General features: G+C 60.2%; 93 protein-coding genes and 1 tRNA gene. 49 read left to right on the forward strand and 45 right to left on the reverse strand.

The window, feature by feature from the left end; genetic code table 11:
- Nucleotides 1–92: 92 nt before the first annotated feature.
- Nucleotides 93–1832 carry a hypothetical protein gene (locus RBR25_RS03985; protein WP_432818239.1) on the reverse strand — a complete coding sequence of 580 codons (1740 nt, stop codon included), beginning with the start codon at nt 1830–1832 and terminating at the stop codon, nt 93–95.
- Here RBR25_RS03985 and RBR25_RS03990 point away from each other — a divergent pair.
- The 4 genes from RBR25_RS03990 (at nt 1831) to RBR25_RS04005 (ending at nt 5802) form a co-directional block, all read left to right on the forward strand.
- Complete coding sequence (locus RBR25_RS03990; RefSeq protein ID WP_432818240.1) at nt 1831–2163, forward strand: hypothetical protein; 333 nt, start codon at nt 1831–1833, stop codon at nt 2161–2163. The genes RBR25_RS03985 and RBR25_RS03990 overlap by 2 nt on opposite strands.
- Entirely contained in the window at nt 2160–3257 is a 1098-nt protein-coding gene (locus RBR25_RS03995; protein WP_432818241.1) for a methyl-accepting chemotaxis protein, read from the forward strand. The genes RBR25_RS03990 and RBR25_RS03995 overlap by 4 nt, the downstream gene beginning before the upstream one ends.
- 491 nt (nt 3258–3748) lie before the next feature.
- The gene (locus RBR25_RS04000) at nt 3749–4204 is read left to right on the forward strand and encodes a Fur family transcriptional regulator (protein WP_432818242.1); all 456 of its coding nucleotides are present in this window, start codon (nt 3749–3751) and stop codon (nt 4202–4204) included.
- Nucleotides 4205–4341: 137 nt separating this feature from the next.
- Nucleotides 4342–5802 (forward strand): catalase, encoded by a 1461-nt coding sequence (locus RBR25_RS04005; RefSeq protein WP_432818243.1) that lies wholly within the window; start codon nt 4342–4344, stop codon nt 5800–5802.
- Nucleotides 5803–5905: 103 nt separating this feature from the next.
- Here the strand turns inward: RBR25_RS04005 and RBR25_RS04010 are convergent, their stop codons facing one another.
- Complete coding sequence (locus tag RBR25_RS04010; RefSeq protein ID WP_432818244.1) at nt 5906–7414, reverse strand: transposase; 1509 nt, start codon at nt 7412–7414, stop codon at nt 5906–5908.
- 274 nt (nt 7415–7688) lie between these two features.
- Nucleotides 7689–7943 (reverse strand): GSU3529 family protein, encoded by a 255-nt coding sequence (locus RBR25_RS04015; protein WP_432818245.1) that lies wholly within the window; start codon nt 7941–7943, stop codon nt 7689–7691.
- A gap of 176 nt (nt 7944–8119) precedes the next feature.
- On the opposite strand from RBR25_RS04015, the gene RBR25_RS04020 reads away from it, so the two are divergent.
- Nucleotides 8120–8470: a PilZ domain-containing protein gene (locus tag RBR25_RS04020; protein WP_432818246.1), complete on the forward strand. Its 351-nt coding sequence runs from the start codon at nt 8120–8122 to the stop codon at nt 8468–8470.
- A gap of 45 nt (nt 8471–8515) precedes the next feature.
- On the opposite strand, the gene RBR25_RS04025 is transcribed toward RBR25_RS04020, so the two are convergent.
- The 22 genes from RBR25_RS04025 to RBR25_RS04130 form a co-directional block, all read right to left on the reverse strand.
- Nucleotides 8516–8920, reverse strand: a complete 405-nt coding sequence (locus RBR25_RS04025; RefSeq protein WP_432818247.1) for a hypothetical protein — start codon at nt 8918–8920, stop codon at nt 8516–8518.
- A 25-nt stretch (nt 8921–8945) separates the two neighbouring features.
- Nucleotides 8946–10142 carry a vWA domain-containing protein gene (locus RBR25_RS04030; RefSeq protein ID WP_432818248.1) on the reverse strand — a complete coding sequence of 399 codons (1197 nt, stop codon included), beginning with the start codon at nt 10140–10142 and terminating at the stop codon, nt 8946–8948.
- 18 nt (nt 10143–10160) lie between these two features.
- Complete coding sequence (locus tag RBR25_RS04035) at nt 10161–11222, reverse strand: hypothetical protein (protein ID WP_432818249.1); 1062 nt, start codon at nt 11220–11222, stop codon at nt 10161–10163.
- Nucleotides 11223–11360: 138 nt separating this feature from the next.
- The gene (gene tpx, locus RBR25_RS04040; protein WP_432818250.1) at nt 11361–11879 is read right to left on the reverse strand and encodes a thiol peroxidase; all 519 of its coding nucleotides are present in this window, start codon (nt 11877–11879) and stop codon (nt 11361–11363) included.
- Nucleotides 11880–11966: 87 nt separating this feature from the next.
- Nucleotides 11967–13700, reverse strand: coding sequence for a radical SAM protein (locus RBR25_RS04045; protein WP_432818251.1), 1734 nt, complete (start codon nt 13698–13700; stop codon nt 11967–11969).
- A gap of 177 nt (nt 13701–13877) precedes the next feature.
- Nucleotides 13878–15026: a cell division protein FtsZ gene (gene ftsZ, locus RBR25_RS04050; RefSeq protein WP_432818252.1), complete on the reverse strand. Its 1149-nt coding sequence runs from the start codon at nt 15024–15026 to the stop codon at nt 13878–13880.
- An 88-nt stretch (nt 15027–15114) separates the two neighbouring features.
- Entirely contained in the window at nt 15115–16347 is a 1233-nt protein-coding gene (ftsA, locus tag RBR25_RS04055) for a cell division protein FtsA (protein ID WP_432818253.1), read from the reverse strand.
- A 22-nt stretch (nt 16348–16369) separates the two neighbouring features.
- Complete coding sequence (locus RBR25_RS04060; RefSeq protein WP_432818254.1) at nt 16370–17221, reverse strand: cell division protein FtsQ/DivIB; 852 nt, start codon at nt 17219–17221, stop codon at nt 16370–16372.
- 16 nt (nt 17222–17237) lie between these two features.
- Nucleotides 17238–18173, reverse strand: coding sequence for a D-alanine--D-alanine ligase (locus tag RBR25_RS04065; RefSeq protein WP_432818255.1), 936 nt, complete (start codon nt 18171–18173; stop codon nt 17238–17240).
- Between the two features lie 36 nt (nt 18174–18209).
- Nucleotides 18210–19112, reverse strand: coding sequence for a UDP-N-acetylmuramate dehydrogenase (gene murB, locus RBR25_RS04070; RefSeq protein WP_432818328.1), 903 nt, complete (start codon nt 19110–19112; stop codon nt 18210–18212).
- 4 nt (nt 19113–19116) lie between these two features.
- Complete coding sequence (murC, locus tag RBR25_RS04075; RefSeq protein ID WP_432818256.1) at nt 19117–20490, reverse strand: UDP-N-acetylmuramate--L-alanine ligase; 1374 nt, start codon at nt 20488–20490, stop codon at nt 19117–19119.
- 66 nt (nt 20491–20556) lie between these two features.
- Nucleotides 20557–21627 (reverse strand): undecaprenyldiphospho-muramoylpentapeptide beta-N-acetylglucosaminyltransferase, encoded by a 1071-nt coding sequence (gene murG, locus RBR25_RS04080; protein ID WP_432818257.1) that lies wholly within the window; start codon nt 21625–21627, stop codon nt 20557–20559.
- Nucleotides 21624–22730, reverse strand: coding sequence for a putative lipid II flippase FtsW (gene ftsW / locus RBR25_RS04085; RefSeq protein WP_432818258.1), 1107 nt, complete (start codon nt 22728–22730; stop codon nt 21624–21626). Before ftsW ends, murG begins: the two co-directional genes overlap by 4 nt.
- Nucleotides 22731–22739: 9 nt before the next feature.
- Entirely contained in the window at nt 22740–24089 is a 1350-nt protein-coding gene (gene murD / locus RBR25_RS04090) for a UDP-N-acetylmuramoyl-L-alanine--D-glutamate ligase (RefSeq protein WP_432818259.1), read from the reverse strand.
- Nucleotide 24090: 1 nt separating this feature from the next.
- Entirely contained in the window at nt 24091–25167 is a 1077-nt protein-coding gene (gene mraY / locus RBR25_RS04095; RefSeq protein ID WP_432818260.1) for a phospho-N-acetylmuramoyl-pentapeptide-transferase, read from the reverse strand.
- Nucleotides 25168–25176: 9 nt separating this feature from the next.
- Entirely contained in the window at nt 25177–26565 is a 1389-nt protein-coding gene (locus tag RBR25_RS04100; protein WP_432818261.1) for a UDP-N-acetylmuramoyl-tripeptide--D-alanyl-D-alanine ligase, read from the reverse strand.
- Nucleotides 26562–28073 (reverse strand): UDP-N-acetylmuramoyl-L-alanyl-D-glutamate--2,6-diaminopimelate ligase, encoded by a 1512-nt coding sequence (locus tag RBR25_RS04105; RefSeq protein ID WP_432818329.1) that lies wholly within the window; start codon nt 28071–28073, stop codon nt 26562–26564. Before RBR25_RS04105 ends, RBR25_RS04100 begins: the two co-directional genes overlap by 4 nt.
- A gap of 46 nt (nt 28074–28119) precedes the next feature.
- Nucleotides 28120–30081, reverse strand: coding sequence for a penicillin-binding protein (locus tag RBR25_RS04110; RefSeq protein WP_432818330.1), 1962 nt, complete (start codon nt 30079–30081; stop codon nt 28120–28122).
- Nucleotides 30081–30398: a cell division protein FtsL gene (locus RBR25_RS04115; RefSeq protein ID WP_432818262.1), complete on the reverse strand. Its 318-nt coding sequence runs from the start codon at nt 30396–30398 to the stop codon at nt 30081–30083. The genes RBR25_RS04110 and RBR25_RS04115 overlap by 1 nt, the downstream gene beginning before the upstream one ends.
- A 22-nt stretch (nt 30399–30420) precedes the next feature.
- The gene (gene rsmH, locus RBR25_RS04120) at nt 30421–31374 is read right to left on the reverse strand and encodes a 16S rRNA (cytosine(1402)-N(4))-methyltransferase RsmH (protein WP_432818263.1); all 954 of its coding nucleotides are present in this window, start codon (nt 31372–31374) and stop codon (nt 30421–30423) included.
- A 3-nt stretch (nt 31375–31377) separates the two neighbouring features.
- Nucleotides 31378–31824 (reverse strand): division/cell wall cluster transcriptional repressor MraZ, encoded by a 447-nt coding sequence (mraZ, locus tag RBR25_RS04125; protein ID WP_432818264.1) that lies wholly within the window; start codon nt 31822–31824, stop codon nt 31378–31380.
- Between the two features lie 218 nt (nt 31825–32042).
- A complete protein-coding gene (locus RBR25_RS04130) occupies nt 32043–33302 on the reverse strand; it encodes an HlyC/CorC family transporter (protein WP_432818265.1) in 1260 nt (419 codons plus the stop codon).
- A 150-nt stretch (nt 33303–33452) separates the two neighbouring features.
- Here RBR25_RS04130 and ligA point away from each other — a divergent pair, with 150 nt between their 5' ends.
- Both ligA and RBR25_RS04140 read left to right on the forward strand, forming a co-directional pair.
- Nucleotides 33453–35480, forward strand: coding sequence for an NAD-dependent DNA ligase LigA (ligA, locus tag RBR25_RS04135; protein WP_432818266.1), 2028 nt, complete (start codon nt 33453–33455; stop codon nt 35478–35480).
- Nucleotides 35477–35755 carry an acylphosphatase gene (locus RBR25_RS04140; protein ID WP_432818267.1) on the forward strand — a complete coding sequence of 93 codons (279 nt, stop codon included), beginning with the start codon at nt 35477–35479 and terminating at the stop codon, nt 35753–35755. The genes ligA and RBR25_RS04140 overlap by 4 nt, the downstream gene beginning before the upstream one ends.
- Nucleotides 35756–36077: 322 nt before the next feature.
- Here the strand turns inward: RBR25_RS04140 and rsmI are convergent, their stop codons facing one another.
- From rsmI to RBR25_RS04160, 4 genes are all read right to left on the reverse strand, one after another.
- Nucleotides 36078–36947, reverse strand: coding sequence for a 16S rRNA (cytidine(1402)-2'-O)-methyltransferase (gene rsmI / locus RBR25_RS04145; RefSeq protein ID WP_432818268.1), 870 nt, complete (start codon nt 36945–36947; stop codon nt 36078–36080).
- A 3-nt stretch (nt 36948–36950) separates the two neighbouring features.
- Nucleotides 36951–38906, reverse strand: coding sequence for an NAD(+) synthase (locus RBR25_RS04150; protein WP_432818269.1), 1956 nt, complete (start codon nt 38904–38906; stop codon nt 36951–36953).
- A 99-nt stretch (nt 38907–39005) separates the two neighbouring features.
- Complete coding sequence (locus tag RBR25_RS04155; protein ID WP_432818270.1) at nt 39006–39368, reverse strand: YraN family protein; 363 nt, start codon at nt 39366–39368, stop codon at nt 39006–39008.
- Nucleotides 39365–40009 (reverse strand): ribonuclease HII, encoded by a 645-nt coding sequence (locus tag RBR25_RS04160; protein WP_432818271.1) that lies wholly within the window; start codon nt 40007–40009, stop codon nt 39365–39367. The genes RBR25_RS04155 and RBR25_RS04160 overlap by 4 nt, the downstream gene beginning before the upstream one ends.
- A 98-nt stretch (nt 40010–40107) precedes the next feature.
- Here RBR25_RS04160 and RBR25_RS04165 point away from each other — a divergent pair, with 98 nt between their 5' ends.
- Complete coding sequence (locus tag RBR25_RS04165) at nt 40108–40299, forward strand: hypothetical protein (RefSeq protein WP_432818272.1); 192 nt, start codon at nt 40108–40110, stop codon at nt 40297–40299.
- An 83-nt stretch (nt 40300–40382) separates the two neighbouring features.
- On the opposite strand, the gene rplS is transcribed toward RBR25_RS04165, so the two are convergent.
- The 7 genes from rplS to RBR25_RS04200 form a co-directional block, all read right to left on the reverse strand.
- A complete protein-coding gene (gene rplS / locus RBR25_RS04170) occupies nt 40383–40730 on the reverse strand; it encodes a 50S ribosomal protein L19 (protein WP_432818273.1) in 348 nt (115 codons plus the stop codon).
- Nucleotides 40731–40810: 80 nt separating this feature from the next.
- Nucleotides 40811–41380: an RNA methyltransferase gene (locus RBR25_RS04175; protein WP_432818274.1), complete on the reverse strand. Its 570-nt coding sequence runs from the start codon at nt 41378–41380 to the stop codon at nt 40811–40813.
- Entirely contained in the window at nt 41377–42120 is a 744-nt protein-coding gene (gene trmD / locus RBR25_RS04180) for a tRNA (guanosine(37)-N1)-methyltransferase TrmD (RefSeq protein WP_432818275.1), read from the reverse strand. Before trmD ends, RBR25_RS04175 begins: the two co-directional genes overlap by 4 nt.
- Entirely contained in the window at nt 42110–42673 is a 564-nt protein-coding gene (gene rimM, locus RBR25_RS04185) for a ribosome maturation factor RimM (RefSeq protein WP_432818276.1), read from the reverse strand. The genes trmD and rimM overlap by 11 nt, the downstream gene beginning before the upstream one ends.
- Nucleotides 42674–42704: 31 nt before the next feature.
- Nucleotides 42705–42974, reverse strand: coding sequence for a 30S ribosomal protein S16 (gene rpsP, locus RBR25_RS04190; protein ID WP_432818277.1), 270 nt, complete (start codon nt 42972–42974; stop codon nt 42705–42707).
- A gap of 89 nt (nt 42975–43063) precedes the next feature.
- Nucleotides 43064–44416 (reverse strand): signal recognition particle protein, encoded by a 1353-nt coding sequence (gene ffh / locus RBR25_RS04195; RefSeq protein WP_432818278.1) that lies wholly within the window; start codon nt 44414–44416, stop codon nt 43064–43066.
- Between the two features lie 101 nt (nt 44417–44517).
- Entirely contained in the window at nt 44518–44775 is a 258-nt protein-coding gene (locus RBR25_RS04200) for a DUF3343 domain-containing protein (protein WP_432818279.1), read from the reverse strand.
- A 283-nt stretch (nt 44776–45058) separates the two neighbouring features.
- Between RBR25_RS04200 and RBR25_RS04205 the strand changes: the two genes are divergently transcribed.
- The 3 genes from RBR25_RS04205 to RBR25_RS04215 all read left to right on the forward strand — a co-directional run bounded on the left by RBR25_RS04205 (nt 45059) and on the right by RBR25_RS04215 (nt 47749).
- The gene (locus RBR25_RS04205) at nt 45059–45832 is read left to right on the forward strand and encodes a hypothetical protein (RefSeq protein ID WP_432818280.1); all 774 of its coding nucleotides are present in this window, start codon (nt 45059–45061) and stop codon (nt 45830–45832) included.
- Nucleotides 45833–45956: 124 nt separating this feature from the next.
- Nucleotides 45957–47081, forward strand: coding sequence for a metallophosphoesterase (locus tag RBR25_RS04210; RefSeq protein ID WP_432818281.1), 1125 nt, complete (start codon nt 45957–45959; stop codon nt 47079–47081).
- Between the two features lie 29 nt (nt 47082–47110).
- Entirely contained in the window at nt 47111–47749 is a 639-nt protein-coding gene (locus RBR25_RS04215) for an NUDIX hydrolase (protein ID WP_432818282.1), read from the forward strand.
- Nucleotides 47750–47814: 65 nt separating this feature from the next.
- Here the strand turns inward: RBR25_RS04215 and RBR25_RS04220 are convergent, their stop codons facing one another.
- Nucleotides 47815–48774 (reverse strand): sensor histidine kinase, encoded by a 960-nt coding sequence (locus tag RBR25_RS04220; RefSeq protein ID WP_432818283.1) that lies wholly within the window; start codon nt 48772–48774, stop codon nt 47815–47817.
- A gap of 1025 nt (nt 48775–49799) precedes the next feature.
- On the opposite strand from RBR25_RS04220, the gene RBR25_RS04225 reads away from it, so the two are divergent.
- Complete coding sequence (locus RBR25_RS04225) at nt 49800–50186, forward strand: DUF4212 domain-containing protein (protein WP_432818284.1); 387 nt, start codon at nt 49800–49802, stop codon at nt 50184–50186.
- A 22-nt stretch (nt 50187–50208) separates the two neighbouring features.
- On the forward strand, nt 50209–51819 hold the full coding sequence (locus RBR25_RS04230; RefSeq protein WP_432818285.1) for a VC_2705 family sodium/solute symporter: 1611 nt from the start codon (nt 50209–50211) through the stop codon (nt 51817–51819).
- Nucleotides 51820–52531: 712 nt separating this feature from the next.
- Here the strand turns inward: RBR25_RS04230 and RBR25_RS04235 are convergent.
- On the reverse strand, nt 52532–53203 hold the full coding sequence (locus RBR25_RS04235; RefSeq protein ID WP_432818286.1) for a hypothetical protein: 672 nt from the start codon (nt 53201–53203) through the stop codon (nt 52532–52534).
- A gap of 118 nt (nt 53204–53321) precedes the next feature.
- Between RBR25_RS04235 and RBR25_RS04240 the strand changes: the two genes are divergently transcribed.
- Nucleotides 53322–54026 (forward strand): 3'-5' exonuclease, encoded by a 705-nt coding sequence (locus RBR25_RS04240; protein WP_432818287.1) that lies wholly within the window; start codon nt 53322–53324, stop codon nt 54024–54026.
- The gene (locus RBR25_RS04245) at nt 54023–55891 is read left to right on the forward strand and encodes an AMP-binding protein (protein WP_432818288.1); all 1869 of its coding nucleotides are present in this window, start codon (nt 54023–54025) and stop codon (nt 55889–55891) included. The genes RBR25_RS04240 and RBR25_RS04245 overlap by 4 nt, the downstream gene beginning before the upstream one ends.
- A gap of 52 nt (nt 55892–55943) precedes the next feature.
- Here the strand turns inward: RBR25_RS04245 and uvrC are convergent, their stop codons facing one another.
- Both uvrC and RBR25_RS04255 read right to left on the reverse strand, forming a co-directional pair.
- The gene (uvrC, locus tag RBR25_RS04250; RefSeq protein WP_432818289.1) at nt 55944–57779 is read right to left on the reverse strand and encodes an excinuclease ABC subunit UvrC; all 1836 of its coding nucleotides are present in this window, start codon (nt 57777–57779) and stop codon (nt 55944–55946) included.
- A 110-nt stretch (nt 57780–57889) separates the two neighbouring features.
- Nucleotides 57890–58402: a rubredoxin-like domain-containing protein gene (locus RBR25_RS04255; RefSeq protein ID WP_432818290.1), complete on the reverse strand. Its 513-nt coding sequence runs from the start codon at nt 58400–58402 to the stop codon at nt 57890–57892.
- A gap of 232 nt (nt 58403–58634) precedes the next feature.
- Here RBR25_RS04255 and RBR25_RS04260 point away from each other — a divergent pair, with 232 nt between their 5' ends.
- Both RBR25_RS04260 and RBR25_RS04265 read left to right on the forward strand, forming a co-directional pair.
- Nucleotides 58635–59180 (forward strand): cyclic nucleotide-binding domain-containing protein, encoded by a 546-nt coding sequence (locus tag RBR25_RS04260; RefSeq protein WP_432818291.1) that lies wholly within the window; start codon nt 58635–58637, stop codon nt 59178–59180.
- The gene (locus RBR25_RS04265) at nt 59177–60301 is read left to right on the forward strand and encodes an AI-2E family transporter (protein ID WP_432818292.1); all 1125 of its coding nucleotides are present in this window, start codon (nt 59177–59179) and stop codon (nt 60299–60301) included. The genes RBR25_RS04260 and RBR25_RS04265 overlap by 4 nt, the downstream gene beginning before the upstream one ends.
- 212 nt (nt 60302–60513) lie before the next feature.
- On the opposite strand, the gene RBR25_RS04270 is transcribed toward RBR25_RS04265, so the two are convergent.
- Nucleotides 60514–61074 carry a transposase gene (locus RBR25_RS04270; RefSeq protein ID WP_432818293.1) on the reverse strand — a complete coding sequence of 187 codons (561 nt, stop codon included), beginning with the start codon at nt 61072–61074 and terminating at the stop codon, nt 60514–60516.
- The gene (locus RBR25_RS04275; RefSeq protein WP_432818294.1) at nt 60977–61366 is read right to left on the reverse strand and encodes a transposase; all 390 of its coding nucleotides are present in this window, start codon (nt 61364–61366) and stop codon (nt 60977–60979) included. Before RBR25_RS04275 ends, RBR25_RS04270 begins: the two co-directional genes overlap by 98 nt.
- A gap of 152 nt (nt 61367–61518) precedes the next feature.
- Between RBR25_RS04275 and RBR25_RS04280 the strand changes: the two genes are divergently transcribed.
- From RBR25_RS04280 to RBR25_RS04360, 17 genes are all read left to right on the forward strand, one after another.
- Entirely contained in the window at nt 61519–61794 is a 276-nt protein-coding gene (locus RBR25_RS04280) for a hypothetical protein (RefSeq protein ID WP_432818295.1), read from the forward strand.
- A 95-nt stretch (nt 61795–61889) separates the two neighbouring features.
- Entirely contained in the window at nt 61890–63884 is a 1995-nt protein-coding gene (locus RBR25_RS04285; RefSeq protein ID WP_432818296.1) for a cache domain-containing protein, read from the forward strand.
- Entirely contained in the window at nt 63856–65229 is a 1374-nt protein-coding gene (locus RBR25_RS04290) for a sigma-54-dependent transcriptional regulator (protein ID WP_432818297.1), read from the forward strand. Before RBR25_RS04285 ends, RBR25_RS04290 begins: the two co-directional genes overlap by 29 nt.
- 371 nt (nt 65230–65600) lie before the next feature.
- Entirely contained in the window at nt 65601–66449 is an 849-nt protein-coding gene (locus tag RBR25_RS04295) for an acetate uptake transporter (RefSeq protein ID WP_432818298.1), read from the forward strand.
- 484 nt (nt 66450–66933) lie between these two features.
- On the forward strand, nt 66934–67542 hold the full coding sequence (locus tag RBR25_RS04300; RefSeq protein ID WP_432818299.1) for an acetate uptake transporter: 609 nt from the start codon (nt 66934–66936) through the stop codon (nt 67540–67542).
- 217 nt (nt 67543–67759) lie between these two features.
- Nucleotides 67760–68149 carry a hypothetical protein gene (locus tag RBR25_RS04305; RefSeq protein WP_432818300.1) on the forward strand — a complete coding sequence of 130 codons (390 nt, stop codon included), beginning with the start codon at nt 67760–67762 and terminating at the stop codon, nt 68147–68149.
- Between the two features lie 435 nt (nt 68150–68584).
- Nucleotides 68585–69271, forward strand: a complete 687-nt coding sequence (locus RBR25_RS04310) for a PTS sugar transporter subunit IIA (RefSeq protein ID WP_432818301.1) — start codon at nt 68585–68587, stop codon at nt 69269–69271.
- On the forward strand, nt 69268–71262 hold the full coding sequence (locus RBR25_RS04315; RefSeq protein WP_432818302.1) for a proton-conducting transporter transmembrane domain-containing protein: 1995 nt from the start codon (nt 69268–69270) through the stop codon (nt 71260–71262). The genes RBR25_RS04310 and RBR25_RS04315 overlap by 4 nt, the downstream gene beginning before the upstream one ends.
- A gap of 2 nt (nt 71263–71264) precedes the next feature.
- Entirely contained in the window at nt 71265–73247 is a 1983-nt protein-coding gene (locus tag RBR25_RS04320) for a proton-conducting transporter transmembrane domain-containing protein (RefSeq protein WP_432818303.1), read from the forward strand.
- Nucleotides 73248–73249: 2 nt separating this feature from the next.
- Nucleotides 73250–74161 (forward strand): respiratory chain complex I subunit 1 family protein, encoded by a 912-nt coding sequence (locus RBR25_RS04325; RefSeq protein WP_432818304.1) that lies wholly within the window; start codon nt 73250–73252, stop codon nt 74159–74161.
- A 124-nt stretch (nt 74162–74285) separates the two neighbouring features.
- Nucleotides 74286–74924 carry a hydrogenase gene (locus tag RBR25_RS04330; RefSeq protein ID WP_432818305.1) on the forward strand — a complete coding sequence of 213 codons (639 nt, stop codon included), beginning with the start codon at nt 74286–74288 and terminating at the stop codon, nt 74922–74924.
- 1 nt (nt 74925) lies between these two features.
- A complete protein-coding gene (locus RBR25_RS04335; protein ID WP_432818306.1) occupies nt 74926–76356 on the forward strand; it encodes a proton-conducting transporter transmembrane domain-containing protein in 1431 nt (476 codons plus the stop codon).
- Nucleotides 76356–77879, forward strand: coding sequence for an NADH-quinone oxidoreductase subunit C (locus tag RBR25_RS04340; protein ID WP_432818331.1), 1524 nt, complete (start codon nt 76356–76358; stop codon nt 77877–77879). Before RBR25_RS04335 ends, RBR25_RS04340 begins: the two co-directional genes overlap by 1 nt.
- Before the next feature lie 21 nt (nt 77880–77900).
- Nucleotides 77901–78659 (forward strand): 4Fe-4S dicluster domain-containing protein, encoded by a 759-nt coding sequence (locus RBR25_RS04345; RefSeq protein ID WP_432818307.1) that lies wholly within the window; start codon nt 77901–77903, stop codon nt 78657–78659.
- A 76-nt stretch (nt 78660–78735) separates the two neighbouring features.
- Entirely contained in the window at nt 78736–78903 is a 168-nt protein-coding gene (locus RBR25_RS04350; RefSeq protein ID WP_432818308.1) for an FmdB family zinc ribbon protein, read from the forward strand.
- A 418-nt stretch (nt 78904–79321) separates the two neighbouring features.
- On the forward strand, nt 79322–81949 hold the full coding sequence (locus RBR25_RS04355) for a glycosyltransferase (protein ID WP_432818309.1): 2628 nt from the start codon (nt 79322–79324) through the stop codon (nt 81947–81949).
- Between the two features lie 108 nt (nt 81950–82057).
- A complete protein-coding gene (locus RBR25_RS04360) occupies nt 82058–82204 on the forward strand; it encodes a hypothetical protein (RefSeq protein ID WP_432818310.1) in 147 nt (48 codons plus the stop codon).
- Between the two features lie 233 nt (nt 82205–82437).
- Here RBR25_RS04360 and RBR25_RS04365 read toward each other — a convergent pair whose 3' ends face one another.
- Entirely contained in the window at nt 82438–83730 is a 1293-nt protein-coding gene (locus tag RBR25_RS04365) for a DEAD/DEAH box helicase (RefSeq protein WP_432818311.1), read from the reverse strand.
- Between the two features lie 181 nt (nt 83731–83911).
- Here RBR25_RS04365 and RBR25_RS04370 point away from each other — a divergent pair, with 181 nt between their 5' ends.
- Nucleotides 83912–84685, forward strand: a complete 774-nt coding sequence (locus RBR25_RS04370) for a glucose 1-dehydrogenase (RefSeq protein WP_432818312.1) — start codon at nt 83912–83914, stop codon at nt 84683–84685.
- Here the strand turns inward: RBR25_RS04370 and RBR25_RS04375 are convergent.
- Entirely contained in the window at nt 84673–84864 is a 192-nt protein-coding gene (locus tag RBR25_RS04375) for a hypothetical protein (protein ID WP_432818313.1), read from the reverse strand. The two genes, RBR25_RS04370 and RBR25_RS04375, sit on opposite strands and share 13 nt — an antisense overlap.
- 201 nt (nt 84865–85065) lie before the next feature.
- Here RBR25_RS04375 and RBR25_RS04380 point away from each other — a divergent pair, with 201 nt between their 5' ends.
- The 11 genes from RBR25_RS04380 to RBR25_RS04430 all read left to right on the forward strand — a co-directional run bounded on the left by RBR25_RS04380 (nt 85066) and on the right by RBR25_RS04430 (nt 91283).
- Nucleotides 85066–85293 (forward strand): hypothetical protein, encoded by a 228-nt coding sequence (locus RBR25_RS04380; protein WP_432818314.1) that lies wholly within the window; start codon nt 85066–85068, stop codon nt 85291–85293.
- 88 nt (nt 85294–85381) lie between these two features.
- Nucleotides 85382–86230, forward strand: a complete 849-nt coding sequence (locus RBR25_RS04385; protein WP_432818315.1) for a DUF3014 domain-containing protein — start codon at nt 85382–85384, stop codon at nt 86228–86230.
- Nucleotides 86227–86754 (forward strand): V4R domain-containing protein, encoded by a 528-nt coding sequence (locus RBR25_RS04390; protein WP_432818316.1) that lies wholly within the window; start codon nt 86227–86229, stop codon nt 86752–86754. The genes RBR25_RS04385 and RBR25_RS04390 overlap by 4 nt, the downstream gene beginning before the upstream one ends.
- Complete coding sequence (locus tag RBR25_RS04395; protein WP_432818317.1) at nt 86754–87677, forward strand: GGDEF domain-containing protein; 924 nt, start codon at nt 86754–86756, stop codon at nt 87675–87677. Before RBR25_RS04390 ends, RBR25_RS04395 begins: the two co-directional genes overlap by 1 nt.
- Nucleotides 87678–87732: 55 nt before the next feature.
- Nucleotides 87733–87828, forward strand: a tRNA-Sec gene (locus RBR25_RS04400).
- Nucleotides 87829–88002: 174 nt separating this feature from the next.
- Nucleotides 88003–89244, forward strand: coding sequence for a tyrosine-type recombinase/integrase (locus RBR25_RS04405; protein ID WP_432818318.1), 1242 nt, complete (start codon nt 88003–88005; stop codon nt 89242–89244).
- Nucleotides 89241–89456 carry a hypothetical protein gene (locus RBR25_RS04410; protein ID WP_432818319.1) on the forward strand — a complete coding sequence of 72 codons (216 nt, stop codon included), beginning with the start codon at nt 89241–89243 and terminating at the stop codon, nt 89454–89456. Before RBR25_RS04405 ends, RBR25_RS04410 begins: the two co-directional genes overlap by 4 nt.
- A 40-nt stretch (nt 89457–89496) precedes the next feature.
- Nucleotides 89497–89688, forward strand: coding sequence for a hypothetical protein (locus tag RBR25_RS04415; protein WP_432818320.1), 192 nt, complete (start codon nt 89497–89499; stop codon nt 89686–89688).
- A 252-nt stretch (nt 89689–89940) separates the two neighbouring features.
- Nucleotides 89941–90651 carry a hypothetical protein gene (locus tag RBR25_RS04420; protein WP_432818321.1) on the forward strand — a complete coding sequence of 237 codons (711 nt, stop codon included), beginning with the start codon at nt 89941–89943 and terminating at the stop codon, nt 90649–90651.
- Between the two features lie 155 nt (nt 90652–90806).
- The gene (locus RBR25_RS04425; protein ID WP_432818322.1) at nt 90807–91010 is read left to right on the forward strand and encodes a helix-turn-helix transcriptional regulator; all 204 of its coding nucleotides are present in this window, start codon (nt 90807–90809) and stop codon (nt 91008–91010) included.
- Between the two features lie 3 nt (nt 91011–91013).
- Complete coding sequence (locus RBR25_RS04430; protein WP_432818323.1) at nt 91014–91283, forward strand: hypothetical protein; 270 nt, start codon at nt 91014–91016, stop codon at nt 91281–91283.
- Nucleotides 91284–91669: 386 nt separating this feature from the next.
- Here RBR25_RS04430 and ltrA read toward each other — a convergent pair whose 3' ends face one another.
- Entirely contained in the window at nt 91670–92905 is a 1236-nt protein-coding gene (gene ltrA / locus RBR25_RS04435; RefSeq protein ID WP_432818324.1) for a group II intron reverse transcriptase/maturase, read from the reverse strand.
- 3 nt (nt 92906–92908) lie between these two features.
- Between ltrA and RBR25_RS04440 the strand changes: the two genes are divergently transcribed.
- From RBR25_RS04440 to RBR25_RS04450, 3 genes are all read left to right on the forward strand, one after another.
- Nucleotides 92909–93184 carry a siphovirus Gp157 family protein gene (locus RBR25_RS04440; RefSeq protein ID WP_432818325.1) on the forward strand — a complete coding sequence of 92 codons (276 nt, stop codon included), beginning with the start codon at nt 92909–92911 and terminating at the stop codon, nt 93182–93184.
- Nucleotides 93185–93384: 200 nt separating this feature from the next.
- A complete protein-coding gene (locus RBR25_RS04445) occupies nt 93385–93645 on the forward strand; it encodes a hypothetical protein (RefSeq protein WP_432818326.1) in 261 nt (86 codons plus the stop codon).
- A gap of 130 nt (nt 93646–93775) precedes the next feature.
- A complete protein-coding gene (locus RBR25_RS04450; RefSeq protein WP_432818327.1) occupies nt 93776–94282 on the forward strand; it encodes a hypothetical protein in 507 nt (168 codons plus the stop codon).
- Nucleotides 94283–94693: the final 411 nt, after the last annotated feature.

A 94693-nucleotide genomic window follows, 5' to 3' on the forward strand; every position in this document is an offset into this window, starting at 1 on the left:
TTCAAAGAGCCATTAAGACCGCTGCGGGGATATCTACGACATTTTGCCGAGGCCTTTCGGCCCGGCAACAACCGAATTGGTTGGCTCATGCCTCAAGCCGCGTGAGCTTTTTTCGCGATTGCATCATCCTTGACGAAGATGAGCGTCCCGCTGTGTTCGATAAGATCAGCGAGGAAACGGCGGTTTTCCGCGAGTTCGGCGGTCCGTTCGGCGACTCGTTCTTCCAGGCTTTCCTTCATGACATTGAGCTCATCGAAACTCTCTTGCAGGGCATCCTCTAGGTGCCGGAAGTTTTCCTGCAATTCCTCTTCCTCCCGAACGATGGCCGGCGCCCAGGCGATACGCTCGCCACGCAGAATCCGGTCGGGGAGTTGCCGGGTCGCCCGGCCGAGGGCGGCGATCGGCCGCATCAACCGCCGACTGGCCCAATGGGAAAAGGCGAAAACCAGCAGCATGACCAAGGCGAGCGCCCCCAGGTTGAGCGAGGTCTGGCGGGTGAGAAGCTGGATGGTCGGCGCGACGGAGTGCTCCACCACCAGCTGAAAATCATCGTCCGGAGAGAGATCGACCTCACGCAGGAAAAAGGAGCGGCTCCAGCGTTTCATGGCTCCGACACCCGGCTGGGCGTCGGGAAGCCACTGCATGACACCGCCGGAAGCGACCAGTCTGCCGTCGGCGGGCAGGGTAAAAGGGTCGAAAAAGTTCCGTCCCGGCCGCGTCGACAGGATCACCCGGCGGTGCTCGTCGAGCAGGGTGATATCGATGACCCCTTCCCGATGCACCGTCAATCCGCGCAGAATTTCTTGCGGATGACTCAGGGACAAGGCATGGATAATCGCTCCCCGGTATTCATCCCCTGACCAGAGCGGCACCAAGACCAGCAAACGAGAACCGGGCATGCTGATGCGCCCGAAAAAAGGCTCATGCAATACGGGGCGCTCCCGTTCGCGCAGTCGCTCGATATAGGGGCGATCGCCGAGATCGATTCCCACCATACTCCGGCCATGATCGTCCCGGGACGGAGAAAAGGCGCGGGTGACATGGCGGCGGTCCAGCACCCCAAGCCGAAGGCAATCGCCATGCACCGACCGGAAAGCGTCAAGAATCCTTTGCAGCTCTTCAGCAGGGACGGTCTCCGGATCGTTGACCAAGTCGGCAAGTAAAAGGGCCTTTTGTCGCTCCTCCTTGAGCCAGTCGGCAACGGCCAGCCCGGCGACATCCGTGGCGCGCAAGGCCGTTTGTTCCATGAAAGCCATCTGGGTACGGAAAGAGTCGGCGATGTCCAGATACACCACCGCAAAAGCCGGGATCAGAACGACGCCCTGCAGGATGATGCGCAAGCGTTCGTGGAGAGAGAAGAGAGGACCCCGCTCCCGACCCCGCCGGGTCAACAGAAAGGCGATTTCGGCGATAAGGATATTGAATAGACCGTTGGCCCCCTGTTTGAGGGCGATGAGCAGGGCGGAGCCGTGGGTCAGGGCAAGGAGGTGATGATAGCAGAGCCAGACCAGAAGCGGACCGACCGTGATCCAGAAGAGCAGAGCGCCGGCCATCAGTTCCAGCCGGCGCCGGGCCAGCAGCCAGGCGACAAAGAGCGCTTCGGCGCTGAAGATGAGAATCGCCCAGGGATGCCGCCAGTGCAGCCAGGTGCAACTCGCGGCGATCACCGCCGCGAGCACGCCGGCTCGCGGACCGAAGCGCAGCAGGGCGTACATGCTGAAGACCGAGCCGAAGAGAAAATCGACGTCGAAGAAGAGGGGCAGTTTGAACCCGTTGACGGCAAAGCCGACAATGCCCAGCAGCAATCCGGCAAGGAGTTCACGACGGGTCATGAAAGATACCTTATCGACAAAGACGCTTTGGCCCAAACGGATTCGGCCCGAAAGCAGCGGACTTAAACCCCAGGTGAACGACCAGTTTTATCCCAGCACAGGTAGTTTCCAGCAAATATCGCACCAACAGAAGACTCCGTCTTTCACCTTCCCGGCCGGAAGCGAAAAATCCCCACGAAAAGAGGCCCGGGAATTGCAACATTCCCGAAAAACCACGGTCACGGGCCGGGAAAAATCCAAGACGCTCCACGGGTATCACGGTAACAGCCGGGCCACCTTCGACCATCACCTCGGTGTTTACACGGAGAAAAAAGGGATAAATCACGGATGACGTTCGTTCGTATCTACATGAACCTGAGCATCAAGGCCAAACTGGCTCTGATGGTCGCCTGCTACTCCCTCGGTCTAGCCGCTACCGGCGGAATCAGTGTCTTCCTGCAAAACCCCCGTTGGCTAGCGGCCTTCGTCGCCGTCGTCATCCTGCTCGGCCTCTTCTTCGGTTACGTCATCATGCGCAGCATCGTCGGGCCCCTGCAACAGGCTCTGGCTCTGCTCGATCAGGTCGCCCAAGGGGATCTGACAGTAGGCATCACCGCCACGGCGAACAATGAAACCGGACAACTGCTGACCTCCCTGCAAAAGATGATCGACCGTCTGCAGAGGACCATCGCCGATATTCGCAATGTGACCAGGCGCCTGACTGAAAAAAGCGCCCAGATGAACGAGACCTCCCGGGAATTGTCCCAGGGGGTTTCCGACCAGGCGGCGTCGGTGGAAGAGACCTCGACCTCCATGCATGAAATGGCCTCGAACCTGCGACAAAACGCCCACAATGCCGCCCAAACCGAGACCATCGCCAATCAAGCCGCCAAGGATGCGGCCTTTGGCGGCAACGCGGTCGGCAAAACCGTCGACGCCATGAACGAGATGGCTCGCAAAATCACCGTCATTGAGGAAATCGCCCGACAAACCAATCTGCTCGCCCTAAATGCCGCCATTGAGGCGGTCCGGGCCGGGCAACAGGGCAAAGGCTTCACGGTCGTTGCTGGGGAAGTCCGAAAATTGGCGGAACGGTGTCAAAAAGCCGCCAGGGAAATCAACGACCTGACCGGCGGCAGCGTCCAGGTAGCCGGTAAAGCAAGAGAATTGCTGACGCACATGGTGCCTGAAATCGAGCACACCGCGACCTTGGTTCAGGAAATTTCCGGCGCCGTCAAAGAGCAGGATCTCGGTCTGGCGCAGATGACCGTCGCCATCGACTGCCTCACCCAACTAACCCAGAAAAACAGCCATGCGGCCGAGGACATCGCCTCGACGGCGGAGATTCTTGACGCCTATTCTCAGGAACTTGACGCGTCCGTCGGTTTTTTCATCCTCGGGGATACGCAAACGCTCGACAAGCAACGGCTTAGAAATCGGGGATGAATTCTCCCAGGCTTTCGCCGCCCTCTTCACGGCGACACATCATGACAGGATTTCTTCCGAACCCGTCGCCAAGCAGATGCCCTCTGAGGCACCCCCCATGAGCAAACCGCGCTTGATCTAACCCGTCAATCTTTCCTCCCGCAGCGGCTTTGTCCGTAAGCATCCGGGAGGATCGTTCTCGCCATCCACCTGATTCCGGCCTTGATCTTCTGGGGCTTCAGCGACAGATCCAGCCACTTCATCGAAACCCAGCTGCGAAACGGTGAAAGCATCGACCAGTTCATTGCCCGCGCCGATGACGCCCTCTACCGCAGCCAAGGGGAGCAGCCGCGACCAAGTGGTGATCAACGGAGAAGTCGAGATACCATGAGCGTTTTTTTCGAAAAACTCCCACCGAAGGTGCAAAAAGTGTCTCACCCACTTGACACATCTTCTTTTTTAGTTATTTTTCTTATCAAGTAAAAACTCGTGACAAATCGGGAAAACAACTTATGCCCGACACAGTGAACATCCCCGGAGAAAAACTTGCCGCTCTGGAAGAGGCCCTGAAAGCCGCCGGCCTGCGCCTCACCCATCAGCGCCTGGAGATTTACCGGGAACTGCTGGCGGCGACGGATCATCCGTCGGCGGAATGCCTGTATCAGCGCCTGCGCAGACGCATTCCTACCCTTTCGTTGGACACGGTCTATCGTACCCTGGCGACCTTGGCCGCGCATGGGTTGATCAATCGAGTCGAGACTCTGGAAAGCCAGGCGCGCTTCGAAGCAACGAGCGGCCGCCATCACCATCTGATCTGTCGGAAATGTGGGAAGATCGCGGATTTCCAGTGGCCGGATATCGACTCGGCGGCGTTGCCGCAAGAGATTTCAGAGTGGGGGCGGATCGATCTGAAAAATGTGGTGATTCACGGCATCTGCCGCACCTGCCTGGAGAGACGCGAGAAGTAATTTTTTTGCTCTTTATCAAGAACGATTACTAGCTTGTAAGTATCAGCAAAAGCCTGTTCTCATCGCGAACCCTTCGATGATCTCATCACCGTGAACCCTGGCCCATAGGCCGCAACAGTCCCTTTCAAGGAGGAACAATGGCCAAGAAAAAGCTCACCACCAATGCCGGAGCCCCCGTCGTCGACAATCAGAACATCATGACCGCCGGCCCGCGCGGCCCGGCGTTGTTGCAGGATGTCTGGTTTCTGGAGAAGCTCGCCCAGTTCGACCGCGAGGTGATTCCCGAGCGGCGCATGCACGCCAAGGGCTCGGGCGCTTACGGCACCTTTACCGTTACCCACGACATCAGCCCATACACCCGGGCCAGGATCTTTTCCGAGATCGGGAAGAAGACCGAACTCTTCATGCGCTTCTCCACCGTAGCCGGCGAGCGCGGTGCGGCGGATGCCGAGCGGGACATTCGCGGCTTCGCCATGAAGTTCTATACCGAGGAGGGAAACTGGGATCTGGTCGGCAACAACACTCCGGTTTTTTTCCTCAAGGATCCGAAGAAGTTCCCCGACCTCAACCACGTCGTCAAGCGTGACCCGCGCACCAATCTGCGCAGCGCCAAGAACAACTGGGATTTCTGGACCCTGCTCCCCGAAGCGCTGCATCAGGTCACCATCACCATGAGCGACCGCGGCATTCCCCGTTCCTACCGACACATGAACGGCTACGGCAGCCACACTTACAGCCTGATCAACGCCAAAAATGAGCGGATCTGGGTCAAATTCCACTTCAAAACCCAGCAGGGTATCGAGAACCTGACCGACGCCGAGGCCGAGGCGATCATCGGCAAGTGCCGGGAAAGCCACCAGCGCGATCTTTACGAAAGTATCGAAAAAGGGAATTTCCCCCGCTGGAAAATGCAGATCCAGGTGATGACCGACGAACAGGCAAAGAACTGTCCCTTCAATCCCTTCGACCTCTCCAAGGTCTGGCCCCACGCTGACTATCCGATGATCGACGTCGGCGTGCTCGAACTCAACCGCAACCCCGACAACTACTTCGCCGAAGTGGAGCAGGCGGCCTTCAATCCCGCCAATATCGTCCCGGGGATCGGCTTCTCGCCGGACAAGATGCTGCAAGGCAGGCTCTTCTCTTACGGCGATGCCCAGCGCTACCGCCTCGGTGTCAACCATCACCTGATTCCGGTGAACATGCCGCGCTGCCCCTTCCATAGCTATCACCGCGACGGCGCCATGCGTGTTGACGGCAACCACGGCAGCACCCTCGGCTACGAGCCGAACGGCTACGGCGAATGGCAGGAGCAGCCCGAATACGCCGAGCCGCCCTTGGAACTCTCCGGCGCCGCCGCGCACTGGAATCATCGCGAGGACAATGACGACTATTACAGCCAGCCTGGAAATCTCTTCCGACTGATGAGCCCGGCACAGCAGGAGACGCTCTTCGGCAACACCGCCCGTGCCATGGGCGACGCCCCGAAAGAGATCAAGATCCGCCATATCGGCAACTGCCTCAAAGCCGACCCGGCCTACGGCCAGGGGGTCGCCGACGCGCTCGGCATATCCTTGAGCGAAGTACCCAAGGCCTGAAGTCCAATCCCCCTTAAGTAAAAAGAAAGGCGCCTCCAGAGCGGGGCGCCTTTCTTTTTTGATGACTTAAAGGGTTAATCCTAAAAACGGCGGTTGGTTGATTTCATCCTGGTGCTGGAAGGCACTTTAGCGACGGTAAGATCGGTGCGGACGCGAGTAGCTTTCGGTACGCGTGTTTCGCGATCAGTTTGATCCGCTCCTTCAGACCCAACTGCTCCGCAGTTCGGGCCAGGTCCTTGAAAAAGGCCGTCAGCTCTCGCATTGCGGCCTGTACGAGGTAGGCTTTGGCATGGGTACTGGTAATGGTCACGGTCTTCTGACCGGCATGGCTGGTTTGCTTGGCGACGGCTTGGAGCATTAGTGGGCGGCTGGTGATCGCTTCGTGGTGTTTGTCGGGATGAACCAGGCGCGCGAAGAGCGACCACCAGTTGTAGACCAGGGCGATAAAACGGCTGCTGATGCGGCATCGCTTAATATCCTGGGTGGTGAAACCGCCCCACCCCCAATGATTTTTCAGTTCATCGAAGCAGTTCTCGCAATCGCCACGATCCCGATAAAGCTGGGCGATGGTCAGGATTTCGTCGGTCAAGGAGGTCACCAAGACTTGGTATTCGTACTTGCGAATCCCGTCCTCGGTGTCGATAAACGCCAGATTCAACTGGCCGTCCGTGAGCAGAAGTTCGCCTTGAATCGGGCGTTTTAGCACAATCACCCGGCGAGAGCGGCTCCAGCCGGTGAGTTGAAGGGTGCCCTCGCATCCCTTGAACCCCTGGCCGGCGTCCACCCAGACCCCTCTGGCGATCAGGCGATGGATGAGTTTTTTGACGTTGGCGGTTAGCCGCAGCTTGGTCAGGTAATCGAGCTGACGCGTCTCGGCTTCGAACATAACCGCTTCGTTGCCGAAGGAGACATCCCCACGAATGAAGCGCGGCCACAGTTCGCGGGGAAGCCGGTCGAGCCGCCTCCACAGGCCGACGGCCACATGCTTGCCGGTATGACGGTCGCCGGGCTCGACGTCGACGCCGAAGGCTAGACGGGTGTTGCCCATGAAGTAGCTGTGGTAAGCGTGGGATGGCCGCCCCGGCTTCTTGGGGTTGTAGCTCTTCACGGCCCCTTCCTGCCTGCCGTAAAGGGGTTTGACCGTATTGTCCGTATCCAGAATCCAGGCGCCCAGCGCCAGGATGGGATGAGTGATGTGTCCCAAGTGCCGGTCCAGCCAGTCGAGCGCCTCGGTTTCGTCAAACGCAGCAAGACCACGACGCACGGAATCCTCGGAGGCGACGGCGGTCATGCCGAGTAGCTCCGGGTTGACGCCGTCACTGCGGATATTGGTCATGTGGGCATAGCGTTTGTGCCCGGCCAGACTCGACAGAAGCAGGGTTCCGAGGACATCGCGAACCTTGGGAGCATTGGGTGAGGCGTAGCGAAGCGGACAGTCGGCGAGCAACGCTTCGAACAGGCCACTGACTTTCAGAAACTCGATGAAAAAGGGGAGCTGCCCCATGGGAGTGACCGCCGCGTCGGGATCCCATTCGACATGAATGCGACCGGCAAAAGTCTCGACGGCAACCCGGGACGGCTCGGGAATCACCTGCAAATCGCGTTCACCCATTTGGTGAAACCTCCAATAGGAAATTTCGAATCAAGGTCAGCAGGTTACAACATTTTTCAACGGTTAACCGCCGTTTTTAGGTTAATTGAGGTTTACGCTTACCATTCCCGGTCTTCTTGCGCCCGCTCGGGCGTCGCCAAGCTGTTCCCCGTCAACAGACAGATCTTTTCCAGTACCGCCGCCATCGCCAGAAATTTTTCCTTTGCCGCCTCCCGGCGAAATAGTGAAAGCGGCTATCATCCAGTCAAAGCAAGCAAACCATAGCGCAGGCGGATTACAGAAACGGGTCCAGTTCTTGCAGGGTTTTTTGAATATCGGCGGCACTCGCACTGTCACAAAAGCAGCCGCCCCCAGCGTAGAGGTCGAAAGAGACAAGCTGCCCGACGAGTTTCTCGACCAGTTCCTCTTGCTGCGAATATTTCTTCGGCTGCGCAGCGACGGCGTGCAAAACGGGAATGAGAGTCTCCGGCAGATCCCTCACGACAGCGGGATCTTCAAGCAGTTGCAGCAGTTTCTTCCACGATCCCATGGGGCACCTCCTGTGGGTTTGCGTTAAGGTTTCCGTTCCTCTGCGCCGGCATTCCGCCAGGGTCAATAAACCCAACCGGAAACGGCTGCGATGGCGGATAAAAACTGGATTCCCCGAGGGGGAATACGCTATTTTCAGCATAAACCCGTAGCCGATGAACCCGAAAGGAGATGTTCATGCAGGAAAAGCGCAGGTTCGGCCGCATTCCCTTTGGCTCTATCGTCAGCCTCAGCTTTGAGGGTCATACCTGTAAAGGGGCATTGCACGACATTTCCCTGAACGGCGCCAAAATCCTCCTCGACGCCCCGGTGGCCCCCGGGCTGAAAAGCCATTGCCATCTCAAACTCCCCCTCTCCAAGGAGCTCATCCTGGAATTCGAAGGGGAAGTGGTCCATGCCTACGAGAGCCTTGTCGGCCTGCGCTTCACCGAAAGCGATCCGGAGAGCTTCGGCCATCTCATCCGCCTGATGGAGCTGAATAGCGGCGATGCCGAAAAAGTCCATGACGAGTTGCACCACATCGAGTGACCGCGGCGAACCATGCCCAAAGCGCCCACCACTCAAAGGGGACCGTTACAGGTCCCCCGTCAGTTTCTGCAGCAGGAAAATCTTCGGATTGAGGTCGCGAACGCAGGCGATGAGCGCGGAAAGGGCCGCCTCATCCAACCCCTCCTCGCTGTCCCGCCCTTGAAAATAATTGTACCCTTTGGGCAGGGTCGAAAAACGCCCATCCCGCAACAAAGAGACATCGACCAGGTCGTTGACGCGCCCCTGTTCCTCCCAGGCTTCCCGGTAATTGAACTGGCGCGCGACCACATGCAACATCAGGCCGTTGGCGAACGCCCCCTTGACCTCGAAGGTAAACTCCCGAGGCGCGCCGTAATTTTCCGTACGCCCCCCCCGGGACACAACCCGCGCCCCCGCCTCTTCCAGCATCCGCCGTACCGTCTCCTCGGTCATCGGCTTAATTTGCTCCATGGCAAAACCTCCTTGAGACATTTTTTCAGACATCAAGCCGCAGTTCCACTCCCCAGGGGACCGGCCGCTCCCCCTCTCGGGTCAGCACCCAGAGGGTGGGATAATCCATCTGTTCCGGCGCCGGACCGATGCCGTCGGTGAGATAAATGACCGCGGCTGGGCGCGGCTGCATGGTGCGTGCATAGTCGAAAACCGGCCTCAAGTCGGTGAAACCACCCCCCTCAAAGATTTCCACCACTTCGGGCACGCCGCGGAACTGGTCGATACGCTGAATGCGGCTGCCGGCATAGAGGACGGTCAGACGACTTTCCCGGCCCCGGGCGATCTGCACCAGTTCGCGGGCAAAGGTTTCGCGCAGATTCTTCTGGTTGGTCGAGTCGCTGACGTCGACCCCGATGAGCAGATTCAGCCGCTGCCGTTTGCGGACACCCGGGGTTTCATGAACAAAACGCCGGTGCTCGCGCTTCCAGGTGGAGCGTCGGCCAACCCGACCGGCGGCGGCGACGAACTGACGCAGCACCTGTTTCCAGGGGATCGGTGACGGCGCCAGCAGCCCCTCGACCAGCAGCCGCAGATCCCCGGGAACTTCACCACCGCTCTTGCGATAGGCGTCCCGCGTCAGGCTGCGCACCATTTCCTCGGCCAGCGCCTCGGGGGTGCTGTCCGCCTCGGCCCAGATCTCGTGATCGTCGATGGTGGCAAGCTCCGCCGTCGCTTCGGGCAAAGGGGCGTCCTGCCCCTCGCCGCTTCCCTGGTCGGCGTCGACGGTAGCATCCCCCAGCCCCTGCCCGTCAAGATTACCGGTATCGAAGCTCTGACGGAGCAGGCGGTAGTATTCCTCCGCCGCCAGACCCTCGTCGAGTTTGAGCTTCCCGGGAAAGGCAGCCTGGGGGGGAAGATCCGCGATGGTTGGGTTGATGGCGAAATCGCAGGCGATGTCCCAGACGTGAAGCTGGCGACCCTTGCGCCGCGCCATGTGCAGATGGAGCACATGCTTGATCAGGTGTTCGAGTAGCGCCCGCTGTTCCTCGGGGGAAAAATCGGGCAGGCGCGCCGGATTGACGCAGAGCACCGGCGTGCCGTTGGCGATGGTCACCCCCAGCGCGGGCCCCTCGGCAGTCTCCCGCCGGCGGAAACCGATGAGAAAATGCCCGTAAAAAGGATGGCTCTTGAGCAACCGCACCACCGCATTTTCCAACCCCCGCAGCCCCTCACTCCTCACGTCTCACTCCTTATGTGCTCAGGATGCTTCCCGACTGATCTCGCCGATGGCATCGAGAATGACCGCATCGTATTTGTCCTGCACCAGCAGGGTGGCCACCGGGGGATTTTTGACCAGCGACTTGACCATGGCGAAACGCATGTCCCGGGGAAGCACGGCGATATAGGCGACCAGATTCTCTTCCTGCCGCGCTGAAAGCCCCGGCTCGACTTCGAGAGTGGTGACCAGATCGTTCATAGTCACCGCCTGAAGGTCGTCCCGCTGGGCGCGTGCCCGTTCGGCGATCTCGTCCCAGCGATCCAGCACCTCCCGGGCCAAGACCGGCCGCGCCTGCTGGTCGGCGCACCAGCGCAGGAACATGATTGCCGCCTCTTTGCCGACGATCCCGGCGTAGACTTCCATCTCCAACTCGGCGGGAAAACGGCAACTCTTGCGCAAGACGCTGACCATCTCCCAAGCGCGCTCCGTCGGCTCCATCTGCATATCGAGAGAACTCCCCTGTTTGGCCAGGAGATTGGGGTGGCCGGCGAGAAACTGTTGCACGCCGAGATCCAGATCCCGGGACTTGGCGTAGCGGGCCCAGCAGGCGTAATCGGTTTCCACGTAGATCATGACCATGCGGTCGAGCAGGGCGCGGTCAAGGGTCGCCACTTGATAGGTGCCGTCGGGCGGGTTGATCGACACCACCACCTTGTGCTTGGAATCGAGACGGTGGGTGTGCAGAGCACGACACTGCCCCTCGGCGGGAGGCTCGACGAACTGGAAAATCGCCTGTAGGGTATCCTCCTGCTGAGCGCGGTTGAGTTCATCGCAGTGGATGATCGTCTCGGGCTCATCGGCCCCCGGCCACCAACTGGGACGCGACCAATGCATTACCTCCTCCTGCCGGTAGGGGATACCGACGAGATCGCCGACCTCCATCTGCCCAAGACGCAGTGAGGTATAGCACCGCCCGATTTCCCGGCAGACCTGAATAATCCCCGCCGTCTTCCCGACCCCCCGGTGGCCGACCACACAGGGGGTGAGGCTGGTTTTGACGAGGATTTCCCTAAGCACGACCTTCATCTGTTCGACATTCATGGTTCACCTTTATTCATGGGGTAGCAACCCTTGAGGATAACGCAAAATATATGGACACGTCCATCCTTGAAAGGACGACGCAAAGGGGGAAGACTGCAGCAGTCTTCCCCCTTTGGTGCTGAAGGATGGACGCTCAGCCTAGAGCAAGGCGCGGGCCGCCGCCAAAGCCGCCTTGTAGTCGGGCTCGGCGGTCACTTCCTTGACGATCTCCTGATAGGCGATGGTTCCCTGTTGATCAATCACCAGCACCGCCCGGGCCAGAAGCTTGAGTTCGTCGATGAGCAGGCCGTAACTCAGGCCGAAGGAACGCTCCTGGTAGTCGGACAGGGTCTTGACCTTCTCGATGCCGGCATTACCGCACCAGCGCTTCTGGGCGAAAGGGAGATCGAGGCTGATGGTGTAAACGACAACGTTTTCGGGCAGCTTGGCCGCTTCCTCGTTGAACTTGCGGGTCATGGTATCGCACACCGGAGTATCGAGGGAAGGAACCACGGTAATCACCCGCACTTTCCCTTGGCTGTCGGCCAGGGTCACCGGCTGCAAGCCGTTGTCGACCACCTTGAAGTCAGGGGCGGCGGAGCCGATCTTGAGCTCGGGGCCGAGCAGGGTCACGGGGTTGCCTTTGAAGGTAATCACGCCGGTTTTTTTCTGGGTCATGTCAGATCCTCCTGGGATAATTATGATCTTTTTTGTCTTCTTTTATCTTTCTTTGTCCGTTTTGTCAACCGCCAACCCACAAAAAATTCACCCATCCCGGCAGACGCCACAGTCCACGCAACCGTCGAAGCAACGCCGGGAGGTGCGACCGGCCAGAGCCTCGTTATATTCCCCCCGCAGAAATTCCCGGCGCACGCCACTGTCGATGACCTCCCAGGGGAAGATCTCGTCCGCCCCGCGCTCCCGGGTGACGTAGAAATCGGGATCGAGTTCCGCCTTTCGGCAGGCGGCCTTGAGATTCATTCCCGCCGCAAGGTCGGGGAGCAGCCGCCCGACCCGGCGGTCGCCACGCGCGAGGAGCGCCTGCAACACCGCGCTGCGGGTGGACTCGAAGATGATTTCAGTGTTGGCCATACGCCCCACCGCCGGACGCAATTTCTGGAAGATCCCCTTGAGACGCTTCTCGCCGGCCATTCCCGCCCACTGGAAGGGGGTAAAGGGTTTGGGGATGAAAGGATTGACGGAGATCGTCAGTGTGCCGAGCCGTCCCTGTTTTTTCCCTTCCGCCACCCAGATGCTGCGGATCTCTGCGAGCAGATCGAGCATTTCGGCAATATCCGTATCCGTCTCGCCGGGCAAACCAACCAGGAAATAGAGCTTCAGATTAAGGATGCCCCCCTCGCCGAGAAGGTGGACAGCATCCAGAATCTGCTCGCGGGTGAGCCCCTTGTTGACCGTATCGCGCATGCGCTGACTCCCCGCCTCGGGCGCCAGAGCCAGGGTGCGATGGCCGGAGGTTTTGAGCGCCGCGACCTCTTCGGCGGTGAGGGAATCAATGCGCAGGCTCGCCACCGACACCTTCCCGCCCCGGTCGAGGATCGCCCGGTCCAGCTCGGCGATCCGTGAATAGTCGGAGACCGCCGCGCCGACCAGCCCGACCTTCTCCCGCTCACAGAGTCCGAGGTCGACCTGCTCCAGCAGCACATCGAGAGAGCGCTCCCGGGGGGGAAGATAGATGTAACCGGCGGCACAGAAGCGGCAGCCCCGGCCGCAGCCCCGGGAGATCTCGGTGAGGGCCATGTCGGAAAACTCCGTCGCCTCGGTCAGGACGAAGGAGCGGCTGGCGGTCCGGTCCAAATCCCGCACCCATTGCCGCGCAACCCGCGCCGGTGCCGACGGGGAGCGAACCCAGCCGCTGAGGGTGCCGTCGGCGGCCACCTCGGGTTGGTACAAGGAAGGGACATAGATGCCGGGAGCAACTGCCAGGCGGTCGAAAAGCTCAGGGCGCGTCAGATCCCTCCCGCCCTTGAGCGTTTCAATCAGCTCCGGCACAATGACCTCCCCCTCGCCGACGGCGAAAAGATCCATGATCTCCGCCAGGGGTTCGGGATTGAGAAAGGCGCAGACCCCGCCGGCCAGGAGCAGGGGATAGTTGCTCCCTCGTTCCCCGCGCCACAGGGGCAGGCGGGCCAGATCGAAAAGTACCGGCAGGTGCAGGTAATCGTTTTCAAAGGAAATGGAAAAGGCGATAAGGTCGAAATCGGTGAGAAGGCGCCCCGTTTCAAGGGAAAAAAGGGGATAGCCGGTTTTACGATGCTCCGCCAGGGATTCGCCATCGGGGAGGAAGAAACGTTCGCAGAGCGTGTCTTCCCGGGCGTTGAGCAGATGGTAGAGGGTCAGGAACCCGAGATTGCTCATCGCCTGACGGTAGGTGTTGGGATAGACCAAGGCGACACTCAGCCGGCCGCCCCAGGGCTTGGACTGGCTCCCCGACTCCCCGGCCAGAAGTTTCCGGGCCTCTTCAATCAGTTTACGGGACATGGGCTCCGATCGCCGGCACCAGGCCGGCGGAAAAAAACACGGGAACCGCGCCTCGCGGTCCCCGTGTCGAGAGAGTCATTTATGGGTGTCCATTCCGCCGAAAATCCGGCTTTCAATCGGGCGGAGTACCGTACCGATCAGTCGACGGTCTCGTGACTGGACGCGCGGGTGCGCCGATCAGTCAACCCGGCGGCGCAGGAAAGTCGGAATATCGTATTCCTGATCCTCGCTCAACGGAGCACGCATGGCCGCCCGGGCCGGTTCCCGGGGAGCGCGATCGCGCAGGAAGGTCGGCACGTCGTGCTCGTTCTTACCCGGCGGAACCAGCGGCCGCCCGATGAAATCGCCCGGCTTGCGTACCTTGTCGAAGGAGGCGCCGAACCCGGTGGCGATGGCGGTGATCTTCAGACGGTCGCCGAGATCCTCGTCGATCACCAAACCGACAATGATGTTGGCATCTTCATGGACCTTCTCATGGATGATGCGGGAAGCTTCCTCGAACTCTTCCATGGTCATGTTGGAAGATCCGGAGATGTTCACCAGCACCCCCTTGGCCCCGGAAATGTCGATATCTTCCAGAAGCGGGCTGCTGATCGCCTGGTGAGCCGCCTCGGAGGCGCGCTTCTCCCCTTCGGCCATGCCGATACCCATCATCGCCATGCCGCGCTCGCTCATGATCGCCTTGACGTCGGCAAAGTCGACGTTGATCAGACCGCTGGTGGTGATCAGGTCGGAAATCCCCTGCACCGCTTGGCGCAGGACGTCATCGGAAGGCTTGAAAGCATCGAGAATACTCATGTTCTTGCCGGCCAGGCCGAGCAACCGATCGTTAGGGATGACGATCAGCGAGTCGACCACCTTCTTCAGCGCTTCGACACCGTCTTCGGCCTTTTTCAGGCGCTGGCGTCCTTCCCGGCTGAAGGGCTTGGTGACCACGCCGACGGTGAGCGCTCCGAGTTCTTTGGCCACCTCGGCAATCACCGGTGCGGCGCCGGTGCCGGTACCGCCGCCGAGACCGGCGGCGATAAAGACCATATCGGCCCCTTCCAGCACCTCGGCCAGACGGGCACGATCTTCCAGAGCGGCTTCCCGGCCCATCTCGGGGTTGGCGCCGGCGCCGAGACCCTTGGTCAATTTGCCGCCGAGCTGGATCTTCATCGGCGCGCGGCTGACGCGTAAGGCCTGGGCATCGGTATTGGCGCTGTAAAATTCGACCCCATCAATCTTCGAGGCGATCATGGTATTGACGGCGTTACCGCCGCCGCCGCCGACGCCAATGACTTTAATCCGCGCGGCCTGATCTATTTTTTCGTCGAATTCGAACATGACTCCTCCGTTCGCTATGCTCGGGCGCCCCTCTCCGCAGGGGCGTCCAATCGGTTGGTATCCTAGCATATTCCGGATATCAATTGCCTTAAAAAAACTCGCCGAACCACTCTTTCATCCGCCGGATGATCTTGTCGAAAACATTCTCCTGGCCGATGCTGAAGTTCCTGGTCTGCAGGTTCTTGCTGCCGTATTTCACCAGGCCCACGCCGGTGGCGTAAATCGGGGAATTGACCACATCGGAAAGACCACCGATGTCCCGGGGCAGGCCGCGCCGCACCGGCAGGTTGAAAACCTGTTCGGCCAATTCCGGCATCCCCGGAAGGATGCAGGTGCCGCCAGTAATGACCACCCCCGAAGCGATGAGATCAGCGAAGCCACTGCGCACGATCTCGCGATTGACCAGAGTGAAGATCTCCTCCACCCGGGGTTCAAGAATCTCCGCCAAGAGCTGCCGGGAAAGGATACGCGGCTCGCGTCCGCCGACGGAAGGCACCTCGATGGTCTCGTCCTTGCCGACCATGGAGGTCAGGCAGCAGCCGTACTGCTGCTTGATCTTTTCGGCCTCACCCACCGGGGTCCGCAGGCCGACGGCGATATCGTTGGTCAGGTGGTTGCCGCCCAGGGAAAGGACGGCGGTGTGCTTGATGGCGCCGTCGACGAAGATGGCGATGTCGGTGGTACCGCCGCCGATATCGATCATCGCTACGCCCAGCTCCTTTTCGTCCGGCGACAGCACCGCCTCGGCCGAAGCGAGCTGTTCCAGAACGATGTCGGCCACGTCGCAGCCGGCGCGCTGGCAGCTTTTGACGATGTTCTGGGCGCTGGCGATAGCGCCGGTGACGATGTGCACCTTGGCTTCCAGCCGCACCCCGCTCATGCCCAGGGGCTCCTTGATGCCGTCCTGATCGTCGATGATGAATTCCTGGGGGAGGATGTGGATCACCTCGCGGTCCATGGGAATGGCGATGGCCTTGGCCGCATCAATGACCCGGCGCACGTCGTCGCTGGTCACCTCGCGGTTCTTGATGGCGATCACCCCCTGGGAGTTGAAACCCTTGATGTGCCCTCCGGCGATGCCGGCGAAGACCGACTTGATCTCGCAGCCAGCCATCAGTTCGGCCTCACGAATCGACTTCTGGATCGCCTCGACGGTGCCGTCGATGTTGATCACCATCCCCTTGCGCAGACCCTTCGACGGGCTGGTGCCGATACCGACGATATCCAGACCGTCCTCGGTCAGATTGCCGATGATCGCGCAGATCTTGGTGGTGCCGATGTCGAGACCGACGATCAGGTTGTCTCCTCTTCTGTTGCTCATAGCGCTCCCTTCCCCCCGGATGCTAGCCCTTGCGGGTGAGCCCGGTTTCCACTTTGACGACAATCCGGTCCATGACGTTCAGATCGATATATTTGAGAGCCCGCAGACGCGGCTCGAGTTCTTTGTAAATCCGCTCCAGGCGATCCAGCTTGGCACCGTAGCTCCCGTCGCCCATGCGCACCGGCACCCCACCAGCACAGGCATACAAAACGATTTCCCCCGTTTGGTCAAGGTGAATTTCCGACACATCCTCCAGCCCGAAAATCCGCCGCCCGGCCAACTCCCCGACCAGTTCCACCATCTCCCGCAACCGGGCTTGCGCCTCATCCGGCCGCTCCAGCAGATCCTTGCGTTCAAGACCGGTAATGACGGGGAAATCGAGGCTGTCGTTGACTTCGAGAACCTTGAAGATTTCGCCGTCGCCGTCGACGTAATAAAGATAGTCGAGATTGATGACCGCCTTCGGGTGGCGTTCCTCGACCTTGATGACCACCGTCCGCGGGAAAAGCCGCCGGACCTCGGCGCGCCTGACCCAGGGATTTTCTTCGATTTTGCGGCCAATGCGGGTCAGGTCGAGCTCGAAGATGTTGTGCCCAAGGCGCACGTCGGAAAGGGCGGCGATCTCTTCTTCAGCGACCCGGGAGGCGTTCTCGACGCGCACCTCGTTCACCTTGAAATACTTGGAATCGAAGAGCAGTTTGGCCATCAGCCCGCCACCGGCGACGATCAACACCAAGCTGACCGCGACCGCCGTAACATACAGCAACCGGCGGAAAAACCCCGACCAGTCGCGGGGAGGTCGGGGCGGCCGCTTCGGCTTGAGCCGTCGGTTACTCTTGACCTTGGCATTCTTCGCTGGCTTGAAATCGCGCATAGCTTCCCACTGACCGTCAGGACTTCCCGACCCGCGCTCCGTCGAGGATGCGCTGGACCAGTTCACCAAAAGAGATGCCGGCGTGCCGTGCCGCTTTCGGCAAGAGGCTGGTTTCGGTCATGCCGGGAATGGTGTTGACTTCGAGACAGAAGATTTCCTTCTCCTGCTCGCGAACCATGAAGTCGATCCGTGCCGCGCCGTCACAGCCGAGCGCCCGGTAGGTTTCCACCGCCGCTTCCTGCAACCGGGTTTGCAGAGCGCCGTCGATGGGCGCGGGGAGCAGATATTCGGTCTGGCCCACGGTGTATTTGGCGTGGTAATCGTAAAACCCGCCTTTGGGCACCACTTGGATGATCGGCAGGGGCTCTCCGGCCAGCACCCCGACGGTCACTTCGGCCCCGGCGATGAAGTCCTCGATCAGAAGCAATTCATCATGGCGAAGAGCGGCGGCGATACCAGCGGCCAGTTCATTTCGGTCGCGAACGATACTGATGCCGATGGTCGAACCTTCGTGAGCAGGCTTCACCACCAGCGGGAAATTGTGGCAGCCGTTAAGAAGCAGTTCCAGATCCTCGCCCCGCCGGTAGATGCGAAAGTCGGGGGTCGACAGCTGATGATAGCGCAGCAGCTTCTTGGTCGTCACCTTGTTCATGGCGACACTCGACGCCAGCACGCCGCTGCCGGTGTAGGGAATACCGAGCATCTCCAGCAGGCCCTGAACCGTGCCGTCTTCGCCGAAACGCCCGTGCAGGGCGATGAAAGCAACCTCAATCCGCTCTTCCGTCAGGCGCGCGGGCAGATCACGACCGGCATCGATGGCCACCGCCAGGTAACCGGCCTCCAGAAGCGCGTTCAACACGGCCCGTCCCGTACGCAGCGAAACCTCGCGCTCGGCGGAGAGGCCGCCCATGAGCACACCGATGGTCTTTTCCCGAAGTTCTTCGCGGGTCATATCGTTTCCTTCTCCATGTCGGGGGTCTGCCTTCGGTCAGCGATCCTCGCCGACAATCCTGATTTCCGTTTCCAAAGCAACGCCGCTCTGCCTGCGAACCTCCTCACGGATGCGGTCGATCAGCCGGAGGATATCTCCGGCGCAGGCGCCATGCCGGTTGACGATGAAGTTGCTGTGCCGTTCGGCAACCTGCGCCCCTCCCTCGACGGCACCGCGCAGACCGGCTTCATCGATCAGGCGCCAAGCCGAGACGCCGGGAGGATTCTTGAAGACCGAGCCGGCATTGGGACCGCCGACCCGCTGCGCCGCCGCCCGCGCAGCCATTCTTCCGGAAAAGGCTTCGGCCAACCGCCGGGGATCTTCCGGGCGTAGGCGCAACGTCGCTTCGCCGACCACCTGCCCCGCACTCACTGCCGAGGCGCGGTAGGCAAAGTCGAGCCGTTCCCGACTCCAGACTTCCGGCCCTTGCGGCCCAAGCAGAATCGCCGATTCAACCACATCGGCCAGTTGCTGCCCGCCGGCGCCGGCATTCATCACCACCCCACCGCCGACCGTTCCGGGAATGCCCGCCAAACCTTCCAGGCCGGCCAGTCCCCGCGCGACGGTCGCCCGGATCAGGGTCATCAGCGGCAAGCCCGCGCCCACTCTCACGCCCCCGCCATTGCCAATCTCCAGCCGCCGTAGCCGGGTCGGATGGAGGACCGCGCCGCGGATGCCGCCATCCCTCACCAGCAGGTTGCTCCCCGCACCGATCGTCAGCCAAGGGCAGCGGGCGGTGGTCAGAAGGCGCAGCGCAACCGCAAGATCCTCGCCATCGGCCGGTTCGATGAAGAGATCGGTCGGCCCGCCCACTCGCCAAGTGGTATGCCGACTCATCGGCTCGTCCCGCAGAACCCGGCCCCGCAACTCCCGGCACAGTTGTTCGTACAGCCCGTTGATGGCCTTACTCCCGGTCCTTGAGCAGACGGATCAGACTCTCACCAACCTTCCAGACATCGCCGGCGCCGAGGGTGATCACGATATCCCCGGGCTTGATCGCCGCCATCAGATGGGCCGTGATCAGATCCCGGTCGCCGACATAGTGGGCGTTCTTATGGCCGTGACCGGTGACTTTTTGAAGCAGGAGTTCGGCATTCACTCCTTCGATCGGTTCCTCGCCAGCGGGATAGATGTCGGTCACCAGCAGGTAGTCGCACTGGTAAAAGGCGGTGGCGAATTCCTCAAGCAGGAATTTGGTCCGGGTGTAGCGGTGCGGCTGGAAAACCGCCACCACCCGCCGCTGCCAACCGGCACGGGCCGCCGCCAGGGTCGCCTTGATCTCCGCCGGGTGGTGGCCGTAGTCGTCGACCACCATGATGTCCCGATCATACTTAATCTGGAAGCGCCGTTGCACGCCGCCGAAATCTTTGAAGCCTTCGGCGATGACCGGAAACTCCAGCCCCAGTTCCATAGCCACGGCCACCACCGAGAGGGCGTTGAGGACGTTGTGTCGTCCCGGCATCCGGAAGGAGAGCCGGCCCAGCACTTCGCCGCGCCTGACGACCTCGAAGGCGGTGCCGCCGGCCTCATGGACGATGTTAATGGCCTGGTAATCGGCCTGGTTCTGCAATCCGTAGGTGGCGAAGCGCTTCTTCACCCGGGGGATGATCTCCTGAATGTTGGGATCATCGAGGCAGAGGACCGCCAGCCCGTAAAAGGGCACCTTGTTGATGAAATCGACGAAGATATCCTTGATCTGCTCAATATCCCGGTAGTAATCGAGATGATCGGCGTCGATGTTGGTCACCACGGCAATGGTCGGCGACAGATGCAGGAAGGAACCGTCCGACTCGTCCGCTTCGGCGACCAGGAATTTGCCCTGGCCCAGCTTGGCGTTGGAGCCGAGGGAGTCCAACTTGCCGCCGATGACCGCGGTCGGATCGATACCGCCGTGGGAGAGGACCGTTGCCACCATGCTGGTGGTGGTGGTCTTGCCGTGGGTTCCGGCCACGGCGATGCCGTACTTCATACGCATCAGCTCGGCGAGCATCTCCGCCCGGGGAATGACCGGGATCAGGCGCCGCTGGGCTTCGAGCACCTCGGGGTTGTTGGCCTTGACCGCCGTCGAGGTCACGACCACATCAGCGTCACCGAGATTTTCCGGCAGATGGCCATAGGCGATGCGCCCCCCCAGGGAGGTGAGCCGGCGCGTGATCTCCGACTCGCGCAAGTCCGAGCCGGAAACCTGGTAACCGAGATTGAGCAGCACCTCGGCGATACCGCTCATGCCGATGCCGCCGATGCCGACGAAGTGAATGGTGCGTATCTTTCCGTACATATCAAAAACCTGTGTGAAGTGACGGGTGACGATTAAAATTTTTTTGCCGTTGGCTGACAAGGCACCTCAGCGCACGATCGCCCGGCATTCGTCCAGAATCCGCTCGGCGGCGCCCTTTTTGCCCAAGGCCCAGGCGGCGCCGGCCATATCGAGCAGGCGCTCGCGGTTTTCCAGCAGATCCCCTACCAGTTGCGCCAGCACTTCCGGAGTCATTTCCTGTTGCGGCAGCATCAGCGCCGCGCCCCGCGCCGCCAGAGCCTGAGCGTTGGTGGTCTGATGATCGGCGGCGGCATGGGGATAGGGGATCAGGATCGCCGGGCGGCCGCAGGCAGTCAACTCCGCCAGAGTCGTCGCTCCGGCCCGGCAAAGAATCAGATGGCTTTCGGCGTAAGCCGCGGACATGTCGTCAATGAAAGGCACGACGCCGGCCGCATCCCACCCCGCCGCCAGATAACCCGCGCGGACCTCGTCCAGATCCTCGGCGCCGGTCTGATGGCGGATCTTCAGCCGTCCCTGGAAGCGCTCCAAGTGGGGAAGCATGGTCGTCACCGCCTGGTTGATCGCCCGCGCCCCGCGACTTCCGCCGAAGACCAGCAGACGGGGTTCGCCGTTGGCGAGCGGCGGGCAGTCATCCATGCCGAGACGTAAGGGGTTGCCCGTGACCACCGTGCGTCCGGCGGAAAGGGCGCAGGGAGTCTCGTCGAAAGAGAGGCAGACCCGGTCGACCCAGCGGCCGAGAAGCCGATTGGTCAGACCAAGAGCGGCATTCTGCTCGTGGATCAGGGTCGACAGGCCCAGGAGTTTGGCAGCGACGAGCGCCGGTCCCGAGGCATAACCGCCGACCCCGACGACGACATCCGGACGGAATTTTTTCAGAATCCGCAGGGATTGCCAGATACTCGCCAGCAGTTTCGGCCCCATGGCCAGTTGCCGCAACAGTCCCTTGCCGACCAGGCCGCCAATGTTGACCGTCGCCAACGGCAGCCCCAACTCCGGCAAAATCCGCGCCTCGATCCCCTGGGCGGTACCGACAAAGAGCACCTCGCCTTCCGCATCACTCGCCAGCAGGCGCTGAGCCAGCGCCACGGCGGGAAAGAGATGACCGCCGGTGCCGCCACCGGCCAAGAGCAGCTTCATCGAACCTCCCCGGGAGCCTGACTGGAAATGTTCAGGAGAATACCCACCGCCAAAAGCGTCGTCAGCAGACTGGTACCGCCGTAGGAAAGAAAAGGAAGCGCCATCCCTTTGGTGGGCAGCATGCCCATGACCACGGCGATATTGACAAAGGCCTCAAGGCCGAGCAGCAGGGTCATACCAAAAGCGAGAAAGCGACCGAAGTCGTCGGGCGCGAGCAAGGAAGCGCGCATTCCCCGCAGGATCAGCACCAGAAACATGGCGGCCACCACAATGACCCCGGCATAGCCGAGTTCCTCGCCGATCACCGCAAAGATGAAATCGGTGTGGGCCTCGGGGAGGAAGAAGAGCTTCTGGTGACTCTGTCCCAGACCGTTCCCCCCGAGTCCGCCGGAACCGAAGGCGATCCAGCTCTGAATGATCTGGAAGCCGGTATCGGAGGGATCTTCCCAGGGATTGAGAAAAGCCAGAATACGCCGCCGCCGGTAATCGACGTTCATCACCGCGTAGTAGAGCAGGGGCGCGGCGATAATGGCGATGGAGACCAGATAGGTCAGCCGGGTGCCGGCGACCAGCAACATGACCATCGCCACCACTCCCATGGCCAGGGCGCTGCCCAGGTCCGGCTGCAGCAGCAGCAACGCCAGCAGCAGGGCCAAGACGATCATGTAGGGGATGAACCCCTTGGTCAGGCTCTTGACCTTGTCCTTCTTCTTCGACAGGGAATAGGCCATGTAGATGACCAGCCCGAGCTTGGCAAACTCAGCGGGCTGAATGGAGATCGGCCCGAGGCGGATCCAGCGCGAGGCCCCACCGGCCTGGTTGCCGATTCCGGGAATCAGCACCAGAATCAGAAGAAAGAGACAAAAGAAAAGGAAGGGGACCGCCAGACGCCGCCATTTCCGGTAATCGAAATGCATCGCCCCCGCCATGATCAGAAAACCGCCGGCGGCATAGATTCCCTGGCGTTTGAGGAAAAAGAAACCGTCGGCATAGCGCTTTTCCGCCATGATCGAGGAAGCCGAATAGACCATGACCACCCCGAAGCAGGTGAGAACCACCGCCAGCAGCAACAGCGTCGTATCGAAGCCCTTCCGGATCTCCATGCGCGTTTCCTAGTCCGCCAGGTCGAGAACGGCGCGGGCGAACCGCTCGCCGCGCTCTTCATAGTTTTTGAACATGTCAAAGCTGGAGCAGCCGGGCGAAAAGAGTACCGCACCCCCTGCCGGCGTCAGTTCCCGCGCGCGGCCCACCGCCTCTTCGAGGGAAGCGGCCCGCAGGGTATGGGTGAGCGCGCCGAGTTCCCGATCGATACGGTCACTCGCCTGGCCAATGAGAATCAGATGGGCAACCTTCTCCCGCACCGGATCCGCCAACACCCCGTAATCCCCCCCCTTGTCCTTGCCTCCGGCGATCAGGGTCACTGGCGCAGAGAGCCCGGCGAGGCTTTTCAGCACACTGCCGACGTTGGTTCCCTTGGAATCGTTATACCAGGGAACTCCGTTGAGCACCCGCACCTCCACCATGCGATGGGGCAAACCGGCAAAGGCCCGAGCGGCCTCCCAGGCGACGGCAGCGGAACAGCCTTCAAGAAGCGGCGGCAGGAGCGCGGCCATGACGTTCTCGACATTGTGCAGCCCCTTTAGCCGCAGTTCGGAAACAGGGAAGCGGGTCTCCACTCCGGCGCGCCGCCAGACGATGTGAGTGCCGTCGAATCCCATCCCCTCGTCGAGCACCCGTGCCGAGGAAAACCACAGCTTCCGTGGCGGGATGGCACGAGCAGCTTCCACCACCAGAGGATCCTCGGCGTTGAGAATCGCCAGATCGTCACCGCCCATGTTCTCGAAAATCCGCATCTTGGCCGCCACGTAGCTCGCCATGTCGGGATAGCGGTCGAGATGATCTTCGGTCAGATTGAGGAGCAGGGCGTAACGGGGACAAAAGTCGACAATCGCCTCCAACTGGAAGGAGGAAAGTTCCACCACCCCCCAGTCCCAGTTCCCTTCCTCCAGCGCCTCGATCAAAGGGGTGCCGAGATTGCCACCAACGAAGGTGCGTTTGCCCCAAGCCTTGAAGATTTCGCCCATGACCGTGGTAGTGGTCGACTTGCCGTTGGTGCCGGTGATCGCCGCCAGGGGCGCGGCAAATTCGTCAAAAGCGATCTCAATCTCCCCCAGCACCGGCACCCCGGCACGTTGCGCCGCGGTCACCGCCGACACGGTCAGGGGAACGCCGGGGCTGACCACCACCAGATCGGCAGCCAGGAAGAGCTCTTCGCTATGTCCGCCCAGATCATACGCGACCGGTAGCCCGACCAGGGCGTCGAGCCCGTCGATCTCATTTGCCTGTCGCCGATCAGAGAGGGTCGTCCGTGCTCCCCGCCGGGCGAAATAGGCACACAGGGCCAACCCGGTGCGCCCGGCACCGACGACAATCACCTTTTTTTCCTGATAATCGCGGCGCATGCTACCTCAGCTTCAGGGTCGACAGAGCGACCAGGGCGAGAATGATGCTGATAATCCAGAAGCGCACAATGATCTTCGGCTCCGGCCAGCCCTTGAGCTCGAAATGGTGGTGGATCGGCGCCATTTTGAAAATCCGTTTGCCATACAGTTTGAAGGAGGTCACCTGGAATATGACCGACAAAGCCTCGACCACGAAGATGCCGCCGACGATCACCAGCACGATCTCCTGCTTAGTGATGACCGCGATGATCCCCAAGGCCCCGCCGAGGGAGAGACTGCCCACGTCCCCCATGAAGACCTGGGCCGGGTAGGTGTTGAACCAGAGGAAACCGAGACCGGCGCCGACCATCGCCCCGCAGAGGACAGCAAGCTCGCCAGCCCCCTGCACGCTGCTGATCTGCAGATAGTCCGCAAGCCGGGCGTTGCCGGCCAGGTAGGCGAAGAGCAGATAGGTGCCCGAGGCGATGATCATCGGGCCGATGGCGAGACCGTCGAGACCGTCCGTCAGGTTGACGGCGTTCCCCGAACCGACCACCACAAGCAGGGCGAAGGGGATGTAGAAAAAGCCGAGTTCGGGACGAACTCCCTTGAAGAAGGGGAAGGCCAGGGTCGTTTGGAAGGGGGGATAATAATAGAGGGCTAGGGCCGCCAGCAACGAAATAAACATCAGCCAGAACATTTTCTTGCGAGCCGAAAGCCCGTCGCTGTTCTTGTACTTGACCTTGCGGTAATCGTCGATAAAACCGACCACGCCGAAGCCGACCGTAACCAGCAGCGTCACCCAGACATAGATATTGGTCAGATCAGCCCAGAGCAGGGTGGGCAGAACGATCGCCAAAAGAATCAGGGTGCCGCCCATGGTCGGCGTGCCCTCTTTCTTGAAGTGGGACTCGGGTCCGACCTTGCGGATGCTCTGGCCGATCTGCATCCGCTGCAGCTTGTCAATCAGCCAAGGGCCGAGGATGAAGGCGATGACCAGGGCGGTAATCGTGGCGTAAATGGTCCGGAAGGTAATGTAACGAAAGATATACAGGACCGAAAATTCCGTATGCAGCGGATAGAGCAGATGATACAGCATGCGCGGCCCCTAGCCCTTCCCCTCGGCGCCGGCCTCATTGCGCAGGGCGCCGCTGATTTTTTCCATCTTCATGCCACGCGAGCCTTTGACCAGCACCCGGTCCCCGCTTTGCAACCGTTCCCGAAGAGCGGCGATAGCCTCCTCGTGGGCGGTGGTTACGACAATGGCGGTTTCGGCTAATCCCGACTGCCGGGCTCCCCGCGCCACCTCCCCGGCCTGCTCGCCGAGCAGGACCAGCAGGTCGACCCGATGCCCGGCGATCTCTCCCACCTCGCGATGAAGCTCGGGAGAGTTCTTTCCCAGTTCAAGCATGTCGCCGAGCACCGCCACCCTTCGCCCCTCCCCGCCCAGTTCATCAAGAGTCGTCAGCGCCGCCCGCACCGACAGGGGATTGGCATTGTAGCTGTCTTCGAGGACAAGAATGTCGTTTCCGATCTCCACCAATTCCATACGCCCCGGTGCCGGCCGGAACTCTTCCAGTCCCTGGGCGATCAGCTCGCCCGGCACCTCCAGAGCCGCGGCCGCGGCCGCGGCCGCCAAAGCGTTCTGGACATTGTGCCGCCCCGCCACATCCATCCGCACCGGATACCGCCCTGAGGCCAGACACAACTCGAAACGGATGCCGTCGCGGGTGGTCGTAACCGCTTCGGCCCGGATTTCCGCTCCCGCGGAAAGACCGAAAAAGACTCGCCGCACACCGTTGGCCACCGGCAGTCCGGTTACCCGCTCGTCGTCGGCGTTGAGGATGGCAATTCCGCCCGGCTTCATCCCGGCGAAGAGCTCCCCCTTGGCCCGGGCAACCCCTTCGATATTGTGCAGGGTCTCCAGATGTGCCGGACCAACGTTGGTGACGACACCGACAAAGGGTTCGGCGATTTCCGTCAGCCGGGCGATTTCACCGCGTGCACTCATCCCCATTTCCAGCACCACCCAGCGGTGTTCGTCGGTGAGTCGCAACAGGGTCAGGGGCAGACCGATAAGGTTGTTGAAATTCCCCTCCGTCTTGAGTCCCGGTCCGGTCAGGCTAAGGATTCGCGCCAGCATCTCCTTGGTCGAGGTTTTCCCGGTCGAGCCGGTCAATCCGACCACCGGCCCGGAGAATTCCCGACGCCGCGCGGCGGCCAAATCCCCCAGAGCCTTAAGGGTATCCTCCACCTGGATCAATGGTACGGGGAAGGCGCCAACGACCTCCTCGCTGAGGCAGGCTGCCGCACCGTTACGCAAGGCGCGCAGGAGAAAATCGTGGCCGTCGAAGTTGGGACCGCGCAGGGGAATGAAGAGATCCCCCGGCTTGAGCGTGCGGCTGTCCGTGGAGATGCCGCTGACGGTCACATCGGCTCCGGCTGGAGTCAGTCGTCCGCCGGTGACAGCGGCGATGGTGCGCACGTCGAAATTCATGCCGCCCCCCCCTCTTTACGCATCAGCGCGTCACGCAGCTGTTCGCGATCATCAAAATGGATTCGGCGCGTGCCGAGAATCTGGTAGTCCTCATGCCCCTTGCCGGCGACCAGCAGAAGATCACGCTCACCGATCAGATCCACGGCGTAGGCGATAGCCGCAGCGCGGTCGGGAATCGTCACGAATCCCCGACCCGGGAGGGTCCGGGCCTCTTCCGGAGTCCACTCCCGGGGATGAACACGCAACGCCCCGGCGCGAACGGCGGCGATGATTGCCAGGGGGTCTTCGGTGCGGGGATTGTCCGAGGTGATGATCGCCAAATCGGAAAGGCGCGCCGCCACCTCCCCCATGACTGGGCGCTTGCGTGGGTCGCGGTCGCCGCCGCAGCCGAAAACGGTCACGATCCGGGCCGGACCCAGGCCGTTAAGGGTTTCCAGCACCTTTTCCAGGGCATCGCCGGTATGGGCGTAATCGACCAAGACCAGGGCACCGCACCGGTTTTCGATGCGCTCCAGGCGACCAGGAACCGACGGAGCCGCAGACAGCCCGCCAAGAATGGCGTGCGCCGGCAAACCCAGGGCGATTCCCCCGGCCACCGCGCAGAGCAGATTCTGCAGATTGAATTCACCGACCAGCCGGGAATGCACTTTCAACTCACCGATGGGCGTCGCCAACGTCGCCTCGATGCCGCCAAGAGAGAGGCGCACCGCAAGCGGACGTACCGCCGCTTGGGAATGACGGCCACAGGTGAGGACGGCGGGGAAACGCGCCGCTAGTTGCTGTCCATAGGGGTCATCCAGATTAACCACCCCACCTTTGCCGCCGTCGAGCAACTCGCTGAAGAAACGGGACTTGCTGGCGAAGTAGGCGTCCATGGTGCCGTGGTAATCGAGGTGTTCCGGAGTCAGGTTGGTGAAGATCCCCACATCGAAACGTACTCCGTCAACCCGATACTGATCAAGGGCGTGAGAGGAAACCTCCATGACCAGAGCATCGGCGGCGGCCTCACGAAAACGGGCCAGGGTCTTGGCGAGATCAACCGATTCGGGGGTGGTGTGCAAGGAAGGCAACTGCTGCTCGCCACAGCGGTAGTTGATCGTCCCTAGAACCGCCGGACGGCGTCCGGCGGCCTGCAGCATCGACTCGATCAGGTAGGTGATGGTCGTTTTGCCGTTGGTCCCCGTCACCCCGACAACCGGGATGTCGGCGGTCGGCGCACCGTAAAAACGCTCAGCAGCCAATGCCATCGCCCGACGCGCATTGCCGACCCGCACGGCACTTATCCCCGGCGGCAACTCCCGCAGCCGCTCCAGAAAGATGGTCCGCGCTCCCCGCGCCAGCGCCGCGTCGATGTAATCGTGTCCGTCGACCGTAGCCCCCCGCAGCGCGAAAAAGGCTCCATCCGCCTCGACCTTCCGCGAGTCGTAATAGAGCCCGGCGACATCCTGGCCCGGATTGCCGGTCAAAGATGCATCCGGCAGGGCCTCGATCAGCGTCGCGAGTTTCATCATGAAATCAGTGCTCCTCGATGAACAATCAAAAACGTTGGTTCCCTCAGATCGGCGGCTCCATCCGGACCCAGACTTCGTTGGAATAATCAATCACTCCCCCCGCCGGGGGGGATTGCTCGACAACCCGCCCCGAGCCGCGCAACCTTATATTCAGCCCCTTTTCCGTCATGGAGCGGAGCACCTGCCGATAACTCATGCCGGCGAAGTCGGGCATGATCCTCTGCCCGTCGACGGGAAGAGGAAGCATCGCCTGCACCGGCTGGGCAAGGGCCTCCTCGGCGGGAGGGAGGGGCAACGGCACGACGGGGGGACGCTCGGTCGGCGATATCTTTAACTGCCGCAAGGTCTGGATGGTGATTCTGGAAAAGACCGGAGCCGCTACCAGACCGCCGTAGACCTGCTTCTCGGGTTCATCGATTGCCACCACCACCACCAAGCGCGGGGCCTCGGCGGGAACCATGCCGATAAAGGAAGCCACCCGCTTGTCCACCGAATAACCACCGGTCACCGGGTCGACCTTCTGCGCCGTACCGGTTTTGCCCGCCACCTTGAAGCCCGGAACCGCCGCTAGGGTACCGGTTCCGCCCTCGGCCACGACCTGCGCCATCATCTCCCGCACCTGGCGGGCCACCTCGGGAGAAACCACCTGGCGCACCACCTCCGGCGCCCGCTCCTCAATCACTTCTCCACCGCCGTTGACGATCCGTTCAACAATGGGCATGTCGATGAGCTTTCCGTCGTTGGCGATGGCGGCGGTCGCCCGGGCCAACTGCAGGGGGGTGGTGGTCATCCCCTGCCCGAAAGCGATCGCCGCAAGATCGACCTCGAACCAAGCGTTGGGGGGCCGCACAAGCCCCGAGGCCTCGCCCGGCAGATCGATCCCCGTGGGTCGGCCGAAACCGAAATCAGTCAAATAGCGGTAGAGACGTTCGCGCTCCAGAGCCTTGCCGATCTTCGCCGAACCGATATTGGAGCTGACCTTGATGACCTCCGCCGCAGTGATCCGGCCATAGGGGTGGTGATCATGGATAGTCCGACCGCCGACCCGGTAGGAACCCTTTTCACAGTCGATGATCTGGTTGGGAGTCACCAGTTTCTCGTTGAGCGCCGCCGCCATGAGAAAGACCTTGAGGGTCGAGCCCGGTTCATAGGTATCGCACACGGCCCGGTTGCGCCAATGACTGGGACGATATTTGCCGATGGCGTTGGGATTGTAGAAAGGATAGTTGGCCATGGCCAGGATGCGTCCGGTGCGGGGGTCCATCACTACCGCGCTCCCCCCTTTGGCGCCGGCCTTGGTCACACCCTCGGCCAGTTCCTTCTCGGCGATATATTGAACCTGCTTGTCCAAGGTCAAGTGGAGATCCGCCCCCCGCTTATCCCCCTGCACCACCAGATTGCCGCTGCCGAGACCGCGCCCGAGAGCGTCGCGCTCGACCACCAGATACCCCCCATCGCCCTGAACCTCACCGTCGTATTTCAGCTCCAGCCCTTCCAGCCCTTTGGGGTCGATGCCGGTGAAGCCGAGGACCTGGGCGCCGAGTTCGGAGTTGGGATAAAAGCGGCGGTGTTCCTTGGTGAAGCCGACCCCGGCCAACCCGGCGGCGCGAATCGTCTCCGCATCGGCCTGGGAAAGCTGCCGTTTCACCCAAAGAAAGCTCTTCTTCGAACGAACTTTCTCGCGCAGACCTTTTTGGGACAAGGAGAGGTTCTTGGCGAGGACCGCCACCACCTTCTCCGGGTCGTCGATCCGGGCCGGTTCCAGATAGACCGAGTCGACTTCGATACTCAGGGCCATCTCCTCCCCCCCGCGATCGTAGATCGTCCCCCGTTTGGGGGTCAGGGGTACGGACTTCTGATGCTGACGATCAGCCCGCTTGCGCCACTCCTCCTGCCCCAGCACCTGAAGCTGGAACGCCCGCACGACAATGAAGCTGAAGGCAATCAGAAAACAGACGCCGACCAGGCGGATACGGATGCGAACCCACTTCTCAAGCTTGTCCATCAATCGACGAGAATGATCTGTTCAAGACTGGGCATACGCAGCCCGAGTTCCGTTGCGGCCAAGCGTTCAATGCGAACCGGGCTGCGCAAATGAGCCGATTCGAGACGCAGACGCTTCTGCTCCTGCTCGACTTCGCGCAGTTCGATCCCGAGGCGGGAAATATCGTATTCGAGATTGACGACGGTGATACGCGACCAGACAAAGAAGAGAGAAGCGGCCAGGATTAATGCCAGATAGAGGAAGAGTGGCAACAACGCAGGCCGCGTCAGCTGAAATCCATTGACCTTGGGAAGAGATCTTACCGTGGCTTCAGACAAAACAACCTCCTTGGGCAACACTTCAATTCATGGGCAGGCGCTCTACTGCCCGCAACACTGCGCTGCGCGCCCGCGGATTTTCCGCCACTTCCCCAGCCGCCGCCCGAACCGCCTTGCGAGTCAGCAACTCGATCCGGGGGTGAACATTACAGACACATACCGGCAAACCCGGAGGGCACACGCAGGTTCGGGTTTCATTCTGGAAAATACGTTTGACGATGCGGTCTTCCAGAGAATGAAAACTGATGACCACCAACCGTCCTCCCGGTTTGAGCAACCCGATGCCGGCGGCAACCCCCCTGGCGACATGCTCCAGTTCCTGGTTGACATGAATGCGCAGAGCCTGGAAGACTCGCGTCGCCGGATGAATCCGCCCCGGGACATGACCGCCGGGAACCGTGTCCATGACCAGATCGGCCAGCTCGAATGTAGTGCGCAGAGGCCGCTCCTGGCGAACCCGGACAATGCGTCGGGCGATGCGTCCGGCCCACCGCTCCTCGCCGAACTCCCTAAAGATCCGGGTCAAGGTCTCCGCATCCGCTTGTGCCAGCACCTCAGCGGCGGAAAGGCCACAGGTTGGATCCATGCGCATATCCAGAGGCGCGTCGCCACGAAAGGAAAAGCCCCGCTCCGAGCTGTCCAGCTGATGGGAAGAGACGCCGAGATCGAGAAGCATACCGTCGACCCCGGCGATCCCCAACTCAGCCAGCACCTCGGACGCCTCGGAGAAGTTGGCATGGCGCAGCAGGGCGCGTTCGCCGAAAGGGGCGAGAACCACTCCGGCCTTTTTCAGGGCGGCGGGATCGCGATCCAGGCCAATCACACGGCCATCGGGGGATGAGGCTTCCAGAATCAGGCGGGCATGCCCGCCCCCGCCCAGCGTGCCGTCAAGGTAGATGCCGCCGGGTCGCGGCGCCAGCCAGTGGAGAACTTCCGCAACCAACACCGAACGATGCTCGAAAAGCTCCTCAGCCACGAACTACAACCCCACGGCGGAAACGAAATCGGGACTGGACTGGAGCAACTCTTCGGAGTGACGGGTGACCTCGGCGTACTTGAGCTGGCTGTAAAGATCGATCTTCTCGAACATCCCCACCACCACGATCTCCCGCTCCAGACCGGCATGGGAACGCAGTGCAGGGGGAATCAGCACCCGCCCCTGCTTATCGAAGGCACACTCCGTTGCCGGGGCAACGATCAGGCGGATGATGGCGTTCTTTTCGGGGCCGGGCACACTCTGCTGAACCCGCTCGACGATCCTGCCCCAAATTGAAAGGGGATAGGCCGAGAGCCCTCCTTCGATATTCTTGGTCACCACCAACACCTCATCCCCATAGGAATCGGCCAGAATCTCCCTGAATTTCGCGGGAATACTGGCGCGCCCCTTGGGGTCGATGGAGTTGTTGAATTCACCCTGGAATATCATTGGCGGCCCTTTTTGGCCCAAGATGTCACGATTCCCCACGTTTTGGGAACTATAACGGTCCCCTTTTCCCCTGTCAAGGGATTTTTACAGTTTTCCAATGGTTTAGGCCTGCTGGACAAACAAAAAAAGGCCCGCGACGCGGGCCTGAAAGTGCATGATTAAAAAGAGGTTTGTCCATTCGGGCGGAGACGGGAAGTGTCGTCCCACCAGCGGCAGGATCAATCGGGAGGCGCCGGGGGGGGGAGACGCATTTCGATCTCTTCGATCCGCCGGTCGACCACCTTGCGCACCGTCAATTCCGCGCCGTTCGCCTGACAACGATCCCCCTCATTGGGGATGGTACCAAGCAGGCGCAGCATGAACCCTGCCAGGGTATTGACGTGTTCCTCAGAGAAATCAAGACCGAAGCGGCGGTTGATCGCCCGCAGCGAGGTACTGCCGTCGATCATGTACCGTCCCGGCTCCATTTCCCGCAACAACACGTCGTCATCATCGTACTCGTCCTGAATTTCGCCGACGATCTCTTCGACGATATCCTCCAGCGTGACGATTCCCTCGACCCCGCCATACTCGTCGACCACCACCGCCAGATGGGCATGACGACGGCGGAAGGACTGGAGGAGTGTCTCGATCCGCTTCGAGTCGGGAACGAAGTAAGGGGGACGCATGATCCGTTCGAGGGAGAATGCCTCGGCACTTCGTGTTGCCAGCAGAACGTCCTTGGAATGGATGATGCCGACGATATTATCCAGCCCCCCCTGATAGACGGGAAAGCGCGAGTGCCGGGACTCGCAGATGAGGGCCAGCGCCTGCTCCAAAACGGCACTGGCAGCGATGCCGACGACCTCGGTGCGCGGAATCATCACATCCCGCACCCGGGTCTGGGAGAGTTCGAAAACACCGTGCAGCATGCGCCGCTGGGTGGTAGCGACGACTCCCGTCTGCTCACCGACATTGATCAGGGCACGGATTTCATCTTCGGAAATAATCGGCCGGTTCGCCCCCTCCCCGGGAAACAGGCGGGCAAGAAGACCGGTCAGGGCGGTAACCACCCAGATCACCGGGGTCAGCAACCAGATGACCAGCAAGATCGGCCGCAACACCACGAAGGAGACTCGTTCAGGATTCTGCGCGGCGTAGGATTTGGGGGAAATTTCAGAAAAGACGAGCAGAAACGGGGTGAGCAGAAGAATCGTATAAAGCTCCCCCCGTTCTCCGTAGTAACGAACGAAGAGGCCGGTAGCCAGAACCGAAATGGCGATATTAACGAGATTGTTGCCGATGAGAATGGCACTGAGCAGCCGGTCGGGGTGTTCGAGCAGGGCTTCGAGACGACGGGCGCCCCGCCGGTTCTTTTGCACCAGATATTTAACCCTCAACCGATCCAGGGACATCAGCGCCGTCTCCGAACCGGAAAAAAAACCCGACAGCAGAAACAGCACTCCCAGCACAAGCAGCCTTAACGAGTCTTCATCCACCCTTGGAATTCCTCCTTGTAGATTTTCGAGAGTTTACCTGATACATGAGGACAATTCAATGTATTCCCGCTCCTGAGCGGCTTGCCCGCAACGGCCGGCCATGCTATAAGACCCAGGCCAAGGGCGCAGTAACTCACCGAGGAGAAACCCGTGTCCGAACCGACCCCAGCCGCCGCAAGCCGTCACGCTGAACTGTGCGAAGCCTTGCGCCGGCACAGCCACAACTATTACGTGCTCGACGCGCCGGAAATTTCCGATGCCGAATACGACGAGCTCTTTCGCGAACTACTTGATCTCGAAGCCCGATATCCGCAACTGGCCGACACCGACTCTCCCTCCCGCTGGGTCGGTGCGCCGCCGTCGGAAAAGTTCGCGCCGGTCTCTCACGCCCTACCCATGCTCTCTTTGCGCAACGTCAAGAACGAAGAGGAATTCCTGGAGTTCGATGCCAGTCTCCGGCGCACCTTTCTTGCCCGCGGTAGCGACATCGACTACCTGTGCGAAATGAAACTCGACGGTGTGGCGGTGGAGCTGACCTACGAACGGGGGGAGCTGAGCCAAGCCAGCACCCGGGGAAACGGTCTGACCGGGGAAGCTATCACCGAAAACCTGCGCACCCTGGCGAGCGTCCCCCGATATCTTCATCCACCCTTCCCGGCCCTCCTCGATGTGCGCGGCGAGGTCTATATCGATCTGGCCGACTTTCAGCGCCTCAACCGCGAGCAGGAGGAAGCGGGGAAACGCACCTTCGCCAACCCCCGTAACGCTGCCGCCGGCAGCCTGCGGCAACTGGATGCCGCAATCACCGCACGCCGTCCCCTGCGCCTCTTCTGCTACGGCTTCGGCCGCTGGGAGGGAGCCCAGCCCGCTACCCAGGCCCAGGCTCTGGAGGCGCTACGGCTTATGGGCCTGCCCGTCAACCTCGAAGGAACAAGTCGCGTCCGGGGCGCGGAGGAAGTTATCGCCCGTTTCCGGCAGTTGCTTGAACGCCGCGAGGAACTCCCTTTCGAAATCGACGGGATGGTGGTCAAGGTCGACGAACGGGATCTGCAGCGGGAACTGGGGGAACTGAGCCGCTCGCCACGCTGGGCGGTGGCCTACAAGTTCCCGCCGCGTCAGGCGGAAACGGTCTTGGAGAAGGTCGTCCTCCAGGTCGGCCGCACCGGCGCCATCACCCCTGTCGCCCAACTGCGCCCGGTCACCGTCGGCGGCGTCACCGTCAGCCGCGCCAGCCTGCACAACTGGGATGAAATCGCCCGTCTCGACATTCGCGTCGGCGATCATGTCCTGGTGGAGCGGGCCGGAGACGTGATTCCCGACGTCGTCCGAGTTCTCAAGGATAAGCGCACCGGCGCGGAACACCCGATCCCCTTGCCGGAAGTCTGCCCCGAATGCGGTGAGCCGGTGACCCGCAAACCCGGCGAGGTCGTGCCGCGCTGCAGTAATGTCCACTGCCCGGCCCAGGCGTTGGAGCGTCTCAAGCACTTCGTCTCCCGCGATGCCATGGATATCGAGGGACTGGGGGAGAAACAGCTGCAACAGCTCATCGCGTTGGGCAAACTCCAGAACGTCGCCGACCTCTACCGTCTGACCCGGGACGATCTCTTCCAGATGGAGCGCATGGGCGAGGTGCTGGCAGACAAGCTCCTGCACGCCATCGCCGCCAGCAAAACCCGCCCTCTTTCCCGACTTCTTTTCGGTCTCGGCATCCGCCATGTCGGCAGCCACACTGCCCGGCTTCTGGCCAAGCGTTTCACCGGGCTCGACGCCCTGGCCGCAGCCGAGCCCGCACAACTGACCGAAATCCACGAAATCGGCGACAAAGTTGCCGAATCACTGCGCAACTACTTCACCAATCCAGCCAACCTCCTGCTTTTGCGCGAACTTGCGGATCTCGGCCTGCATCCGGCAGAAGAGGCGGTGGTGCAAAGCAATGGCCCCCTGCGCGGCAAGACCCTGGTCATCACCGGCAACCTTGTCGGCCTCGGGCGCAAGGAGGCGGAAGCGCTGGTAGAACGCCTAGGTGGACGGGCAAGCGGCTCGGTGAGCAAAAAAACCGATATCGTCCTCGCCGGCCCCGGGGCCGGCGGCAAACTGGAGAAAGCCCGGCAGCTGGGGATCCGGATTATCGATGAGGCGGAATTTCTGCGCATGACGGCAGCAGGAGAATCGGAATGAGGAAAGTACGCGCCAGGGTGCGTTTCAAAGGACAGGTACAGGGGGTGGGCTTCCGCCATTTCGCAACACAGCAGGCCAAGGGCAACGGACTGACCGGCTGGGTGCGTAATCTCGGAAACGGGGATGTGGAAGCCGTTTTCGAAGGCCAGGAATCGGTGATCCGCCGCGCCCTGGAGGCCTGCCGGCAGGGGCCGCCCGCCGGCAAGGTCACGGAACTGTTTATCGACTGGGAAGAATTCAGTGGCGAATTCGCAGCTTTTGAAATCCGCTTCTGAGGTTACGCCCGACCCCGCAGCTGTTCGCTCAGAACCTCGATAATCTGCCGGCTTTTGAACGGTTTGTGAATGAAGACGGCAGCACCGGCCATTGAGCGCGTCGGCGCTGCCTCCTGAGCGGTTACAAAAAAGACGGGGATATCGCGGCCTTCTAGAGCGCCTCGCAGACGCGAAAGCCGTCCATTTCCGACATCATCATGTCGAGCAGAACAAGCGCCGGGCCTTCCCTTCGGGCCAATACTTCCCCAGTTTCTGCGTAAAAACCCCCATAGCCGTGCAGGTGCAGAACATTCTCCAACAGCATGATCACGGCCGATGGTCATCAATGATGAGAATCGTCGGCTTGTCCCTCTTCCCGCCCCCTCCCCAGTTCGAGGCTGAGGCGGTAAACTTCGCTTCCCGGCACGCCAAAGCGCTTGGCCAGAATCTTGACCATCTCCTTGCGGGAACCTTCCGGGGCGGCCTGCCAGCGGGCCACCGCCTCTTCCAGGCTTTCCCTTTCGGGTTCCCCCGCCGCCGGTGCGACCAGCAGAACGATCTCCCCCCGCACCCGCCCGACGCCGAAATACGCCAGCGCCTCTTCCACCGTCCCACGAAAGAGTTCCTCGTGCAGTTTGGTCAGCTCCCGGGCGACGGCCACCCGCCGCTCGCCGCCCAGTTCCTCCCGCAGATCGGTCAGGGCCGCCAACAAGCGATGGGGAGCCTCGTAGTAGATCAGGGTACGCTCCCTCTCGTTTCGCGCGGCGGCGAAGAGCGTCCGGCGAGCCGAGGTTTTGGCGGGGACGAAGCCCTCGAAGGCAAAACGCGCCGTCGGCAGCCCGGAGATCGCCAGGGCGGTGATCACCGCCGACGGACCGGGAACAGCGGCAACCGGCAGGCCTTCATCCCGGCAACGGCAAACGACAAGATAGCCGGGATCGGAAATGGCCGGCGTGCCGGCGTCGGAAATCAGTGCCACTGATCGTCCTTGACGCAGCACCTCGACAATCCGTTCCCCCTTGCGCGCCTCGTTGTGTTCGAAGCAGGAAGTCAGCGGCGTGGCGATGCCGTAATGGTTGAAGAGCTTGCGACTGTGGCGGGTATCCTCGGCAGCCACCAGATCCACCTCCTTGAGGATGCGCAGGGCGCGCAGACTGATATCCTCGAGATTGCCGATGGGGGTGGCGACCAGATAGAGGGTGCCGGGCGACATCGTTCAGGACTCCCCGTCCAACCCGTCCAGTTCCCGCAGCCAGAGGTCGACGCAGGCGTCGCTCGGCATGCGCCAGTCCCCCCGCGGGGAGAGAGCGACGCTGCCGATCTTCGGTCCGTCGGGGAGACAGGAGCGCTTGAACTGCTGGGAGAAGAACCGCCGGTAGAAGATCCGCAGCCAGCGCAGAATCGTTGCGGGAAGAAACTCGTCGGCGAAGGCCCGGCAGGCCAGAAAGTAGATCTTGCCGGGGGGATCGTGCCAACGCACCATATGGTAGAGAAAGAAATCGTGCAGGACATAGGGGCCGACATGGTCCTCGGTCTTCTGGGCGATCTCTCCTTCGGCGGTGGGCGGCAACAATTCGGGGGACACCGGGGTAGCGCAGATATCCTTGAGAATTTCCGCCGCCTCACCGGTGAATTCGCTCTCGGCGCACCAGGCGACGAGATAACGCACCAGGGTCTTCGGCACGCCGGCATTAACGCCGTACATGGACATGTGATCGGCGTTGTAGGTACACCAACCGAGGGCCAGTTCGGACAGATCGCCGGTACCAACAACCAAACCTCCGACCTGGTTGGCCACGTCCATGAGAATCTGGGTGCGCTCCCGCGCCTGGGCGTTTTCGTAAGTAATGTCGTGCAAGGTTTCGGGATGGCCGATATCGGCAAAATGGCTGCGTACTGCCGCATCAATGGGGATCACTCGCAGCCCGACGCCGAGCAGTTCGGCGAGACGTTCGGCATTCCCCCGGGTACGAGCGGTGGTGCCGAATCCGGGCAGGGTCAGTGTGAGGACCCCCGTGCGGTCAAGTCCAAGAAGATCGAAGGCCTTGACCGCCACCAGCAGCGCCAGGGTCGAATCGAGGCCGCCGGAGATGCCGAGAACCACCCGCGACACACCGGTATGACGCAGACGTTTGGCCAGGGCCGTGGTCTGCAGGGCGAAGATCTCCCGGCAGCGGGCGGTGCGTTCACCGTCGTCGGCGGGGACAAAGGGGGTCGCATTCCGGGGGCGTAACGGTTCAGTGGCGGGCAGTTCGGCGAGCAGGAAGGGGATTTCCCGATAACGGGGGCCGCTGGCGACCAGGGCGAAACTGCTGTTCCTCCCTCGCTCGGTGCGCAGGCGGGTCAGATCGACATCGGCCAGAACCAACTGCGAATCAAAGCGAAAGCGCTCGGTTTCCGCCAGCAGCACGCCGTTTTCCGCGATCAGCGAATGGCCGGAAAAGACCAGATCGGTACTCGATTCGCCGGGTCCGGCCGAGGCGTAGGCATAGGCGGCCAGACAACGCGCCGACTGACCGCACACCAGCTCCCGGCGATAGATATCTTTGCCCAAGGTCTCCGGACTCGCCGAGGGGTTGAGCAAAACCGTTGCGCCCTGTTGCGCCATCAGTCCGCTCGGCGGATGGGCGACCCACAGATCCTCGCAGAGCTCGATACCCACCAGGCATTCGGGACGATTTGCCGCGCAAAAGAGGAGATCGGTCCCAAAGGGGATCGCCTCGCCATCCCAATCCATGTGCGCGCAACGGATCCCGCGCCCGGAAGCGAACCAGCGCTGCTCGTAGAACTCGTGGCTGTTGGGCAGATGAATCTTCGGAACGATGCCGAGAATACGCCCCTGACCGAGAACCACCGCGCAGTTGTAGAGACGGTCACCCAGGCGGATCGGCGCCCCCACAACCAAGGTCAGGGCGCGCCCTCGGGTATCGGCCGCTAATTCGGCGACGGCCCGGCGGGCCTGCTCAATAAGTAAGGGCTGGAAGAAGAGATCGCCGCAGCTGTAAGCGGTGAGCGCCAACTCCGGAAAGAGAAGCAGGCCGCAATCAGCGGCCTCGGCCTGATCGACGATCCGGCGCATTTGCTCCAGATTGAAAGCGATATCGGCCACCCGCAATTCCGGAACGGCGACTCCGAGACGGCAATAGCCCCATTCGGACAAAGATTTCATCATCACGGCACCTCGCGCTCCCCCTGCCGCCTGCGGACATCAGGGCCGCGCCATCATGAAGCTTAACAAAGAAACGTCGAATCCGGCAAGGGTCGGCGAAGATCAGTCTTGCCCGAAAGCATCGACGATATGCTCAATACGCGGCTCACCGGAACCGGCGAGAATCGCCACCACATCAAAGCGAACCGTCGTACGGTAGGCAACCGCGGCCAAGTGCCACTGGGCGGCACGCAGAATCTGCCGGCGCTTAGCCGGCCCCACCGCCTCTTGGGGGGTGCCGAAGGCGAGCCCACGGCGGGTTTTCACCTCGACGAAGACCAGGGTCTTCCCGTCCCGGGCGAGAATGTCGATCTCACCCACCGGAGTGCGCAGGTTACGGTGCAGAATCCGCCAACCACACCGTTCCAGATAACGGGCGGCCAGATCCTCTCCCCAACGTCCCAGATTCTGCCGCGCTTCGCTCATGACCGCTGCAGATGTTCCCGAACCCCGGCGAAACTTTTCCGATGCAAAGGGGTCGGCCCGAGGTCGGCAATCGCGGCGAGATGGGCGGCGCTACCGTAGCCCTTGTGGCGAGCCAGGCCGTATCCGGGATAGCGCTCATCGCAGACAATCATGATCCGGTCACGCAGCACCTTGGCGACGATGGAGGCCGCAGCGATGGCGGCGCAGCGGCCGTCACCCTGCTTGAGAGTCTGTTGCGGCAGGGACAGGGGAACGGGGGTGATGCCGTCCACCAGCAGATAGTCGGCTTGAACCTTGAGCCGCCGTACCGCCAGGGACATAGCGCGCAGGGTGGCTTGGAGGATGTTGATCCGGTCGATCTCTTCCGCCGGGACGATGCCGACGCCGATGGCCCGGGCCTGGGCGCGGATCAGGGGGAAAAGACGGTCGCGGCAAGACGCCGAGAGTTTCTTGGAGTCGTTCAGCCCGGACAGTTCGAAAACCGGCGGCAAGATCACCGCCGCCGCAACCACCGGCCCGGCCAAGGGACCACGACCGGCTTCATCGATCCCGGCGATGTTGCCGTAACCGCGACAGCGCAGACGTTCCTCGAAGAACGTCAGAGGTGGGGGGTCAGCTTTGGGGAAAAGCTCCTCGTTCATCAACCCTCCCAGAAGAAAAATTCCGGCTGGATTTCACCGCGGCCTTGGTATACAATTCCCTCAACGCTTAACATATCTTTAATGAGAGGAGAGAGTTCATGGGTGTTTTCTTCGCGCTGGTGGCCGTTGTTGCCTATCTGGGATTTTTCGTTGACTGGAAAGAGTTCATGGGGGTCTTCCGCCTGGGGGGCTGGGCCACGGTCGGCGTCTATGTCGTCCTCACCATCCTGATCGTGGCTATTCTGTCCACGCCGGAAACCGCAGCCGTCGCCCCGGCCGTCCATCACTAGGAATGCCGGCGGGTTCGCGCCGTATTACCGCAAGAAAAAAGCCCCGGTTCGTCGCCGGGGCTTTTTTCTTGCGGGCGAACCGCCTAGGCGAGACGCTTTTCCTTGATACGGGCGGCCTTGCCGTGCAGATTGCGCAGATAGTAGAGCTTGGCCCGGCGCACCCGACCGACCATGATGTTCTCGATCTTTTCCACCGCCGGGGAGTGCAGGGAGAAAATACGTTCGACGCCGACGCCGTTGGAAATCTTGCGGACGGTGAAAGTCGAGCCGACCCCCCGGTTAACCCGCTTGATGCAAACACCCTGATAAACCTGGATGCGCTGCTTGTCTCCCTCGACAATCTTAACGTGAACCCGCAGGGTGTCCCCGGCCTTGAAGGCGGGAATATTCTTGCGGATCTGTTCCATCTCCAGACGATCAATAATGTTCATGAGTTCCTCCTCTATAGGGATCCTTTTCCAGGATTCGTTAGTCGCTGTCCGTCCACCCGGACATCGGGCAGTCCGCCTTCTTACACGGCAACGGTTTCGGGAAGATGCAGCCGATCGAGAATGATGGCCGCGGCCGCCCGCACCGAAAGATGATTATAGTTCGCCACGCCCCGCACCGGCTCAAGCACCGTCCAGCCCCGTTCGAAGAGTTCCGGAGCGAGTCCCCATCCGGTGCCGAGGATGAGCAGCAGCGGCTGTTCGGCACGCAATCGGCGACAGGCGACGAAGTCGATGCCGTCCTGCCGTGCGGCCCCGGTCAGAACCGGACAAACCGGGCGGCCGAGTTCTGCTTCCCAGGCAGCGATGGCCGCCTCCAGACGGGGGACGGTTTCGATCAGCCGCAAGGCCTCGGCCCGGTCGGGATGATAAGCGGCACCGTGCCCCTCGGACCAATGCCGGGTGATCCGCTTCACCAAAGCCACCTGCTCGTGAGCCGGAGTGACCACGTAAAAGCGCCGCGCGCCGTAAGTTCGGGCGCTGCGGGCGATGTCGTGCAGGTCGAGGTTGGTTACGGCGGAGACGACCCGATCCCCCCGCCGGTCGAGTACCGGCGCGTGGACCAAAGCGACCGCCAACGGTTGCCCGCTCACGGCCCTGTCTCGCGGGACTCGTCCCGTAGGCTTGCGAGATAGGCCCGATCCGCCTCGCTGAGCGCAGCCTTGGAAAGCAGCTCCGGACGCCTCTCCAAGGTGCGGCGCAACTGCTCGCGCCGCCGCCAGCGGGCAATCTCGCCATGATTGCCGGAGAGGAGAACCTCGGGAACCCGCTCCCCCGCAAATTCCACCGGGCGGGTGTAATGGGGATATTCGAGCAGGCCGTCGGAGAAAGAATCGCTCTCCGCGCTACCGCTGTTCCCCAAAACCCCCGGCAGGAGGCGGGCAATGGCATCGATCATGACCATCGCCGGCAATTCTCCCCCGGTGAGGACGAAATCCCCAAGGGAATATTCGGCATCGACCCGGGAACGGATACGCTCGTCAAACCCCTCGTAACGCCCGCACACGAAAATCAGGCCGGGTCGACCAGCTAACTCCCGGGCCTGGGTCTGGGAAAAGAGTCGCCCTTGGGGAGACATGAGCAGCACCGGGGAACTCGGCGTGCGTGCGCGCAGTTCATCAAGAGCGCGGCAGACCGGCTCCGGCTTCATGACCATGCCGTCGCCGCCACCATAAGGTGTATCGTCCACTACCTTGTGCCGTCCCTCGGCCCAGTCCCGCAGATTGTGGGCACGCACAGCAAGCAACCCCTTGTCAATGGCCTTGCCGAGCACACTCTCGGCAAAAGGCGAGACGAACATCTCAGGGAAAAGGGTCAGGACATCAAAGATCATCGGCTTCGGGAACCAGCCCTTCCGGCAATTCAACGGTCATGAGACCCGCGTCGAGATCGACGGCGAGAACAAAGGGACCGACTGCCGGGATCAGCACCTCGCCGAAGGGGCCATTCACCACGTAGATATCATGGGCACCGGTAGCGAGAAGATCGTCGAGACGTCCCAACTCCCCCCGCAATCGATCGACAACCCGCAATCCCTGGAGCTGATGCCAGTAATATTCGTCACCCGCCAACTCGGGAAGATCGTCGTAGCGCATCCGCACTTCCCGTCCGACCAGCCCCTCGACCACGTCAATCCCGTCAAGACCACGCAATCGCACCAGAAAAATCCCCTTGTGCGGGGCGACGCGGGCGGGAACGACGGGCAACTCCTTTCCTGTCCGGTCCACCAGCAAAAGGCGGGTCGCGGAAAAAAGCGCATCGGAATCAGCGGTCAGCGGACGAACCTTGAGGTCGCCGCGCAGCCCATGGACGCCGACGACCGAACCAACCACGAACCATTCCGAGGATTTTGCCGGGTTCAGGGCCGGCGGGACGATCGACGCCATGTTAGCCAAAAGAGGCGGCGAAAATCACCGCTCAGACGCCGGCAGGTGCCTTGAACTTCGCCCAGATTCCCTGACCGCGCAGCAATTGGCGCACGGTTTCCGTCGGCTGCGCCCCTTGTTTCAGCCAAGCCAGGGTCTTCTCCTCGTCCAGCTTGACCATCGGGGGGTTCTGCTTGGGATCGTACTGGCCGAGATTTTCGACGAAACGGCCATCGCGGGGGCAACGCTCGTCAGCCACCACCACCTGGTAAAAAGGTTTTTTCTTGGCGCCGCCGCGGGCTAGCCTGATCTTAACCGCCATTGTTTTTCCTCCTGCTGCTGAACGGATCTTCCGTATTTGGTTGGATGGATATATCTCGGTCGCACCGTCGCCGGTCGCGAAACTGGATCTCAGAAGGGGAGACCGCCGCCCCGTCCCATCAGCCCCTTGAGCCCCTTGGGCCCGAGTTGCTGCATTTTCTTCATAACCTTCTGCGCCTCGCTGAAGCGCTTGAGCAGCTGATTGACATCCTGCACCTTGGTACCGCTGCCGTTGGCGATGCGCATCCGGCGGGAACCGTTGATCAGCTTGTGGTTGCGGCGCTCCTCCGGGGTCATGGAGTTGATGATCGCCTCGATCTTCTTCATTTCCTTGTCGGGAAGCTGCGCGCCCTGGGCCTGCTTGAGGGCCTTGCCGACGCCGGGAATGAGCTTCAGCATGGAATCGAGGGAACCCATCTTCTTGATGGACTGCATCTGATCGCGAAAGGTCTCCAGGGTGAAGCCCTCTTTGCGCAGCCGCTGCTCCATGGCCGCCGCCTCGTCCCGACTGATGGCGGCTTCCGCCTTTTCAATCAGGGAGAGAACATCACCCATGCCGAGAATGCGCTGAGCCATGCGGTCGGGATGGAAGACCTCAAGGGCATCCATCTTCTCGCCGAGGCCGACAAGCTTGATCGGCTTGCCGGTAACTGCGCGGATGGACAACGCCGCACCACCGCGAGCATCACCGTCAAGCTTGGTCAGGACCACCCCGGTCAAATTCAGCTGCTCGTTGAAACTGGCGGCGACGTTGACCGCGTCCTGACCGGTCATGGCATCAGCAACCAGGAGAATCTCCCGGGGCGCGAGGGATTCCTTGATCCGCGCCAACTCCCCCATGAGCGCCGCGTCGATATGCAGCCGGCCGGCGGTATCGAGGATCAGGGTATCGTAACCGTTCAGTTCCGCGAAACGGCGTGCCGCCTCGCAGATCGCCACCGGATCGTCGTCGGGCCGGCTGTCGTACACCGGGATGTCGAGCTGTCGGCCCACCGTCTTGAGCTGCTCGATGGCCGCCGGGCGGTAGACATCCGCCGGCACCAGCAGGGGATTTCGTTTGTCCCGCCGCAGCTTGAGCGCCAGTTTGCCGCAGGTGGTGGTTTTACCGGCCCCTTGCAGGCCGCAGAGCATCACCGCCACCGGCGGACGGCCGCCGAGGTCGAGGCGGTTTTCTTCCCCTTCCCCCATCAGCCGGCCAAGTTCGTCGCGCACCACTTTGATGACCTGCTGGGCCGGAGTCAGGCTCTTGAGTACGTCCTGCCCAACCGCCCGCTCCCGCACCGCTTCGACGAAATCCTTGACCACCTTGAAGTTGACGTCGGCCTCAAGCAGAACCAAGCGTACTTCACGCAGGGCCTCCTTGATATTCTCCTCGGTCAGCCGCCCGTGCCCGCGCAGCTTTTTGAAGATTCCGTCGAACTTTTCCGTGAGGTTGTCAAGCATTCAGGTCGTCACAATCCAAACTGGGGGTAGCCGAAATGGGGAATATAGTGGAAGCTCGGTTTTTCTGTCAAGGAAAAACTCCATTCCATGAAAGGGCCTTGTTACAAGGATTGGCGATGGAAAACGCCGTCCCGATAGAGGTAGAGTTCCTCCGGCCGCAGTCCTTCCCGTTCCAGCACCGCGCCCACTGTCTCGCGGAGAGTCTCAGGATAACGGATGGCCAGGCCGCAATCGGAGCTAAGCTGGCGAGGGGCAGGAATCAGCAGGATGTCGACGTGCGCCTGTTTGAGCACTTTCTCGGCCTTCATGACCCGATGAATGGAGTGGAAGATGGCCACCAGATCGTCATTACGGACCATGCCCGCAGGACCTCCCGAGAGTAAGATGATAAAGACCGGCGGATCATGCCACGAGCCGCAACGGGATGCAACAGGCGGGAACCCTTCGTGACCACGCCCCGCCTCGCTTGCCCGGCAGGTCGGGCACGAACGTGCATTCGCGCAGATACAAAGAGACCAAAAGCCCCTTGTTTCGCCCCCCTGCCTGTGCTAATTTCCCCAAAAACATAAAGATCCTCAGAGGAACATCCCGCGAACACAGGCATGAAGCCCGCACGACCAACCCCAATGGAGGAAGACATCCGTGAAAAAGCAACTCTTCTACCTGTCCATCGGAGCCCTGGCGTTGACCCTGGCGGCCGGCTGCAAAAATGAAGCGCCGACCAGCACCGCAGCCCCCAAGGCCCAGTCCCAGGCGGAAACCCCGGCACCCCCGACTTCGCAGGCCAAGAGCGGTACCGTCGTAGAAACCATGAACGCGGCCGGCTACACTTATGTTCAGGTCGATACCGGCAGCGAAAAGATCTGGGCGGCGGCCCCCGAGTTCCAGGTCAAGGTCGGTGACAGCGTCGCCGTTCCCGAAGGCATGCCGATGCCCAATTATCACAGCAAGACCCTGAATCGTGACTTCGATATGGTTTACTTTGTCCCGGCGGTCATGGTCGGCGGCGGCGAAGGCATGGCCGCGCCCGTCGCCACCCCCGGGGAACTACCCAGCGGTCATCCGCCGATCACCCCGGTCAAGGCCGAAAATATCGACCTGAGCGGCATCGCCAAGGCCGAGGGCGGCAAGAGCATCGAAGAGATCTACGCCGGCAAGGGCGAACTCACGAGCAAGGAAGTCACCGTGCGCGGCAAGGTCGTGAAGTTCAGCCCGGGCATCATGGGTAAAAACTGGATTCACATGCAGGACGGCACCGGTGGCGAGGGAACCAACGATCTCACCGTCACTACCGGCGTCACCGCCCAAGTCGGCGACACCATCCTGGTCAGCGGCATTCTCACCGCCGACAAGGATTTCGGCCACGGCTACAAGTATGCCCTCATCATTGAGGATGGCAAGGTCACCGTCGAGTAATCGGCCGACGGCTTCAACGACAAGCCCCTGGCCTCAACGCCAGGGGCTTTTTTCATCCGGCGAAAAACCGGCCGTCGACGCGTTGCCATAACGCCGGCAGCCTTTCTCCACGAAGAGTTACATCATGCCCAGACTGATCATTTTCCTGACGGTCTTCCTTTCCCTTTACAGCGCCATGCATCTGCTCGCCTACCTCGGCCTGCGACCGCTGCTCGCGAGCCGGGAACGCGCCCGCCGGCCGGTTTTGCTCTTCATGCTGCTGATGATCGCCGCGCCGGTTCTGGTGCGTCTTCTCGAACGACTCGACCTAGACGGGGCGGCGCGGCTCTTGGCCATCATCGGCTATTCATGGATGGCCTTCATCTTTCTGACCTTTGCCGGATTCGTCGCGGTCTTCGCCTGGGATCTCCTGCTGACGCCTCTCGCCCGCTATCGCCCCACCCTTGCCGAATGGAAACTGCACGGCCCACGCTGTGCCCTGCTGGTCCCGGCACTAGCCCTGCTGCTCAGCATCTACGGGGTCTTCGAAGCCCGCAACCTGACCGTCGAAACCCTGCGTATTCCCACCGACAAGCTGCCTGCCGAAGGGCAGAGTCTGCGCATCGTCCAGATTTCCGACCTGCATCTCGGCCTGTTGCACCGCCACGGCAAACTGGAGCAGGTGGCCCGTCGGATCGAAGAGCTGAAACCCGATCTGCTGGTAGCGACCGGGGATATCGTCGACGCCCGTCTCGATCATATCGTCGGGCTGACCGACATTTTCCGGCGGCTGACCCCACCTCTCGGGAAGTACGCCGTGACCGGCAATCATGAATATTACGCCGGACTCGACCAGGCTCTTGATTTTCTCGAAGAGAGCGGCTTTATCCTGCTGCGTGACCGGGCGACACGGGTCGGCCCGTTGCTACTGGTGGGGGTCGATGATCCGGCAGGCGGACACAGCGTTGATGAGGCGACCTTGGTCAACCTCGCCGAGCGCTGCCATTTTACCCTGCTCCTCAAGCACCGGCCCCTGATCACCCCCGGCGAAGAAGTCTTCGATCTACAACTTTCGGGGCATGCCCATCGCGGCCAGATCATCCCCTTCAACTTGGTGACCGCCCTGGAATATCCTTTACAAAATGGCCTCTACCGCCTGCCCACCGGCGCTCTCCTTTATGCCAGCCGCGGAACTGGCACCTGGGGTCCGCCGATACGGGTCTTTGCCCCGCCGGAAATCACCCTGATCGAGCTCTTCCCGCGCCGCTAACCCCTGACCTGTTCACGAGATCGCAGCCGATGCCGCAACCGCTCCTCTCCTCCTGGCCCGACCAGCTGACGCACTTCCGCCGGGCGCTCAACCCGCATCCGCCACGGATGACGAGTGGGCCCGAGCACGGCCATGGGGCGGTAGCCCTCATTCTCCGTCCCGGTCCCCAGGGCGCGGAAATTCTTTACATCGAACGGGCTGCCCACCCCCGCGACCCCTGGTCGGGGGACCTCGCCTTCCCCGGCGGCCGGATCGATCCTGAGGACGGCGGCATCCGTCAGGCGGCGGAACGGGAGACCTACGAAGAAATCGGTCTGGATCTGCGCGACGCCGACTACTTGGGGGGACTCGACGACATCGTCGGCGCGCATCTGCCGGTGCGGGTCTCCTGCTGCGTCTACGCCCTGCCCGAAGGAAAGAATCCGCCGCTGCGCCGCAATCATGAAGTCAGCGACGTCTTTTACATGCCCCTTGACAAACTGCGCGCCCCCGCGCGCCACATCATCACCCGCATCGACTGGAACCGGGCTCCGCGCGAAACCCCCGCCCTGACCCTGCTCCCCGGCAACCGTCCCCTTCTCTGGGGAATCACCTACCGCCTCACCACCCAGTTACTCAACCGCATCGGCCTTCCCCTGCTCCCGCCAAACGTCGTTTCCGCCGGATAAAAGAAAACAGGGGCCGACCCGGCATCCCGGATCGGCCCCCGATCAATCCCGAAGCGAAAGTCTGCTTATTCCTCTTCCGTCTCGGCGGCCTTGCCGGCGCGGGCCGCCTTCGCCCGAAGCAGAGTGAAATGGAAGACCGTCCCCTTTCCCTCATCGCTACGCACTTTGAGCTTACCGCCGCCGCGTCGCACCAGTTCGTGGGCCAGCAACAGCCCCAGGCCGCTCCCTGCCTCGCCGGAGGTTCCCGGCTTGGAGAGGCGCGTTCCCATGTGGAAGAGGCTTTTGACCTCGTGCCGGGACATGCCGATGCCGCGGTCGGTGACGCTCACCCGCACCTTGCCGCCGCGCCCCTTGGCCCCAACCTCAATGGAGCTCCCCGGGTGGGAGAATTTGACGGCGTTGCTGAGCAGATTGCGCAACACCGAATTCACGGCCGTCTCGTCGGCCAGCACCATAACCCCCTCGGGAACATTATTGCTGATGACGATCTGCTTGCGGGTCGCAGAGAGCCCAATCTGGTCGATCACCGACTCGACCAAGGAGCGTAAATCCCGACGACGCAACGGGATATTGCCGCTCTCCAGTTGCACCTCGGCCCAGCAGAGGAGATTTTCGAGCAGGTCGTGAGCCTTGTCCGCGGCTTCGAAAATCCCAGCACTGAGAGAGCGCCGGTCTTCCTCGGATAACTCGTTGAAATTCTTGCGTAACAGCTCGGCGTTGCCGATCAGGTTGGTGAAGGGGCTACGCAGGTCGTGGGCGATCACACCGAACAGCCGCGCCTTTTCCGTGTCGATTCGTTGCAGGCGCAGAGCAAGAGACGTCGAAATGAACATGACCACGAAAGCGAAAAGCACAACGATTGCCGTTACGAACCAGCATTCGAGGTGGTTCACCGGCGTCGGCTGGACTCCGAAAAGCTTGTTGGGCAGATCGAAAAACTCGTCCAACCACAGAAAGAGGACGATAAAGCCGAAACCAAAGGCTTCGATCAGCAGGATTTTTTTGGAACAGCTAAACTTTACCATGAAAAGCTCCCCTCGGGAAAGTTCATCCCCTCACCAAGATTCTAATTACGCCATGGATTAAACAAAACAGAGGAACAAAATGCAATCAGAAAGTTTCGTCCGACCTCTAAACCTGAAAACGCCGTTGGTTTCAGCAAAGGCGCCGGTCTGATAAGCGGGTTCCGAATCCGGACAGGAGCGTCGAATAGTTCAATATGGCGCCTCCAACACCCGCCCACTGAATGGGATTTTCTGCGATAAAAAAGTGGTTCAGCGCCTTGACAGGCCTCCATGGCCCTTTCATACTTTTCCTAGCCCAGAAAACAAACCCAACAAATTCCGCTCACATCGGCTAACCATTTAACTTATTTAGTACCCCCGGCCCTGCAAGGGCATGAAATCGGTTCTCGCGACCAACGGTGCCGACATATTTTTATAACAACATTTTACTTGACTCATCGAAATACGCTGTGGCATAAAGTCAGCGAGGCCAAAACACTGTTTAAGTTTAAATTTCAGCAACCGAGTTCCGGAGAAAAACGATGGACGTTACGCTTTATTACATCTTGGGCGGCATTATCACCGGGGGAGCGACAATTTGTTTCGTTTTCGCCTATTATTCCGACTACCGCGAGCAAAGCAGTCGCAAACGGCGTTCCATGTATTCCATCATTAACCGTGAGAATCGGCCAGCATCGAAATAAAAATGGGTTCCCGACGATTCCGCAGATCCTTTTGATCGGGAGTCGGTCGTGGTTTTCGGATTCCCGGCCCAAGGGGAGAATCGGATAAGTAAAACGCAGGTTCGCCGTCGGCAACACTTCGGCGACGCCGAGAATGAACTCGAAGTTGGTCAGAAGCACGCCCCATGTCGGAGCGGAATTCTACTTCCGGAGTTCACTACAACCCCATCATAACCCACTCAACCCGAAAGGAGGTGCCCACAACAAACATCGGTCTGTTCAATATCGACTAACAAGGGTTCGACGTTTATGCGGTCAACAGGGGTGGCTCCCCGAAGACTTCACACCAAGGGAGGAACGGGCATGGAAAAAGAGGGTTTGGGACAAAGAGATATTCATATCAATTTTTTTAGACCGGTCGGCGAATTCATGACCAGGGACGTGACCATGACCAAGATCATCTTGGTGGTCTGGGCCTTGGCCGTGTACGGCTTTCTGCTTTTGCTGGTGATGGCCGCCGATCCCAACGACACCGTGCAGGTTACGCTGAACACGGGCGAAGTCATCAACCAGGTCACCGGCAAAAGTTTTTTGACGGAAATGCGCTTTCTTGGCTTCCCCTTCCATTATTTCTACATGGCGTGGTTCTGCATCGGGCTCTTCATCGCCCAGTGCTGGTGGTACTGCAAGTTTTCCGACAACCTCGAAGCTGAGCTTGGCAAGGCCGAGAAGAAGCCCGGACAACCCTAAATAAAGGAAGGGAGACCTGAAAATGAAACGAATGATGCAATGGGGCTTGTCTCTTCTCTTTTTTTTGACGGCAAGCAATGTTTTCGCGGCGGTCGAAGACTTGAACCCGGAAGGAAAGTTCAAGGTCATTCCGGGCCTCATGATGATCGGCCTTTTGGTTCTGTTCGTCATGGTCGGCGTTTTCGCCAAGGCTAAAACCACCGAAGACTACTGGGCGGCCGGGCGCGGCATCGGCCAAATGGGCGGCGGCGCGGCGATCGCCTCGAACTGGATGTCCGCAGCCTCCTATCTGGGCATGGCCGGCCTCATCTACCTGAAGGGTTTTTTCGCCATCTCCTACGTGCTCGGTTGGACCGGCGGCTACGTGCTGCTGCTGGTGCTGATGGCCGGCCCGGTGCGCCGCTACGGCAAGTACACGGCACCGGACTTCGTCGGCGACCGCTACTATTCCCAGTTCGCGCGCCTGCTGTCGGCCCTGATCGTCATCCTGATCTCCTTCGTCTACGCCGTCGGCCAGTACAAGGGCATCGGCATGATGTTCAACTGGATCTTCGGCATCGACTACAAGACCTCGGTCGTCGTCGGCACCCTGGTCGTTCTGGCCTACGTCCTGATCTCGGGGATGCTCGGCGCCACCAAGAACATGCAGGTGCAGTACGTGGTCATCGTCATCACCTTCTTCCTGCCGCTCTTTTTCATCGCCCATAAGCTGGGCTACTTCTCCGCTGTGCCGCAGATCGGCTACGGTGCCGCCCTGTGGGACATCGGTAACGGCGGCAACGGAATTGCCCCGGAAGTCGCGGAACCCAGCTTCTATCTGCCGTTTATCAAGGACACCGCCTATCACTGGATCGCCCTGTGCTTCACCCTGATGGTCGGCACCGCCGGCCTGCCCCACGTCATCGGCCGCTTCTACGTCGTGCCCCGCGTCAGCGACGCCCGCTGGCAGGTGGTATGGGGCCTGTTCTTCATCGCCCTGGTCTACTGGACCGCGCCCGCCTACGCGGCCTACGCCAAATTCTCCAACCTGCTGGGGACTTCGGGCGTCAACATCGCGCCGGACGCCATCGTCGTCAACGCCGCCGAACTGGCGGGCCTGCCCGAGTGGTTCGCCGGCTTCCTCGCCGCCGGCGCCGTGTCCGCCGCCTTCTCCACCGTCGGCGGCCTGCTGATGGCCGGAGCCTCGGCCTTCGCCCACGACATCTACTTCCGCGTGTTGAGGCCGAACGCCACCGAAGAAACCAAGATGAAGATCGCCCGAGTCGGCACCGTTATACTCGGCCTGTCCATCATCATCATCGCCCTGAACCCGCCGGCCCTGATCGCCCAGATCGTCGCCGTCGCCTTCGCCCTCGGCGCGAACACCTTCTTCCCCCTGTTTCTGCTCGGGATCTGGTGGAGCCGCACCACCAAGGAAGCCGCGATCACCGGCATGATCGTGGGCCTGATCGTCACCTTCGGGTCGATGCTGATTCCCAAGACTTCGCTGCTGGCCTACTACATCCCCTTCACCTCCAGCGCGGTGCTCGGCGTACCGCTGGTCATCATCGTCATGATCGTGGTTTCGCTGATGACCCCCGAGCCCTCCCGGGAGATCAAGGAACTGCTTTACAAGGTTCATAACGACGAATAGTCCGCCGTGTTGAATCGTTTCATTCGCCCCCATCGCGTACGCGATGGGGGTTTTTTTGTTTCGCTCAGAGCCCGCCGCGTAGGGATTCCGAGCGCCGCCGACGCCTTTCGGAACCCGGCGGTCATCCGTGCCGAAAGCCGGCGAAAGTCGTCAAGGCGCCACGCCTCTTGTTTTAGCCGATGGCCGATCTTTCCCCTGCCCCCCCGCTGGGGAAGAACTCTTTACCCACCCCCAGCGCGGGCGGTTTTTTTAGGGGGGGAATGAGTAATCAACGTACTCTTTAGCGTCCCACGTCCCCTCCGGAGGCGATTTTTCATAACGAAACTTCAGTCAGTCTAGGCCTTTGATTTCAGTAGGTTATCTTGAAGTCAGTCAGAAGGGAGAAGCATTGAAGTCCTCCTTGGCAAGGAGAGAGGCAAGAGGGGTTTGGGCGAAAGCACAAAAAGATCCAAGGAGGAAGCGGCGCCAGCGTCGGGCCCAGGGTTTTCGGCCCGCGCGGGGTGTTCGCAAGGCGGGAACGTTCGCGATGGAATGATCCGGCAATCGCGCGGGGCGGGGCGGGGCGGGCCGACCGCGGGCCGGACGGCATGAACGCGGCCCAGAACGACGGTCTGAAGAGGGGAGGCGACGGGGAAAGGGGTTGCGCAGTCGATTTTCAGTCCGGTTCCCGCGGAGTGAGCGCTCTGCGGGAACCGGGAAATCCTCGGGAAAATTACATAAACTTGATTTTTTTATGTTTGTCCAACTCGGCCTTGCCCGCCTCGATGAAAGGTTTCGGATCGATGCCGAGCATTTTGACCGAGCGCTCGGCGTTGCCGTTGTCGGGATTGTACAACAACGACCGACGAAACGCCTCAAGAGCTCCTTCCATGTCGCCGGAGTATTTCAGGGCGGTGCCGTAATTGGCCAGGCTTTCCGAAATGGCCTTGGAAAAGCGCTCGTAATCCTTAGGGTTGTGCTCGAACCAGCGCAGGTAGAAATCGACGGAGGTTTTCAGCGCCTGGAGCGCCTTCTCGATTTCCGCCTGGTCAACGGCGGCCGGATTCACCTTGTCCCGCTGGGTGTTCAACTTATGGCCGTAGAGCGCCCATCCCAGGTGAAGGACGCCGATGTCGTTCATGACAAAGCCATAGTTGATGTACACATCCCGCCCCTGATCGCCCTGAACGTTGGGATGCTCCAGCTCCCGCCGAGCCGACTCGTAGTATTTGAGGGCCTCTTCATAATTTTTTACTTTGAGCAGTTTCTGGGCGCTGACTGCGGTCAGGTGGGCGTTTTTATACTTGGGGTCCACCTTCTGATGCTCCGCGCCGTATTGACAGCGCGACAATAATACGATGAGGCTAATGATGATGCCGAGGATAAAAAACGGTTTTAAATTCATTAAATAAAACTCCTGTTGAAAAATATGTCGATAAGTATAAACTTTGAAGCGGGTAATCTCCAGCTTAAAGTTTACAGTTTAAAGATTACGGGCGTGACTATTCGCGCTGGAGTCGGATATGTGGAAAACCCTTTTGAAAACCGTGAGCCCGCGCAAAAGCGACGCGGAGCGCGACCCGGTGGCGGCCTATGTCCGACAACGCTGCGAGGCCATCCGCTCGCAAGGCGTACTGAAAAAGACCTTGACCGAAGCCTCCTACTGCATTATTGACTTGGAAACGACGGGGCTGAATATCGCCGAGGACGCCATTATCAACGCAGCCGGAGTGAAGGTTAAGAGCGGCAAGATCACCAAAATCTACGAGGCCTATATCAAACCGCCGTTTCCCATCCGGCAGGAATCGATCCAGTGGCACGGCATCACCGACGACATGCTGACGGATAAACCGTCGATCGCGGAAACGCTCCCCGAGTTTCTCGGTTTCATCGGAAACAGCATCATTGTCGGGCACCATATCAACTTCGACCTGCGGATGCTCAACCGGCACCTGAAAGATTATTACAACTGCTCCCTGGAGGGCGCTCCCTGGCTCGACACTATGCTGCTGCACAAACTGGTGGTGGAAAATAACACCAATACCCAACTGGACGATCTGCTCAGCACCTACGTCATCGACTGCAACCAGCGGCACCGTGCACTGGGCGATTCCATCGCGACGGCAAAGGTGTTTCTGAGGATTTCGCAGGAGCTGTCTTCGCCCTACAAAACACTTAACGATCTGTTTTGCGCCCAGCAGGACATGTCCCGTAAGGATCATAAATGATGGTTCATCCCAAGATTGACTATCAGCGGCGTAAAATTTCCGCCCATCAATACGAAGCCTACCGGGACATGCCGCAGCAAGAGCTGTTCGATGCGCTGGCGCGCAAGTATCTGCACTGGGCGGAACCCTACCGCAAGGTGCTGGACGACATGGCGCCCCCCCATTACCACTGGTTTTCCGGCGGCAAGCTCAATGTCTTTGAAAACCTGGTCGGCAAACACATGGATACCCTGCGCCGCAACAAGGCAGCGATCATCTGGCGCGGAGTCAATTTCGAAGAGCGCACCTATACCTATCAGGCGCTGGGTCATGAAGTCCTGAGCCTGATCAACGGCTTGCTGCATCTGGGGGTAAAAAAAGGAACCCATGTCCTGATCTATCTGCCGGACCTGCCGGAAACCGTTGTGGCCATGCTCGCCTGCGCCAGTATCGGCGCCATTCATATCAACTACCACATGGCTTATTCCGCCGAAGCGATGGCGCAGCGCCTGCAACACTGTCAGGCGAAATTCATTATTACCTGTGACGGCGTCAGTTTCCGCAGCCGGGGACTTAAAGATCTGGTGAATGAGGCGATGGAGCGTATCGATTACGAAATTCAGCACTGCGTGGTGGTGCGGCGCACTGGCCAGCACACCCTGATGCGACCGAAGCGCGACATCTGGTACGATGACCTGGTTACCGATCCCGAGTTCGCCACGGGCGGAGTCTATGATCACCTTCGCCATGCCGACGAGCCGCTCTTCATGCTCTATACCTCGACCAAATCCAAGCAGCCGCGCGGGGTGCTGCACGGGTTGGCCGGTTATCTGATGTGGGCGCAATTCACCACCGAGTTGCTGTTCGATCTGGTGGATACCGATATTTTCTGGAACACCTCGGATCTGGCCTGGATCAACGGCCATACGTATTCCGTTTACGGTCCGCTGCCCTTGGGAGCAACCCTGTTTCTCTATGAAGGGGCCATCTCCTATGAAAACACCAATTATTTTTTCGACTACCTGGACCGCTATCACATCACGGTTCTGTACACTAACCCATCGCTGTTGCGTAGCGTCATGCGCGCAAAAAGCACCAAGCGTTATCTGAACCGCGCCAGCAACTCTTTGCGCCTGATCGGTTGCGGTGGCGAAAAACTCAGTGAGGAGATATACAACTGGGCGCAGTTCGAACTGACCAACAACCGCAATCTGCCCATCAGCCAGATCTGGGGACAAACCGAGACGGGGGGCTGCCTGATCGCCGGGGTGCCGGGGGTACCGGATTTCAAGGATGACACGATGATGCGCCCTTTGCCGGGAGTGGATGCCCGGATTGTCGACCACAACGGCGTGTCGATCAAAGCGGCGAGGGAACCCGGACGGTTGGTGCTGGCCTCGCCGTTGCCGTCGATGTTGCAGGATCTGTACAAGGATCCGGTCGGATACCAGCAAACCTTCTGGAAAAAATTTCCCGAGCGAACCTATTTCACCACAGGGGACGGCGCCATTTACGACGATCTCGCCAATTTCGACCTGACCGGGCGGCTGGACAACGTGATCAGCACCGGCAGCGGGCGGCGGAGTATCGCCGAAATTGAAGAAACCGTCATGACCATGCGCCGCATTCGCGAATGCGCGGCCATCGTCATCGATCATCCGCTGCAAGGTTATATGCTGGTGATTTTTTGCGTGTTGCAGAATTTTCGTGATGAAAGCTACCGGGAAAAAACCCTACAGGATGTCCGCGAACACATCATTGAGGAGATCGGCGAACTGAACCTGCCAGACAAGATCCGGTTCACCAAATATCTACCCAAAACCCCCGATAACCGGATTAATCGAGAACTGCTTCAGGAAATCGCCCTACAGATGGAGGGGATCTGACCTTCGCCGACGAGACAAGGGAGTTGGGGCCAGGCGGATAACGCGAAGGTGCTCAGTCCCCGGACTGCGCTAATGCGGAGAAGATATTGCGGGCCACCGCTTCCGGCAGGCCGGAAACCCGCGACAAGTCTTCCAGGGTCGCCTCGCGAATCCTCTTCAGACTGCCGAAATGCCTGAGCAGCACCTTGCGCCGGGCCGGGCCGACGCCGGGGATATCTTCGAGGATCGAACTAAACGCGGCTTTGCCGCGCAACTTGCGATGCTGAGTCAGGGCGAAACGGTGGGCTTCGTCGCGCAGCCGCTCAAGCATGAAGAGCGCCGGTGAACCCGGCCGGAGCAATACTGGGTTCTTGCGCCCGGGGAGAAAAAACCGTTCTTCGCTACGCTCCAAGGCTCGCCCGCGCACGTTGGACACAACCCGGCTCTTGGCGATGCCGGCGCGGTCGATTCGACCCATCAGGCCAAGCTCATCAAGAACCCGGTCGACCACCCCGAGCTGTCCCCGGCCCCCGTCGATCAGGATAAAATCTGGCAACACCCCATCGTCGCGCCCCCGGTTGAAGCGGCGTCGCAAAACTTCATAGAGCGAGGCATAGTCATCCGCCCCCGCCACAGTCCGGATTTTGAACTGGCGATATTCGGCTCGGGCCGCCTCGCCATCAATCAGAACTGCCATGCTACCGACGCTCTGCCGCCCCTGCACATTGGAAATATCGAAACATTCCATCCGTTTGGGTAATCGGCTGAGATGCAGACGACGATGGATTTCTTCAAGTACGCCGTCGATGGCTTCACGCCGGCTGCCGCGCTCGCGAAACGACTCGAGAGCGTTGCGGTTGGCCAGCTCCACCAGTTCGCGCTTGACGCCCCGCCGGGGCACCGTCATCTCGACCCTGCCCCCCTTGCGTTCGCCGAGCCATTCGGCCAGAGCGGCGGCATTCTCCGGCAACAACGGAAGCAGCAACTGCTCGGGGATAACCACCTCCCGTCCGTAAAACTCCTGCAAAAACGCCGAAAGAAGCTCATCTTCATCCAGTTTCCAATCGATGGCAAAGCCGCGCCGGTCGATTAACTTGCCCTGGCGAACGAACAGGATCACCACTTCAACCTCGCCCCCTTCGCGATGCAGGCCGAGTACGTCTTGGTCACCGCCGGCCGGGGTCACCATCTTCTGCCGTTCTATGGTCTGCTCGATGGAGCCGATCTGATCGCGGAACCGGGCCGCTGCTTCAAAACGCAGCTCGTCAGAAGCCGCCAGCATCTTTTTCCGCAACATCCGCAACACGTCGTTTTCGCGCCCGGACAGAAAGGCGATCACTCCGTCGACCAGCTCCCGATACCCCGCGCCGCTGATTCGTCCATGGCAGGGAGCGCTGCACTGGCCGATCTGGAAAAACAGGCAGGGGCGACCGCGCCGCCGGCAGGTCGCGAGAGGATAGTGGCGCAGGGGAAAAATCCGGTAAATTTCCTTGAGGGTATCGCGAACCGCGGACGAGGAAGCAAAGGGGCCGAAATAGAACGCTCCGTCATGCCGGACCTTGCGGACCACCTGCAGGGCGGGAAATTCTTCGCGCGGGTCGAGCCGCAACGAAACATAAGTCTTGTCGTCCCGCAAATTGATATTGTAGCGGGGACGGTGCTGCTTAATCAGGGTGTTTTCGAGGATCAACGCTTCTTTTTCGGTATCCGTGACGATCGTCTCGATGTCGCAGACCCGGTCCATGAGAAAGCGAATATGGGCGCGGTCGTCGCCGGCGGCGGAAAAGTAACCCCGTAACCGGTTGCGCAGATGTTTGGCTTTGCCGACGTAAAGAACCGTCCCATCATCGCCCTTCATCAGGTACACGCCGTGAGCAGCGGGAATTTTTTTCAGGTCAAAATCGATCACTGCGACGACCGTGGCGACTCGCGGGAGAGAGGGTTTGAAAATAACGGACAACAGCAAGAAAAGCCAAGGCAGACCTTGGCTTTTCTTGCTGTTGAAATCTCAATCCGTCATCATTCGTCGGCCATGCCGAAATGGTCGGCCTCTATTTCGATAAAAGCGCTCAGCACCTGCTTAACCCGTTCCTCGGCAGTCTCTTCGAGAAACCTCGTGTAAAGCTGCACGGCACGACCTTCTCGCTTGCGCGCCTCGGCCAGATTTTCTTTGTGTGACGGCGAGCACTCGCCAGGAGCCGAAAGCTCCTCGGGCAAAGGAATATCAAGGATTTGGCAGAAGAGTACGGCGTGGGCCGTCTCGGTGCGGGAAAGGGCGGAAAAGAGCGCCCGTCCCCGCTCGCAATCGGCGACCTGCGCGGCTCCCCGGTAGAAGGTCGCGTTGCCGACCGCCAGGTCGAGGGCGCGTTCGAGGTTTTCCCGGCTCTTGCGGGAAAGCTCGCCAAGGGGAACTTGCCGATAGGCATCCGCCGCTACCAGGTATTTGCCGGGGGCTCCGCAGAAGGGGCAGTGGCTGGGAGCGGCCGAGCCGATGTAGGACTCACCGCAGATCAGGCATCGAAAGAGATTCATTCAGGGTCTCCTTGGAAAGTGTTGTGAGCATAGCAAGGCGCCCATCTTCTGTCAACGCGTCCCACGCGTGTCCCATGCACCCCGCGTTCCCACCCGGAGAGAAGGACGGGAATCCTCGGTCGGACGCGGCAACGAGGTCGGGGGAGAAGTCGAGATCCAGGGTTTTTTCTGGTTTTATCGCTGTGGATTGATATAATTGGCGAACTTTTTCGCCACCCTGTGGAGGTCGACCGTGAACCCCTTCTGGAGCAACATTTTCCACAAGAAGTCGGAAGCCGATTCGCTTATCGCCTTTCTGCGCAGCCTGGCGATCTTTGCCGACCTAGGACGCCGGGAAGTGAGTTTCATCGCCGGCCTCGTCCATGCCCGGCGTTATGCCCCGGCGGAAACAATCTTCGAAGGGGGGGATCCGGGAACCGGCATGTATGCCGTACGCTCGGGGCGGGTCGCCATTTTCATTCGCCATCCCGACGGACAGAAGGAACAGCTGGCGGTCCTCGGCCCAGGCGACTTCTTCGGCGAAGCGACGCTGCTCGCTCCGGCACGGCGAACCGCTTCGGCGCGCACGCTCGAAGAGACCGAGCTGGTCGGCCTGTTTCGCGCCGACCTGATGGAAGCGACGCGCAAGCATCCGAACGTGAGCAATGCCATCCTCATCAGCCTGGCACGCATCCTCAGCGAACGGATGCAGGCGGCCGAGCTGGAAATCCGCCAGCTGCGCGCCGCGCTCAGGCTTTCACCGCCGCCAACCGGCACCGAGAGTGATGACCTGCCATGACACCGAAGCCTGTGCTGACCCGGGTTCACCTGCTCCTCTTCTTTTTCGTCCTAGCCGCCGGAATCGCCGTGGGGCTCTCCCTCTTTTCCTCGGCGTCGACCGTTCTGACCCTGATCCGTACCGCCACCAGCGGCCTCTTCCTGCCGCTCTTGTTGTCACTGATCGCCACCTTTCTGCTCGGCCCCATCGTCTCCTTCATCGAGCGAGAAAACATCAGCCGCACCTTAAGCATTTTTCTCGTCTACCTGCTGGTTGCCGCGCTGCTCCTCCTCGCCGCCGGCTGGCTCAGCCCCCACTGGCAGGAGATGTGGAGTTCCCTGCGCACCGACCTGCCTCGCTACACCGCCAAATTCATCACCCTGCTGCGCGACGCCCAGGAAAACCTGCAAAACCGCTTCCCCTATATTGAAAGCTACGACCTGACCGGCCACGCTCGTACCCTGGCCGAGCAGCTTGTCGCCCAGATTCTGGTGGGCACGCCGAAGTCGGCCCTGCGCCTTGGCAGCCTGTTGATCCTGGTGCCGCTCTTTACCTTCTTTTTCCTGCGGGACGGCAACCTTATCCTGCGCACTTGCGTCTCCTTGACCCCGAACCGCTATTTCGAAATGGTGCATGACCTGACCTCCGTGGTCAGTCGGCAGATGGCCGATTTCATCCGCGGGCGCCTGCTCGAAGCCTTCATCGTCGGCCTAGTGGTCACCCTCGGGCTCTCCTTCACCGATCTCCGCTACACACCGATCCTCGGCATCTTCGCCGGCGTCACCAACCTGATTCCCTACATCGGCCCGCTCGTCGGCATGATTCCAGGCATCCTTATCGCCCTGGTCGATCTCGGCATGGGCGCTCAGTTCTGGTGGATCGTCATCGTCTATTTTCTAATCGCCCAGGTCATCGTCGACAACTTCATCCTGATCCCGGTGCTGATCTCCCGCTATTCCAACCTCCATCCCCTCTGGGTGCTGCTCGCCATCATCATGGGGGGCAAGCTCTATGGGGTTCTGGGCATGATCATCGGCGTACCGGTTGCCAGCATCATCAAGATCGCCCTGCTTGAAATTCGCCATTACCGCAATACCTTCGCCCTGCCCGACACCGCTCAGGAACAGGAACGGCCGACCTGACTTTACCGAAGACCAGAACCACCGAACAGCGCCGGGACGACGCCCGCAACCTTTAAAACTGATGGGGCAGTAAAAAGAAAAGTTCTATAAGCAGTTAAAAGCATTAGATTATTTGTAGTTTTCTTCTTGTGCCAAGACAAGGCTTATAGTATATTCCACATAAATTATAATATGTATAATATGCTTGAGGGACAGCCATGAATGGCGCTAGTTTAAATCGTTTCAGCACGATATCTATTTCGGTGAGGAGCCTCTTTCATTTCATGCCGTGGACGGGTCATCAGTTCGTAATTTTTCGGTCGTCGCTTACGGCAACGGGGTTCACTACGCCCCGGACGTTGTCGGATTGGGGTATCGGTTATCGCCTCATGGAGGTCGGCGATAAGCCTGGAGCGTTCTATCCTGTTCAACCTCCTCTGGTTCAAATGGGGCTCCGAGTTGCGCAATGCTTGGAGACTGCCCTTGAAACTGACAACCCGAACCGCAAGATCCGCTGCCTTGACCGCATCCAACATCAGCCGCCGGATACAGTTGTCGGCGATAAAGTGCATCAAGATTTCTTTCCGGACCATGTCCGGTGTTTTGCACCGCAGGACGTCCATCCCCATGGTCGTCTTGACGTCGCGGAAAAACAGCTCGACATCCCAGCGTTGGGAGTAAAGGTCGGCAAGTTCTTCAGCGGGATAGTGCGCGGCATTCAGAAGCGTGGTGACGATGTAAAAGTACCGAACCCTGAAGCCCGGATAGGGTACCGTAACCTTGATCTGCCGCAACGCCCTGTTCTTTCAGCTTGGCGATGTCGAAATAACTGCAGAATCCCTTGTCGCCCAGGAAGACGTCGCCGGGCGGGAGGGTTCCCCACTGCTGACGGAACAGCGGGAGCTCGTGGTTTTTCTTGTTGCCGATGGCGTAGCTGAGCAAGGCTCCGCCGGCCAGCGAAAAACAAGCGCAAATGCGGGCGGTGGGGAATCCGCACCCCGGTTTCTGGGAAGCCGTTTGCGGCCAGACTTCCTGGTTTTCCAAAGTGTCCGGCATGCTGATACCCGTCTCATCGACGACGATCACCTGTCGGCCGCTCAGTGGACCAATCTCCGACCTCCCTTCCGGATGACCAGCGATATCTCGGCAAGCATCTTTATATCGAGCTTCTTGCAGGCCGTACAATAGGAAGAAGTCGATGACGAAGGGAACGTGATTCCCTTGAGGGAGGCATAGGATTGAAGCTTGCGGATCACTTCCTTGCAGCCCCCATCCGCATCAAGCACCTGGCTGAAGAAAGCCCAGAAGGTGTTCTCCTTGGAGAAAAGCCTTCTGCGACTCATGCCCCCCTCTTTCTCCGACTTGAGAAGCTGCCGGGGAATGAACTTTTCAAAGACCTCGCCGATTTGCTTGAATGTATTCTGTTGCAACAAAGCCAGTCTATCGGCAAGTTTCTGTTGCTCCGAACGGGGCTTGCGACGAAGGGTCTGGAAGTGGAAACCCGGGAACATTAGCTGTGAATTTTTCATGATGCATTAAGCCAATATTTTCAGGTGTTTTTCCCATGGCAGGCGCCCTTAAACTAGCGCCATTCGCGAGAGCATCAAAATTGACCCATCGCCGCTTTAATTTTTTTCATAACCTGAAACTGCGCGGCAAGATCCTCTGCTTGGTCTTGCCGCTGGTTATCCTCCCCATTTTCATGGTTGGCGGAGTGGTTGGGATCCTTGCCACCCAACAGGCCCACCGCGGCATCACCCAGACCAGTGAAGCCGATCTGGACCACATGGCCAAGTTCACCATCGATTTGCTGGACTCTCATTATCAACAGTTCGAGGTTTACAAGCAGGATCGGCAACAGGTCATCCGCAAGGAACTGGCCACCCTCACCGGACTGGCCTACAGCCTAGTCGAAACCCAGTATCTCCAGCAGCAAAACGGGGAGATAACCCTCAAGGTCGCGCAGGCCCAGGCCAGGAAATCCCTGAAAAAAATCAGTTTCGGCGAAAGCGGCTATACCTATGTGTTGAACAGTTCCGGCGACCTGCTGGTGCATGTCACTCGCGAGGGGGAAAATATTTTCAATGAGCAGGACGAAAACGGTCACTATTTTATTCGTTCCCTGATTCAGACCGCGCTACAAGCCCCTCCGGGCCAGATTCTCTTCAGTATCTACCCCTGGCGTAACGAGGCTCTCGGCGACCGATTCCCCCGCAAGAAGATAGTCGCCTACCGTTACTTCCCCGAGTGGGGTTGGATCATCGCCACCGGCGGCTACGTCGAGGAGACCTATGAGGATGAGGAGTTCGAGAAACAGTCCCTGGCAAACCTCAAGATCAAGATCAAAAGCAAACGGGTCGGCCGAACCGGCTATATCTACTGCATGGATCGCCAAGGCACCCTGACCATCCACCCCGATGCCGAAGGTCAGAATGTCGCCAACAGCCGGGATTCGGACGGCCACTATTTCATCCGCGAGATGAGTCAGAAAAAGAACGGCTGGATCCGTTACCCCTGGAAGAACGTTGGGGACGCCAAGCCACGCATGAAGATCGTCCGCTACCACTATTACAAGCCTTGGGACTGGATCATCGCCGTCGGCTCCTACGAAGACGAGTTTTTTCATGAGGCCAACGTCATCAAGTGGCGGATTCTGGCGAACATGGCAATCCTCCTCCTGTTCGTCGGCACCCTGTCGGTGATCCTGCTGTTGATCGCCTCGCGGATTCTGACCGAGCCGATCCATAACATGATCGCCGTCATCCGCCAAGTCATGAAGGGAGGGCTCGACCAGCGGATGCCGGTCAACTCTAACGATGAACTGGGGGAATTGGCCATCGCCTTCAACAAAATGACCAGCAGGCTCGAGCGCAACCACGAGATAGAAGCCTCCTTGGCCCAGCAGGGCAAAATGGCGTCGCTGGGAATCCTCTCGTCGGGGGTGGCGCACGAGATCAACAACCCGCTCAGCGTCATTCTCGGCTATGCCAGCTACCTGGAAGGCAAAATGGAGCCGAACGAGCCCTATTACAACTTCATCCACGAAATCAAGCGGGAAAGCAAACGCTGCAAAAAAATCGTCCAGGATCTGCTCAGCTACGCCCGGACGCCGAAACCAACCCTGGCGGAAACCGACATCCACGAACTGCTGCACCAGATCATCGATTTCGCCGCCAACCACACCGACATGCATCATGTCACCGTGCTCAAGGAATTCGCTCCGGAGCTCCCTCGCATCCAAGTGGATGGCGACCAGATACGCCAGGTGGCGATCAACCTGATTCTCAACGCCGGCACGGCGATGTCGGAAGGGGGGCGGCTAATCGTCCGAACCACCTACGACGACAGCTACGTCAATATCATCTTTGACGACAACGGCATTGGGATTCCGGAAGAAAATCTGGACAAAATCTTCGAACCGTTTTTCACCACCCGCTCCAAAGGCACCGGGCTCGGGCTGGCCATCACCAAACAGATCATCGAACAGCATCAGGGACAAATTATCTTGGACAGCAAGGTCGGTGAAGGCACCACCATCACCGTCCAACTGCCAGTGACACAGGAGAACTATTTAGATGCCTTCGAAACGGATCCTACTGGTTGACGACGAAGAAGGTCTCTGTCGAATGATGGAGGCAATCCTCACCGATAGCGGCTATATAGTGAAGGGGTACACCCGCTCTTTCGAAGCCGTGGAGGATTATCGCCATGGCGACTGGGATCTGGTGATTTCCGACATCAAGATGCCGGGAATGGACGGCCTTGAGGTGCTGGCCCGGATCAAAGCCAAGTCGCCCGACATTCCGTTCATCATTATTACTGCTTACGCCACCGTCGAGATGTCCATCCAGGCCCTGCGCAAGGGGGCCTACGACATGCTGACCAAACCCTTCGAACCTGAGGAACTTCTATACCGGGTCAAGAACGCCCTCCAACACTCGCAACTGCTAACGGAAAACCAGGAACTGCGAGACGAGCTGGTCGGCAAGTTTCGCTTCGACAACATCATCGGCGACTCCCCCCAACTCAAGGAACTGTTACAGAAGGTCGAAAGGGTGGCGATCCGCGACACCTCGGTGCTGATCACCGGCGAATCGGGAACCGGTAAGGAACTGATCGCTCAAGCCGTGCATTACAATTCGCCGCGCAAGGGCAAACGGTTCGTCGCCATCAATTGCGGCGCCCTGCCGGAAACCATCCTCGAAAGCGAGTTGTTCGGCACCAAAAAAGGGGCCTTCACCGGCGCCACGGAAAACCGTCAGGGTCTGCTTGAAGCAGCCGACGGCGGCACCCTGTTTTTGGACGAAATCGGCAACCTGCCGATGAACGTGCAAAAAACCCTGCTTCGGTTTCTGCAGGAACAGGAATTTCTGCGCCTCGGCGACACCAAGCCAACCAAGGTCGACGTCCGGGTCATTTCGGCCACAAATTCGGATCTGATGGCTGAAATCAAGACCGGAGCCTTCCGCGAAGATCTCTATTACCGGTTCAACGTGGTCAACATCCACCTGCCACCGTTGCGGGATCGCCCAGCAGACATCCCATTGCTGGCAGCCCATTTCATCAAATTGCAGAACGAAAAATTCGGCACTCGGATCCGCGGGCTTACGCCCGAAGCCTTTCAATCCGCTTGTGACTACGCATGGCCGGGCAATATCCGGCAGTTGCGCAACGTCATCGAGGCCTGCATGGCCATTGAGACCGGGGAATGGATCAGCCTGCCGGTTTTGTCGCAATTCATCGACGTCGATTCAGCGCCAGTCCGGGAACTCACCGACGGAGACAGCTATTCCGCCGCCCTCTCTCGCTTTGAAACCAGCTACCTGATCAGCCTGCTGAAAAAGTCTGCGGGAAACATCGATGCCGCAGCCCGCGAGGCGGGCATGAACATGGCCACGATCTATCGCAAAATTAAAAAGTACGACATCAAGAAAGAAGATTATTCCTGACCCCCCCCTCCTTGCAAGATTGCAAAACCCCGATGAACCACTTGGCGCTTTCGCAAAAGCCTAATATCCTTTTTGGTAATTTTTCTTATTTAAGTAATATGCAGAATTTAATAGGGTTTTTAGTTTAGTCCAAGAACAGCAAAACAGTTCCATGAAGCTGCATTGTCTCGGCCCTTCGCAGTAATGCGAAAATTCTCCGTTCTTCCCGCCCTTCCCACCCCTCCCGAGCGACCAGCTTAACGTCCTGTTTTCAATGTAATTATTTTTTTCCCAAGTCGTCAAAGGAAATTGGTATGGTGGCTGCTAAGCTAAGTTCCGATTCCCCGCGTCCAGCAACGCCAAACCTTTCCTCGCCATCCGAGGCTGTAACCATGGGTTGTCCTTTCTACGGCAAGAATGAAGATATCTGCGACGTTGGATGCGGCTATGTGTCGCCCCATGACGCCAAGATCATCAGTCAGTTCTGCTCGACCCATCCCGACGACTGCCCCCGCTATCAGTATCTGATGGAGCGCGAAGCCGAACCCGCGACCCAGCCGGCGGCAGAAACGCCGACACCACTACCGAAACCCGGAGAGACTTCCCCTGGCCGCACGCCGAAACCGGTTCCGGCAAAACCGTCCCGTTTCCTTCCGGCTCCCCCCTTTAGCACCCTGCCACCCCTGGGGCTCATCTGTTTCGGCCTTACCACGCTCATTTTCAGCCTGCGCATGACCAGCCTGCTCCCCCTCCCGGAGTGGCTCTTTCAATTCGCTATTCTGACCGGAGGCCTCGGACAATTCGCCGTCGGCATTTTGGAATGGAGCAAAAAACAGTTCTTCAGCGCCACTGCATTGACCGGCTATGGGTTCTTCTGGATCTCGCTGTTGCTCCTGATACCTCCGGCGGGGCAATCCCCAGCGACCATGGCGCCGGCCACCAGCGCCTACCTGTTGCTCTGGGGCCTGTTCAGCGCGGTGCTGCTGGCCGGTGCGCGACCAATCAACCGCTCCTTGCCCTGTGTCTTCGGCTCGGCGGCCCTGCTCTTCTTCCTGCTCGCCACCAGTTATGTCACTAACCATTGGCTGGTTGGCCTCGCCACACTCCTGGCCGGGTTCGGTTGTGGACTGACGGCCCTGCGCGCGGTGCCGATCGAAGATCGTAAGAGCCTTTCGAGCCCTTCGCGCCCTTCCCCGACGCGGTCCCTCGGTTCGCGCCGCGTCGATTCCCGTCACGGTTGACCGCGGATGCATTTTGCGTAATTGCGAATTCTTGCAAAACCGTATGCGCACCCCACCTTATCCGCCGTGGAAGACAAAAACCCCCGACAATTAAACGTCTTAAATGTATTTTGCCGATATTCGGCGCGGACCAATCGAATCAACCCTAGTCCAAATCTTTTGCATTTAAGCGAAAAACGCAACGCCGAAAAAACCCCCACGACCCCCCATGAAGACAGCACAACAAACTGTTATCACTGACGTTTACGCTAAAAGACAAGAATATCTCCCGTACTGGCACAACGCTTGCTGAAGCATTGAATCGTAATCCCCCTGAAGCAGAAACGCCCGCAACAGGTAAAGTCCGGCTACCTGCACTGATTATTTATTGTTGCACACCCTGCTTCATTCATATCTAATTTTACTTTCGCTAAACACAACTATTGGAACATTTCCACGCCCCATACTTCGTCGGTTCCCCATTCGCCAAGGAGAAAATTCACCCATGAGCACTTCCGCCACTCAAGCCAGCACCTCCACCCTCGCCCTGAACGACACCACTGCCAACCCGGCCCCCCTCGGACTGCTCGGTTTCGGCATGACCACTGTCCTTCTGAATTTGCACAATGCCGGATTCTTCCCTCTCGATGCGATGATCCTCGGCATGGGAATTTTCTACGGCGGCCTCGGTCAGATCATCGTCGGCATCATGGAGTGGAAAAAAAATAATACTTTCGGCGCCACGGCTTTTACCTCCTACGGTTTGTTCTGGTTGTCCCTAGTCGCCCTCATCGTTCTCCCAAAAACCGGATTCGGACAGGCACCTGAAGCATCAGCCATGGTTGCCTATCTGACCATGTGGGGATTGTTCACCGCAGTTCTTTTCATCGGCACCTTAAAGCTCAACCGGGCACTGCAATTCGTGTTCGGATCGCTGACGATCCTGTTCTTTCTTCTCGCCATCGGCGATGCCACCGAAAACCACCTGATCAAAACTATCGCCGGTTGGGAAGGAATTGTCTGCGGCCTTTCCGCTATCTACACCGGACTCGCCCAGGTGTTGAACGAAGTTTACGGACGGACGGTCGCCCCTCTCGGCCTTATCAAAAAATAACCCACATTTTTGGATAAACCCTCCACGGGAAGGCTCGCGTCTTGAGCCTTCTTTTTTTGCCATCACGGAAAAATAAAACCGAGTTACATCAACAGCAAAAAGCCGTCCCCCCACCAAAACACATCGAAATAAAAGACCATACGGCCAGCACTTAGACCTTGACATACTTTATAACAATGGTTAATTTTATTTAAAAGATGATAAATGGAGGGAATCCATGAACGCCAAACTTGGGCAGCACATGATTCTCTTGGGACTCTGTGCCGTAATATTTTACGCGGTCATGTTGGTTTCCGGGAAACTGCCGCTTGAGGCCATGCCACAGTTTATCGTCTCTGCAGTCATCTTTATGAGCTCCGGGCATTTCATGCGCAAAGCCGCCCGCAACATGGCTCGCGAAGAAGACGAAAAAGACGACGAAGCTAAGAAAAAGCACAAGGATCTTGATTGGCCTTGGTTGACTACTTTATTGAACTGGACCGCCGCCTTTCTCATCATCGGCATTATGGCAATCATTCTAATGAAGCCGATAGGAGTGACATTCCACGATGCGCTTAGGGCAATCATTGCCCTCGACCAACAATATTTTTCACATTCCATCCCTTAACGGCTTCTAGGGCCATGTGACTTTTAAAACCGCCTTATTCAGGCGGTTTTTCTGTTTCCCCTTCGCGCCCTCGCCCGGCCACAGGCAGATTCCGCAAGGAAACACCCCATCATCTTGCCATCCCGCGAAAATATCGCTAAGTGTTACGCCATGTTATCAGCTCCCAGCAGTTCGTGCAGATACTGCCGGGACGAACTGCTGGCGTTCCATGTCGACGCATTCAGCAACCCGCATCAGGGAACGGCATACTCCCGCCGTTAACGGGTAACGGCACAAAGAAAAAGAGAATCCTGATCGCCATAGGGTTTCATGTTTTTTGATCCGAGGCCTTTGACTTAACCCCAAAAAACAAAACTCCCTTGACAAACTCCAACAAAAAGAGCTAGTGTCCACAAATGTCCTAACATAGACCATTATGTCACATATGGGGTACAAATGAACCTATCCGTAAAAGACGCCGCTCGTCTTTTAAACGTGTCGGAAAAGACCATTTACCGCTGGATCAAGCAGGAGGTCGTGCCGGCCTACCGGGTTCACGAGCAGTACCGCTTCAACCGCGTGGAGCTCTTGGAATGGGCCACCTCCCGGCGGATGGGAGTCACCGCCGAACTTCTCGACGAGCCGGGGTCCGATGCTGCCCCCCTGACCCTGCTGAGCGATGCCCTTGAAGCCGGCGGCATCTTTTATCGGGTCGAAGGAGACAGCCGCGAACAGGTGCTGACCGAGGTTGCCCAGCACCTGCGCCTGCCCGATGAAGTGGACCGGGGGCATCTGCAGCAGGTTCTCATCGCCCGGGAGCGCATCGCCTCCACCGCCATCGGCAACGGCATCGCCATCCCCCACCCTCGTAATCCCGCCCTGCTGCACCTGACCAAATCGACCGTCACCCTCTGCTTCCTCGAACAACCGGTGGACTTCAAAGCTCTCGATGGGCAGCCGGTGCGGCTGTTGCTAACCGTCATCGCCCCGACCCTGCGCAGCCACCTGCATCTCCTTTCACAACTGGGTTTCGTCTTGAAAAACCCTTATTTCAAGAAGATTCTCAGTGAAGAAGGGAGCCGCGAAGAGATTCTGGCCGCGCTGCGCCAGGCAGAAGCGGAACTGGAGGCGAGCCGGCCATGAACCTTATCCTGCCGGCGCTTCTCATTCTTATCTCCGGCGGAATCTCCGCCCTCTGTTGCGGCCGGCGCACAACCTTGGCCGCCTTCTTCGCCGGTAGCGGCACCCTCGCCGCCGCCCTCCTCACCTTGACGGCGGCGGGACGCACGCTCCTCTTCCAGACCTCTGAAACCTTGAGCCTGCCGTGGCCAGTCCCCGGCGGCAGTTTTACCCTGACCCTCGACCCCCTGGCCGCTTTTTTTCTCGTTCCGATTTTGCTGATTTCCTCACTCTGCGCCCTGTACGGCTACGGCTATCTCAAGGATCATGCCGCCGACCGTCCCCTGAGCGCGACCTGGTTTTTCTTTACCGTCCTCATCGCCGCCATGATCCTGGTGGTCACCGCCGCCAACGCGATCCTCTTCATCGCCGCCTGGGAGTGCATGTCCCTGTCCTCCTTCTTCCTCGTCGCCTTCGACCATCGGCAAAGGGAGGTTCGCGAAGCCGCCTGGCTCTATCTGCTTTCGACCCACCTCGGCGCAGCGGCGCTCTTCGCCCTCTTCCTCTTCGCCTCTCACTGGAGCGGATCCCCCGAATTCAGCACCTTCGCGGCCCTGGGACAACTTGCGCCTGGTCCCGCCGCTCTCCTCTTCCTGCTGGCGCTGGTCGGCTTTGGCTCGAAGGCGGGGCTTTTCCCCCTGCACGTTTGGCTACCGGACGCCCATCCCGCCGCCCCCAGCCACGTTTCCGCCCTGATGTCCGGAGTCATGATCAAGACCGGCATCTACGGCATACTGCGCGTCGTCGATTTCCTCCCCCCCGCTCCGGCTTGGTGGGGGGAGTTGCTGATGGTTCTGGGGATCGCCGGCGCTCTCTTCGGCATCGCTCTGGCGGCGCTGCAACAAGATATCAAGCGCTGCCTGGCCTATTCGACGGTGGAAAATATCGGCTTGATCTTTCTCGCCCTGGGACTTTCCTGGTTCGCCGCCGCCCGCGACCTGCCGACCGTCGCCGTGCTCGCCATGGCCGGGGGCCTGCTCCATCTCTGGAATCACGCCCTCTTCAAAAGCCTGATGTTTCTCGGCGCCGGCGCCCTGTTGCACAGTGCCGGAACGCGCAATCTCGACCGCATGGGCGGCCTGCTGAAACGCATGCCGATGACCGGCACCCTGCTCATCGGCGGCGCTCTGGCGATCTGTGCCCTGCCTCCCTTCAACGGTTTTGTCGGCGAGTGGCTGATCTATCGGAGCCTGCTTCAGGCCGGAGCCGCCGCTACTGCTCTTTATGCTCTCGGGCCGCTGCTGCTGGTCGGCCTGCTCGCCTTGGTTGGCGGTCTGGCGCTGGCGGTCTTCACCCGTATCATCGGCATCGCCCTGCTCGGCGCGCCGCGCAGCCCCGAAGCGGCCTCGGCCCACGAAGCAAGCCGCTGGATGCTCTGGCCCATGGCCCTACTCCTGCCCCTGTGTCTGCTTGCCGGGGTCTTCCCCGGCGCCTTGCTGAACCACATCGGCCCCCTGGCCGGGAAGCTTCTGCGCCAACCCGAACTCTCCGCCTCCCTGCCCGGCCTGACTGTGCTGCCCCTGGAGCGGTTCACCCTGGCGGGGCTGCTGATTCTGGCCGCGTTGAGTCTGATCCCCTGGCTTCTGACGTGGCGCAAATCTCCTCGGCGCCACACCTGGGGCTGCGGCTACCCCCTGCCAACGGCGCGCATGTCCTACACCGCCACCGGTTACGGGGAAATAATTCAGACCCGGGCGATTCCCGCGCTGCTCCAGCCGGAACTGCACAAACCGGCGTCCCGCGAACTCTTTCCGGAAGCCGACCAGCTCTCACAGCGCTCCCTCGATCCCTTCCTGCACCGCTGGTTCGCTCCCGTCTTCCGGGCCGTCGCCGAACGCTTCAGCCATCTGCGCTGGTTGCAGCAGGGACGGCTGAACATCTATCTGCTCTATATCTTTCTCACCTGCGCCCTGCTCTTGGGGTGGATAGCCCTGGTCGAAAAGGGAATCCTATGATCATGACGGTCTTTATCACGGGCACGCTGCTGCTGCTCTTTTCCGGGGTACCGGGGCTCTTCGGCCGCAGCAGCCCGACGGGCGGGGAACGCACAGCTCTCACTCTGCTGCTGGGCGGAGCTCTGCTGGGAACAGGGGGAGTGATTGCCGCCCTGAAACATCCGGCCGAAGCGAGTCTCACCCTCCCCTGGGCAGTACCAGGCGGCGACTTCTCCTTGGCAATCGACCCGATCTCCGCCTGTTTCCTCTTCCCTGTTTTCCTGATCGCAGCCCTTGGCGCCGTCTATGCCCTCGGCTACTGGCCGCACCGCAGCAACCCTGAGAATGGAAGAAAGCTGAGGCTTTTCTACGGCCTGATCGCCGGCTCCCTGGCGCTGGTGTTGACCGCCCACAACAGTCTGCTCTTTCTCGCCGCCTGGGAGATCATGGCTCTGGCCGGATTTTTCCTCGTCACTACCGAGGAAAAATACCTGGAGACCCGCCGCGCCGGCTTCATCTATCTGACCTGCGCTCACACCGGCACCCTCGCCCTCTTCGCTCTTTTCATCCTTTTGGAGCAAAATCTCGGCAGCTTTACCTTCCCCGCTCCCGCCGCCCTTGATGACAACAGCGGTCCGGCCTCGGCCATCTTTCTCCTCGCTCTTTTCGGCTTCGGTATCAAGGCCGGCCTGACCCCGCTGCACATCTGGCTGCCGGGTGCCCATGCCGCCGCACCGAGTCACATTTCCGCCTTTCTCTCCGGGGTCATGATCAAATCAGGGATTTACGGCCTGGTGCGCATCTGTAGCTTTTTTGCCGCACCACCAGCTTGGTGGGGGATGACGGTGCTGACTTTGGGGGTGATCTCCGGAGTACTCGGAGTAGCCTTCGCCATCGCCCAGCACGACATCAAGCGCCTCCTCGCCTATCACAGCGTGGAGAACATCGGCATCATCGCCATCGGCCTCGGCGCCGCCCTGCTTGGCAAAACCTACGACCAGCCACTGTTAACGGCCCTCGGTCTGGCCGGCGCCCTGCTCCATGTGATCAACCATGGGCTCTTCAAGTCGCTGCTCTTTCTCGGCGCCGGAGCGGTAATTCACGCCACCGGCACCCGCGAGATCGAGCACTACGGCGGCCTGCTGCGCGGACTGCCTCTGACCGGCATCGCCTTTCTCGGCGGCGCCGTGGCGATCTGCGGCCTGCCACCGCTGAACGGCTTTGTCAGCGAATGGCTGATCTACCTCGGACTCTTTCATGCCCTGGAGGGTGCGACCCTTCTCCCGCGCCTGAGCCTCTTCGCCATTCCCGCTCTGGCAATGATCGGCGGACTGGCTTTGGCCTGCTTCGTCAAAGTCTTCGGTATTGCCTTTCTCGGGGCGCCCCGCACTCCCGCCGCCGCACACGCCCACGAAGCGCCGGCAAGCATGCTCTGGCCCATGGGCCTGCTTTTGACCTGCTGCCTGCTCATTGGTCTCTGGCCCGGCGCGCTCCTCCCCCTGCTCGGACAAGCCGCATCCCTCTGGTCGGGAGAAACTCCGCCAGTTCCCCTGCTAACGAAATACGCGCCGGCCGCCGCCCTGAGTTGGAGCGCTCTCGGCCTCTTTCTGCTACTGGCTGGTGCAGCTTGCGGCCTGCGCCTTGGCCTGCGCAAAGCGTCCCCCCGGGTATCGACCTGGGGCTGCGGCTACCCCCTGCCAACGGCGCGCATGCAATACACCGCCTCTTCCTTCGGTGCGCTGCTGGTCGACCTCTTCCGTTGGGGTCTGCGGCCGGACCGACACGGCGGCGAGACTCAAGGACTCCTGCCGGACGCTGCGGAATTTTCCTGCCACACCCCCGACACCATTCTCGACCGGGGAGTCATCCCCTTCTGCCGCAGAGCGATTCGCCTTTTCGGGCGGTTGCGAGCAGTCGTTCAGAATGGCAGCACCAGTTTTTATCTTCTCTATGTAGCCCTGGCTCTGGCCGCTCTTCTGACCCTGGCCACCCTGTCGCGAGGTTGAATATGATCGGCAAAGCCTTGTTGCATCTGTTGTTGCTTTTTCTCCTTTCTCCGCTCTTGCTCGGCGTCATCGGCAAAACCAAGGCCCTCTTCGCCGGGCGCTGGGGCGCGCCGTTGCTGCAACCCTACTTCGACCTGTGGAAGTTGATGCGCAAAGGCATGGTCTTGAGCGAAACAACCACCTGGGTCTTTCTCGCCGGACCGCTGATCGGCTTCGCCGTGCCGCCCCTGGCCGCTCTGTTCATCCCCTTCGGTGCCCTCACCGCGCCGGTCTCCTTCACCGGCGACCTGATTCTCTTCGTCTACCTCTTCGGCCTGTCGCGCTTTTTCACCGCCAGCGCCGCCCTCGATACCGGTTCCAGCTTCGAGGGGATGGGGGCGGCCCGGGAAGTAACCTTTTCCTGCCTGGCCGAACCGACCCTGCTCTTCGTGCTTATCGTCCTGGCGCGCCTGGCCGGCGACCTCTCCCTGGACGCCATGCTCGGCCCCTCGCTGCAACCAGCCTGGCACCAGGCGGGCGCGGCCTTGGGCCTGGCCCTGGTCAGCCTCTTCGTCGTGCTGCTGGTGGAAAATTCGCGTATTCCTTTTGACGACCCCAACACCCATCTGGAACTGACCATGATCCACGAAGTCATGGTCCTCGACCACAGCGGCCCAGCCTTCGGCCTGATCCTCTACGGCGCAGCCATGAAACTCTTCGTACTCGGAGCGGTGCTGATGCGCATGGCTTTGCCCATGACCTACCCAAGCCCGTGGCTCAATCTGTTGGTCTTCGTCGCCGGGATGCTTGCCCTGGCGGTAGTGATCGGCGTGGTCGAATCGATCATGGCCCGACTGCGCCTCATCCGTATTCCCCAGGTACTGGTCGGCACCACGTTGCTTTCGGCTTTCGCCATGGTGTTGTTGTTGCGGTAGTAAGGGCAGAAGCAAGAGGCGAGGGATGTGGGCTGAGAAATAACAACCATCCGTCACGAAATCGACGGCCAGAAACTCGTCACTTATCATTATTTGCGCGTCACTGACACACGGGAGTCACCCCATGCACGACCTGAACAACCTGCTGCTGCTGGCCGTTATTCTCTGCAACTTCTTCACCCTGGGCAGCAGCCGTCTCGGCGCCTGTATCCGTGTCGTCACTCTGCAGGGGGCGCTTATTTCGGTACTGCCGGTGACGGTGCACGGCGCGAGTGGGCACAGTCTGCTCCTCGGCGCGGGGGCTCTCGCCCTCAAGGGGATTTTCATCCCCTGGCTGCTCTTCCGCGCCATCCGCGAGGTCCGCATCCGCCGCGAGGTCGAACCGCTGATCGGCTATATCCCAACCTTGCTCATCGGCGCCCTGAGCACTTCAGCCGCCTTCATCTTCGCTGAGTATCTGCCGCTGGTTGCGGAACACCGGGACAGCCTCTTCATCCCCACCGCCCTGGCGACGCTCTTTACCGGCTTTCTGCTCCTCAGCACCCGGCGCAAGGCAATCACCCAGGTTCTCGGCTATCTGATTTTCGAGAACGCCATCTTCATTCTCGGCGTACTCCTCGCCGAAGCCATGCCGCTGATGGTGGAGACCGGCGTGCTCCTCGATCTGCTGGTGGCGATCTTCGTCATGGGCATCGTCATCAACCAGATCAACCGGGAATTTTCCACCCTGAACACCGAACGCCTTTCCGCACTGAAGGAATGACATGATCACCGCGCTCATCCTCCTGCCGCTGCTCGCCGCCGTCGCCGCCGCCCTCATTCCCCGTCTGCGCCTGGCCGGATGGCTGCTGCCCCTGATCGGTGCCGGGCACTTCACCCTCGCGCTGGCCACACCCCTGTCTCCGACCGGGAACGGCGACTGGCTGATCCTCGACCCCTTGGGCCGTCTGGTGCTGATCGTGACCAGCCTGCTCTTTCTACTCTGCTCCATCTACGCTGTCGCCTACCTGCGCTTCCACCAGCAGCAACGGGACAGCCGAGCAATGGTGCCGTGCCTGCTCTTCTTTCTCGCCACCCTTACCCTGGCCACCGTGGCTCATCATCTCGGCCTGCTCTGGGTAGCGGTGGAGACCACGACCCTGGCGAGCGCGCCCCTCATCTACTACAACCGCAACCGGCTCTCCATCGAAGCGACCTGGAAATACCTGCTCCTCGGCTCGGTAGGCATCGCTCTGGCCATGCTCGGCATCCTTTGCACGGCTTACGCCGTCCTCCACGTTGACCAGCCGGTCAGCCTGCAATTCGACCAGTTGCTCGCCAATGTCGCCGGTTCCTCGCGCCCCTGGCTGCACACCGGCTTCGTCTTTCTGCTCGTCGGTTTTGGCACCAAGATGGGTTTGGCTCCCCTGCACAGCTGGAAACCGGATGCCTACGGCGAAGCCCCGGCCTTGGTCGGAGCCCTGCTCGCCGGCGGTCTGACCAGCGTCGCCTTCCTCGGTATCCTGCGCGGAGTACAGCTCATGGCCGCCGCCGGCGACCTCGCCCTGGCGCGGCAATCCCTGGTTATTATGGGCCTGCTCTCCCTGGCCCTAGCGGCGGTTTTCGTGGTCAAACAGCCGGACGTCAAGCGCATGCTCGCCTACTCCAGCGTCGAGCACATGGGGATTCTCGCCCTCGGCGTCGGCATCGGCGGTCTGGCGACCTTCGGTGCCATGCTCCACCTGGTCAACAATTCCTTGACCAAGGGGGCGCTCTTCCTCTCTGCCGGCAACATCCAGCGGGCCTACGCCAGCAAACATCTCAGCGAAGTGCGCGGCGCCATGAGCCGGGTGCCCCTTTCGGCGGGGATCTTCGTTGCGGGCTTCCTGGCCATTACCGGCAGTCCCCCCTTTGGCCCTTTTATCAGTGAGTTCACCATTCTACGGGGGATCTTCGGCGAAGGGCACCCTTGGCTCGGCGGCGTCTTTCTTCTGCTGCTCGCTATCGTCTTCATCGGCATGGGCGGTACGGTTCTGATGGCCACCCAGGGGGAGGCGCCCACCGATACGCCCCCTTCCGAGCATCGGGATACAGCCATGCTTGCCGGTCCTCCCCTCGTGTTGCTGGTCCTGGTGCTGATCCTCGGACTCTATCTGCCCGAGCCTTTGCGTGTCGGTCTTGAGCAGGCCGCCGCCCTGCTGGAGGCGAAACCATGATGCCCGCCAACTGCCTGACCTTCCGTCCTGGCGAAACCCTGAAGCTTGCCGATATTCCGACCCTGTCCTACGCCGACTACGCCCAGGGGCTGCTCGATCTGGTAGCGGCCGGCGGCCGTGTCTCCGCCTGTTTCGCCGATTCTGCGAACGGCTCTGCGAAGCTTGATCTCTACACCCTGATCGCCCGCGACCGCCAAGGGGATCTGGCCCTGCTCAAAAGCGCCATCGGCGAAAACTTCCCGTCGCTGACCCCCGAGTGCCCGCAACTGCATCTTTTTGAACGGGAAATCGCCGAGCAGTTCGGCGTCGTTGCCGAAGGTCACCCCTGGTTCAAGCCGGTGCGCTTCCATCAGTCCTGGCGTCGGGGGAAGGATGCCTGGGGTCGCCCCACAGATCGACATCCTCTGGTTGGAGAGATGGATTTCTACCGGATCGCCGGGGATGAAGTGCATGAGGTCGCGGTCGGGCCGGTCCATGCCGGGGTCATCGAACCCGGACATTTCCGCTTCCAATGCCACGGCGAAGAGGTGATGCATCTGGAAATTTCCCTTGGCTATCAGCATCGTGGACTTGAACGCCTGCTCATCGGTGGCCCGCACAAAGCGACCCCCTTTCAGATGGAGACCGCCGCCGGCGATACCAGCACCGGCCACATGACCGCCTACTGTCGGGTCATCGAAGCCCTTGCCGGCGCCGAGGTGCCGCCCCGGGGGGAAGTGCTGCGCTCGGTAGGTCAGGAGTTCGAGCGACTAGCAAATCACGTCGGCGATCTCGGCGCCATCGCCGGAGATGTCGGCTTTCTGCCGACCTCCGCTTATTGCGGCCGCCTGCGCGGGGATTATCTCAACTTCAGTTCCGAACTCTGCGGCAACCGTTTCGGCCGCAGTCTGGTTCGGCCGGGCGGCACTCTCATCGATTGCGACCGGGAATTGACCGATCTCATTTTGAAGCGGCTTGAGTCGGTAGCCTACAATACCCGGGGGGCGATTGAACTGATGTTCGACACCCCTTCGGTCCTCGGACGTATGGAAGGGGTCGGCCTGGTTTCCGTTGAGGCCGCCGAGCAGTTCGGTATGGTCGGAGTCGCGGCTCGCGCCTGCGGCCTGCGCCGCGACATCCGCTTGACCCATCCGCGCGGCGCCTGGCGCAATGCGTTCGATACCATTCCCCAAGAGACGGATGGCGATGTCAACGCCCGCGCCCAGATCCGCCGGCGCGAGCTCTACACCGCTCTGAGCTGGATCACCAAGCATCTGAAAAATCTGCCCGAGGGTCCGCACCACATCCCCCCGGGAAAACCGGGCGCGGACCTCTTCACCGCAGCCTTGGTGGAAGGCTGGCGCGGGGAGATCGCCCATGTGGCCTTGACCGACGGCGAGGGACGTTTCCGCCGCTATAAAATCGTTGATCCCTCCTTCCACAACTGGAGCGGATTGGCTATGACCTTGCGTAACGAACAGATTTCCGACTTTCCCCTGTGTAATAAAAGCTTCAATCTCTCCTATTGCGGATTCGATCTGTAAGGGGATGAAAAGGATCACGCCATGCTGAAAATTATCCGTGAACGCTGGCGGCAGGGCTACCGCACCGGCAAATTCCCCAAGATCGAGCCGGTGCTGGCGGAACGATTTCGCGGCCTGCCGCAACTCCCCACGTCAGCTTGTCCTGAAAACTGCCGAGCCTGTCAGGATGTCTGCCCCACCGACGCGATCACCTTTGAAGAGGGGCGCCCCGTCATCGACCTGGGGCGTTGCCTCTTCTGTGACGATTGCGCCCGCGCCTGTCCGGAGAAGACCCTGAGCCTGACCGGCAACTACCATCTGGCCGCGAGCAGCCGCGAGAATCTGCTCCAGAAAACCAACGAAGCCCCGAAAATCGCCGCTCTCAATGCCCACATGCGCAGTCTCTTCGGACGCTCTCTCAAACTGCGCCAGGTCTCTACCGGCGGCTGCAACGCCTGCGAAGCCGACCTCAACGTGCTCGCCACCCTGGTCTTCGACCTCGGGCGCTTCGGCATCCAGTTCGTCGCCTCCCCCCGCCACGCCGACGGCCTGCTGGTCACCGGTCCGGTCACGGAAAACATGAAGGGCGCCCTGCTTGATACCTACGCCGCTCTCGCTGAACCGAAGCTGGTCATCGCCGCCGGCGCCTGCGCCATCAACGGCGGTCCCTTCATCGGCAGTCCCGAAATTCACCAGGGCATCGGCGACCTGATTCCCGTCGATCTCTACATTCCCGGCTGTCCGCCCCATCCCTACACCAGCCTCGACGGCATGCTGCGCCTGCTCGGCCGCCTGAAATAGCCTGCCACGGCGGCGGGGTTTACTACATTCGATTTTTCATATATATTGTCGTGGCACTTTTGCGAAGGAGAACGCCATGCCTATTTACGAATATGTCTGCCCAGCCTGTGGTAACCGTTTCGAAAAAATCCAGCGCCAGCGCAGCGACAAGCAACCCTGCCCGATATGCGGCGCCGTTGCCCGGCCTGCCGTTTCACGCCCGGCGGACACCTCCGCCAACTGCAACAGCGGCGGCTTTACCTGAGCCTGATCCGGTGGTGGCGTGTCCACCACGAGCCCCTCACATCCCGGCATTACTCGGATTGCCGTCGCCTGTCGTCGGCATGCGGCGGCAATCCGATCCTCACATGATCCTCACCCGTTTCTGACAATCCTCTTGACTCCCTGATCCGATCGTGATACTTATAGTCGCAAGAATGGACGTGGATCGTTTATCTGTCCGAAGATGTCCAAAGTGCTGACACGCTTCCATCGCTTAGCGCTTCTTTTTCCACTCTTTCGACCTTCTTGGTTGGATACCCGCTATGTTCACGGCCTTGCCGGGCCAAGCTGACATTCCCCACTGACAACACGGCTAAGCTCTACGCCCTCCCCTTTCCGGAGGGCTTTTGCCTGTACGGGCAAAGTTCACCTCGAACCTGTTTCGAAGGGACATAAAAACCATGCGCAAAACCGGATTTATCATTGTTGTTCTGGTTATTTTCGCCAATCTCGCCGTCTGGACGCTGCTCAATCGACCGGAAAGCGCACCGGACTGGAACGCGCCGTTCAACGGCCTCTCTTTCAGCCCGCTCCGTCCGGGGCAGGACGCCATGAAGGATGAACTGCCCAGCGCCGAAGAGATCGATCAGGATCTCGCCCTCGTTCAGGATAAAACCCTGCGGGTGCGGACCTATTCCTCCCTCGACACCCTCGGTCTGGTGCCCGAAATGGCTCAGGCGCGCGGCCTGAAGGTCACCGCCGGCGCCTGGCTCGACCAGGATGAAGCCAACAACCGCGCAGAGATCGAGCACCTGGTCGCCAACGCCAACCGCTGGTCGAGCGTCGAGCGGGTCATCGTCGGCAACGAGGCGGTACTGCGCGGCGATCTCACCGTTGCCGAGCTCAGCACCTATATCGACCAGGTCCGTAAGTCGATCCGGATACCGGTCGGCAGCGCCGAACCGCCCCATGTCTGGCTCGAACATCCGGAACTGGCCGCCGCTGTCGACTTCATCGCCGTTCACATCCTCCCCTACTGGGAGGGCGTTTCCGCCGAAGAAGCTCCCCAATGGGCCTTCAACCGTTACCAGGAAGTGGTCGCCGCCTTCCCCGACAAGCCGGTGGTGATCGGCGAGGTCGGCTGGCCGAGCGCCGGCAGCCGCTTCATGGGCGCCAAGGCGTCGCCGGCGAATCAGGCCGTCTTTATCCGTGAATTTCTGCAACTGGCACAAAAGCACCAGATCGACTATTTCCTGATGGAAGCCTTCGACCAACCCTGGAAGAAAGCCTTGGAGGGTGCCGTCGGTGCTCACTGGGGGATTTTCGACGCCGAGCGCCAGGCCAAATTCCCCCTGACCGGCGCCATCTCCGCCGTTCCCCACTGGCCCTGGCAGGCCGCCCTGGCGACGGTGCTGGCGCTGGTGCCGATGGTCCTCTTCCTGCGCCACTGGGATAACCTCAAGCGCCGCGGCCAGCTCTTCTTCGCCGCCCTCATCCAGCTGACCGCATCGCTCTTCGCCTGGACGGCGCTGCTGCCCCTGGCCGTCGAGATGACCACGGCCGGGACGATCGTCTGGGGTCTGCTGCTGCCCGCTCAGCTCGGCCTGCTGCTGGTGATTCTGACCAACGGCCTGGAAATGACTGAGATGCTTTGGATCAAGCGCTGGAAGCGCTATTTCGCTCCGCTGAATCCGGAACGGGATCGCGAATTCCCCATGGCCTCGATCCATCTGGCGATCCATAACGAACCGCCGGAACTGGTCTTCAAGACCCTCGACGGTCTTGCCGCCCTCGACTATCCCAACTTCGAGGTACTGGTCATCGATAACAACACCGTCAACGAAGAGGTATGGAAGCCGGTGGAAGAGTATTGCGCCCGCCTCGGCGAACGCTTCCGCTTCTTCCACCTGCCGAAATGGCCGGGTTACAAAGCCGGGGCGCTCAACTTCGCCCTCGGCGAGACCCATCCCGACGCCCAGGTGGTCGGGGTCATCGACGCCGACTACATCGTCAGCCCCGACTGGCTGCGCGCCCTCGTCCCCTACTTCGACAAGCCCGAAGTCGGCTTCGTCCAGGCGCCCCAGGACAACCGCGAATGGCAGGGGGATGTCTTCCAGACCATGATCAACTGGGAGTACAACGGCTTCTTCCAGATCGGCATGATCCATCGCAACGAGCGCAACGCCATCATCCAGCACGGCACCATGACCCTGATGCGCCGCGATGCCTTGGAGCAGGTCGGCAAGTGGAGCGAATGGTGCATCTGCGAGGATGCCGAACTCGGCCTGCGGCTGTTCAAGGCCGGTTACGAGTCGGTCTACGTCAACCACAACTTCGGCGAGGGAATCACCCCGACCAGCTTCGCCGGCTACAAAGGACAGCGCTGGCGCTGGACCTACGGGGCGGTGCAGATTCTTCGCGGCCACTGGCGTTCGCTTTTGCCTTGGAGCAAATCGAATCTCACCGCCGGGCAGAAGTTCCACTTCGTCACCGGCTGGATGCCCTGGTTTACCGACGCCCTGCACCTGCTCTTCACCCTGGCCGGCGTCGCCTGGACTATCGGCATTCTGGTGCGCCCCCAGGATTTCGAAGTCCCCCTGGCGGTCTTCCTGGTGCCGACCTTGGGCCTGTTTCTATTCAAGGTCGCCCACGCCCTGATTCTCTACCGGGCACGGGTCAAGTGCAGCTTCCTGCAGAGCCTCGCCGCCTCCGTCGCCGGCATGGGACTGACCCACACCATCGCCCGGGCGATCTTCACCGGGCTGTTGCAGCCGAGCCATCCCTTCCTGCGCACCCCCAAGGGGGAAGGTCGCCAAGCGCTGCTCAAGGGCGTCATCATGGCCGGCGAAGAGACCCAGATTTTCCTGCTGCTGCTGGTTTCGGCGGCGGCCAGTTTCTGGTTCTTCGGCCCCAACAACCCCGAAGGAACGCTCTGGGCCGTTCTCCTGCTGGTTCAGTCCATTCCCTACGGCGCTGCCCTGGCGACCTCGATGGCCAGTTGCATGCCCCGCCTGGACCTGGTGCTGCCGAAACTGGCGTCCATGCCCCGGCTACTCACCACCCGCGCCCGGCGCACGCCGCTGGGTTGATTAAAAGTACCGAAGGGCGTATAAAAGAAAAGGCGAAACCCTCGGGTTTCGCCTTTTTTCGTTCACTCCGACGGAGCGGATGCCAACTCACAAGGAAAGGAAGTTCGCATGAAAGGAACCGACCTGCTCAAACTGCTGGCTCTGCTCGCCCTGGTCGCCGCCATCGCTGCCGGTGCCTACTGGTTGAGCCGCTCCCAGGGGGATGCCACGAAAAAATATTCCCATCCCATCACCCGTGAAGGGAGCAAGTGGTAAATAGAGGGATGCAGGGATTTCCCACTGCCCAGACAACCACGGCATAACGCCCGAGTTTTCCCGTCGCCATCAGCAGTTCGAAGGATCCCATCCTAAAGCGCAGGATGCCGCCGACCAGGCACAGGGGATCGCCCACCACCGTTAGCCAGGAACAAAGCAACGATCAGCAACCGTAACATCATGCCAATAAAAAAGCCGCGTCCGAATACGCGGCTTTTTTTTGTTTCTCGCTATTAACCGCGCACAGCGCCGACTAGACGGCGGCCGGCATTGCGCCGGTTGGACGCGGTCTTGCCCGCCGGGCGGGGGGCCGAAGCCGTCGTGGCCGAAGCCTTACTCTTGGCCTTGGGCCGGGAAGGCTGGCGCGGGGGTCGGGCGAACTCACGATCCTTGACCGGAGCTGGAACGCTGTAATCAAAACCGTCGAGCTTGCGCTGCTCCAGGGGCTTGCCGAGCACCCGCTCGATGGCGCGCACCATGACGGCATCTTCCGTCGTCACCAGGGTGAAGGCATCGCCGGTACGGGCGGCGCGACCGGTGCGGCCGATGCGATGGACGTAAGCTTCGGTGGTGTCGGGGATATCGTAGTTAATGACGTGGGAAACCTGGCTCACGTCGATTCCCCGGGCGGCGATGTCGGTCGCCACCAGCACCTGAAAAGTGCCGTCACGGAAACCGTCGAGAGCCTCCTGGCGCCGGTTCTGGGAGAGATTCCCCTGGAGAGAGGCGGCCCGGTGGCCGGCCTTGCCCAACTGCTCGCCGAGGCGCTTGGCGCGATGCTTGGTACGAGTGAATACCAGCACCGATCCGGTATCGGTATGCCGCAGCAGTTCGAGCAGAAGGGGCGTCTTGAGATGCTGCGCCACCGGATAGAGGGCATGGCTGACGGTCACCGCCGGAGCGGTGGTGCCGACCTGGACCGTCACTGGATCGGTCAGCACATCCTGCGCCAGGCCGCGAATCGCGTCGGGCATGGTCGCCGAAAAGAGCAGGGTCTGCCGCTGCGCGGGCAGGCGCTTGAGAATCTTGCGGATCGCCGGGAAGAAGCCCATGTCGAACATCTGATCCGCTTCGTCGAGGACCAGCACTTCCAAGGCGGAAAGATCGATGGTCCCTTGATCGAGGTGATCCTGCAGGCGGCCGGGGCAGGCGACGACGATTTCGACCCCCTTTTTCAGCTTGGCGATCTGCGGATTGATGCCGACGCCGCCGTAGATGGTCATGCCGCGCAGACCGGTGCGGGCGCCAAGGGTCGTGATGTTGTCGTGAATCTGCTCGGCCAGTTCGCGGGTCGGGGCGATGACCAGCGCCCGCACCCCGCCGCGCGGCCCGGAGAGCAGCCGGTGGAGAATGGGCAGGGCGAAGGCGGCGGTTTTGCCGGTGCCGGTCTGGGCCAGGCCCATGACGTCGCGTCCGGCCATGACCGCCGGAATGGCCTGGGCCTGAATGGGGGTGGGGGTCCGGTAACCGGCGGCGGCGATGCCTGCGGCGACCTGGGGGTGAAAGGCGAATGTGCTGAAATCCATGTATGTCCTTGTGTCTTCCATGCGTTCCAAAAAAACAAAAACCCCGGAGGGATTCCAGGGCTTACGAGCTTTTCGTTGTCATCCGGGAACTGCGTTTGATATGGTGCACAGTAGCAGCGAATGCTCGACGATGTCAAGCTTATCCCGTAAATTCCCGCTTTTAGCCGATTCGGGAGGATAAATGATGGCGGATTTCAGCGGCAGGACCATTCTCGTTACCGGCGGCGCCCAGGGCATCGGCCAGGGGATCGTGCGCTATCTGCTGTCCCGGGGTGCCAACGTGGTCGCCGCCGATATCGACGGCGAGGCCTGCGCCTTTCTCGAAAGGGAACCGGCATCGCCGAGCCTGCTGACGGTGGTCGCCGACGTCGCCGACGAAAACTCGGTGCGCCGTTGCTGCGAAGAGATCCACCGCCGCTTCGGCGGCCTTTCCGGGCTGGTCAACAACGCCGCCCTCGCCCATGCCCATTCCGGCCCCCTCGAAGCGTTGTCCCTCGACGACTGGAACCGGATGCTGGCGGTCAACCTGACCGGCCCCTTCCTCGTCACCCGCGAGGCTCTCCCCCTGCTGCGCGCCGCCGGCAACGGGGCCGTGGTCAACATCGCCTCGACCCGCGCCCTGCAATCGGAAGCGGAGTGCGAAGCCTACGCCGCGAGCAAGGGGGGAGTGGTCGCCCTGACCCACGCGATGGCCCTTAGCCTCGGCCCCGAAGTGCGGGTCAACTGCATCTCGCCGGGATGGATCGAAACCGGCGACATGCAAAAACCCTCGGCCCGTCGCCCGGTCAGCCACAGCGACGCCGACCGCGCCCAGCATCCCGTTGGCCGGGTCGGCCTGCCCAAGGACATCGCCGCCCTCGCCGCCTTTCTCCTCGGCCCCGAAGCGGGCTTCATCACCGGCCAGAACTTCGTCGTCGACGGCGGCATGACCCGCAAAATGATCTACGCCGAGTAACGCCCTCGATCCATCCGTCCCCGCAAGCTCTCGCATTCAGCATGCATGGCCGCGAGGCGCCGCGCCCAGACCCGCTCGTCCCGCGCCGCCGCAGGCCGTGTCATTCGCCCCGGCAACCATGCCCGCAACCAGCCTTTCGCTACCGTTCCCACCGGCTCCGTCATTTTCCAGACTTCCATGATTCATCTCCTTGATTCGAGTTTGGCCGAAGGCTAGGCGCTCTCCTTTAATTCCCGGTGAGAGAAGTGTTAGAAATTGATGGGGGGAAGAGACACCTCCCTGGGGGTGACGACGAAAATCTCGCATCCTTCTAACTTGCCGCAAACAATTCCGTCCTAAAGTACCGTCTCAAATGCATCGCAACCAAAGGAGAATCCACCATGAATCAAACGACCGCCGAGAACCTGATCATGATCGAAGAGAAGTGCCCTTTCTTCAGCCTCTCTCCTGAAGACGGCAAACCAAGCTGCGCCACCAGCCCTCGGGCCTCGTTGCAGCATTGCTACTGCGAAACGGAAGACTACGACAGCTGCCCGCTCTTTCTCGGGCGTCTGCTGCGCAACAGCCGACCTAAGTTCCGCGGAACACTCGACCTCGTCCACAAGTAGGAAAAATCGCCTCTTGGCTTGCTCTCATCCCCCCCGCCTGTGCTAGTATGACCGTTAAGAATTCCGGTCATTAGCACGGGGGATCCCCATGAAAAAGTCTGTCCTTGTTCCCGCCGCCCTGCTCGCCGCCCTGCTCGGGGCGATCTTCCTTTTCTTCGCTCCACATAAACTCCAGCAGGAAACTGCGGTTGTCGCCCCGATCACGGCGCCGGTCGCAGACCCCGTCTCCACTGCCCCCCACTACCCTCTGATCCCGACTCCGGAAACCGCGCCGGAACAAGCGCCTGAAACCCGGGAGGGCGAAATCGAGCCCGCCGCGACCGCGGCAACGGAGGATGCCGACACTCTCAGAACGCGCCTGCTGACCTTGCTGGGAGGACCGGGAGAAAAATCCAAACTCCTGATTCTTGAAAACTTTATCCCGCGTTTCGTCGTCACCATTGACAACCTCACCAACAGGGATTTGCCACGCAAACAACTGCCGGTCAAGGGCGCTCCCGGTTCCTTTCAGGTCCAGGGAACCCTTGAAGAAGAAAGCATTCATCCCGCAAACGCCCTACGCTATACTTCCTTCGTCGAGTTGGCCGAGTCCTTCGACAGCCGTGAACTGGTCAATCTCTACGCCCGTCTCTATCCCGAATTTCAAAAAGCCTATGAAAATCTTGGCAAGCCCGATTCCTATTTCAATGATCGCCTGATTGCCGTCATCGACCACCTGCTGGCGACGCCGGAACCGGCGGAACCGATCCGTCTCCAGCGCCCCAAAATCCTCTACCAGTATGCCGACGCCGAGCTGGAAAGACGCAGTTCGGGACAGAAGATCCTGCTGCGCGTCGGCGCTGAAAACCGTGCGCGCATCAAAAGCAAACTGAGTGAATGCCGCGCCGAACTGCTGAAGCGCGTCAGCACGCCGACTCTGGAGACACCGGCACGATGAAAATGGGCAACGACACACAAATCTACGATTTCCACTGGGACGATCTGGGCGACCTGAAAATCGGACGGCCCAATCTCGGAGACAGCGTCTCCTTGGCCGTCTACCGGCTCATGGTCTTCACCTTCAAAGACACCCTCTCCAAGGAGTTTGGCCTGGAGAAGACCAAGGAACTCTTCATCAAGGCCGGGCATCTCGCCGGACGCCAGTTCTGCCTAAATCTGCTCGATACCCACCTTGATCTCGACGCCTTCATCGCCGTCCTCAAACAGAAGCTGATCGAACTGAAGATCGGCATTTTGCGGATCGAAGAGGCCGACCGCGAACACCTGACCTTTAGCCTTACCGTCTCCGAGGACCTCGACTGCTCCGGCCTCCCGATCCTCGGCGAGACCGTCTGCGATTATGATGAAGGCTTCATCGCCGGGATCTTCGAGGAATACGTCGGTCGTCCCTTCGCAGCCCGGGAAATCGATTGCTGGGCCACCGGTGACCGCACCTGCCGCTTTGAGGTAAAAGCTCTCTGATGGAAAAATCGGCCCTGGCGATCCTGCGCCGCCTCGACGAAACTCTCGCCGGCGCCCTGCGAAGGGGCTTTCCCCGACAAGGGCTGTGCGCAAGTTTCGTCGACGCGAAGCCCGAAGACCCCGAACTGGCCGGCATCGTCGAACGCCTCAGTCAATTCCTCGCTATGCTCGATGAGAGCCAGGGCTATGCCACTCGCCTGGCCGACGGTGACCTTTCCGCAAGCGCTGCCCGCAACAATATCCTGGCCATGCCCCTGAAGGCGCTACAGGCCGACCTCAAACACCTCATCTGGCAGACCGAGCAGGTTGCGACCGGAGATCTCAACCAGCAGGTTCACTTTCTCGGCGACTTCTCCGCTGCCTTCAACAGCATGATCCTCGCCCTGCGGGAAAAACGGCGCCTGGAGGAGCAACTGCACGAAGTCAACCAGGCCCTCGAAAAACAGGCGGCCACCGACGTCCTTACCGGCCTCTTTAACCGCCTCAAGCTTGGTTGTCTGCTCGACACCGAAATCGTCCGCGCGCAACGCTACGCTACTCCTCTCTCCGTCATCCTCCTCGATATCGACCATTTCAAACAAATCAACGACACCCGCGGCCATCAGGTCGGCGACGACGTTCTCCGCGAACTGGCCCAACGCCTGCTTTCCAGCCTACGCTCCTGCGACGCCGTCGCCCGCTGGGGAGGCGAAGAATTCCTCGTCATGCTCCCCAACTCTCCCCTTGCAGCCGGACGAGAGTGCGCCGAAAAATTGCGCGTTGCCATCGCCGACTGTCCCTTCACCCCCATGCCCCAGGTCACCGCCAGTTTCGGCGTCGCCGAACTGCAAAAAGGCGAACCGCGCGAAACCCTCATCGGCCGCGCCGACCAGGCCCTCTACCGGGCCAAAAACAACGGCCGCAACTGCGTCGAATGCGCCTAATGCAAGGTTGTCTTTCACGGATGAATATGCTATTTTCACGCGACTTCCTTTAAATGGGAGCAGGAAGTAGTCTGGTGACGCTCCCGGTCTTCAAAACCGGAGGGGGGCGTATCCCGTCCCTGGTGAGTTCGATTCTCATCTGCTCCCGCCATTAACAATCTAACACAGTCCATAGACGTACAGGAAACCCGCTACTTAGGCGGGTTTTTCTGTTTCTTCTTGTCTAGTCCCGTCCGGCTTGGTATACCTAAAACCACCTCCCATTGGTATACCGGGAGGTATACCAGACACCACGACAAGGTGCGTATACCAAAAAGGAGGGAGTATGCCAAAGATAGCCGCTCCGCTGACCGATACCAGAATCAGGACCGCCAAGGCTGCGGGGAAAGATTTGACGCTGGCTGACGGCGGCGGGTTGTCCCTGCTGGTCAAAACGTCAGGCGCTAAGCTGTGGCGTTTCCGGTACACCTTCGAGGGGAAGCGGAACATGCTGGGCTTTGGCACTTACCCGGCCACCTCTCTTGCCGACGCCAGGGACAAGCGATCTGAGGCGCTGCGGATGATTGAAAGCGGCATTGACCCAGGCCAGCACCGCAAAGCGGTCACAGCGGCCAAGGCGGAACTCAGAGCCAACAACTTTGAAGTGGTGTCGCGTGAATGGATCGGCAAGGTAAGCCCCGGCTGGTCTGAAGCAAATACCGAGGTTGTGACCAAGCTGCTTGAAAAAAATGTCTTCCCCTGGATCGGGAAGACCCCCGTTGCCGAGGTTGACGCCCCGGAACTGCTCAAGGTCTTACGGCGGATGGAGGAGCGGGGGATCGTCAAAAGCGCTCACAGGGTCCGTTCTATCTGCGGACAAATTTTTCGGTATGCCATTGCCACCGGGCGGGCAAGCCGTGACGTTGCGGCTGACCTGCGGGGAGCGCTGACCACGGCGCAAAAAAAACACCTTCCAGCCATTACCGACCCCCCCAAAGTGGCTGAACTTCTCCGAGCCATTGATGCTTTCGAGGGGTCTTTCGTGGTGCGCTGCGCTCTGCGATTGGCACCGCTGGTCTTCGTCCGGCCTGGGGAACTCCGAAAAGCCGAGTGGGAGGAAATCGACCTTGAAAAAGACTTGTGGTCGATCCCGGCAGAAAAGATGAAAATGAAGATGCCGCACATTGTCCCGCTGAGTCGTCAGGCTGTGGCGATCCTCAAGGAGATACACCCCATGACCGGGACCGGGCGCTATGTTTTCCCTTGTGCGCGATCAGTGACCAAACCCATGTCGGATATGGCGTTACAGGCAGCACTCAGGCGCATGGGCTACGAAAAGGGAATGATGACGCCCCACGGTTTCCGGGCGATGGCAAGGACGATCCTTGACGAGGTTTTGCAGGTACGCCCCGACTTCATCGAACACCAGTTAGCCCACGCCGTCCGCGATCCGAACGGGCGCACCTACAACCGGACCTCCCACCTTGCCGAGCGAAAAAAGATGATGCAAACCTGGGCTGACTATCTGGACGGCCTGAAAGCGGGGGCGCAAGTGATCCCCCTTCGACGCAAAGGGGGGAAGGCATGAGGGCGCTGTTCTCCGTCGATCTAAGCCGACCGTGTTTCCAGTTTTACCCCCAGGAGGTCCTTGCTGACGTTCTACGGGACGCGGCGCGGCAAGTGCTGGGTCTCGACCTGCGGCCCCTGTCGGCTGTTGAGGTTATGCAGCGGAACCCCCCTGTAACCCTCTTCGATGATGCCGGGAGGGAATTGGGGCGGCTGGAGTTTATCGAGGATTGACCACCGGGCGAAGAGGCCCATAACGAAAAGGGAGGGAACCATGAAAGCACAAATCATCATCAGCATGGATAACGCGGCCTTCGAGGACGGCGGGCCGATGGAGGAGCTTTCTCGCATCCTGGGGGAAGCGGCGCGGCGCGTGCTGGCTATTGACCCGGAGCGGGCGGAGCCTATCACCTTGCGGGACCTGAACGGGAACAAGGTAGGCGCTGTGACGTTCTCCGACGATTGACCCTTTTGGGCGCGAGGCCACCGTCTGCATGATGGGCTTTGGAAGGCGGTTCACGCTTATGCAGGCACCGCAGACGGACGACGCCCACCTCCAGCCAGGGGATAGGATCAGGCCACCGAAAAGGGGTTGATGCCCCCTGCCCCTGGCACCCCTTCACCGAACACCCGCCTAGCCCGACGGGGCGAAAAGCCGGGACTCCCTCCCCGGCCTGGCGGGAACTTTCTAGGGGGACGCACAGAGGGAGTGCTGACGATGGATGCCGACCTTTCCCGCCTTGAAGAACTTTGCCTGGAGGCACAGGCCCACCCTGTCGCCGAAACCAAAGTAACATCGTCAATCGAAGGGCTGCTAAGTACCGTTTCCGTGCTGGTCTGGCTCAAGACTCGCCATGAAGAGGGCGATCCCCTGGCGGCGCTGGAAGCGATAGATGTTAGCTGGCAGCGCGGCTTTAGTCTGCCGATATGGGCGCATGGTGCCTTGGCCCGACGTTCTGCCAAATTCTTGATGGACGGGCAAGCGTCCATTGATGAAGCCTTTGATGCACCGACCCAGGCGCGGGAAAGGCGGCTGAGAGTGTCAAGGATCGTTGACGCGATGCACCACATGAATTTTCTGTGTTACACGATGGGGCTACCTGCCAGAATCGCCGCTGTGATCGTTTCGGCGCTCCCCGTCACGGCGCACACTGTCGCCGGGTTTAATCGTCAGGATGTTTCCGACGTCAAGCAACCCTTAAAGCCCGGCACGATAGCCCAAGAATGGAAACTCTATACGCTCAAGGAACGCATACCGGAGCACCTAACCGACCCGATGCAGAACTTGACCATCCTCATGGATGAATACGAACCTACCATTTTTCGACTACTGGAAGATGGCACCTTTCGCAGACCAGACCGAGAAAAGATTATCAAGGCCCATGCCCGACTGGTCGGCAAAACCCTACCTCATTTTCCCACCCTGTAAATCCCCGAAATCCCGCCGGAAAAATTGGTAATTTTTGCCCTCTGAAAATTACCTAAATACCTGTTTCTGAAAGACAATTCCAGATTGACCGGGACAAACCTCGTCCCGTAGTGTGTCACCACGTCGCGACGAAAACCCTTGACGATGGAGGCCACATGAATAACCAAGCACCCCACCCCAGACCGGACCGACTTCTAAGAGAGCGCGAAGTTTTAAACATCTTGCCCATCGGTAGAGCATCGCTGTGGGCGGGAGTCAAGGCGGGACGATACCCCCAGCCAGTAAAACTTAGGCCCCGGACTACCTGTTGGCGCGAATCGGAAATCTTGCGTCTGATCGAGACAGGAACGGAGGGCTGAGCCATGAACAAAAACGAAACCCCGGCCGGGGCGGGGGGAGGGGGATCAGAAATGGTGTACCCATTATCACCGCAACCACCCGAAAAATCAAGTGAAATCACCTGGGACGACCTGCTGAAGATCGAGTTTGCCATGATCCCGTTGATGATCCTCAGCGGCGGCGATGGCGACGACCGGGACGACATCCCACCTCAAGCGCTTGTGCGTCTGAATCTGCGCATGGTCTGGCGGGAACTGTCGGCACTTTCCCGGCGGGTAGGGGGCGGACAATGACCTACCGACTTTCGGCAGACCCAGAAATTATCGCAGAAGCGGCAGCCATGTTTCCGCCGGTCAAAAGGGCCATACCTACCCCTAGACCCCCGGCAGAAAACCCGGCACAGGCGAAACCAGAGAGCCAAAGCGACCCCATCCCGTTGCCGGATGGATTGCACCCGGTCGAACCGTTCGACTTTTCCCTGTTGCCCGACTCCCTGCGGCCATGGGCTGCTGACATTGTCGAGTAGACTGATTTCTCCCGTTGCTACAGGTTGATGTTTGTTTTCTCCGTTGCCGCCTGGTTTCCCGGCGGTGCCACATTATTTCAACCATACAGCAGTTGGCTTCAGCCCCTCACAGAACCGTGCTGGCGCTATTTACGCACACGGCTCTTCACATGGTCAATTCGCAGAGATCTGGTACATGCTGACCTTGATTCGGGGCGCAGGCAAGGGGAACCGCTTCAGCATTTCGCAGAACTTTTGCCAGGTGATACAACCCCTTTTGCCGCGCCGATTAAGCCACTTAAACAGGAGTCGCCTCACCTCCCTGGCAAATCTACTGATTCCAGGTGAGTTGTCAGTAACTCCATAGTAGGCATAGTGCCCTCGCAGCTTAGCGGTGGTTGTCTCCCATATTTCTGCCGTCTTCTTGGTCCTGGCTTTCTTCAGCCACTCCTTGAAGACTTTCAACTTGGCGGTGAACTTCTTGCGTGCGGTTACCCGTTTTACCCGAAACCCGGTGCCATTTTTCCTTGTGCCGCAGTAGTGGGTAAATCCCAGGAAGTCGAAGGTATCTGGTCTTTTCCCCCGTACCTTGGCGTTTTGCACAGCATAGCGCCCAAACGCTACCACCCTGGTCTTCGTTGGTTCTACTTCCAGCCCGAATTTCTCCAGCCGCTTCCCCAGTTCCCGGCGAAATTTCTCCGCATCTGCTTGGTACTGAAAGCAGACAACGAAGTCATCACAATACCGGATCATCCGAGCATAGCCAGCGCAGTTCTTCCGGACCACCTTCTCAAACCAGAGGTCAAGGGTGTAATGAAGATAGATGTTGGCGAGCAGGGGGGAGATAACCCCTCCTTGAGGAGTCCCTTCGTCGCTGACCGTTACCATCCCGTCTTCTGAAACCCCGGCCTTGAGGAATCGCTTGACCATGCGCTGAACCCGCTGGTCCCCAATCCGATGTGCCAGGAATTTCATCAGCCATTCCTGATTCACATGATTGAAGAAGCCTTTGATATCTGCTTCAACTATGTGATTGATCGGTTTGGTCTCAACGGTTTCACCCAATGCTCTGAGCGCCTGGTGACAGCTCCTGCCAGGACGGAAGCCATAGGAGTCTTCTATGAAATCCTGCTCAATGACTGATTCCAGTATCCGCACCAGTCCCGCCTGCACCAGTTTGTCTTCAAAGCATGGTATCCCCAAGGGGCGTGGTTGGTCGCTGCCCGGTTTGGGTATGTACACCCGTCGGACAGGTTGCGGGCGGTATGCCATCCGGTGAAGCCGTTCTATCAGATTTGATAGATTGGCGTCGAAGTTTTCGGCATACTGCTCCTTGGTCAGGTCGTCAATGCCCGCAGCGGCGTCTTTCCGCAGCCGCTGAAAGCATTCCCGTAACAGTTCTTCGTTCATCAGGTGATAGAGGCTGGTGAACTTGAACGAAGGTTCCTGGAGACGGCGTTGCGGGCGGCGGGGCGGGATAGTCTGGAGACCTCCCGTTTCCGGCTGCGCCTCCAGAAGAACCCGCCGGCAGCGATCCCCACCGATGAAAGCCAGACCCCGGCCCATTTCGTGGTGACGATCCCCGAGAGCCACCGGCCCGATAAAAAGGCGATCCTCACGGCGCTCAAAGGGGGTGAACTTGTTGCCGGATGGCGACTCAGTCAGGGGGAAAGGCTGGTCATTCGATGAGATCGGCGGCTTATATCGGAATCGACCCCGGCGCATCGGGGGCTGTGGCCCTGCTCGCTGACGACGTGGCCCTCGTTGAAGATTGGCCGGGTGATCCCGTTGCGGCGGCTGACTTGCTGCGGGGCTGGCTGGTAGGGCATGACGTCAGGCTGTGCGCCCTGGAGCGTGTCGCGTCTCGACCGGGGCAGGGAGTGAGCAGCGTGTTCTCTTTTGGCGTGAATTTCGGCACCTGGCAGGGGCTGCTGGCGGCGCTGTCCATCCCCTACACCCTACCCACCCCCCAGTGCTGGCAGAAAGGGCTGATTGTTCCGTCTGATGGACCGGACCCGAAAGCGCGATCCCTGGCAGTGGCAAGGCGGCTGTTCCCTGGCGTCGATTTGTCACGGAGGAAAGACCACGGCAAAGCCGATGCCCTGTTGCTGGCTGTCCATGCCCGAAGCACTCACAAGCCGGGGGGATAAACCCCGGCATTTTACTAAAGAAAGCAAAATAGGTTTTCCAATATTCCACGGAAAATTAAAAAATTTGTGGGGTCAGAAACCGGGGCCTTGGCTCCCTTGTTCACAGGAACCCCCGAAAGGACCCAAGCGCATGAAGATATTCGAAACCCGAAAGCAGGCATTCGACGAACTCGTTGACCCCGGCGGCTGGCCTGTCGGTCGCTCGAAATTCTACGAAGACGCGGCGAAGCATGGCCTCTGCGAGAAAGACAAGAGCGTCCGACTGGACCGGCTGCTTGCCTACCTGCGTGAACTCAACGGCGGGACGATCCCTGGAGGCTCCCCTGATCGAGAGGCCGAAACCGTCCGCAACCTCCAGCTGAAAAACCGGCTGCTCGAACTCCAGGCCCGCAAGGAAGATCGTAAGTGGCTGCTGCGCTCCGATGCCGACGTGATCCTCCATGCCCGTCTGTGCGCCTTGCGCGATCATCTGCGGTATCATGCCGCCCGCGCCACGAAGGAATCCGTCACAGCGGCGGGCGGCACCCCCGGCCATGTAGCCGAGGCGCTCGAACGTCTGGAGGTCGCCATTGATAGAGCGTGTAACGACCTCGCCACCGATGCCGAGCGAGACATGGAGGTTGAGTTTACCGACTAACCGCCCACCCCCACCGATGCCGGGACTTGATCCCGGCTTTTTTTATGGCGCACAGGGGGACGGCGGCCCGTTTTGGTATACGTTTAGGTATACGTCAAAACGTCGATTTTATTTTCTGCTTTAATTTAAGATACTTAAATAGCCTGTTGGGTTTCATCTGCGCGCATAGCTGCCTGTTTTATTTCAACCATCAGCATTTGCATTATTGGGACAATGCCATAAGACTGGGACAAAATGGCATCAATATTGATGCCACCGCAAAAAGAGAAGGTCTGATAACTAGCTTAAATCATTAGATTATTTGCAATTTTTTTCTTGCGCCGGGACGTGATCTATGGTATATTCCTTAACAATTCCAATGCTTTGCGAGGGACTACCATGATTCACGTCAAAGACCACAAACAGGTCGAC

This window comes from Trichloromonas sp. (assembly GCF_034006665.1).
Taxonomy (GTDB): domain Bacteria; phylum Desulfobacterota; class Desulfuromonadia; order Desulfuromonadales; family Trichloromonadaceae; genus Trichloromonas.

Excerpts from the sequence above, each read along its gene's own strand:
- RBR25_RS03990 (WP_432818240.1), top strand. The coding sequence starts at position 1,831 with ATGAAAGATACCTTATCGACAAAGACGCTTTGGCCCAAACGGATTCGG.
- RBR25_RS03985 (WP_432818239.1), bottom strand. The coding sequence starts at position 1,832 with ATGACCCGTCGTGAACTCCTTGCCGGATTGCTGCTGGGCATTGTCGGC.
- RBR25_RS03995 (WP_432818241.1), top strand. The coding sequence starts at position 2,160 with ATGACGTTCGTTCGTATCTACATGAACCTGAGCATCAAGGCCAAACTG.
- RBR25_RS04000 (WP_432818242.1), top strand. The coding sequence starts at position 3,749 with ATGCCCGACACAGTGAACATCCCCGGAGAAAAACTTGCCGCTCTGGAA.
- RBR25_RS04005 (WP_432818243.1), top strand. The coding sequence starts at position 4,342 with ATGGCCAAGAAAAAGCTCACCACCAATGCCGGAGCCCCCGTCGTCGAC.
- RBR25_RS04010 (WP_432818244.1), bottom strand. The coding sequence starts at position 7,414 with ATGGGTGAACGCGATTTGCAGGTGATTCCCGAGCCGTCCCGGGTTGCC.
- RBR25_RS04015 (WP_432818245.1), bottom strand. The coding sequence starts at position 7,943 with ATGGGATCGTGGAAGAAACTGCTGCAACTGCTTGAAGATCCCGCTGTC.
- RBR25_RS04020 (WP_432818246.1), top strand. The coding sequence starts at position 8,120 with ATGCAGGAAAAGCGCAGGTTCGGCCGCATTCCCTTTGGCTCTATCGTC.
- RBR25_RS04025 (WP_432818247.1), bottom strand. The coding sequence starts at position 8,920 with ATGGAGCAAATTAAGCCGATGACCGAGGAGACGGTACGGCGGATGCTG.
- RBR25_RS04035 (WP_432818249.1), bottom strand. The coding sequence starts at position 11,222 with ATGAATGTCGAACAGATGAAGGTCGTGCTTAGGGAAATCCTCGTCAAA.
- tpx (WP_432818250.1), bottom strand. The coding sequence starts at position 11,879 with ATGACCCAGAAAAAAACCGGCGTGATTACCTTCAAAGGCAACCCCGTG.
- RBR25_RS04045 (WP_432818251.1), bottom strand. The coding sequence starts at position 13,700 with ATGTCCCGTAAACTGATTGAAGAGGCCCGGAAACTTCTGGCCGGGGAG.
- ftsZ (WP_432818252.1), bottom strand. The coding sequence starts at position 15,026 with ATGTTCGAATTCGACGAAAAAATAGATCAGGCCGCGCGGATTAAAGTC.
- ftsA (WP_432818253.1), bottom strand. The coding sequence starts at position 16,347 with ATGAGCAACAGAAGAGGAGACAACCTGATCGTCGGTCTCGACATCGGC.
- RBR25_RS04060 (WP_432818254.1), bottom strand. The coding sequence starts at position 17,221 with ATGCGCGATTTCAAGCCAGCGAAGAATGCCAAGGTCAAGAGTAACCGA.
- RBR25_RS04065 (WP_432818255.1), bottom strand. The coding sequence starts at position 18,173 with ATGACCCGCGAAGAACTTCGGGAAAAGACCATCGGTGTGCTCATGGGC.
- murC (WP_432818256.1), bottom strand. The coding sequence starts at position 20,490 with ATGTACGGAAAGATACGCACCATTCACTTCGTCGGCATCGGCGGCATC.
- murG (WP_432818257.1), bottom strand. The coding sequence starts at position 21,627 with ATGAAGCTGCTCTTGGCCGGTGGCGGCACCGGCGGTCATCTCTTTCCC.
- ftsW (WP_432818258.1), bottom strand. The coding sequence starts at position 22,730 with ATGGAGATCCGGAAGGGCTTCGATACGACGCTGTTGCTGCTGGCGGTG.
- murD (WP_432818259.1), bottom strand. The coding sequence starts at position 24,089 with ATGCGCCGCGATTATCAGGAAAAAAAGGTGATTGTCGTCGGTGCCGGG.
- mraY (WP_432818260.1), bottom strand. The coding sequence starts at position 25,167 with ATGCTGTATCATCTGCTCTATCCGCTGCATACGGAATTTTCGGTCCTG.
- RBR25_RS04100 (WP_432818261.1), bottom strand. The coding sequence starts at position 26,565 with ATGAATTTCGACGTGCGCACCATCGCCGCTGTCACCGGCGGACGACTG.
- RBR25_RS04105 (WP_432818329.1), bottom strand. The coding sequence starts at position 28,073 with ATGAAACTCGCGACGCTGATCGAGGCCCTGCCGGATGCATCTTTGACC.
- RBR25_RS04110 (WP_432818330.1), bottom strand. The coding sequence starts at position 30,081 with ATGGACAAGCTTGAGAAGTGGGTTCGCATCCGTATCCGCCTGGTCGGC.
- mraZ (WP_432818264.1), bottom strand. The coding sequence starts at position 31,824 with ATGATATTCCAGGGTGAATTCAACAACTCCATCGACCCCAAGGGGCGC.
- RBR25_RS04140 (WP_432818267.1), top strand. The coding sequence starts at position 35,477 with ATGAGGAAAGTACGCGCCAGGGTGCGTTTCAAAGGACAGGTACAGGGG.
- rsmI (WP_432818268.1), bottom strand. The coding sequence starts at position 36,947 with ATGTCGCCCGGCACCCTCTATCTGGTCGCCACCCCCATCGGCAATCTC.
- RBR25_RS04150 (WP_432818269.1), bottom strand. The coding sequence starts at position 38,906 with ATGATGAAATCTTTGTCCGAATGGGGCTATTGCCGTCTCGGAGTCGCC.
- RBR25_RS04155 (WP_432818270.1), bottom strand. The coding sequence starts at position 39,368 with ATGAGCGAAGCGCGGCAGAATCTGGGACGTTGGGGAGAGGATCTGGCC.
- RBR25_RS04160 (WP_432818271.1), bottom strand. The coding sequence starts at position 40,009 with ATGAACGAGGAGCTTTTCCCCAAAGCTGACCCCCCACCTCTGACGTTC.
- RBR25_RS04165 (WP_432818272.1), top strand. The coding sequence starts at position 40,108 with ATGGGTGTTTTCTTCGCGCTGGTGGCCGTTGTTGCCTATCTGGGATTT.
- rplS (WP_432818273.1), bottom strand. The coding sequence starts at position 40,730 with ATGAACATTATTGATCGTCTGGAGATGGAACAGATCCGCAAGAATATT.
- trmD (WP_432818275.1), bottom strand. The coding sequence starts at position 42,120 with ATGATCTTTGATGTCCTGACCCTTTTCCCTGAGATGTTCGTCTCGCCT.
- rimM (WP_432818276.1), bottom strand. The coding sequence starts at position 42,673 with ATGGCGTCGATCGTCCCGCCGGCCCTGAACCCGGCAAAATCCTCGGAA.
- rpsP (WP_432818277.1), bottom strand. The coding sequence starts at position 42,974 with ATGGCGGTTAAGATCAGGCTAGCCCGCGGCGGCGCCAAGAAAAAACCT.
- ffh (WP_432818278.1), bottom strand. The coding sequence starts at position 44,416 with ATGCTTGACAACCTCACGGAAAAGTTCGACGGAATCTTCAAAAAGCTG.
- RBR25_RS04200 (WP_432818279.1), bottom strand. The coding sequence starts at position 44,775 with ATGGTCCGTAATGACGATCTGGTGGCCATCTTCCACTCCATTCATCGG.
- RBR25_RS04210 (WP_432818281.1), top strand. The coding sequence starts at position 45,957 with ATGCCCAGACTGATCATTTTCCTGACGGTCTTCCTTTCCCTTTACAGC.
- RBR25_RS04215 (WP_432818282.1), top strand. The coding sequence starts at position 47,111 with ATGCCGCAACCGCTCCTCTCCTCCTGGCCCGACCAGCTGACGCACTTC.
- RBR25_RS04220 (WP_432818283.1), bottom strand. The coding sequence starts at position 48,774 with ATGGTAAAGTTTAGCTGTTCCAAAAAAATCCTGCTGATCGAAGCCTTT.
- RBR25_RS04225 (WP_432818284.1), top strand. The coding sequence starts at position 49,800 with ATGGAAAAAGAGGGTTTGGGACAAAGAGATATTCATATCAATTTTTTT.
- RBR25_RS04230 (WP_432818285.1), top strand. The coding sequence starts at position 50,209 with ATGAAACGAATGATGCAATGGGGCTTGTCTCTTCTCTTTTTTTTGACG.
- RBR25_RS04235 (WP_432818286.1), bottom strand. The coding sequence starts at position 53,203 with ATGAATTTAAAACCGTTTTTTATCCTCGGCATCATCATTAGCCTCATC.
- RBR25_RS04240 (WP_432818287.1), top strand. The coding sequence starts at position 53,322 with ATGTGGAAAACCCTTTTGAAAACCGTGAGCCCGCGCAAAAGCGACGCG.
- RBR25_RS04245 (WP_432818288.1), top strand. The coding sequence starts at position 54,023 with ATGATGGTTCATCCCAAGATTGACTATCAGCGGCGTAAAATTTCCGCC.
- RBR25_RS04255 (WP_432818290.1), bottom strand. The coding sequence starts at position 58,402 with ATGAATCTCTTTCGATGCCTGATCTGCGGTGAGTCCTACATCGGCTCG.
- RBR25_RS04265 (WP_432818292.1), top strand. The coding sequence starts at position 59,177 with ATGACACCGAAGCCTGTGCTGACCCGGGTTCACCTGCTCCTCTTCTTT.
- RBR25_RS04290 (WP_432818297.1), top strand. The coding sequence starts at position 63,856 with ATGCCTTCGAAACGGATCCTACTGGTTGACGACGAAGAAGGTCTCTGT.
- RBR25_RS04295 (WP_432818298.1), top strand. The coding sequence starts at position 65,601 with ATGGGTTGTCCTTTCTACGGCAAGAATGAAGATATCTGCGACGTTGGA.
- RBR25_RS04300 (WP_432818299.1), top strand. The coding sequence starts at position 66,934 with ATGAGCACTTCCGCCACTCAAGCCAGCACCTCCACCCTCGCCCTGAAC.
- RBR25_RS04305 (WP_432818300.1), top strand. The coding sequence starts at position 67,760 with ATGAACGCCAAACTTGGGCAGCACATGATTCTCTTGGGACTCTGTGCC.
- RBR25_RS04310 (WP_432818301.1), top strand. The coding sequence starts at position 68,585 with ATGAACCTATCCGTAAAAGACGCCGCTCGTCTTTTAAACGTGTCGGAA.
- RBR25_RS04315 (WP_432818302.1), top strand. The coding sequence starts at position 69,268 with ATGAACCTTATCCTGCCGGCGCTTCTCATTCTTATCTCCGGCGGAATC.
- RBR25_RS04320 (WP_432818303.1), top strand. The coding sequence starts at position 71,265 with ATGACGGTCTTTATCACGGGCACGCTGCTGCTGCTCTTTTCCGGGGTA.
- RBR25_RS04325 (WP_432818304.1), top strand. The coding sequence starts at position 73,250 with ATGATCGGCAAAGCCTTGTTGCATCTGTTGTTGCTTTTTCTCCTTTCT.
- RBR25_RS04330 (WP_432818305.1), top strand. The coding sequence starts at position 74,286 with ATGCACGACCTGAACAACCTGCTGCTGCTGGCCGTTATTCTCTGCAAC.
- RBR25_RS04335 (WP_432818306.1), top strand. The coding sequence starts at position 74,926 with ATGATCACCGCGCTCATCCTCCTGCCGCTGCTCGCCGCCGTCGCCGCC.
- RBR25_RS04340 (WP_432818331.1), top strand. The coding sequence starts at position 76,356 with ATGCCCGCCAACTGCCTGACCTTCCGTCCTGGCGAAACCCTGAAGCTT.
- RBR25_RS04345 (WP_432818307.1), top strand. The coding sequence starts at position 77,901 with ATGCTGAAAATTATCCGTGAACGCTGGCGGCAGGGCTACCGCACCGGC.
- RBR25_RS04350 (WP_432818308.1), top strand. The coding sequence starts at position 78,736 with ATGCCTATTTACGAATATGTCTGCCCAGCCTGTGGTAACCGTTTCGAA.
- RBR25_RS04355 (WP_432818309.1), top strand. The coding sequence starts at position 79,322 with ATGCGCAAAACCGGATTTATCATTGTTGTTCTGGTTATTTTCGCCAAT.
- RBR25_RS04360 (WP_432818310.1), top strand. The coding sequence starts at position 82,058 with ATGAAAGGAACCGACCTGCTCAAACTGCTGGCTCTGCTCGCCCTGGTC.
- RBR25_RS04365 (WP_432818311.1), bottom strand. The coding sequence starts at position 83,730 with ATGGATTTCAGCACATTCGCCTTTCACCCCCAGGTCGCCGCAGGCATC.
- RBR25_RS04370 (WP_432818312.1), top strand. The coding sequence starts at position 83,912 with ATGATGGCGGATTTCAGCGGCAGGACCATTCTCGTTACCGGCGGCGCC.
- RBR25_RS04375 (WP_432818313.1), bottom strand. The coding sequence starts at position 84,864 with ATGGAAGTCTGGAAAATGACGGAGCCGGTGGGAACGGTAGCGAAAGGC.
- RBR25_RS04380 (WP_432818314.1), top strand. The coding sequence starts at position 85,066 with ATGAATCAAACGACCGCCGAGAACCTGATCATGATCGAAGAGAAGTGC.
- RBR25_RS04385 (WP_432818315.1), top strand. The coding sequence starts at position 85,382 with ATGAAAAAGTCTGTCCTTGTTCCCGCCGCCCTGCTCGCCGCCCTGCTC.
- RBR25_RS04390 (WP_432818316.1), top strand. The coding sequence starts at position 86,227 with ATGAAAATGGGCAACGACACACAAATCTACGATTTCCACTGGGACGAT.
- RBR25_RS04395 (WP_432818317.1), top strand. The coding sequence starts at position 86,754 with ATGGAAAAATCGGCCCTGGCGATCCTGCGCCGCCTCGACGAAACTCTC.
- RBR25_RS04405 (WP_432818318.1), top strand. The coding sequence starts at position 88,003 with ATGCCAAAGATAGCCGCTCCGCTGACCGATACCAGAATCAGGACCGCC.
- RBR25_RS04410 (WP_432818319.1), top strand. The coding sequence starts at position 89,241 with ATGAGGGCGCTGTTCTCCGTCGATCTAAGCCGACCGTGTTTCCAGTTT.
- RBR25_RS04415 (WP_432818320.1), top strand. The coding sequence starts at position 89,497 with ATGAAAGCACAAATCATCATCAGCATGGATAACGCGGCCTTCGAGGAC.
- RBR25_RS04420 (WP_432818321.1), top strand. The coding sequence starts at position 89,941 with ATGGATGCCGACCTTTCCCGCCTTGAAGAACTTTGCCTGGAGGCACAG.
- RBR25_RS04425 (WP_432818322.1), top strand. The coding sequence starts at position 90,807 with ATGAATAACCAAGCACCCCACCCCAGACCGGACCGACTTCTAAGAGAG.
- RBR25_RS04430 (WP_432818323.1), top strand. The coding sequence starts at position 91,014 with ATGAACAAAAACGAAACCCCGGCCGGGGCGGGGGGAGGGGGATCAGAA.
- ltrA (WP_432818324.1), bottom strand. The coding sequence starts at position 92,905 with ATGAACGAAGAACTGTTACGGGAATGCTTTCAGCGGCTGCGGAAAGAC.
- RBR25_RS04450 (WP_432818327.1), top strand. The coding sequence starts at position 93,776 with ATGAAGATATTCGAAACCCGAAAGCAGGCATTCGACGAACTCGTTGAC.